Below are 115,343 nucleotides of genomic sequence, written 5' to 3' on the forward strand. Positions count from 1 at the left end.
AACTCAACTTTAACCGATGAGGCCCTATCCTTCATCCTTTTTTATTCATCTGTCCAAGATGTATTGTACTCCTACATTAATCCGCTCATACAATTTAAATATCCATCTTGAAAATGGGAAACACCTATGATAAACTAAGTTGGTCGTAATACTGGATTCAGATGCTTGGCCCTGTATCCTTGCAATGAAGCCGTTCAGTACGGAGCCATAAAACGCCTGATAAAGCCTGGACGGTGCGTTCAGGCTTTTGGCATTTCAAATAAAAGGGAAGGAACATAAATGAACCGCGTGAGACGTTTGGGACGGCGAAAAGGCCGTCGTCCGGCCATGCATGCCGCGATGGTGATTGCATTGGGCTTTCTAATTATTATCCTGACCGGTGCAGTGCTGCTCACGCTGCCTGTATCCGCCCGGAGTGGAGAACCGACGGATTTTCTGGATGCCTTATTTACCGCGACCTCGGCCACCTGTGTAACCGGTTTGGTGACAGTCGGCACGGCGACCCATTGGTCCGGTTTCGGACAGGTTGTAATTTTGCTGCTTATCCAGATAGGTGGCCTGGGGTTTATGTCGCTGGCGTCGATTGCGTCCTTTCTCACCCGCCGCACCATCACGCTGCGTGAACGCATGGTGATGAGCGCGGGACTGAATTTGACGGAAAATGCCGGTATCGTCCGGCTGACCCGCCGTGTACTGCTGGGCACATTCGCCTTTGAAGGAGCGGGAGCCGTGCTTCTCGCAACGCGGTTTGTCCCGCGTGTGGGACTGTGGCAGGGCATTAAAATGGGCGTGTTCCATTCGATATCCGCTTTCTGTAACGCCGGATTTGATTTGGTCGGTACACCGGATAATCCGTTTGCTTCACTGACCGGCTATGCGGATGACCTGATTGTGAATCTGACGATTATGGTTTTGATTGTGATAGGCGGTCTGGGTTTTTTCGTTTGGGGAGACATTTGGGACAAACACCGCTTTCGTCGCCTGCGGCTGCATACCAAGCTGGTGCTGGTGACGACCACGTTTTTGTTTTGTGCGGGCTTTGTGCTCACTCTGTTCTTTGAGTGGGGCAATCCGCAGACGCTGGGTGCGATGCCGGTGCAGGATAAGGTGCTTGCGGCAGCGTTCCAATCGGTCACGCTGCGCACTGCGGGCTTTAACACCATCGATCAGGGGGCGTTGACCGGTCCTTCGCAGGCGGTTGCCTGCCTGCTGATGATGATTGGCGGATCGCCCGGCTCAACGGCTGGCGGCATCAAAACTGTGACGGCAGCTGTTCTGGTGCTCAGTGCGATTTCCGCGCTGCGCGGCCGCACAACGGTAGCAGCCTTTGGCCGCACGATTGTTTCGCGCAGCATCATGAATGCAGTTACGATGATGATTATGGGCGGTACGCTCAGCCTGACGGGAGCGTGTGTGATTTCCTATGTGGAGAACGTACCGTTCGGCGCATGCTTGTTTGAATCCGTGTCGGCCTTTGCAACAGTTGGTCTGTCGATGGGATTGACACCCACGCTGCATACGCTTTCCCGCCTGATTTTGATTTTATTGATGTATCTGGGGCGTGTGGGTGTGCTGACACTGGGCGTTGCGGTGCTGATGCGGCATCGGGAGCCGCCCAAAATGCAGTATCCGGATGCGGATGTCATGGTAGGATAAACGGATTTTGCCGCTGGGTATTCATCGGGTGCGGCGGCAATCGGGAAAATCAGAGGAGACTTGGATGATGAAATCCTTTTTGGTAATCGGTCTGGGCAGGTTTGGCTCGGCTGTAGCGCGGGAGCTGGCTTCGCTTGGACAGGAGGTTCTTGTGCTGGACGAGGATGAGGAAAACGTCCAGCATATCGCGGATGATGTAACACAGGCGATTCGCGGCGACGCGCAGGACGAAGCAGTGCTGCGCTCGGTTGGCGCGCGCAATTTTGATTGCTGCATTGTCGCAGTGGGAACGGATATGGAAGCGAGTATTCTGATTACGGTGATGCTCAAAGAAATGGGCGCAAAATATGTTGTCGCCAAGGCACAAAGTCCGGTGCATGCCCGTGTGCTGGAGCGTGTAGGCGCAGATCGTGTGGTGCTTCCGGAGAGTGAAATGGGGCAGCGTCTGGCACAGCGGCTGGTGCGCACCAATGTGGTTGATTATATTGGTGTGTCGGACGACTTTTCCATTCTGGAGATCCATCCGCCCAAGAGCTGGATCGGTCGTTCGCTTGGACAGCTGGGGGTGCGTGCACGGTATCAGGTGAATGTATTGGCAATCCGCCATGGCGAAGGCGGGCAGGTGGATGTTACACCGCAGGCAAACCAGGTGATTGGGGCGGATGATTTGCTCATCGTGATTGGCACAAACGAAAATGTGGATAAGCTGGTGGAACAGCATTGATTACGATTGAGAGCCGTCAAAACAGTGCGCTGCGGCATCTGGCGCGGCTGGGACGGGAACGAAAATACCGCCGGAGCACGGAGGAAATGCTGTGCGAGGGCGAGAAGATGCTGGAGGAGGCGCTGCGTTCGGGCGTGCAGCCTGGCGTACTGCTGGTGCGCGAACGGGCAAAGGACAGCCTGCCAGACGGCCTGCTGGATCGCGCCGCGCAGGCGGGTGCCGCACTTTATTGCGCGCCGGACACATTGTTTGAGCTTGCCAGTGAGGTGGAAACGCCGCAAAACGTGATTTTCTCCTGCAAACAACCGCATTGGACGGCGGATGCGCTGGACGGCAAAGCACAGGTGCTTTTGCTGGACGGTTTGCAGGACCCGGGCAACCTTGGCACGATTTTACGCACCGCGGAAGCATTCGCGCTCGGTGCCGTTGTATTGTGCGAGGGCTGCGCCGATCCGTTTTCTCCCAAGGTCGTGCGTTCGACCATGGGCGCGGTATTTCGTTTACCGTGTGTGCGGCTGCCGCTGGCAGAAGCGGTTGAGCGGCTGCGTGCGCAAGGCTTGGCAATTTACGCAACCGCGCTGCATGCGGACAGTGTGCCGCTGGGCACGGTGCCGCTGGACCGCGCGGCGGTCATCATCGGCAGCGAAGGGCGCGGCGTAACGCCGCAGGCGATCACGCTCAGCGACCGCCGCGTGATTATCCCGATGCACGGTCGTGCCGAATCGCTTAACGCGGGTGTTGCGGCAGCGATTGTGATTTATGAAATGACAAAATGAGGAGGCGTGCGGTATGTCCTCAAGGTTGAGTTATGTATGGCTTGCTACCCGGCGCGGATTGGGAGCGGGGGCGGCAGTGAGCCTGCTGCGCGCGTTTGGTTCGCCCGAAGCGGTATTTGCGGCCGATAGGACAGCGCTGACCACAGCGCGGAATTGCCCGCTGCGCAAAGTGCAGGTGGATGCGCTGTGCGATAAAAATACGGATGAGGCTGAACGTATTTTGGCGGAGTGCGCAGGAAACGGTATTCAGATCATCACGCTTGGCGACAGTGCTTACCCTGATCGGCTGCGTGCAATCGAAAATCCGCCGGTCGTACTGTATGTGCGCGGCAAATGGCCGGATTTTGACGTCATGCCTGGTATTGCCGTTGTGGGTACGCGCGAGGCCACGCCTTACGGCCTGCAAACCGCGGAGCACATCGGCAGCGTGCTGGGGCGGGCCGGTTTTATCACGGTCAGCGGTATGGCGCTGGGCAACGACGGTGCGGCGCATCGCGGTGCGCTGCGGGCCGGCGGCCTGACAGTTGCCGTACTCGCGGGCGGCGTGGATGTCTGTTATCCGCCGCAGCACCGCAGTTTGATGGGCGATATCCTGCTCTCGGGTGCAATCGTGAGTGAATACCCACCCGGTACTGAGCCGCGCGGTGAGCATTATCACGCTCGCAACCGCATCATCAGCGGACTTTCAGTCGCAGCGGTTATTGTGGAAGCGCCGGGCTATCGCTCAGGAGCACTCATCACCGCGCGGGCCGCGCTCGATCAGGGGCGCGATGTGTATGCTGTCCCCGGCGCACTGGATGCGCCACAGTCAGCGGCCTGCAATGCGTTGATTGAAAAGGGCGAAGCGGCACTGCTGCGCAGTCCGGAGGCACTTGTGCGGACATACAGCGGACTGCTGCATGCGCCGTCCGGAGAATACCGTGCGCCGCGCTCTGTGCAAACGCCGAAGAAACCGCAAGCAGCGCGCCAAACGCCCCGAAAGATGGAAAAACCTGCGCCGCCGCCGTCCGGTGTGATGGCAGACAGCCTGAGCGGTGATGAGCGCCGTATCGTGGAGCTGGTGCAGCAGGGCGTAGGCACGCCGGAGGATTTGATCGAGCGCTGCGGCCTGCCTGCGCCTCGTGTCATGAGTCTTATCACCATGCTTGAAATGGATGGTATTCTGCGCCGCGAAAAGGGCAGACTGGTGATAGGCTGTCAGTAAATGAACCTCGGTTGACGCTGTGTGCGGCGACCGAAAACGGAGGAAAAACATGTCGAAATTAGTCATCGTGGAGTCGCCCGCCAAGGCAAAGACCATTGGCAAATATCTGGGGTCGGGCTATGTGGTCAAGGCTTCGATGGGGCATCTGCGCGATTTGCCGAAGAAGAAAATGAGCGTCGATATTGAGCACGATTTCAAGCCGGAATATGTGCCGATCGAGGGAAAAGATAAAATCATTAAGGAAATTCGCAGCGAAATTCGCAAAAGCGATTTCGTCTATCTCGCAACCGACCCTGATCGCGAGGGAGAGGCCATTTCCTGGCACATTAAGGAACTGTTTAAGCTGAAGGATAAGGATTCCAAGCGTGTAACCTTCAACGAGATTACCAAGCCTGCGGTCAAGTATGGTATTGAGCATCCGCGCGATATTGACATTGATTTGGTCAATGCACAGCAGGCGCGCCGCATTCTCGACCGCATCGTGGGCTATGAGTTGTCCCCTTTCCTGTGGCGCAAGGTGAAGCGCGGCCTGTCCGCAGGCCGTGTGCAGAGCGTCGCGACCCGTCTGGTCGTCGACCGAGAAAACGAGATTCGGGCTTTTGTACCGGAGGAATACTGGACGATCGAGGCACAGCTGCAAACGGCAGACGGTGGACGCTTTGCTGCGCGCTATTACGGCGATACATCGGGCAAGGTGGAGCTGAAAAACGAGGAGCAGGCGCAGGCGGTTGTAAACGCCGTCACTGGCAAACCGTTTTCGGTAGGCGATATCAAGCGTGGCAAGAAAAAGCGCACGCCTGCGCCGCCGTTCATCACATCGACCTTGCAGCAGGAAGCCAGCCGCAAGCTCAACATGACGCCGCGCCGTACAATGAGTATCGCGCAGGAGCTGTACGAAGGTATCGAGCTGGGCGAGTATGGACTGACCGGTCTCATCACTTACATGCGTACCGATTCACTGCGTCTGGCCGATGAGGCGACAGCTGCTGCCGCGGGCTTTATCCGCGGGCGTTACGGCGATGAATATTATCCGGGCAAGCCGCGCGTATTCAAGACAAAGGGCAATGCGCAGGACGCGCACGAAGCCATCCGGCCGTCGGATGTAAAGCTCCTGCCGGATGAAATCCGTCAACATCTGACGCCCGACCAGTATAAGCTGTACAAACTCATCTGGTCGCGCTTTGTCGCCTGCCAGATGGCAGACGCGCTGCTGGATACCGTCTCGGCGGATATCGTATGCGAGGGACAGGTGTTCCGCGCATCCGGCCATACGGTTGCATTCCCGGGCTTTACGGCGGTTTATGAGGAAGGCACGGACGACGAGAAAAAGGGCGACGCGGGCAAACCGCTGCCGCGCTTTGCCGAAGGTGATACACTCACAGTTGAAAAACTCGACCCCGCGCAGCACTTCACGCAGCCGCCCGCACGCTATACCGAAGCGTCGCTTATCCGCGCGATGGAAGAGCGCGGCATCGGCCGTCCGTCGACCTATGCGCCGACCATTTCGACCATTATCGACCGCGACTATGTGACCAAGGAGAATCGCGCGCTGCGGCCGACCCCGCTGGGTGAGGGCGTAACCGGCCTGCTGGTCGATGAGTTCAAGTCGGTTGCGGATTATGAGTTCACCGCCAACATGGAGGAACAGCTTGACGAGGTTGAGGCGGGCAAGCTGGATTACATCCAGCTGCTGCACAAATTTTACGACGGTTTTGAGAGTGCTCTCAAACAGGCGGAAATAGACCTTGAGGGCAAGCGCATCAAGATTCAGGATGAGGTCACCGACGTCATTTGTGACAAGTGTGGCCGCAACATGGTCATCAAGTCCGGTCGTTTCGGAAAGTTCCTCGCTTGTCCTGGCTTCCCGGAGTGCACCAACACCAAGCCCATCACCGAGGATACAGGCGCAGCCTGCCCGGTATGCGGCGCAAAGGTGGTCAAGAAGAAATCCGCGCGCGGCTATGTGTATTACAGCTGCGACACTTACCCCACCTGTCAGTTCATGACGTGGGATAAGCCGCTCAAAACCAAGTGCCCGAACTGCGATTCCTCGCTGTTCCGCCACACCGACCGCGACTCCAAGGAGGTCACGGACGTGTGCCTGCGCGAGGGCTGCGGCTATAAGGAGCTGGTCAAAGAGGGGCTGCCCCCTGAAGAGGCTGAGAAGAACCGTCAGCGCCGAGAAGCGCGTGCGGCCAAGGCGGCGGAGCGTGCAGCAGCCAAGGCTGCGGCGGAGGCCGAGGGCAAGGGCGAAGCGGAGGAAAAGCCCAAGAAGGTGACGAAAAAGGCAACGGCAAAAAAGCCTGCCGCAAAAAAGCAGGTGCCGTGGATGACCAAGACCACGAACCGCTTTAAGAAGCTCAAGGACGAGGACGTGCAGGCGCTGACAAAGACGCAGCAGGCGCAGTACGCTAAGGCACTTGCAAAGTATGAGGCCGAAAAGGCAGCGGAGAAGGCGGAAAAGGTGAAAAAGCCTGCCCGCAAGTCCGCAAAAGCGAAGGAGGCCGCAGATGAGTAATCAGGTAACGGTCATCGGCGCGGGCCTTGCAGGCTGCGAAGCCGCGTGGCAGCTCGCACAGCGCGGGATTTCGGTGCACCTGTGCGAAATGAAGCCGCAGCAGCACTCGCCCGCGCACCATTCGGATGATTTTGCGGAGCTGGTGTGCTCCAACTCGCTGCGATCGGATGAGCTGAGCAATGCCGCGGGCTTGCTCAAAGAAGAACTGCGCCGTCTGGACAGTCTGATTCTCACCTGCGCGGATGAGAATCGTGTCGAGGCGGGCGGTGCGCTTGCGGTGGACCGCGAAGCATTTGCGCGTGCGGTGACGGACAAAATCAAAAATCATCCCAACATCGAAATTGTTTATGGCGAAGTGACCGACATTCCCGAGGGGAAGGTGGTTGTCGCATCCGGCCCGCTGACCTCGGATACGCTGTTCGACGCAATTCATCGCAAGGTCGGTGGTGAGTTCCTGCATTTTTATGACGCCGCTGCTCCTATCGTCACGGCAGAGAGCATTGACATGGATTCTGCCTATATCGCCTCGCGCTACGGCAAGGGTACGGCGGATTACATCAATTGCCCCTTCTCCAAAGAGGAATATGATGCGTTTTGGAATGCGCTGACCACAGCGGAGGAAGCGCCCGTACACGGCTTCGAGGATTCCAAAGTGTTCGAGGGCTGCATGCCCATTGAGGTCAACGCTCGCCGCGGGTACGACACGATGCGCTTTGGCATCTTAAAGCCTATCGGATTGCCTGACCCCAAGACAGGAAAAGACCCGTACGCAGTGTTGCAGCTGCGGCGCGACAACGCGCAGGGTTCACTGTACAATCTGGTCGGCTGTCAGACCCATCTCAAGTGGGGCGAGCAGAAGCGCGTGTTTTCCATGATTCCGGCGCTGCGGAATGCCGAGTTTGTGCGTTACGGCGTGATGCACCGCAACACGTTCCTCGACTCGCCGCGTCTGTTGGACGCAACCTATGCACTCAAATCCGACCCGCGTATCCGCTTTGCAGGACAGATGACCGGCGTGGAGGGCTATGTAGAGTCCACCTCGTCCGGCTGGGTTGCGGGTGTGGCGACTGCGCTCGAAATGCAGGGCAAAAGCATGCCCGCTCTTGACCGGCAGACTGCGACGGGGGCGCTGGCATATTATATTTCCGACCATACGGTGGCGAAATTCCAGCCGATGAATATCAATTTCGGCATTCTTGACCCGCTGGGCTATAAGATCAAGGGCAAGCGGGAGAAAAATACAAAAATATCCGAGCGGGCGCTCGAAAAGATCGAAAGTCTGAAAGGGGAGCTTTGATATGAGGATCATCGTGGACGCAATGGGCGGCGACAACGCGCCGGAGTCCGCCGTTATCGGCGGTGCGCTGGCGGCAAAGGAATACGGCGAGCAGGTGGTGCTGGTCGGCCAGCCGGATACGGTCGCGGAGATCCTGAAAAAGCGCGGCATGCAGGACACGAACGGTCTTACCATTATGCCGTCCTCCGATTTGGTCGATATGCATGACGATCCGGCGACGGTTTTGCGCAAAAAGCCGGATTCCTCTATGGCGGTGGCATTCAAGCTGCTTAAGGCAGGCGAGGGTGACGCGCTCGTTTCCGCAGGCAACACGGGTGCGCTGCTCACCGGCGCAACTTTATTCGGCGGCCGCATCAAGGGCATCCGTCGAGGCGCGCTTGCGCCTGTTATGCCGTGCAGCGGCGGACAGGTCATGCTGTGCGACGCGGGCGCAAATACCGAGTGCACGGCGGAAATGCTGCTGCAATTTGCTTTTCTCGGTTCGCTGTATGCGGAAAAAATCAACGGTGTGAAAAATCCGCGCGTCGGTCTGGTCAACAACGGTACAGAGGATACCAAGGGCGATCCACTGCGTAAGGAAACTTATGCACTGCTGAAAAAAGCGGGCGACGAGGGGCGTCTGAACTTTGTCGGCAACGTCGAGGGCAGCATGGTGCCGCTCGGTGCGTGCGATGTGGCAGTGTGCGACGGCTTTACCGGAAATGTGATGCTCAAGACCATCGAGGGTGTAGCAAAGTTTATGGCGGGCCAGATCAAGGGCGTATTTACGCGCAATACGGCGACCAAGCTGGGCTATCTTGCCTGCAAAAAAGGCTTGGACGAGTTCCGCGATCTGTTCAATCAGGATAAGATCGGCGGCGCGCCTTTCCTCGGTATCGCAAAGCCGGTCATCAAGGCGCACGGTTCCTCTAACGAGATTGCCGTGATGAATGCGGTGCGGCAGGCGATCGCCTATACAAAGTCGGGGATGATTCACGAAGTGGAGCAGAATATACAGTACATGACGGTGGAATAACGGCGGCGGACGCTGCGGCACCGTTCATGCCCGCGCCGCAAGGCGCATGCGGGAGGTGAAAACATGCTGAAGATAGAGTATCAATTCAAAAATACGGCGCTGCTGGAGACTGCGATGACGCACACCTCGTATGCCAACGAGCATCGGGGGAATCATCTGCATCATAACGAGCGGCTGGAGTTCCTGGGCGATTCGGTGTTGGGTTTTGTTACAGCGGATTATTTGTTCACACACTATCCGGAGTTGCCTGAGGGCGATCTGACCAAACTGCGCGCAGCGGTTGTATGCGAGGGCGCGCTATGTGAAATCGCGCACGAGCTGGGTATTCCTGACGAAATCCGTCTGGGTCACGGTGAGGAGACCGGCGGCGGGCGCGAGCGGCCAAGTATTCTGGCCGATGCGACCGAGGCGTTGCTGGGCGCAATCTACCTCGACGGCGGCATCGAACCCGCGCGCGCATTTGTACTGCGGTTTATCCCGCATAAGGTGGATGTGGCAATTGCAGGCGGCGCGTTTAAGGATTACAAGACCATGCTGCAGGAGATTGTGCAGAAAAACAAGCAGGAAACGCTGGAATACCGTCTGGCAGGGCAGTCGGGGCCGGATCACGACAAGCGATTCACCATGGAGCTGCTGCTAAACTCCAACGTGTTTGCGTCCGGTACCGGGCGGAGCAAGAAGGAAGCTGAACAGATGGCGGCCAAGCAGGCGCTGGCCTCCATGGGCGTACAATGAGAAGAAAAAGACTTCGAAAGAAAATCTTTCGGAGTCTTTTGTCATATTTGGCGGAGTTTGGGACGCACAGCATGGCGCAAGGTGTGAACAGGACGTAAATTCTGCTTTTCGCATTGAAAACCGACGTGTCAAGTGGTAAAATAATACCATATATATCTTCGAGGTGTCACATGGTATTAAAGAGCCTGATCTTACAGGGCTTTAAGTCATTTCCGGACAAGACCGAGATTCAGTTTCTCGGCGGTATGACGGCGATTGTCGGGCCGAACGGCTCGGGAAAATCGAATATTTCGGACGCGATTCGCTGGGTGCTGGGTGAGCAGTCCTCGCGCTCACTGCGCGGCGCGAAAATGGAGGACGTTATCTTCGGCGGTACGGCCAAGCGTGGGCCGGTCGGTTTTGCCGAGGTCTCCTTGATCTTGGATAATTCCAGTGGTGTGTTCCGCTCGGAGTTTACCGAGATTATGGTTACTCGTCGCTACTACCGCTCCGGGGAGAGCGAATATTTTCTCAACAAAAAGCATTGTCGGCTGCGTGATATCCATGAACTGTTCATGGATACCGGCCTTGGGCGCGACGGCTATTCCATTATCGGACAAGGTCGTATCGACGAGATTTTGTCACTCAAGAGCGAGGACCGGCGTGAAATCTTTGAGGAAGCGGCCGGTATCACCAAATTTCGCTATCGCAAGGAGGAGGCAGAGCGCAAGCTCGCCGCAACCGAGGAAAACCTGACCCGTATCCGCGACCTGTACGATGAGCTGGAGCGGCAAATCGGTCCGCTGGAAAAGCAGGCAGACAAGGCAAAGCAATATTTGCTGCTGCGTGATGAACTGCGCGTGCTGGAGATTTCGCTCTGGCTGCTCTCACTTGATCGCATCAAGGCCGATGCGTCTAAGCTGGAGAAGGACACGGCAACTTGCGTCGGTCAGTTGGCGCAGGCCAGACAGGCGCAGGAGGCGCTATATGCACAGTCCGAGCAGCTTTCCGAGGATATGCGAGAAATTGACCGGGAGGCCGATCGACTGCGTCAGCAGCTGCGCGAAACCGAGCAGCGCGCCGCCGATCAGGCGAGCCGTGCGGCGGTGCTGCGTGCCAATATTCAGAACAACCGGGAAAATATAGACCGCGCACGGCGCGAAAGTGAACAGCGCAGTGAGCAAGCACACAATTTGGGTGCACAGTTGGCAGAACGGCGCGCACACATCGAATTGCTCGATACCCGCCATGCCGGCCTGTCTGCGCAGCTTGTCGACTTGCAGAAGAAGACTGCTGCACAGGATGCAGGACGTGCACAGGCGGAGCAGGCACTACGGCAGGCGCAGCAAGTGCGGGATGCCAGACAGAACGAACTTCATGCGCTTGCGCTTGACCGTACAGCGGCAGAAACCAGCCTCGCCGGTATGGATGGACGGCGCGACACGATCGCAGCCGACATTGACGCGGCGGGTAAGCGGCTGGAACAGGAGAAACACACGCAGGACGAGTTGGAAACGCGCATGCAGGCGTGTCTGGACACGCTTGCCGGTGCAAAAAATAAAGTGCAGGGTATCGCCCTCAAGGCGGACAGCCGCCGTAAAAAGGCAGAAGCCTTACAGGGCGAGTTGACGAAAGCGCAGGCTGCACTGACCGACGCCAAAAACCGTGTTAAGATGCTCAGCGATATGCAGAGGGATTACGAGGGCTTTTCACGCTCGGTCAAGTCCATTATGCAGCAGGTTGAGCGCGGCGCGATGCGTGGCGTGCATGGACCAGTGTCTTCGCTCATTACGACCGACGATCGCTTTGTCACCGCGATTGATACGGCGCTTGGCGCGTCCGCGTCCTCTATTGTGGTGGATACCTCGGCCGACGGTAAACACTGCATTGAGTTCCTCAGGCGTACGGACGGCGGCCGCGCAACCTTTTTGCCGATCGACACAATTCGTCCCGCAGCGTTGCGGGAAAACGGTTTGGAGAGCAAAAACGGCTGTTTTGGTACCGCTGACCGACTGGTCACTTTTGATAAACGTTATACCGCCATCGTGCAGAACCTACTCGCGCGCACGGTGGTTTCCGAAAATATGGACACCGCTCTGGCATTGGCGCGTGCATATGGACACCGCTTCCGCATCGTTACACTGGACGGCCAGATTATACAGGCCGGCGGTGCGATGACGGGTGGTTCCGCTTCGCGCGGCACGGGTGCACTGGCCCGTGCGGGGCGGCTCAAGGCCGCGCAGGAGCAGGTCAAGAAGTTAGAGGAAACGCGGGCGCAGGCTGACCGCGCGTTCCACGATGCCAAGGAAGAATACGCGGCGTTGGAATACGACCTCAAGGCAATCGAGGCCGAGCGCATCCGTGCCGAGCAGGACGAGGCGGGGCTGCGCGCCTCTGTGTCGCAGCACCGTGTGCTGCTCGACAGTTTGCAGCATCAGTATGACGGTCTGGTGCTTGAGCGGGACAATCTTGCCGAGGCCAAGCAGCAGTATGAGGATGCCATTGCGCAGTGCGACGAAAAACAAGCGGGCGCACAGCAGGCGCTGAGCGAGGCCGAGCGACAGGTTGCGGATTGCCGCGCGGCGCTCGAACAGCAGGGCGCACAGGCCGCGGAAAACGCTTCGCGCATGACCGCAGTGCAAACTGAACTGGCGCAGAACCGTTCAGAGGCTGCCAGCGAAGCGCGCGCGCTGGTTGATTTGGAACAGCTGAAAGCCGAACTGGATGCCGGTGTGTCCGGAACGGCGGACACCATCGCGGGATTCGAAGCGGAGATCGGTCGTTTGACGGATGAACTGACGCAGACCGAGGATGCCGGCAAGGAGACTGCTGCGGCCGAGGGACGGCTGCATGATAGTTTGAATGCGCACATGCAGCAGCGTGAGCGGGTAGAGGGCGAACGCGCCCGGGTTGACCGCGAAGCGCAAAGCAAAAACGAAGAAATTCTTGGTCTCGAACGCGAGTCTGCGCGGCTGGAAAACCGCGCAGGACAGCTCAAAGCCGAGGAAACGCAGATTTTGGATAAAATGTGGGAAAACTATGAGCTGACCCCCACGCCTGCGGCCGAGGTCGCGCGGCCGTTGGAGGATGTGTCTGCGGCGAAGGAACAGGCACAGAGTATCCGCATGAAAATGCGTGCACTCGGTAACGTAAATCTGGACGCGGTCGAGGAATATCGTCAGGCGCTCGAGCGATATACCTTCATGGGGGAGCAGAAAGACGATCTGGAAAAGGCGCAGCATGAGCTGTATAAGGTCATCGAACAGCTGACCGTCAACATGAAGGAGATTTTTGCTTCCGAGTTTGCCAAGCTCAACGCTTATTTCGGCGAGACGTTCCGCGAGATTTTCGGCGGCGGCCATGCGGAATTGCAGCTTGCCGACACTTCGGATATCCTGAACTGCGGCATTGATATCCGTGTTTCCCCGCCGGGTAAGGCGGTCAAGACATTGACGCTGCTTTCGGGCGGCGAAAAGGCGTTTGTGGCGATTGCACTGTATTTTGCAATCTTAAAGCTGCGGCCGACGCCGTTCTGTGTACTCGATGAGATCGAAGCGGCGCTTGATGATGTGAACGTCGCGCGCTTTGCACAGTATATCCGGCGGCTGACTGATGCGACACAGTTTATCGTCATCACGCATCGCCGCGGCACAATGGAGGAGGCCGACATGCTCTACGGCGTGACCATGCAGGAGCAGGGTGTTTCCAAGATGCTGATGCTCAATCTGGCGGAGGCGGAAAAACAGCTGGGACATGCAATTCGCTAAAAGCTATCACAATTTGAGGAGTTATTATGGGATTATTTGATAAGATCAAACAGGGCTTACAGAAAACAAGCGATGCGGTGAACCGTTCGTTGGACAATGTGTTTGCGGCTTTTGTCAAAATTGATGCGGATTTGCTTGAGGAACTGGAGGAGGCGCTCATCCTGTCCGATGTGGGTGCGGAAACCTCGATGAAAATCGTTTCTGAAGTGGAAAAACGCGCCAAGCTTCAAAAAATTACGACCGCGCCTGAGCTGCGCGAGCTTCTGCGCGAGGTCCTGACCGACAACATGCTGGAAAACCAGCCGCTCGATGTTTCGGGCAAGCCTGCGGTCATTTTGGTGATTGGTGTCAACGGCGTGGGCAAAACCACGTCGATCGGCAAGCTGGCCGCCCGTTATGTAAACGAAGGCAAAAAGGTCATGCTGTCCGCGGCGGATACCTTCCGTGCGGCTGCGGCCGATCAGCTGGAAATCTGGGCTAAGCGCGCGGGCGCGGACATCGTGCGCCACGGGGAAGGCGCAGACCCGGCGGCGGTTGTGTTTGACTCGATTGCGGCGGCAAAGGCGCGCGGCAGCGATATCATCATCGTGGACACGGCAGGCCGTTTACACAATAAGGCCAATCTGATGAATGAGCTGGCGAAAATCGACCGCGTCATCACACGGGAGCTGCCGGATGCGTCGCGTGAGACGCTGCTGGTGCTGGACGCGACGACCGGACAGAATGCTGTGCATCAGGCCGAGGAATTCAACAAGGCCGCGCACCTGACCGGCATCGTGCTGACTAAGCTGGACGGCACGGCCAAGGGCGGCATCGTGATCGCCATTTCGGCGGGACTTGGCGTTCCGGTCAAGCTCGTCGGCGTGGGCGAGGGCATTGACGATTTGATTGATTTTGACCGTGCGGCATTTCTGGAAGCCATTCTGCCGCCTGTGGAAGGAGAAAACGCATAATGCAACGACCTGATGGAAGAACAACCGACGCGCTGCGGCCGGTGAAGATAACAAAAGATTATACGATGTATGCCGAAGGCTCGGTGCTGGTCGAAATGGGCAACACCAAGGTGATTTGCACCGCTTCGGTGGAGGATAAGGTGCCGCCCTTCCTGGAGGGCAAGGGGCTTGGCTGGGTGACGGCGGAATATGCCATGCTGCCGCGCGCGACCAATACACGCAAAAAGCGCGATATCAAGAGCCTTAAGTTGGACGGTCGCTCGAGCGAGATTCAGCGGCTGATCGGTCGCTCGCTGCGCGCGGTGGTTGACCGCGAAGCGCTCGGTGAGCGCCAGATTACGGTGGATTGCGACGTCATTCAGGCAGATGGCGGCACGCGCTGTACGTCGATTACAGGCGGGTTTGTTGCCTTGTGGATCGCATGCAAAAAGCTGCTTGACGAAGGCGTAATCGAGAAAATGCCGCTTTCCGCGCAGGTTGCGGCGGTTTCGGTCGGTATTTTCGAGGATGAGGCCATCCTCGACCTCAATTATGCCGAGGACAGCCATGCAATCGTGGACTGCAATGTTGTAATGACTTCAGCGGGTGAGTTTATCGAGGTGCAGGGAACGGGCGAGGGGCGTCCGTTCTCGGACATCGAGCTGCAAAAACTGCTCGCGCTGGGCAAAGAGGGCTGTCGTCGCCTGTGTGAAGAGCAGAGCCGCGTGATGGGGGAGAGCCTGTAATGCAATTTGTGCTTGCCTCCCACAATCAGAAAAAACTGAGAGAAATGGCGGAAATTCTGGGGGAACTGGGCATCGAAGTGATGCCTCTGCCCGAAAACGCGCCTGAGCCGGAGGAAACCGGTGCAACCTTCGAGGAAAACGCCATCATCAAGGCAAAAAGCGCAGCAGATTTTACCGGATTGCCCGCTATTGCGGATGACAGCGGCCTGTGTGTGGACGCGCTGGACGGCGCGCCGGGCATCTACTCCGCGCGTTACTGTGAGGGAACCGATCAGGATAGAAATACGTTTTTATTAGAGAATATGCGGAGCAAGGATAACCGCGCCTGCCGTTTTGTGTGCGCGATTGCGTGCATTCTGCCGGATGGGCAGGAGATGACCGTGCGCGGTGAATGCCAAGGCGAACTGCTCCGCGAGAGCCGTGGCGCAGGCGGCTTTGGGTACGATCCGCTGTTTTTTGTTCCGGAATACGGCTGCACGTTCGGAGAACTGCCGGGCGAGGTGAAAAACCGGATTTCCCATCGCGGCTGCGCGCTGCGAGCGCTTAAGGATGCGCTGAAAACCCGTATTTGAAATCAACAAGACAGGAGAATATCATTTATGCTGACAACCAAACAGCGCGCGCAGCTGCGCGCTTTGGCAAATCCTTTGGCCGATACACTCATCATCGGCAAGGAAGGCGTGACCGATGCAGTCGAGCGCCAGCTCGACCAGCTGCTTGAGGCACACGAACTGGTCAAGGGCAAGGTGCTGGAGAATGCTATGCTTACTCCGCGCACGGTGTCCGAAGCGTTGTGCGAAGCGACCGGCGCCGAACCGGTGCAGTGCATCGGTTCCAAATTTATCGTATACCGGCAGGCACACGACAAGGATAAGCGAAAGATTGTGCTGGTCAAATGAGGACGGGCATTCTTGGCGGAACGTTCAACCCGCCGCATCTGGGCCATTTGCGCGCGGCACAGCTGGCGCACGATGCGCTTAGCCTTGACCGGGTGCTGTTTATCCCGACGAATATTCCGCCGCACAAAGCGTTGCCTGAACACACAGCCACGGCAGCCGACCGCTGTGAGATGGTGCGCCTGCTGACCAAAGACACGCCGTGGGCCCGGTTGGATACCATGGAAATCGATCGCGGCGGTGCCAGCTATACAGTGGATACGCTGCACGCGCTGCACGCGCGGGGAGAGACCGACCTGTATCTGATCGTCGGCACGGATATGCTGCTGTCGTTTGACCGCATTTGGCGTGCGCCGGATGAAATCGTGCAGCTGTGCACACTGGCGGTCTGCGCCCGCACGCAGGATGATTGGGCAAGGCTGCGCCGCAAGGCAGTGCTGCTGCACCGCAGTATGCACGCGAATATCGAGCTGGTACAGGGAGCCAGCATTCCCATTTCATCGACCGAGCTGCGGCAGGGCGGCGCGCTGCGCCGCTATACCGCGCCCGCGGTCGCGGATTATATCGAGCGAAATCACCTATACGGTTATTGATAATAAGCGATATAAAATCAGAAAGGCGGGGAAAAGTTATGTTGTGTAACGATGAAATGAGGCAAGGGATTCTGGCGCGACTGCATGGATACCGGTATGAGCATACGCTGGGATGTGAGCGAGCTGCCAGGAAGCTGGCGGAGCGCTTCGGCGGCGATCCGGAAAAGGCTGGGGTGGCCGCTATCCTGCACGACATAACAAAGCATCTTTCTCCGCAGGAACAGTTGAATTTATGTGAGAAATACGGTATAATACCCTGTACCGTTGAAAAAAGCGAGCCGAAAATGCTGCATGGGAAAACGGCGGCGGCCATTGCGCGCGAGGAATACGGCATGCCCAAAGATATCTGCGACGCAATTGCCTGCCACACCACCGGCAAGCACGGCATGACATTGCTGGATAAAATTCTTTATCTGGCTGATTACATTGAGGATACGCGCGATTTTCCGGGTGTGGAAAAGGCGCGTGAGCTGGCGCAGAAGAGCATTGACCGTGCGCTGCTCTATTGTTATGACCAAACGCTGACCGAACTGGTTGAGCGTGGTAAACTGATACACAGCGATACGATTGCAGCATATAATGATATGATTCGACAGGGTATTCGCTGGCGTGACGAATAGGACAATACTGGAGGCAGGAATCGTTTGAAACTTTTCGGAGGCAGCGGAGGCCGTAGCGGCCGGACAAACCGCACGCAAAATCAAAGCGCGCCGCGGCAGGCCGCGGGCAAAACCAATCAAAAGCCAATGTCCACGGCGCCGAAAGCATCGCAGTACGCGTCAAAGCCTACAGCGTCAAGAACACCGCAGTCTGCGTCAAAGGCTACGGTGCAGAGAGCGTCGCAGTCCGCACCCAAGCCGACGGGAAAAAAGGGTGCAAAGGTAAAAAAACAGCTGACAAAGGGTCAGAAGCGCAAGCGCGTCATTATTATCACGGTGGTTGTGCTGGCACTTTTGCTCTGCGTTGCGGCTGCCGCAGCGATCTTTATCCGCCCGCCGCAGGCCAATGACCCCACCATCAAGGATAAGGAAAACGGCGATAAAATCGACGTCAACAGCATGCTCAATTCAGGCACTCGAATCGACGATGTGTTTACCTTTGTGGTCGGCGCGGTCGACGAAGATGAAACCAGAACCGATGCGCTGATGGTTGCCACGATGGACGTCAATAAAAAGACCATCAACGTGATGAACATTCCGCGCGATACGATGTGCAACAACGGTTTGAGCGGTGCGAGCCGCAAGATCAATGCCGCTTACGGTATGAGCAAGGGCATTGAGCAGACCAAAACTGAGATTGAACGTCTGATGGGCTTCAAGCCGGATAAATATGTTATCGTTAATTTCGATGGCATCGCAGCGATTGTAGATGCGATCGGCGGCATTGATTATGAGATTCCTTTCCGGATGCAGTATGACGATCCATCGCAGAACCTGCACATTGACCTGTATGCCGGTATGCAGCATCTGGACGGTAAGCAGACAGTGGAATTCCTGCGCTGGCGGCATAACAACGACTATTCGGTACAGTATCCGAACGGCGACGAAGGCCGTGTGGAAAATCAGCAGAAGTTTTTGAAAACACTTGCAGGAGAGGTATTCCAGCTCAAAAACATCACCAAAATCTCCTCGATTGCCGATGCGGTATTCCAGAACGTCAAGACCGATTTGACCGCAGGCGAGCTGCTCTGGATGGGTATGCAGGCGTTGCAGATCAAAAACGAAAATATCCAGTTCTTCACGCTCCCCGGTTACGGCGCTATGAGCTATGCCGGCAGTGACCCGTACCAGTATTCATTCTTCTTCCCGTACTATAAGGAAACGCTCGATCTGGTCAATCAGTATTTCAATCCATTTGAGGAGAAGATTACTACGCTCGATATGGTAAGCGGACCGGAAAGCGGCAGCTCTTCGAGTTGGAGCGGCGGCGTCAGCTCGGGTGAGGATAATTATGTCTGGGGCGATACCTCGGACGAGGATTACAATAATGATTCTGGTTCGACCGGCGGAGAAAGCAGCGGCGGCGGAGAGACTTCGTCCGGCGGCAGCACCGGCGGTGGAGAAACTACGGGCGGCGGCACGACCGAAGGCGGTACAACCGGCGGCGGAGAAACCACAGGCGGCGGCAGTACCGGTGGTGGAGAAACCACGGGCGGCGGCAGTACCGGCGGCGGAGAGACCACAGGCGGCGGCAGTACCGGCGGCGGAGAGACCACGGGCGGCGGCAGTACCGGCGGCGGAGAGACCACAGGCGGTGGCAGTACCGGCGGTGGAGAAACCACAGGCGGCGGCACCGGCGGCGGAGAAAGCAGCGGCGGCGGTACGACCGATTCCGGTACGGGCGGCGGCGATGCTGTAATCGACCCGGAAGCATGACGATAAAGAAGGAGTTAAAAAATTGACTGCTAAAGATACCGTAAAAGCGATTTGTGAAGCGCTTCTGGAAAAGAAAGCGCAGGAAATCGAAGTATTGCAGGTGGAGCGTCTGACCGAGCTGACCGAATATTTCGTCATTTGTTCGGCGTCCTCGACCACGCAGGTCAAGGCGCTGGCCGATAACGTGGAGTGGCGTCTGAAATACGATCACGAGACACTGGTGCACCACACCGAGGGCTACGAGTCTGCGCAGTGGATGCTGCTCGATTATGGCTGCGTTGTGCTGCATGTGTTTATGCCGGAGGCCCGCAAGTTCTACAATCTGGAGAACCTGTGGAAGGACGGAACGCCCGTGGCGCTGTCCGAGCTTGGCATTGCAGAAAAATAAACGGGATGCGGCGGATGCAGGAAGTGCGTCCGCCGCGTTACCGCGCCTAAAATAAACCATTCACTTTAGGGGGAAATACCGTTGAAGTACGATCACAAACTGGTTGAAAAAAAGTGGCAGGACATCTGGGATGAGGCACATTGCTTCGAAGCGGAAAATGGCAGTCAGAAGCAGAAATTCTACGCGCTGGTCGAATTCCCGTATCCGTCCGGTCAGGGTCTGCATGTAGGCCATCCGCGTTCCTACACCGCGCTTGATATCGTGGCGCGCAAAAAGCGCATGCAGGGGTACAATGTGCTGTATCCGATGGGCTGGGACGCCTTTGGTCTGCCGACAGAAAATTTTGCCATCAAAAACCACATCCATCCGGCGGAAGTGACTAAGAAGAACGTTGCACGTTTTAAGGGACAGCTCAAGTCGCTCGGCCTGTCGTTCGACTGGTCGCGCGAAATCAATACGACTGACCCGAATTACTACAAGTGGACGCAGTGGATCTTCCTGCAGCTGTTTAAGAAGGGCCTTGCCTATAAGAAGGAAATGAGCGTCAACTGGTGCACCTCCTGTAAGTGCGTGCTGGCAAACGAAGAGGTTGTCAACGGCGTGTGCGAGCGCTGCGGCAGCGAAGTTGTCCATAAGACCAAGAGCCAGTGGATGCTGGCGATCACCAAATACGCCCAGCGTCTGATCGACGATCTGGATGAGGTGGATTTCATCGAGCGCGTTAAGGTACAGCAGCGCAACTGGATTGGACGATCCACCGGTGCAGAGGTCGATTTCAAGACCACTGAGGGCGATACGCTGACCGTATACACCACCCGTCCGGATACGCTGTTTGGCGCAACCTATATGGTTATTTCTCCTGAGCATCCGGCGGTCGAGAAGTGGGCGGACAAGCTCAAAAATATTGACGCGGTGCGCGCTTACCGCGAGGAAGCGGCGCGCAAGTCGGACTTTGAGCGCACCGAGCTGAACAAGGACAAGACCGGCGTCAAGTTGGACGGCGTTGCTGCAATCAATCCGGTCAACGGCCGTGAGATTCCGATTTTCGTATCTGACTATGTCCTGATGGGCTATGGCACGGGCGCTATCATGGCGGTTCCGGCGCATGACGACCGAGATTGGGAGTTTGCTAAGAAGTTTGGCTGTGAGATTATCGAAGTGGTCTCCGGCGGTGAGGATGTGCAGAAGGCGGCTTTCACTGCAAAGGACGAGACCGGTATTCTGGTAAACTCGGATTTCCTCAACGGCAAGACGGTCAAGGATGCCATTCCGGCGATGATTGCATGGCTGGAAGAGAAGGGCATCGGTCATGCCAAGGTGCAGTATAAGCTGCGCGACTGGGTATTCTCCCGTCAGCGTTACTGGGGCGAGCCAATTCCGCTTGTTTACTGCGAGAAGTGCGGCTGGGTGCCGATTCCGGAGGACCAGCTCCCGCTGACTCTGCCGGATGTGGAAAGCTATGAGCCGACCGAGAACGGCGAGTCGCCGCTTGCCAAGATGACCGACTGGGTCAACACCACCTGCCCGTGCTGCGGCGGTCCTGCCAAGCGCGAAACCGATACTATGCCGCAGTGGGCCGGTTCGTCGTGGTATTTTCTGCGCTACATGGACCCGCACAACGACAAAGCGCTTGCCTCCAAGGAAGCGCTGGAATACTGGTCGCCGGTTGACTGGTACAACGGCGGTATGGAGCACACCACGCTCCACCTGCTGTACAGCCGCTTCTGGCATAAGTTCCTGTATGATATCGGCGTTGTGCCGACCAAGGAGCCATACGCTAAGCGCACGAGCCACGGTATGATTCTGGGCGAGAACGGCGAGAAGATGTCCAAGAGCCGCGGCAACGTGGTCAATCCGGATGAGATTGTGGACACCTATGGCGCGGATACAATGCGTCTGTATGAAATGTTCATCGGCGACTTTGAGAAGGCTGCACCGTGGAGCCCGAAGTCGATTAAGGGCTGCCGCCGCTTCCTTGAGCGCGTCTGGGGTCTGGCCGAAAAAGTGCAGGAGGGCGAAGAATATTCCAAGCAGCATGAGGTGCTCATGCATCGCACGATCAAGAAGGTTGGCGAGGATGCGGACAACCTCAAGGCGAATACCGCAATCGCGGCACTCATGACCATGCTCAACGAGTTCTACGACAAGGGCGTCAATAAGGCCGAGTATATGACCTTCCTGACGTTGCTCAATCCGTTTGCGCCGCACATCACCGAAGAGCTGTGGCAGCAGATGGGCGGCGAGGGCCTGTTGTCTGTTGCACCGTGGCCGGTTTATGAAGAGGCCAAGACGGTCGAGGATACGGTCGAGATGGCGGTGCAGGTCAACGGCAAGCTCAAGTGCACGATTAAGCTGCCCGCGGACTGTGACAAGCAGGTAGCAATCGACACTGCGCTGGCAGAGGAGAAAGTCCAGAACGCGATTGCCGGCAAGGAAATGGTCAAGCAGATTGTCGTACCTGGTAAAATTGTCAATCTGGTCGTTCGTTAAACTTTGTTATTGACACGGACGGTAAAAACAGATATAATATTCTTACGGTTTTGTGTGCCGTTGTATGCAGAGCCGTGCATAGCGTTCCTCCAGAGGGGAACGCGCGGAGGGAGGGAAAACTGTGTCGGAGATCCGCATCAAGGAAAATGAATCTATTGACAGCGCGCTGCGCCGTTTCAAGCGTTCGTGCGCCAAGGCGGGTACGCTTTCCGAGCTCCGCAAGCGTGAGCATTATGAAAGCCCGAGCGTCAAGCGCCGCAAGAAATCTGAGGCTGCGCGCGCCAAGAAGAAAAAGTTTCGCTAATTAGTAGAAAAGAACAGATGCAGAAGCATCTGTTCTTTTTTCGTTCGGCATAAAACTAATCGTGCGCTCAGGCAGTGTTTACACTTCTTTCAAATTTTCTACAAACTTTAGACATATGGGTACGGTATAGTATAACCACAGCAAGGGAATAACCCCTTTTGATATAAACTTCTTCATGGGAAGATGATAAAAAATCTGTTCGGCCCTGTGGGACGGAATACCGCGCAGGCTCCCGGACAGTCCAAAGACAAGAGGCTCAACCGCCCATTATCATAGAGGCACGCGTTGCGAAAAGCGGCGCGCGCTTTTTTGTGCAGAAAAACAGAGTTTGCGTATGCAAATCCGAAAAAGATTGAAAAATATAAAAAAACAGCGTATAATAATATAGTTATGGATTTGAGAATTGCGGAAATAGGGAGTTAAGGACTTTATGAGCAAAGCAAAACCGTCATACGGCAACGAGAGTATTTCCTCGCTCAAAGGCGCAGACCGTGTGCGCAAGCGTCCGGGTGTTATATTCGGTTCGGACGGGCTGGAAGGCTGCGAGCATGCGGTGTTCGAGATTCTGTCCAACTCGATTGATGAAGCGCGCGAGGGCTTTGGTACCGAGATTGTCACCACCCGCTACGAGGATGGCTCGATTGAGGTGGCAGACCGCGGTCGAGGTATTCCGATTGAGTGGAACGAGAATGAGCAGCGTTATAACTGGGAACTGGTGTTCTGTGAGCTGTATGCGGGCGGCAAATACAAGAACGACACAGGCGAGAATTATGAATTCTCGCTTGGCTTGAACGGTTTGGGTACCTGTGCGACCCAGTATTCCTCGGAATATATGGATGTGACAGTCGTGCGCGACGGGTTTGAGTACAGCCTGCACTTTGAGAAGGGCGAGAATAAGACCCCGACTAAGGAAGGATTCACCAAAAAGCCGACGACCTCCAAAAAGACCGGCACGACCATCCGCTGGAAGCCCGACCTTGAGGTATTCACTGACATTAACATTCCAGTCGATTATTATCTTGATACGCTCAAGCGGCAGGCTGTGGTCAACAGTCACATCAAGTTCGTGCTGAAAAATCAGGTTGGTGGTAAGTTTGAAACAACCGAATTTCTCTACCAGAACGGTATTGTGGATTATGTCACCGAGCTGGTCGGTGAGAACCCGCTGACTTCGGTGCAGTTCCTGGAGGGCGAGCGGCGCGGCCGAGACCGTGCGGACAAGCCGGAATACAAGGTCAAATTGTCCTGTGCGTTCTGCTTTTCGTCTGCGGTGTCGCGCATTGAGTATTACCACAACTCCTCGTGGCTGGAGCACGGCGGCGCGCCGGACAAGGCAGTGCGCTCGGCGTTTGTTTCGGCGCTGGACGGCTATCTCAAGCAGAACGGTAAGTACACCAAGAATGAGAGCAAGGTCACATTCCAAGACGTGCTGGACAGCCTAGTTCTCGTGACCAACTGCTTCTCTACGCAGACCTCGTATGAAAATCAGACCAAAAAGGCCATTACCAACAAGTTCATTCAGGAATCGATGACCGATTTCCTCAAGCAGGGCTTGGAAATTTACTTCATCGAGAACAAGGCTGAGGCGGATAAGATTGCCGAACAGGTCCTCATCAACAAACGCAGCCGTGAGCAGGCGGAAAAGGCGCGTCTGAACATCAAGAAAAAGCTGTCCGGCGGTATGGATTTGGCTAACCGTGTGCAGAAATTCGTTGACTGCCGTACCAAGGATGTAACCCGCCGTGAGTTGTATATCGTTGAGGGTGATTCTGCGCTCGGATCGGTCAAACAGGGACGCGACAGTGAGTTTCAGGCGATTATGCCGGTGCGCGGCAAGATTCTCAACTGCTTGAAAGCGGATTACGGCAAGATTTTTAAAAACGATATCATCACCGATTTGCTGAAGGTACTCGGCTGCGGGGTGGAAGTGCGTGGCAAGGCTGCAAAAGACCTGTCTGCGTTCGATCTTGAGGCGCTGCGTTGGCGGCGCATCATCATCTGCACCGATGCTGACGTGGACGGGTTTCAGATCCGCACACTGATTTTGACTATGCTGTATCGGCTGGTACCGACGCTGATTGAAAAAGGCTATGTCTATATTGCCGAATCGCCGCTTTATGAGATCACCTATCGAGATAAAAGCTATTTTGCGTTTGATGAGAGTGAAAAAGCTGCAATTCTGCAAAAACTCGAGGGGAAAAAGGTGCTGATTCAGCGTTCCAAGGGTTTGGGTGAGAACGAGGCGGATATGATGTGGGAAACCACAATGAATCCCGAAACCCGCCGCCTGATTCGTATCCAGCCCGAGGACGCCAAGGCGACCAGCGAGATGTTTGACCTGCTGCTGGGCGATAATTTGTCCGGTCGCAAGGAATATATCGCGGAAAACGGCGCACAGTACCTCGAGTTGGCAGATATATCCTGACAAGGAGTTAAATTTGGATGGCAAAGAAGAAAAACGACGAGCCAAAAGTATATAAGGAGCATCCTTCGGTTGACCAACGTATCACGGATACGCTGCGCGAGAACTATATGCCCTATGCAATGAGCGTTATTGTTTCGCGCGCAATCCCCGAGATTGACGGTTTTAAGCCCTCGCATCGCAAGCTGTTATACACGATGTATAAAATGGGGCTGCTGAACGGCAACCGCACCAAGTCAGCTAACATTGTCGGCGCAACAATGAAGCTCAATCCGCACGGTGACGCGGCCATCTACGAGACGATGGTGCGCCTGACGCGCGGCAATGAAGCATTGCTCATGCCGTTTGTCGATTCCAAGGGCAACTTCGGCAAGGTGTATTCCCGCGATATGGCCTATGCCGCACCGCGTTACACTGAGGCCAAGCTGGATGCGTTCTGTGCGGAGCTATTTCGTGACATCGACACGGACGCAGTGGATTTCACCGACAACTATGACGGAACAATGAAGGAGCCGACGCTGCTGCCGACGACCTTCCCGAATATTCTGGTTTCGGCCAATACGGGCATTGCGGTCGGCATGGCGTCCAACTTCTGCGGCTTTAATCTGGAAGAGGTATGCCGCACGACGATCGAATGCATCAAGAATCCAGGGCACGATCTGCTCACGACTCTGCCTGCGCCGGACTTCACGACCGGCGGTGAGCTGATTTACGACGAGGACGAGATGCGTGCGATTTACGAGACCGGTCGTGGATCGTTCAAGGTGCGTGCGAAGTGGACGTTTGACAAAAAGGACAACCTGATTGAGGTTACGGAAATTCCGTACACGACCACCATTGAGGCGATTATCGATAAGATTGCAGAGCTGGCCAAGAGTGGTAAGCTGCGTGAAATCGCAGATGTGCGCGATGAAACCGATCTGTCCGGCCTAAAGATTGCAATTGACCTCAAGCGCGGCACCGACCCGGAAAAGCTGATGGCAAAGCTGATGAAGCTGACGCCGTTGATGGACAGCTTTTCCTGCAATTTCAATGTGCTGATTGGCGGTATGCCGCGTGTGCTGGGTGTACGTGAGCTGCTCGATGAGTGGACCGCATGGCGCACCGAGTGTGTGCGTCGCCGTGTGTTCTTCGATCTGAATAAAAAGAAGGACAAGCTGCATTTGCTGCACGGTCTGGCCAAGATTCTGCTGGATATTGATAAGGCGATTCGCATTATCCGCGAGACGGAGGAGGACGCCGAGGTTATCCCAAACCTGATGATTGGCTTCGGTATCGACCAGATTCAGGCCGAGTTTATTGCGGATATTCGCTTACGCAATATCAATAAGGAGTATATTCTCAAGCGCACGCAGGAGACCGAGGCGCTGGAGAAAGAGATTGCAAAGCTCGAGGAAATCGTTAAATCCAAAACGAAGATTCGGAATATTATCGTCAAAGAACTGGAACAGGTTATCAAAAAGTACCCATCGCCGCGCCGTACTCGTCTGGTGACTGCCGAGGCGGTGCCGGAGTTCGATGAGGAGGACCACATCGAGGATTATGCGGTGCTGCTGTTCCTGACACGCGAGGGCTACTTCAAAAAAATCACGCCACAGTCGTGGCGTATGTCGCAGGAGCACAAGCTCAAGGATGGCGACGAGGTGATTTGGCAGACCGAGACAACCAACAAGGCTGAAATCGTGTTCTTCACCAATATGCAGCAGGCATACAAGGCACATCTGTATGACTTTGACGATTGCAAGGCATCGGTGCTGGGTGATTATCTGGCCGGAAAGCTCGGCATGGACGAGGGCGAAACGCCGGTGTATGCCATGCTGCCGGGCGATTACAAGGGTAATATGGTCATTGTGTTCCAAAACGGCAAGGCTGCGCGCTTCTCGCTCGAAAGCTTTGAAACCAAGACAAACCGCCGTCGCTTGACTGGCGCGTATTCGGCCAAATCGCCTGCGGTGGCGTTCTTCCATCCGGTTGATGAGGAGACCGAAATCACCATGTTTTCGACGGCCAACCGCGCGCTGACCTTCCGCGCGAACATGCTGGACATCAAGGCCAGCCGCTCGACACAGGGCGTACAGGCTATGGTACTGCGTGGGAAGCATACAATTACGCGCGCCTGTCGCATGGAGGCCGCAGGGTTGTCCGACAATGGACGCTACCGCTGCCGCAGCATTCCTTCTATCGGCGCGCTGTTGACCGATGAGGACCTGCCGGAAAAGCAGATTAAATTTGAATAAATGCAAAACAGTCCCGCCGCACAGTTGCTGTGCGGCGGGCTTTGCCTTGCGTGCACTTTTGCGCTGTGCTATAATAAATTCCATAAGAAAGGGGCGATTTGACATGCTTAATCAGCAGATGGCGGCGTTGGGGAACAACCGTTCTACCATCCGCGAGCTTTTTGAATACGGCAACCAGCGCGCAGCGGTAGTCGGACGGGAAAATGTATTTGATTTTTCTATCGGCAATCCGAATGTGCCTGCGCCGGATGCGGTGCGTGAAGCAATTTTGGCTGAGGCTGCGGGCGACCCGGTTGCGCTGCACGGCTATACTTCTGCGCAGGGTGCAGCGGATGTGCGCAAGGCACTGGCAGATGACCTCAACCGCCGTTTCGGAACGGCCTATACGGGAGACAGTCTGTACCTGACCGCGGGTGCAGCGGCGGCATTGTCCTGTGCGTTTAAGGCGATTGCCTGTCCGGGAGATGAGTTTGTTGTGCTGGCGCCGTATTTTCCGGAATACCTCATGTTCATTGAAAGCGGCGCGGGGGCCAAGGCAGTTATTGTGCCGCCGTCCATCACGGATTTCCAAATCGATTTCGACGCGTTGGAGCAGGCGCTGAACGAGCACACCAAGGCGGTTGTAGTCAACTCGCCAAACAATCCGTCGGGCGCGGTTTATTCAGAGCAGACTGTGCAGCGGTTGTCTGCACTATTGCGCGAAAAAGAAAACCAATACGGGCATCCCATCTATTTGGTATCGGATGAGCCTTACCGGGAGATCGTATATGATGGCATACAGGTGCCGTTTGTCCCGAACTATTATGATAATACGATTGTGTGCTATTCCTATTCCAAGTCACTTTCATTGCCGGGTGAGCGTATCGGCTATGTGCTGGTGCCGCCGCAGGCGGCCGACAGCGCTGACCTGTATGCTGCCGTATGCGGCGCGGGACGTGCGCTTGGTTATGTATGCGCGCCCAGCATGTTCCAGCGCGTGGCGGCGCGCTGTGCGGGTCTGACGAGCGATATTTCAGTCTATCAGACCAATCGAGACTTGCTTTACCAAGGACTTACCGGTATGGGATATACCTGCGTCAAGCCTGCGGGAGCGTTTTACCTGTTTCCGCAGACGCTCGAGCCGGACGACCGCGCATTCTGCGAGCGTGCGAAAAACTATGATTTGCTGGTTGTACCGGGCGCAGATTTTGGCGCGCCGGGTCATATGCGCATTTCTTATTGCGTGCAGACGGAAACCATTCGTCGTGCGTTGCCGCTGTTTGCAGAACTGGCAAAAGAATATGGGAAAGGTTAAGTTGTTGAAAACTTCTAATTAACTTCTGCGAAGTATGTACAAAGTGTTAACGGCTATAGGATATATTGCACAAAAATAAATGATATCAGTTGTATGATATTCATAAAACATGCCGCTTGTTTTTTTGCCGCACTCCGTGTATTATAATAGCAGAGATTAGGAAATAGTCTCAGAAACATTACACGAAAAGGAGCGTGACGAAATCATGATGAAGGGTTTCTTCAATGATCTGGTCGCAGCACGTATGCTGGATCTGGACCAGAACCGCGTCAAGTCGATGTCTCGCAAGGCGCGTCACACCGCCAAGTAATGTGAAATCATTACGGTGGCTGCTGTGGCTGCCTTGAGGAGTCAGAAATGAAATGACAAATGAAAACGGCATGTAAAAGACCTTCCGGAGCGGTTCGGAAGGTCTTTTGCTGTGCGCTCAGCCGGAGCGGCGGTGTTTGACGAGGTCGGCGGTATGCCGATGGAAGAACTCGGCACGTTCCGCTGCGGTTGCCGGGTGAATTTGCTGCTTTCCGCAGTCCGGGCAGGTGCGCTGCTGTTCGCTGCCGCGGAAAATATAGTGGCAGCATTTGGTTTGACAACTGTAAATCATGCCGTTCACCTCCTATGATGGTAGAATACCAGAGTAGGTGTCCGATAAATCTCCCTTGCTTGCGTGTGAAAGGGAAAAATGCTATACTGGCTTCATGTCAGAAAAAGGGGAAGAGAAAATGAAGGAACAAACAACAGAGTTGGTTCGTCGGTTATATATGCCTGCGGTCTTGTGTACCGCACTGTGGGGCAGTGCGGCCCCCTGTATCAAAAAGGGATATGAGCTGTTTGCTATTGCATCGGACGCACCGTTTTCTCAGCTGTATTTTGCAGGCTGGCGGTTTGCGCTGGCGGGACTGCTGGTGCTGCTGGTGGCGCGCATCAAGGGCCACCGTATCGTTCCGCTGCGCAGTGAGTGGAAACCGATTTTCTGGATTTGCCTGTTTCAAAGCATGATTCAGTATGTGTGCTATTATATCGGTTTGTCCGGCACAACCGGCACCAAGGGCGCGGTGTTGTCCGGAACGCAGACCTTTTTTGCACTCATCTGCGCGCATCTGTTTTTGCAGAACGATAAAATGAACCGGCAGAAAGTGATTGGCTGTCTGTGCGGCTTTGCGGGGGTGCTCGTGCTCGGCCTGGGTGGTCTGAATGGCTTTAACCTGCATGGCGACGGCTTGGTGCTGCTGTCGGCGGTGTCTGCCGGTGCAGGTGCGTTGGTTTCCCGCATTTATACACCGGGACGTGATCCGATGCTGTTGACCGGTTGGCAGCTGCTGATGGGCGGTGTGTTCCTGTTGGCGGTTGGTCTGCTCGGCGGAGGCCGACTGGGAAGGGTCACACCGGTCGGTGTGCTGCTGCTGGCGTATATGGTAGTGCTGTCTGCCGCAGCGTTTACCATCTGGACAGCGCTGCTGGGTAAATTTCCAGTGGGCAAGGTCAGCCTGTTCTGTTTTTTGATTCCGGTGTTTGGCGCGCTGATCTCTGCCATCGTGTTGGGAGAACAAATCCTCACGCTGCGCAATTTGAGCGCACTGGTGCTGGTCAGCGGCGGTATCGCAATTGCAAATTATGTACATGAGAGTAAAACAGAGGGCGGGCAGGCATAATAAAGAGAAAAAGGAAAAAACAACATGGTTTTCAGTTCAGCGATCTTTCTGTTTATCTTTCTGCCGGTCGTGTTCGTACTCGATCGTGTGCTGCCCGGTATACGGGCAAAAAATATGCTGCTGCTCGTAGCCAGTCTGATTTTTTATTCGTTCGGGCAGCCGGTCTATTTGCCGTTGCTGCTGCTCAGTGTGGTACTGAACTACGTGTGTGGTTTGCTGGCAGCGGGTAAATATCCGAAATTGGGCGTTGGGATCGCGGTCGTGGGCGGCATCGGCTTGTTGGCGGTGTTCAAGTATGCCGACTTTGCGATTGGTACGATAAATAACCTGTTCGGTATTGCGTTGCCGATGACTGGTATTGCGTTGCCGATCGGCATTTCGTTCTTCACCTTTCAGGGACTGTCCTATGTGATTGACGTGTATCGTGACCGGTCGGTCGTTTCTCGCTCTTTTGTGAAAATTCTGCTTTATATTTCTTATTTTCCACAGTTAATTGCGGGTCCGATTGTGAAGTATCACGATATTGAAAAGGAGATAGATCAGCGGTGGACCACACCGCGCGAAACCGCTTTGGGTATCCGTCGGTTCATCTGTGGGCTTTCCAAAAAGCTGTTAATTTCCAATGCGATGGGGCAGATGGCGGACGCGGTGTTTGCGCTGCCCACGGGTGAAATCGGTATGTTTGCTGCGTGGATGGGAGCCATCTGCTATACGCTGCAGATCTACTTCGACTTTTCCGGTTACAGCGATATGGCAATCGGTATGGGTCGGATGTTCGGGTTCCATTTTCTCGAAAATTTTGATTACCCTTATACGGCAACCACGATTCAGGAGTTCTGGCGTCGCTGGCATATTTCGCTGTCGACTTGGTTCCGCGATTATCTGTATATCCCGCTGGGCGGCAACCGCAAAGGAAGAGTGCGCACTTGGGTTAATCGCGTGATCGTGTTTTTCACAACCGGACTGTGGCACGGTGCAAACTGGACATTCGTGCTGTGGGGCCTATGGCACGGCTTGTTCTCGGTGCTCGAGGACAGCGGCATCGTGCCTGCACGTCGGCTGAAAGGAAAGACGCTTGGTCATGTGTATACCATGCTGGTGGTTGTGCTGGGCTTTACACTGTTCCGCGCTGAGTCGCTGGGACAAGCGGGTGCGATGTTTGCGGCGATGCTTACCGGTGTGGGTCTGGACTGGACTGGAACAATGACTGTATGTTCATTATTTACACCTGCGTTCTTGTTAGCCCTGGTTTTGGCGGTTTTGCTCAGCTTTCCGGTTGCAAAACGTTTACAGCCGAAAAATGAATCCATTACACTTGCAGGGGCGATGGTGCTGCTTGTGCTTTGTATGCTGAACTTGTCGGCAGGCACATTCAATCCGTTTATCTATTTTCAGTTCTGAGGAGGCTGCCATGAAATACCGAATTTTTACCGCAGCCTTTGTGCTGCTCTGCTTGATTCCCTCGGCGGGCATGCTGTTCCTGCCGCCGACACAGGCGGCGGCCAATGAGCGACTGTCGCCCAAGCCGGTCCTGCAAAACGAGGATGGCAGCTGGAATACGACAGTGCTCGATCAAGTGACCGACTACATTGCCGACCACTTTGCATTGCGGCAGGAAATGGTCACAGCGAACGCCGCTTTGCAGACTACGCTGCTCGCCACTTCACCCGCAGAGGATGTGATTTATGGCTCGGACGGCTGGCTGTACTACACTCAAACACTGGACGACTACCAGAATCACGCTACGCTGACCGAGGAACAGGCGCGACAGGTTGCGCAGACAGTGGCAGATATGCAGGCGTATTGTGAGTCGCGCGGTGCACGATTTGTGTTTACTATCGCGCCCAACAAGAATTCGCTCTATCCCGAGCATATGCCCGCACGCTATCTGCAAAGCGATTCCCCGGGCAATTATGAGCTTGTTGCGAAATATTTGCAGGAATATGGGGTCAACTATGCTGATTTGTTCACTTTTCTTTCCGAACAGGATGAGGTGCTGTATCTGCAAACGGACTCGCACTGGACCAACCGCGGCGCCGCGCTTGCGCATGATTTTCTGATGCAGGTGCTTGGTTTGCCGTATACGCCGTTTGGGGAGGCATCCTATACAACGGAAAATACCCACCGCGGCGACTTGTATGAAATGCTGTACCCCAAGGGAACGGAATTGGAGGCGCAGCAGCAGTACGAAGTCGATTTTTCCTATGTCACCCCGCCGCGCACGGCTGAGGATATTTTGATTCAAACCACAAGTGAGCATGCGCAAAACGGGCGCTTGCTTCTGTGCCGTGATTCTTTCGGAAATGCGCTGCACCCATTTCTGGCGGCGGACTTCCGCGAAGCGGTCATCACGCGGCAGATGCCCTATCCATTGACGCAGGTGCAGGCGGGCGATACGGTGATTGTTGAGATTGTCGAACGGAATCTTGAAAATTTACTCAAATATCCGCCTGATATGGGGAACAACCAAGAGACGGAATCCGTCGAATAAAACAGAAATGACCGGGAGGAAAAGATATGAAAATGAAATTGACAGCTCTGCTGCTGGCGCTGATTCTGTGCAGTAGCCTGGCAGCATGCGGCGGCAATCAGAATGCCGCCACAGAGGACAAAAAGGATAACGAGGCCGTTGACACGGTAAAGGATGAAGAAAACAAGGACAAGACCGAGGATACAACCCCCGAAGAGGACAAGACCGAAGCGGACAAGGATGCCGCCGGCAGCCAGACTTCGGACAGCACCTCGCAGTCCAAGCCGCAGTCGGGCAGCACTTCGTCCGGTACGAGCACGGGCAGCAGTTCGACCAGCAAGCCGCAGTCGAGCGGCAGCACATCGTCTGGTTCGACCTCTTCGAGCGGCAGCACGACCAGCAAGCCCTCGTCGGGCAGCTCGTCCAGCAGTACTTCGACCAGCAAGCCGGAATCTACTCCGGCTCCCGCGCCGAAGCCTGAGCCGACACCCGAACCGGCGCCTGAACCGGCCAAGCCGACTGCTGCGCAGGCATCCGGATACATCGGTTCGTCTGCTTCTGCACTGGAGGGAGCGCTCGGTTCCCCCAGCTCTAAGAGCTATTCGCCGAGCTGTATGGGAGAAGGCGAGGACGGCGTATGGACGTACAGCGGATTTACGGTGTACACCTATCGGGAAAACGGCGTGGAGACCGTGGAGGCCGTTGCTTAATCCAATAACAAAAAACCTTTGCTGTTCGGCAAAGGTTTTTTTGTATTTCTTATAGAATGACGCGGCGTGGTTTTTGTGCAATTTCACGCACCGGACGGCAGGGTACACCAACAGCCAGTACTCCCGCGGGGATATCCTTAGTGACAACGCTGCCTGCACCAATGACGGCGTTATCTCCGATGGTCACGCCGGGCAGCACCTGTACGCCCATGCCAATCCAGACGTTATTACCGATGGTGATGGGCTTGGCATATTCCAATCCGGCGTTGCGCTGTGCGGTGTCAAGTGGGTGTCCGGCTGTGGAAAAACAGCAGTTTGGGCCGATGAACACATGGTCGCCAAAGGTCACCGGCGCGCCGTCCAGAATAACCAGATTGTGATTGGCGTAAAATGCTTTTCCTACTCGGATGTTGCTGCCGTAATCTACAAAGAACGGCGGCTCGATGTAGGTGTCCTCGCCGCAGGCGGCCAGCAGCGTGCGCAAAAGCGCGAGACGTTCCGCTTTCTGTGTACTGCGCAGCTGATTGTAATCCATGCAAAGGTCCTTTGCCACTGCACGGACCTGTATCAGCTCCGGGTCGTAATTGGCATCATACAGCAGCCCGGCGGCTGCTTTTTCTCGTTCGGTCATGTTACTCTCTCCTCAGTTTTGATGGCGCACCAGCTCGTAATCATCGCCGGAGCGGTAATAGGGACAAGGGCCGCTGCTCTGCGACAGACGGTAGAATTCATCCTCATCCAGATAGGCTTCGCAGACATACTCGTCCAGAATGTCGTCGTATACATTGTACGCGCAATCCTCACAGGTGCCGGTCATGGCGATTCCCCCAATCATACAGGTGTGGTGCGAAAGAATAAAGCACTTATTTGACTTTTGGTGTTATTTCAAGCATAACATATTTTGTGGAAAGGTTCAAATAGATGCTTTGATCTTTGTGCAATTTGTGCTATCATAAAGTTGATAAACATCAATAGGAGCGTGACCAATATATGAAGCTATATACATATCAAAACAATGACGGCGTCGATCGCATCGGTATCGGTTATAAGGGATGGCCGGGGCTTCTCTGGCCGCTCGAGGCTTTCGGCCTGTCGTTCCCCGATATGACCGAGTTGATTCGCCGCATTTCCCCCGCACAGCTGGTGCGGCTGTCGGATGTAGAACAGGCGACCGAGGGTGCGGCACTGCGGCTGGACAGCGTGCGTTTGCGTGCGCCCATTCCGTATCCGGCGCAGGATGTGATTTGTCTTGGCATCAATTATGCTGACCATGCGGTGGAGTCTGCGCGTTTTCACGAGGATGCATTCCTTGTCAACCGCAAGAAGGCAGTCTACTTCAGCAAGCGCGTGTGCGAAGCGTCCGGTTGCGGCGATCCGATTCCGGCGTATGAAGGACTGGTGGACAGCCTTGACTATGAAGCAGAGTTGGGTGTGGTTATCGGCAAGGACTGCAAGAATGTCAGCGCATCCGAAGCGCCCGGCCATATTTTCGGCTATACAATTGTTAATGATGTGTCTGCCCGCAATTTGCAGACAACGCATAATCAGTGGTATTTCGGCAAGTCGCTCGACGGATTCACGCCAATGGGGCCGTGCATTGTGACGGCGGATGAAATTGCCTATCCGCCCGCGCTTGCCATTTCGTCCACGGTAAATGACGAGCAGCGTCAGAATAGCAACACGGACCACCTGCTGCACTCGGTTGGAGAAATTATTGCGGAGCTGTCGCAGGGTATAACACTCAAAGCAGGCACCATCATTGCAACCGGCACGCCTGCGGGCGTCGGTATGGGCTTTACGCCGCCGAAGTTCCTTAAAAAGGGTGATGTAGTCACTTGTGAGATTGAGGGTATCGGTAAGCTGACCAACACAGTGGAATAAGCAGGGGAGGCGCAGGTATGGACAAACCCAAGCAGATGATAGTGATGCGGCGGGATTTGAAAATGCGAAAGGGCAAGATTGCGGCGCAGGCGGGGCATGCCTGTGTCACGGCGGTACTGGCTGCGTTGGAGCGGGAGAAGCGGCTCGGACAGGTTCGAGCAGACGAAAACGGTGTAACGCTGACGGAGAGTGAGCAGCCTGTAACACCGCTTAGCGAATGGTTTTCGCGTGGCGTGGCCAAGGTGTGCGTTTATGTTGATTCGGAGGAAGAACTGCTCGCAATCGACCGCAAAGCCAAGGAGGCGGGGATTCTGTCTGCGCTCATCTGCGACAATGGCATTACCGAGTTCCACGGCCAGCCAACCTATACCTGCCTTGCATTTGAGCCTGCGCTGCCCGAAAAAGTTGACCCGATTACCGGCGAATTGCCGCTCTTTTGAGCGGCAGCGCTGTTTTGGTCGCAATTTGTAACATTCTTGTGCCTTTACAAACACGGTTTGTCATGATATGATAAACAAAGCCACGAAAAGGAGGGATTGCCATGGGCGCAGTGTCCAAACAAGGCACCAAACAGGTCACGGCCAACAAAAAAGCATGGCATGACTACTTTGTCGAGGAAAAGTACGAAGCGGGCATCGAATTGGCAGGCACCGAGGTGAAGTCCATTCGGCAGGGGCAGATTAATCTGAAGGATTCTTACTGCACCTTCAAGGATGGTGAGCTTTTTGTGCGCGGGATGCATATTTCTCCGTATGAAAAGGGAAATATCTTCAATAAGGACCCTCTGCGCGTGCGTCGGCTGCTGATGCACAAGAAGGAAATTGCAAACCTGTTTGGCAAAACCAAGCAGGACGGGTATTCGCTCATTCCGCTTTCGGTCTATTTCAAAAACTCGCGTGTGAAAATCGAGCTTGGTCTTTGTAAGGGTAAAAAGCTGCATGACAAGCGCGACAGCATCGCCGCGCGAGATGCTAAGCGGGAGATGGATCGTGCGATGAAGGAAAGAAATCGTTGATTTTTTGCATCCGACTGGATGCACCCGAAATGGGGCCGTAACGGGTTCGACGGGGGTGTTGAAGCCGGGATAGCGGGCCGCAGTGGGGAACTGCGTAAAAAGCTCCAACTGTTTATAAATTAAACAACAACGATTATACTCTTCAGGCTGCCTAATTAAGGCTTAGCCCGTCGGCTCAGAGAGGACCACGGCTTTGAGACCCGGCGTCGATTAGTGGTGAACGTGTACGGGGTAAGAGTTGCCCCCGTCATGTAACATGACTCTACTGAAGTGACAAGCCTGTTTGCCGGCATGTCATGGAGGGAATGCAAAAAGACAAACTGCGCCCGGAGAAGTCACGGTGAATGTGCTTTCGGACAGGGGTTCAACTCCCCTCGGCTCCACCATAAAATCAAAACGGTATAGATGCCACTGGCGAAAAGCCAGTGGCATCAACCGTTTCCGGGCTTTTTCAGCTCGAAAATTCGATGATGATTCCATAGATGCCAACCACTGTTTCCCCCTAACTGGTGGGATTCGAACCCCCTCTTCTCAGTGGTTGGCAAACCCGAAACCATGTGGCGCCCTTTTTGAAACAGCAATTTTCAAAAAGGGCGCTATTTTTCTGCCAATAGGATACACAAAATTTGGGGCGTCAATTTGTTGGTCGTGATGGGCCAATAGGTTGGCGCCCTTTTTCATTTTCAGACAATTTCAAAAAGGGCGCTAAGATTTAGGAGGTAGTAAATGAATCGAGAACAGTTTTTTCAAGAGCTTCGTACCGCTCTCCACCGTGAGGGTTTCACCCCGCAACTGGAACAGGACGAATCACTTCCCGTGGAGTGGAATGGTCTCCCTCTCTGTCGGATCACAGAGGGCGGAGGTGTTCGCTACTGGCAGGAGGATGTGGCGACGCCGGAGCGAGAACGGGCCTGTGAGCGAGCCACCAATCTGGCCCGCATGGTGCAGGAGTATATGACCTTGATGGAACAGGCTCCCCCGCTGAATGCCCAGGGCCTCTTGGGAGATTTCAGGGTGCTGGCTGATTTCAACGGAACGGTTCTGGCCGGACACCCGACCAAATTTGGCGTCCACTTTGTTACCTGGGACTGGAACTTTGACCGTACAGGTCTTAACTACGGACACTATTTTCAGGAAAACTATTCGGGCGCCAAGCAGGACTTCGCCACCCGGTCCGGCCTCATCTCTAAACAGCAGATTTTTAACGCAGCACAACTCACCGAAATTTACCGATGCTGCGCCGACACACTGGATGCCGGATTTGATTTGACCTATAAGCAGGAACAATGCATCAAAGGCGTTCAGGAGCAGATCCTGAGCGGAATGCCCAATATCCTGGATCACATCAATGAGCAGGAGCAGCACGCTACGAATTCTCAAAGCCAGGAGCTGACAATGTAATACACCAAGCGCCGGAGTTTTAGAAGTGACTCCGGTGCTTTTTTATTTCACCGAAAGGAGATCACTACCCATGACGCGCTATTTCATGAGAGATACCCCGTTGTATCAGATGGAGCAGATGATGATGACCCCACCTCATTTCAAGCCCAGAGGTCATGGCCAGCGCCGCTCCGGATTTCAGTATCAGGCCAAGGATGTAAAATGCGAATACTGCATGAACTACTCTCGCAAGAATCTCTGCCCTCTGGACCAGTGCATTTGTCTGGAGGAACGGATCGAAACTGGGACCCTCAGTCTTGAGGAATTGCTCAGGGACTGTCTCAACAGCAAACTAAAAATGAGTCTGTGGGGGCGGTTGGCACAGATGCTGTACCAGCATCCCCTGCAATTTTTCCGTACCGACGAACATCGTAGCCGCTGGACACGCTGGCGAACACGCTACCGCCAATTGTCGCAACGCAACCAGGCTGCGTTGTTTCTCCTGACGGCCTACGCTGATATCTGGCGCAGGGTGATCTGGAAAATTGAAGATGATGGCTTCAATTTTGACTCCGTCCAGCTGGCCGGCATCCAACCGGAGCTTTACAGCGTTTATCAGGCAGCCAAGGCAATTTCCACCGGCAGCCAAAACATTACCATCGCCGATCTCGCATCCCACGAACTGGTCACAGATGAGGCGTTCCAACTGATTATCTGCGCTCTGCTTCTGGCCAGATACGGTGATGCGATTTCAGATTTAGAAAGAAAGGGTGATTCCTAAAGCATGATGGAAGCAGTTTTAAGCAATTCGGACCATCCAGAGTTCGGAGAAGTGACCATTCCGCTTCCCATCCCCAGAGAACAATACGACCACTGCATAGAGCTGGTAACCGCACTTGAAATTGGAAGTGTGGTTAACTCCGACTGCCATGTAAATGAGTTTTGCAAAGGGTGGCCGGTATTTTATCGGCTGGAGGGGACGCAGGTCAATCTGGATGAGCTGGATTATCTGGCTAAGCGGCTGGAGAGCTTTGATGTCGGCGAGTACTCACAATTCCAGGCCATGGCCGAAAAACTGGATCTCACCAGTATGAAGGATCTGATCAACCTGACCTTCTGCTGCCAGCAGGCAACGGTCATTACAGATTTTTCTGACCTGGGTGCCATTGGCCGTGACCATTATATGAACACTCACGGCGGATGTGCCGGCACCGAGGAGTTGGAGAATCTGGATGGTGAGGAAACAGCAGTTCTTTTGATCGAAGACAACGAAGGTACTGTCACACGCTACGGCGTGGTTTATGACAACGGTATGCAGCTCTCGCAGCTCTACGATGGAAAGCATCTCCCCGGCTACCACTACGAAGCGGATATGATCATGGTGGGATTGGTTTCCCGACAGGAACCGGAGAACACCAAAAATGTCACCTGGATATACCTTCCCGCATCCAAAGGACAGATCGAGCGTGCTATGCAGCGCAGCGGTATTGCCGACCCGAAGGATATGTGTTTCCGAATGGGTGACAGTATGTTCCCGGAGGAAGTGGATGTGGCGCTGGACTTTCGGCGTGAAAACATCTATGAACTCAATGAGCTGGCGCAGGCCGTGGGTAAACTCTCCAACGATGACTGCATAAAGCTGGGTGCTGCTGTGAGCATGGCCGGACCGGAATGTGCCAGTCAGATCCGTCATCTGGCTGAGAATCTGGATCTCTTCGAATTTGCCCCTGGCGTACACACTCCGATGGAATACGGAAAATATATGATTCAGAAATCCGGCCATTTTGAGTACGACCCCAACCTGGACGAGTTCTATGACTACGAGAAATACGGCCTGCAGCACATGGATCAAGAGTCCGGTATGTTCACCAACCGCGGCTATATCGCCTACCAGGGTACGCTGAGTCTGGAGGAATTGATGATGGAAGATCCAGCAGAAGCACACGAAGCGGAATACGGATTGCAGATGGGAGGACTGTAAATGAAAAAGAAAATCATGATCACACTGGCATCTGTGGCAGCGGTGGGAGCCGCTGTTGCGGGCTACCTCCACTTTTCCGGCAGAACGCCTTTTGGCCATAGCTATTTCCGCTGAGTAGTGGTATGTTGTGTAGCTATACCAGCACGAAGGGAGTGAGAAAATGAGTAACAAAACGATTGCCGAGTTTTTGGAGCATCATAAACAGTTCAGTCAATTCAGGCCCGCTTCTCGTGAGGAAGCGGGTCTCTTTTATTCAGAGCCAGACCAGGCGCTGGATGAGACGCTGGGTACGGTGGGACATCTCCGCATGGACTTCGGCTCCGGCGGGAAAGGATTTTTCCATACCTGGTGGCCTCATAACGAAGACCAATTCAACACCGGGGAATTTAAGGATGACCTTCAGGAAGTTGTGGATGCCCTTCGTGCCGATGGTCCTCTAAAGGATCTGTCCGCAATGAGCACCTACTGTCATCAGAATGGTGGAGCAATTACGCAGGACGGCCGGAGTTATGGTTACATCGCAGAAACGAAGCATTACCGCTACTGCCTGCGCTGCACCCCGTCCCCCGGCGACTACCAAGGGTATCTCTACTGTTACGACCTGCGGCAGCAGCAGATGGCTCAGCAGAACAAGCCGGTTGGTCGAGTGACATTCGCCAGCGGTGAGCAGATGGAGTATCAGGATGGAGAAACATATCTGACGGCCATTCGGGAAGAATTACCTTATATGGCCACCACCGGATTCCGCTGCGAAACGCTGACGGATGACCCCGCCATCCGCAAGGCTGTGGATGACATTCTGCTGGACTTCGCCGGCGAAGCAAACCCTCGTCGGGAATGCAGCTACGGACTGACAGAAAAGGGCATGAAAGCGTTGCGGGATGCGGCTGACCCGTCGCTTCCGCACAGCTACAGCTGGTTTGTAATTACTGACTGCAATACCCAGGAGGAGCAGTTCCATCGGGATCTGACCTTGTCGGATGCCATTCGGATTTACAGTTCCAGCGACCGGCCTGAAAAGCGCATTGGCGTCACGAAGGATGGCATCGCCACGGTAGACCTTGTTCACACACAGGACGGTGAGCAGAGGTTCTTCGAGGACTATCAGAAGATGAACAGCTTTAAAAATGATCCTGAAATTCTGGAGTCGGTAGACCACCTCCGGCAGGAGCTGGAGCTGCCCAACCAGGGCATGAGTATGGGAGGGATGTAAATGTCAGTACCCAAGGAATGGCTGAACTTCCTGCGGGAGCAGTTTCCGACAGGAACCAGAATCAAGCTCAGAGAGATGAAAGATCCCTATGCCCCGCTGGAACCGGGCAGCATGGGTACTCTGGACTACATCGACGACGATGGCCAGTTCCATATGAAATGGGACAATGGCCGAACTCTGGCGCTGATCATCGGTGAGGACAGTTTCTCTGTGATGCCGCCTGAACCTACCACGCTGAAGTTGTATATGCCCCTGACAGCGGACCTCTACACCCGCAACGAGTATGGTGAGATGGAGGATGACAGCGCCCTGCTGGATGGCAGAATGCTGCGTGGCTACGAGGGGGACATTCTCAGTGCCCTGATCAAAAATCGTATGCCGGAGGAAACTGAGCGCGGCCTGATGCACTGGTACAGCGGAGATGATAGCGTCAACCAGAAAGTCCTGTCCGCTGTGTTCACAGTTGAGGATCGAAACGGGCAGCTCTGGGGCGTGGCTGAATGCCGTGTGGCAGGGACCCTTACCCCGGAGGAACTGTCCAACCTGAAGGAGTACATCTCCGGACAGGCATCGGATGGCTGGGGCGAAGGCTTTGAGCAGCGGGACATCTGCATCGGTGATGACGAACTGTATGTCCATCTGTGGAACTTCGACGATTGGAGTATCCAGACGGAGGAGGAGCGATTCTCTCCCAAACTGTCAGAGGGACTGCCGGAGATGTGCTACTCCACCCTGCCCACTACGGGCCAGCTGATCTGCATCAAGCGAGGTGAAACCGGCTACCACCCCTCGGAGTGGGACACCGGCAACAAGGAGCGGAATGTTGAACTGGCCGACCAGCTCAACGAGCACCTTGGCGTAGATATGTGGCAGCGGCAGGCCATGGAGGTGGGCAGCATGTGCGGCTGGGATGTCCCCGGCGCTGATCCTGCCAAGTACCAGGAAGACTACAACCACCAGATGGGAGGGATGACCCTTGAATAAGGTGTTTTGCGTGGAGCTGTCCGGAGATAAGGATCGTTGCTGTGAGCTGGAACTCCCCGCTGCCTACTACGGCCTTCTGGATGCGCTGGACAAGCTTCAGATGGCCCCCGGCGATAAGCCGAGATGGGAATTTCTTGAACACCATGGGTTTCCGTTTCTCCATGTCCATCTGGCCCATGAATGCGATCTCTACCAGCTCAATGCTCTGGCGACCGTCCTGGGCCAGATGAACGGCAGAGAGAGAACTGCATTCGAAGGACTGTTCAACATGGAGGTGGCCAAGAAATACGGCCCCATCAGCGTTGCCACCATGATCGACCTGGCCTACAGCACAGACTGCTGCCATGTGGTCAACGCCACAACGGATGAGCAGCTGGGCAGATTCTATGCCGAGAATGATTTCATCCCCGCACTTGAAAAAGTCCCCGACTCCATCTTTGAGTATCTGGACTTTGAAATGCTCGGCAGAAAAGCCCGATTTGAGGAGGGTGGCGTCTTTGCCAGCGGCGGATATGTCACACAGCATACCGAACTGGAACAGGTATATGGGACACTGGACCTCATGCCTGCAGCTCCCTCCTATGCCATCCGCCTGTTGGCCGGAAGCTCCCCCATGGGCTCCAACGGTCTGCCGGAAAAGCAAGTATATCTGAACCTCCCCGCAACACAGGAGGAGCTGGAACATGCGCTGGAGGAGTGCGGAGCGGCCTCCTGGCGGGAGATGGTCTTCTGGACGGAGGACGGTGCTGTCCCGGATCTTCTGGAAAGCATGGACTGTGACGATATCCAGGAGCTTAACGAACTGGCAAGGCACCTCAAATACCGGGAAGATAGCGGAGAACTTTCCAAACTGAAGGCGGTCATCCTTGCAACGGACTGCCATGATGTTGTGACTGCCATTCAAATCTCCGAGTGCCTGGATGACTACCTGTTCGAGCCTGACCAGCGAAATCCCGAGGAGGTTGCATCCGAGGAGCTTCGTCTCATTGTGGATGAGCAATCCCTATCTATTCTGAAGAAGCATGTCAGTCTCTACAACTATGGTCTGGATGTCATGGCCGCCAACAATGCTGTGCTGACTCCCTATGGACTGGTACAGCGCAGAGATGGCAACGAGTTGCTCCAAGCCCAGGAACACCCGTCTGAGAGCAACGGAATGAAGATGATGTAGTGAACGCTCAACAGTCTGAACTCTTCGACTTGCTGGATGGCTTTGATATGACCAACTCCCAGCATGACTGGCTGGAGAGGCGATTTGAAAACATGACGGTCAAAGAAAAGCTGCTGTTTCGGGGCGCCCTGCAGATCGAGCATCCCCAGACGACTCTGGATGCGATGCTGATTGCCAATCAGCTGGATCACTACGACCTGTTCTACGGTGCTGGGGACGATGCCCGGCTGGGCAAGTTCATCATGGAGCAGATCCAGCGCCCTGTCTCTCAAGCCCGTGCGTTTCTTGACCCGGAGAAAGTGGGCACAGCCTATCGTCAGAACGGTGGGAACACCTTCTGCGACGGACACTTCATCAAGGTCACCTCTCTGATCGATCCGTTTCTGGATGGCGACCCGACGCTGAATCCCGACAAAGGTGACTACGGTATCCGGGTCAAGCTGGCAAGCCGCTCCAATATGAACGGCGTATGGGTTGGATTCCCGGACACTGGCGAGTATATGGATACTGCACACCCGGACGAACTTCTCCTGGCTCTGGACGCACTGGAGGTCGAATCTTTGACCGAGTGCATCGCCGTGGATGTGGACTGCTGCCTCCCACAGCTGGAGGACATTCTTTCCCAGTACGGCTCTGCAGCGGAACTTGTCCGTCATGCCATCGACTTTGGGTATGCTTGGGCCGAACAGGGGCAGGGCGAGCCGAGGTGGCTGGATAAATGGCAGGCAGTCATGGAACTGGAGGACTGCCATCGTCTGGACTATGCGTTGGATTTGGCACAGAATCTTCACTGCTACAACTTCATGCCGCGGGATATGGAACTGGCTGAATATGGCAAGACCTTGGCAATTCAGGATGGCGTATATCCCAAAGACGAGCTTCTTGCGTCGTGCTTTGACACCGAAGGATATGCAAATCAGAAGATGAAAAACCTTGGCCTGTCGGCAGCAGCGCACGGCTATGTGTCATGGAATGGCACGGATATTGTCTTCGAATATAGCCAACCACCCGACGAACCGACCATGTCCATGTAAAATCCTATCTGCTATGGGAAACGCAAGGAGGTGATCAAGACAAAAAGTAAATAATCAAAAAACAATGGGGCCGTTTTTCCGAGAGGGATAAACGGCCCCCTCCTTTTTATGCCCTTTTCGGAAAAACACCCCGGAAAGGAGGCATCTATGAAGGAAGATCGGCTGGCGGAATTTTTGGAACGGTACCATTCCGGCGAATCGAATGCCGCCACCAGCCGGGAATTGGAGTGCGTCTTCTCCATCAAGGGGATTGAGGTTCGGCAGATGGTCAACCGCCTGCGCCGAAAGAGTATCCCCATTGCAAGCAGCGGAAACGGCTACTACTATGCCGCCACGGAACAGGAGGTGCGGGCGACTATCGCCCACTTGACACGGCGGATCAGTGGGATCGCCGCGGCCATCGCCGGCCTGAATCATTCTCTGGAGCAATTTGATACCGCCCAGACCCGTCTGCCACTGGAAGGCGGTGATGCGGTTGAATAGTTTCATGAGCTGGATCGGCGGGAAAAAAGCCCTCCGAGAACTGATCGTCACCTTATTCCCGCTCTACTACGAGCGATATATCGAGGTCTTTGGCGGAGGAGGTTGGGTGCTGTTCCATAAGCCGCCCGGCAACGATTTCGAAGTGTACAACGATTTCAATAGCCTATTGGTCAATCTTTACCGCTGTGTAAGAGATAAACCGCAGGAGCTGATGGAAGCACTGAAATATGTGCTGAACTCGCGGGAAGACTTCGATGTAGTCCGTACAGCGTTAGCCCGCGACAGTCCCGCTACCGATGTTCAGAAAGCCGCATGGTTCTACGAACTGATTCGGTACAGCTATGCCGCAGGACTGACCAGCTTCGGCAGCCAGCCCCATGACATGTGGGGCAATTTCCCCCTCATCGAACAGGCCCACCGGCGTCTGGCCAAAGTGGTCATTGAAAACAAGGACTTTGAGAAGCTCATCCGGCAGTATGATCGCCCGGTGAGTTTATTCTATCTTGACCCACCCTATCATGCCACGGAGGGCTACTATCAAAACATCGGTGAGGACGGTTTCACAGAGGCGGATCACATTCGTCTGCGAGATGCCCTGATGCGGATTGAAGGCAAGTTTCTGCTTTCCTATAACGACGATGAGTTCATCCGCAGCCTGTACGATCAGCCGGGCATCTACCTGATGGAAACCACACGGCTCAACAACATCAAACAGAGGTACGACAACGGCGCCCAATTCCCTGAGCTGATCATTGCCAATTACGATATGCATGAGCGGCTCCGTGTGACACCGTCCCAGATGACTTTGTTTGATCTGGCAGGAGGTGATGCAATATGGCCGAAGGATTGACCGAACTGGATAAGCTCAAACACGCCGTTCAGTTGATTGAGGAAATCTCAATGGGGCGGCTGGAGGTGTGCCCCGCGCGAACCCAGTGCTTCTGCATCCGCGCCGAGCCGGATTCACACATCGGATTGGACGCCTGTATTCACGCTCGCCCGAGCCAAGAAGGCTATGATGTCACCTTTTATGCCGGCACAATCAACTCGACCGGTAATCTGGACTCCAAGGGTATCAGCAAACTGATGCTGGAATCCCAACAGGCGTATGCACTGTTGACTGCGCTCGAGATTCAGTCATACCATCCAACGCACAAAGACCTGGAAAAATTCCAGGCTTTTCTTTTACACCGTCACCAGCATGACCAAACTATGCAACCCCAAATGTAATCAAGGAGGATCTGTATATGAAGTTCGTTAAGGATACCAATCACAACAATCTGACCATTCCTGCCGCCGCTCTCAAACTCAGCGGCTTTGATGATGGCATTTCCCCCGAGCTCCATGCCATGCCCGGTGCTATCGTTGTCCTGCAGAGCAAGATGACCGCTATGGATATGATCCATACGATGGAGTCTCTCCTGACGCTGCATGATGAACTTCTGGCGCACCTGTGTCTGCAGTGCGGTTTCTGCGATGGCTGTGAGGGTGAATGCCCTGCAGATCTGGACAGTGTGACTGACCCGGTTACCCTGCCTGACAGCGTTCGTGAAGCGGCCGGTATTCCCGAGGGCGCAAAACTGGGCGTCAGTGTGGATGATGAGGAAGGCACGGTTACGATCTACAAGGCAGACTACGACCACGACCTGAGCGATGTGCCCCCGCACATTCTGGAACTTCTGGCTTGCAGCGGTGTCTGCCTGGGCGAACTGGAGGAGTGCCTGCTGGAGGATGTGATCATCTATGGAGATTGATGTATATCTTTATCCTTACTCGGCGACAGAAGCCCGATCACGGAATGAGCTGGCCCTCTGGCGGGCCAGCCACCATGCCAATGTGAACTGCGCCCGCGACATCGAGGAAGGCATACGCACCCACTTCGATGGTGCCCACCTGGACGACTCTTTTCTGCAGCCCCTTGTAACTAAGTGGGGTTATAAGCGTATCAACTTTGTTCTCTCCAATACCCTGCAGGAACTCAGTTACGATGGGCGCTTCAGCCGGAGCAATCAGGAATGGGCGAAGACCACCTACATTCCGCCCGATGGCGATCACAACAGCTCGTTTGTGGTCAAAAGCCATCCAGCGGTATTGGACGGCTTTGTAAACATGATGCGCGAGGCTTACAAAAACCTCGGCCTCTTCGGCCCGCAGCACTGCGAACTCAATTCCTTTGAGAACCTCGACTATGAGGGCAAGGTTTTGGTGCTTTCCCCAGACACCCTCAAGGAAAGCTACTGGTCGCCCGAAAACCAACTCTGGTTCGCTCATGACGGGTTCGGCTGCTCGCCCCACGCCATTGGGCGTTCTATTCGATCCACCTGTCTTGGCGATGGAGAGCAGACACGGTGGAATCGCACCGACTTCATCGGGGTGCTTCGGGAGGAGTTTCTCCCGGATTGGGCCAAAGAAAAGCTGGCCGAGCTACAGCCGGAACAGCCCGATATGGGGGTGATGAAGATGACCTGATGAAAACGAGAAAGGAGGAATGCCGCCGTGAGCATTCAGATGAAGAACGGATGCCTGGTCTACTACGGGAACCTGATTGGATATCAGGCAAAAAACCAGACCGAAATCACTGTTGATCCGCAATTCCGTCGTGGGGAGCTGGAGTCTTGGCTGGCCCGGCGCGGTTTTGTTCCTCGCTGGGAAGAAGGCGTCTATGAGCGCCTGTCCAACGAGGGCTTCCATGCCAGCGACAGTTCACCGGAGCTGCAGTCCTGCCGGATATGGCAGCTCAAGCCTGGTACTCCGATTCAGATGCGCTTCATCGGTCTTGACACCATGGTGCAGAAGTATGACGGTCCAACGCCTGAGCAGTACCATGTGGTCTATGATGGCCAGATCCAGGACAACGACCTGGAAAAACTCTGGAACAAATTCAGCCGCACCCCTCTGGGGCCAGACGGCCAGCCACTGGCCATTTCCGATGTAGTGGAGCTGTACAGCGTATCTGGCAGCTCTTTTTTTTACATCGACCGCTATGGGTTCAAACCCATCGATTTCACGGATCAACCCACTCAGGATCAGACAATGAGCATGACCCTATAACTTTAGAGAAGGAGGAATCATTCCATGGCAGATAAATCCCCGAAAGCCACACCCCAGTCCGAAACTCCCCAGCAGCAGACGCTCCCCATGCAGTATGATGTCCGAATCCACTCCCTCCGCCTTGATGGCAACTGCCGCGCCCACGCCTCCGTGAACATCAACGGTTGCTTTGCCATTCGCGGTGTGAAGGTGATGGAGAGCAGCAAGGGCCTGTTCGTCTCCATGCCCAGTTACCGCGCCGGCAACGGTGAGTACAAGGATATCTGTTTCCCCGTCACCAAGGAGGCCCGTCAGGAGTTCGACAACGCTGTCCTCAACGCCTATCAGCAGGCGCTCTCCCAGAGCCAGCAGACCAGGAGGGCGGCTCCGGACCCTACGATCCGGCAGGCTCCGGGGCCTGAAATGTCGATGTGACCTGCCGCATCTCCGCAGAACAGGCCTGAACAATCCAGTCACTACAATCTTTTTTCAAAATATAAGGAGGAAATGAACCTATGAAGAAGCTGTATAACAAGATGATCAACACCATGAGCTCCGTTTCCCGCAAAGCCATCGGCACTGTCAACACCATGGCGCTCTCCGCCCGTGCCGCCCTGAGCAACACCCGCGGCGAGGGCTATATCGACACTGCTGTGAAGATCCTGATCGCTGTCGTGCTGGGCGCCCTGCTGCTGGCCGGTCTGTACACCCTGTTCGGCGACACCGTGCTGCCCACTGTGACCCAGCGCGTGGAAGACATGTTCAACTATGCTGGCTGATGCCGCTTTTCAGACCGCATGGTTCTTCTGCGCCCTTGCACTGGCATCCGTTTCTGATTTGCGAAGTCACCACATTCCCAATTCTATTTGTATCCTGACTGCCGCGGCGGGGCTGATTGCAATCAGCCCCGCCCGTTTTATCGGTCAGATCCTTGGTTCAGTAGTCGCTCTTCCGTTTCTTGGAATGGCAATATTGTTTCGGGATCGAATGGGCGGGGGTGATATTAAATTCATAGCCGCCGTTGGTTTCGCAATCGGATTGTTTCCAACTTTATGGGGCGTCATTCTTGGTATGTTGGTGGCTATCTCCTATGCTGTCGTGCGGGCATCTATTGAGAAACACTGTGCAGCCACACCAACCCCCATCGACCAAATAGCCATCCCCTTGGCACCGTTTCTATCCATTGGCTTTGCCACATTCTATATTTTGGAGGTTTTGACATGAAAAAATTTCGTGTAGAGAAAAAGACTGTCTTTAAATGCATCGGCATTCTGGCCCCCCTGACCGCTGCTGCCATCATCGTTCCCAAGACAATCCGCCGCAAGAAGACGGTTCGCGTGTAAGAGCCGCCATTTTCAGTCCAAAAGGAGGTTATGCCCTGTATGAGCTTTCTGAGAAATCGCACCGTGATAGGTGTGTTCTGTATTCTACTCTCTGTCCTCATCTGCTTCGGCCTGACTCCGCTCTTTAATAGGGCGGTATCCCAGAAGGTCGAAATCGTTCGGGTTACCCAGCCGATCCGGGCCGGCGAGCAGATTACTGACGATATGATCCAGCTGGTGGAAGTCGGCGGATACAATATGCCCGATAATGTCCTGCATGAAAAGGACAACGCCATTGGCAAATACGCTACGGCAGATCTGGCAGTGGGCGATTACATCATCAATACCAAACTCTCTGATGTACCGGCGGCGGACAACGCCTACCTTTATGACCTCGACGGGAGTCAGCAGGCCATCTCCGTCACGATCCGTTCCTTTGCCAATGGTCTGTCTGGCAAGCTGCAGAGTGGCGATATCGTCTCCGTGGTTGCCCCCGACTACAAACAGCAGGGCCAGACCGTCATACCGCCTGAGCTTCAGTATGTGGAAGTGATCAGCGTGACAGCTTCCACCGGGTATGATGCTAATACTGGAGAAACTCAGACCGACGAGGAAGATGGAAAAGAGCTGCCCAGTACTGTCACACTGCTGGTCACACCCGAACAAAGTAAGGTGTTGGCCGAGCTGGAGGAGGAAGGTACGATCCACCTGACCCTGGTCTACCGCGGAAGCAAGGAGAATGCTGAAAAGTTCCTCACTGCACAGGATGATGTCCTGCTGGAGCTCTATCCCCCCGAGCCTGATCCCGAGGAAACGCCCCAGAAAGAAGCCACACGGGAGGAGGCTGTCTCGGAGGCCAGCGATTCTGAAGGAACGGAGGCCGAAACTCCCACGGAGTCTGAGGAGGTGGCCTGATGCTGAACTTCAAAAAAGGTAGCATCTTTTCCCGCTCGGCGGAGAACGAGGATGCTTACGAGGAGTATGAGCAGGAGGACCAGGGTGGTGTACTGGCTGTGTGGGGCAGCCCCGGCAGCGGCAAAACCACCGTCGCCGCACGAATCGCAAAGCACCTTGCCAGCAAGCATAAAAACACGATTCTTCTCCTCTGCGACATGTCTGCCCCCATGCTGCCCTGCATCTGCCCGCCCAGGGATCTTGAGAACAAGGGTTCCCTGGGCAGCGTATTGGCAGCCGCTCATGTATCCGACAGTTTGATCAAAAACAATCTTGCCACCCATAAACGGCTGGGGTATCTCTCCATTCTGGGACTGCTCAAAGGCGAGTCGGAGTACACCTATCCGCCCTACAGTGATGTGCAGGCCCGAGAGCTAATCGACGGTCTGCGGAATATTGCTCCTTATGTGGTGATCGATTGCGGGAGCTATATCGCCAACGACATTCTCTCCGCTGTTGCCCTGATGGAATCGGATGCTGTTCTGCGTCTTGCCAACGCCGATCTGAAATCTATCAGCTATCTATCCAGCCAGCTCCCTCTCCTGAAGGACGCGGGCTGGGATCTGGAAAAGCAGTACAAGACTGCCAGTAATGTTAAACCCCAGCAGGCCGGTGATCACATGGCTAAGGCATTGGGTACAGTGGCCTTTACACTGCCACATTCTGCCGAGGTAGAGTCTCTGTATCTGGCTGGAGATCTGCTGGGTGAACTCTCCATGAAGGACAGCCGCATCTTCCGCAAAGAAATCGAAAAGGTTTCCAAGGAGGTGTTTGGGTGTTAGGAGAAAAGCGAAACCCATCCCTTTTCGGTTGCCAGCCTGCTCAGGAGGAGAAGCCGATCAGGCACATCACCTTAGATCGGGACGGAGAGAAAAAAGACATCCCTCTATATTTCGGCCCGGACTGGCCTGTGATTGACAGCGCCGGTAATGCCATACTGGATGGTGTCCCCATTCCTGACGAGGCAGAGACAATCGCAGAGGAAACACTATCTTCTGGGCCTGCACCGCAGGATGCCTCCACTGGCGATGCGGACTTCACTCCGCCTGACCTGGATATGTCGTATCCAGATAATCCTCCCCGCAGAACGCTGGCCAGCAATGCCGCCGTGGGTAATCGCACTCACGCTCTCTTCTTTGCACCGGATGGCGACAGCCGAGACTTTAACAGTGTGCTCAAGGAAGTGCAGGAGTATATCTCCGGCAAATATTCCTCTCTGATCACCGATGGAGGGGATGAGGACGCAAAAATCCAGATCAAGCGGTACATCACCAAGTATGTGCAGGACCGCCGCATTGCGGTCAAGGGCTACACCGCCGATGGGCTGGTAGATGCACTCTACACAGAAATGGCTGAATTTGGCCTTCTGACCAAGTACATCTTCGGTACCGGTATTGAGGAGATCAACATCAACTCCTGGCGGGATATTGAGGTGCTGTACTCCAACGGGCAGATGGTCAAACTGGATGAGCACTTTGACAGTCCCAGTCACGCCATCAATGTAATCCGCCGTATGCTTCATGTGTCCGGCATGGTGTTGGACAACGCCAGTCCTGCTGTCCTGGGCCACCTCAGCAAGAACATCCGAATCGCCGTCCTCAAGACTCCGCTGGTGGATGAAGATGTGGGTGTCACCGCCTCCATTCGAATCGTCAACCCGCAGAATATGCAAAAGGATGACTTTGTCCGAGGTGGAACCGCCACTGGGGATATGCTGGACTTCCTGTCCGCCTGCCTGCGGTACGGTGTTTCCGTTTGTGTGGCCGGTGCTACCGGTTCCGGCAAGACCACAGTGGCAGGATGGCTACTGACCACAATTCCCGACAACAAGCGTGTGTTCACCATTGAAAATGGCTCCCGTGAGCTGGATCTGGTTCGTGAGAAAGATGGAAAGGTCTGCAACAGTGTCATCCATACCATCACCCGCGAGTCCGAGAATGCCAAACAGAACATCGATCAGGATATGCTGTTGGATATGGCACTGCGCTATCACCCCGACATCATCTGTGTGGGCGAGATGCGATCCGCTGAGGCGTATGCTGCGCAGGAGGCTGCCCGCACCGGCCACGGTGTGCTCACAACTATCCATTCTAACTCTTCTCAGGCCACCTGGCGGCGCATGGTCACACTGTGTAAGCGTAAACATGAAATGTCCGATGATACCCTCATGGATCTGGTAACCGAAGCGTTCCCTGTGGTGGCCTTTGCCAAGCAGCTGGAGGACAAGAGCCGTAAGATCATGGAGATCATGGAATGTGTCATCCAGCCGGATGGCTCCCGCCAGTATAACACCCTCTATCATTTTGCAATTGAGGACAACCGGCTGGAAGATGGCAAGTATTACATCGACGGACACCATGAGCCGGTCCATCCGATCTCCGCCAATCTGCAGAAACATTTCATCGATAACGGAATGCCTCAACAGGAGCTGGATAGGCTTCTGGCGGGATTCCACCAAAAACAAGGAGGTGAACCCGTGTGACGACCATACAGCTTATGGCTTGCATCGGCATGGCGGTCGGCTTCTTTGTGCTGCTGGGCATCACTCCCTCGGATTTTACCGAGGGGATATTCCGGCACATCACCAGCAAGCCTAAAAGCATCCGGGACGAGATCAACGAGTCCACGCAGCGTAAGAAAAAATTCATTCTACGCCGAGAAATCGAGGAAACCCAAAATATTCTGCGCATGACAGGCCGGGAGGCGAAGTTCCCAGCCATCTGTGCGATGTCTCTGTTGCTGTTTCTGGTAGGAGCCTCATTTGCTTTCTTGCTGGGGAACTTCTTTCTCGTTCCCGTCCTGGCAGTTGGTATGATGTTTGTCCCATTCTGGTACATCAAATTGACTGCAGCCTATTTCAAGAAGGTAATCTCTGCAGAGTTGGAAACGGCACTGTCTATCATCACCACATCCTATCTTCGCAATGAGGATATCCAGACTGCTGTCGAGGAAAATTTGGAATACCTCAATCCGCCCGTCAAGAGCGCCTTTGCAGAATTCCTGACAAGGATCAAGCTCGTTGACCCAGATGTGGACGCCGCTCTACGGGATCTCAGCACCAAGATCGACAATACAGTCTTCCGAGAGTGGGTGGCCGCACTGTTAACCTGCCGCTATGACCGCGGCATGAAAACCACCCTGACACCCATCGTTGCTAAACTGAGCGATATGCGAATCGTCAATGGTGAACTGGAAAACATGGTGTTCGAACCCCGCAAAGAGTTTATCGTCATGCAGATCCTCGTCCTCGGCAATATCCCACTGCTGTATTTTCTCAATCAGGAGTGGTACGACATTCTGATGCACACACCGATGGGACAGGTCATCCTGGCTGTCTGTGCGGCTGTTCTATTTGTAAGCACAGCGGCGGTCATCAAGCTGACTCAACCCATCGAATATAAGAGGTGACGCTATGGAGTTATTACTGATTTTGTGCGGAGTATTCCTGGCGCTTGGCCTCTTCTTCATTGCGGCAGATTTCTTCAAACTGCCTCGTCTCGCAACCCAGAAGGCGTTACTCTCCGCCGGTCGTCAGGAAAAAAAGCAGGCTCGCACCACAGATGTGCTTCTCATGGGGTGGGCAGTCAAGCTGGCACCCCATATCCACATGGATGAATATAAGCACAGTCGTTTGAAGAACACACTGAATGCTGCGGGCCTCGGCATGACGCCGGAGGAATATGTCGCCTTCGCTATTGTAAAAGCTGCGGCAGTGACGCTTGGTGTGATCCCGTGTCTGTTTCTGTTTCCTCTGCTGGCACTGGTTGTGATCCTTCTGGCCGTGATGGTCTATTTTAAGGAGATCCGCCGGGCAGATGAAAAGCTGACCGGAAAGCGGGATGAGATCGAGTCCGAACTGCCTCGCTTTGTGGCTACGGTTACCCAGGAACTTGCCAACAGCCGTGATGTGTTGAGCATGGTGGAGCATTACAAGCAGAACGCTGGAGCTACCTTCGCCGCTGAACTGGACATTCTCACCGCAGACATGCGATCTGGCTCCTATGAGGCGGCGCTGACCCGCTTTGAGGCCCGCTTCAATTCGCCGCTTCTTTCCGATGTGGTTCGCGGCCTGATCGGTGTGCTACGAGGCGACGATGGCATTCACTACTTCCAGATGCTCGCTCACGATATGAAACAGCTGGAACTCCAACGGTTAAAGGCGAAGGCTATGAAAATCCCGCCCAAGATCCGCGTCTTTTCCTTCATCCTGCTCATGTGTTTCCTGGTGACCTATCTGGCCATCATCATCTTCCAGATTCTGAACTCGCTCAGCGGAATGTTCTAAGAAGGGAGGAACCCAATGGACTATAAGAAAGAACTGAAGAAAAAAATCAGCGCCGACTATGAGCGGCGGGTCAAACAGTGGATGGCCTCTGACCCGGCAGAGCTGATGGATGCCGCGGAGGAAATTGCGGCCGCAAGGATGATCCATGACAACATCGACGATGCCATTACTGACGAGGACGCAAGGTTCCTGCTCGACCTGGATGATCCGCTTGGGTATGTTACCGACCGGTGGATCTCTGAAAACGGCGCCGATACCTCCCACAAGGAGGAACTTCTGCATTGTGTCTGGACGCTCCAGCAAGAACTTGGTGACACATCCGCTCCCGCAACTGTACGGGATTTTTTGATCGATCACAAGAGCGGAGTATTCTCTTTGATGACACCTTGCGGCTTCGTTTCCCTGACGGAAGCACAGGCAGAAAGTCTGTTGAAGGGACATGGCACATCTTCTCACCCTGGTGTGTCGGGCGTTTCTATGGATGTTTCCGCTGAGGAGCTCCTTTCCCAGACGGTCAAATCGGCCAACCGACAGAATGGGGTGTGGTATCTTCTGACGGAATTTCCTGGCCAGGAGCAGTGTGCTCCGGAAATGGAGGTGAACATGTGCTGAAACGAGTCTTGCGCTCCCAACGCGGCGAGGGATACATTGATGTCTGTGTTCTGGTGGTGTGTGCCATGCTGGTCATCGCTCTGGCCGTTAAGATCATGCCTGTCTATATCGCCAAACAGCAGCTCGATACCTTTGCCACAGAGCTTGTGCGTGAGGCAGAGCTTTATGGCCGCGTAGGAACCGAAACCACCCGTCGAGCTCAGTCATTGCGGGAGCAGACAGGTCTGGACCCGGACATCAGTTGGAGCAGCACAGGCCGCATCCAGCTAAATCAGGAAGTCACGGTTGTCCTGACCTATGAAACAAACCTTGGCCTGTTTGCTGGCTTCGGCAGTTTTCCAATCACTCTCCGCTCCGAGGCAACGGGGAAAAGTGAGGTGTACTGGAAATGAATCGACTCAAGCAAGTTCTTAGGGATCGTCGCGGAGTATCTTTCCCTCTGATCATTGCTGTCACACTTTCCCTCGTGATCCTTCTATGCGGCGTCAGCGAATATCTCCGTCTGCTGATCGTGGCGCAAGGGGTTCGGGATGCCATTCAGGAGGCGGTCATCTCAACTGTTAACGACAATTACGACGACGTGTACCACGGGATACGTGAAGGCTACTCCGGTGCTTATCAGCCCTCTGCTGGAGAGTTCGAGGAGTCATTGGACTATGGTGACATCTATGGTCGGTTGGATGCACTTTTGAACCTGACCAATCAGGGCGACTACCATGTGCAATACACAGAGGACGGCAAAATGGAATTCCGCGTTTGGGATCTGAATGTCGATCTACACAACGCATCCTTTGCATCGGCTGACAGTGCTGACAACCGGCTGGTGGCAGACTGCGAGATTGAACTGGAGGTTCCGGTTTCCTTTGGGGGGAGGCTTTTGCCCCCCATGCGGATGACGGTAAAGGTAAGTGCCGGGTACACCCCTCGCTTTTGACCGAGTTATCAAAAATGTTTCTTTTGAAACCACCGCAATTATAGACTTCAGCACTTACTTGTGGTAGGGTTCGAGTTGACAAGAGGCGTGCGGTATAGGAGAATAGCATCAAGATTTATTGGCGATCAGCCGCTACGCCAAACCAATATCATGGTCGGTCTAAAAACCGACCCACAGAAAAGGAGGATACCCCATGAAAGACAGCTCGAAAAAGTGGCTGACCGTCGCTGGCGGCCTCGTGATCTGTGCGATCCTGGTGTTCGTGATCGCTCAACAGTTCACCAAAGACAAGTCCACAGATGATCTGCCTCCCGCCAGCAGCTCCCAGCAAGGCGAAGTCATGGTCGACCCTGGCAGCAGCAATCCGTCCACTGATCCTGACGCTCCTTCTGCCACCAGCGAGGACGGCCTCACGGTCAATCCACAGACTCCATCCAATGATCCCAGCTCAAATGCTGGGAGCGGTGCGGTCTCCAGCGGTACGGAGCAGACCATTCAGGCTGACCCAGTGCTGCCGGATACACCCGACGATGATGTGCTGACCGACCCCAGCCAAAAGCCCGATGGAACGCCGGTCGAGGGAACGCCAACCCCTGAAGATCACGATACCTATCAGCCCCCCGAGCAACCCTCTACCAATACTGGAGGCGGCTTGCCCGGATTTAGCAATGTCCCCAATGCAGGGGCAAATCAGGGAACAGAAGCCGGGGACATGTATGAAAACGGCAACAAGATCGGCATAATGGACTAAATACTACGCTCAAAAAGCACAGCTGAACGCTGTGCTTTTTTCGTTTCCTTGAGGAGGTGTGTTTTTGAGACGAATTTTGAGCATGATTGTTTTGGTTGCACTTCTTGTTTGCATTGCCATTCCGGTAACGGTCTATGCAACAGGTGAAGGCAACATCGATGGTGGCGGCGGTTCTATGGGCAACGCAACAAGTCACGGAAGCTGGAATCCAGGCAATGAAGGCGTAAGAGTTACCGTTGTCAGAGCCAGTAACCATGCTGTCGTAACAACCCCCATTGACCTGACAAACAAAACTCCGTCCGCCTCGATTTATCACTTTGGAAAAGTCAGCAAAATCCAATATAACAACGGTGCTGGCCTGTCGCCAGTACAGGGCGGATACTCCTATATTCAGCCCGCTCAGTCCATTCCGAGAATCATCAGTACAAGCGGCAGCAACAATATCGAGGCAATCAAAAGCTATTTTACGGATGAGCAGGTCATCCGCGCGATTGCCAATTACAGTGGCATGGATTTTGACACCCTAATCAATGGTGAGTATAAGCTCCTGTTGGAACCAATCGCTTATTACACTTATGAGGGTGTCATGATTGCGACCACTGCGACCGAGGCAGCCATGTATGATGAAGTAGTGAGTGGGCATCTACGAACATGGATGGGGAGCTTGACGCACAAAAACCTGCCGCTTTCAATGTTTTTAGAAACGCCGGACCTGGGCTACCCCGCGTGGTCTGGTTCCACAACTCAGCATGCGACCAATTCCGCCATCAAATCTTCACTGGGGCTTGGCATTGTGAGGTTCGAGGAACAGCCCGAGGAGCCGGTCATCACCACTCACGACTATGAATACCGAACCAACACCGAGGTAATCACATCGGTGGAGATCAGCGGCGGGCAGAGCGACCCAGACAATCCCGTCACCGTGAGGTTCAATATTCTCGGAACGACCTACACAGTCAGCAATGTCTATTACCCGGACGGGGATTCCCAGCTGGCATGGGTACGGTGGACAACGCCTGATACGCCGCAGGATGTGACCATTACAGTAAGCGTATCAGGTCCGGGCTCCGCCCAGGCCACCATCCAATGCAAGATCGTTGACCTTGATGAAAACCCACCACCCAACCCTGTAGCAGATGACCGTAACGACTCCTTCTCACCATCCTCAATACCATCCAGAGAAGAAAAAACATCGGCGCAGTGGAGCATCTGGCGCCCGTGGTGGTATGCGTACTGGGTGTGGCACAGCACCGGTGAGAATAGCGGATACTGGTGTGATCACGGATGGTGGGAATTTGACCTGGACCGCTATAACGCCAGTTTGAGCGCCTCCATGACCATTACCCCCGATGCCATGAATCCCACTGCCAGCGGAAGCACAATGAAATCTGGATATGGCATCAATGAGGTAGTCACCGCCAGAGTCAGCAGCTCCCAACGCTCGGCCACCACTGCTCTGCAGAACGCAGTCAGCTATTTCCCGGAATTCAACTATGATTCGTTCTGGCGGCTGCTGGATCGCATCTCAATCAGCTCATCCTCCTCCCGCCTGGAATTCCAGACAAACGAGTACAGCACCTACAACCGGCGCACTCATTTCACACCCGTCTGGTATCCGGACGGCGCTTATGCCGTCAACACATGGGTGATCGACTGCTGGACACCGGTCGGGATGCTCTCTGTCAATCTCAGCGACACACTCACAATCAGTGGGAACCTCTGGGATGACTGGCATATAGCGCCGATGCGCTGACAAGAGGTACTGCCATGGGATATATCCGAGTAACCAGTAAACCAGAGGAACTGTACCACTACACAAGGCAGGAGAATCTCGACTCCATTCTGAGGGAAGGTCGCATCAGGCATATGGGTGATACCGAGTGCTGGTTCTGCACCTCGCTGGAAGATACGCTGGAACTCATGCGGGCCACCGTTATGGTCGAGGGAAAGCCCTATGTGAAACTTGGCGGGAGCATTGGCAGATACCCTAAATTCCAGCCGGAGGACTATGTGATCCTTCGGCTGAAGCCGCGCTATCAGAACGGCGAATGGGTCCGCTGGATGCAGGAAATACCCCCTGGCGCATCGCCGGAGCTGTTGAAGGCCGCTGAAGATTTCAGCAATCTCAAGCTGGGGTTCCGAGGCGATCTCAAGTTCTGTCCCGATCCAGAAATCATTGAAGTCAAATCCTTGATTGAATCAGAGGAAATTCGAAGCACCAATCTTTTCATTTCAATGTGAAATGGATCTGTCATTGGACACTGACTTTATACGTCAAGGAGGTGAAATATGAAACCGGAGGCCCTTGAAAAATCGCAGTTCCTGAGAGAAACTGCCAAAGACCTTCTCGAAGATGGACAGCCTCATTCCTACGGTGAGATTGTGCAATTCATACGGAAACGGGCAGAGGGCACAAACTGGGAGGGACAAATTGAGGTCAACAATGTCTGGCATGTACTCGATGATTTGGTTAAGTCCGCGGATAGTTCGTATGGGAAAGCTCGACGAGGCGTATATCAGAAAAATGCTCCAATAGCATTGCCTCTTCCAACGCAGCCGCCAGCCTTTTCGCTGTATGACATACTTGATCAGGCGGTCGATCTTCTTGAAAAAATGGAGCAATACCACACTGCTGCACAATACAATCCTGATCCTGTATTAAACAGTAAGACGATTGACCCCATATACAAACGTACATTCCAGGAGTTCGATCACGCAGTAGATTGGTTGACCTACTGGATTGCCGAAATAGAAGATCAATACCAGAAGGAGGTGCCTATTCAAGAAAGTTCAAATGAAGTAAAAGAAGATATGTCGATGTCCATGTAATCCGTAAAGCAGGCCGTGGGATGCAGCTCCACAGCCTGTTAAAAGTCTACCAGGCAACTTGGACTGTTTTCTACGGCCTTTCCTTCCAAAAGAAAGGTGGTTTTTTTATGTCCAAATACAAAAAGTTCTTCTGTATGTTTCTGGTTCTCGTGCTGGCAGTTGGCCTGCTCAGCACCACTGCCTTCGCTGCCGGTACCGGCGATGTGGCTGGCGCCATCGAAGGTACCTGGAACGATGCGTCGGATCAGATCAAGACGGTTGTGAACAATGTTGTTTTCCCGGTTATTGACCTGATCCTCGCAGTCTTCTTCTTCGCCAAGCTGGGGATGGCTTACTTCGACTACCGCAAGCACGGCCAGTTTGAATGGACAGCACCTGCCATCCTCTTCGCCTGCCTACTGTTCACACTGACCGCCCCCACCTATGTGTGGACTATTTTGGGCATGTGATGATTGCCAAGGAGGAATAGCTGCATGAATTACTTCACACAAGAACTCCAGCGGATTTTGTGTAACTGCACAGCTGCCGAACAGGTGTCCTATGCGGGCCGGTCTGCCTATGTTCGTCTGGATCAGGATCTGCGCGCCAGGATCGAGTTTGCTTCCATGCACATCTCTGGCCATTACGACGCTATCCGAGCATCGATTCTGAATCGTGTGGACGGCAAAGTAGACATTGCTGTCTTTCATTTCTCGGACCTGCTGGGGTACAAAAAGACCAGCAATCCCAATTTCTCCAAGGGAATCATCCCGTATATCTGGGATGACTGCGGAAAGCCTGACTGGTATGTCTACCGGCCTACCAGCGCCGACTACAAGCTGATCGCTGAGAATCTGGATGAGTATTTCCAAGTGTTCCAGACCCAGCAGGCGGATATGCATCAGCAGATGTATTGAGTGCCATTGCAGTCCTTCCCAACTGACAACAGATAATCCTTCCACAGGGGCCGTGCTTTGTCGCGGCCCCTGTGCCGTTGTCTCGCTGAAGATGTCAATTCAAAGCACGGCTCCTTTCTTTTGAAAGGGGTGATTGATTCACATGTTTATATGGGACTTCCTTCTCGGCAGCGTCATGGACCAGATCATCGACTGGGCCTACGGCCAGGTGGTCGGCTTTTTCGGCGACTTCTTTGCCTCAATGGGCAACATGGGCGTAGAGCTTTTTGAAATGAGCTGGGTGCAATCCATTGTCCTCTTTTTTTCTTATCTGGCTTGGGCGCTCTACGGTGTCGGCCTTGTGGTTGCTGCATTTGAGGTCGGAATCGAGTACCAAACTGGACGAGCAAATGTAAAGGACGCCATGCTCAATGCCTTGAAAGGTTTTCTGGCTGTCGGATGTTTTACGACTGTGCCCATTGAGCTTTATAAGCTCTCGGTGGAGCTACAAGCCAGTCTGACAGCAGGAATCACAGGATACGGGAGCGGAATCGACTCACTGGCCTCCAGCATCATTGATTCACTCTCCGGTGTCGGTGTAGGCTCCGTTCCGTCTGCCGGCGTCTTTGGCGGACTCAGTTCCATTACCAATCCCATCATGACGCTGTTCATCATCATTATGATGGGATACGCCATCGTCAAGTGCTTTTTCTCCAACCTCAAGCGTGGCGGCATCTTGCTTATCCAGATTGCGGTTGGCTCTCTCTATATGTTCTCAGTACCTCGCGGCTATATGGACGGGTTTGTACAGTGGTGCAAGCAGATCGTCGGTCTGTGTCTCACCACTTTCTTGCAAGCAACAATCCTCACCGCAGGGTTGATGGTCCTGAAAGATCACGCACTTTTAGGCTTGGGACTCATGCTTTCTGCCGGTGAGGTGCCTCGAATCTGCGGCGCTTTTGGCCTGGACACCTCAACCCGCGCCAACATCATGTCTGCAGTCTATGCCGCACAAACCGCGGTCAATACCACCCGCACAGTAATTCAGACGGTGGGGGCGGCGGCAAAATGAGAGAGAGCAAGCTGATTTATATCGCCTCGCCTTATGCTGGCAACATCGAGGAAAATGTAACCTTTGCAAAGAGAGCCTGCCGCTATGCGATTCGTCAGGGAGGCATACCGGTCGCTGTTCATCTCTTATATCCGCAGATGCTGGATGATAGTAATCCCGCAGAACGCGAACTGGGTCTCCAGCTTGGAATGCAGTTCATGGAACGGTGCGACGAGCTGTGGGTGTGCGGTGACAGAATTAGCTCAGGCATGGCACAGGAGATCACAGAGGCCATCAAACTGAACATCCCCATTAAAAGCATTGGGACACATGAAATCCAGAAAGAACAACTGCCCGCTGAGATGGAGCAAATCGCTGCTTCAGGGCAGAGTCTGGCTATGGCCTGATGCCCACACTTGGGAGCCTCTTCGATGGGATCGGGGGCTTCCCGCTGGCAGCAATCCACAACGGCATCACTCCGGTGTGGGCAAGCGAGATCGAACCGTTTCCCATTGAAGTCACTCAATTGAGGTTCCCGGATATGCTCCATGTCGGGGACATCACAAAACTCAACGGTGCCGACCTACCACCGGTAGACATCATCACCGGCGGCTCACCCTGCCAGGATCTCAGCGTGGCGGGGGCCAGAGCTGGTCTTGCCGGGGCTCGATCCGGCCTGTTTATGGAGCAAGTCAGAATTGTAAAAGAAATGAGGGATGCAGATGAGCGACGCGGTAGAACAGCTCACGCTGTTCGACCTCGATACATGTGCTGGGAAAATGTCCCCGGAGCCTTCTCCTCCTCGGAGGGCGAAGACTTCCGGATTGTCCTGGAGGAGATTGTCCGAATTAAAGACAGCTCCTGTTCAGTGCCTGGACCTGACTCCGGGACATGGGAATCTGTTGGGGCAATCATTCTGGGAGATCAATTCAGCCTGGCTTGGAGAGTCCTGGATGCTCAATACTGGGGTGTCGCCCAGCGACGCAAGAGAATCTTCCTTGTCGCAGATTTTGCAGGACGATCCGCCCCCAAAATACTATTTGAGCAGAACAGCCTGCTTGGGAATCCTGCGCCGAGCGGAAGCTCGAGGAAAAGAGCTGCCACCTCAGCTCAAACAGGCTCTGATGATTCAGGCTGGGCTGATACCGTTGGATTCGACGGGTACAACGGAGATCTAACTGGAGATAAAGCCGCAACCCTGGGGGTAAACTGCGGAATGTCGACCGGACGAAACGGTGTGATCAGCGGTTGGACAGCCTTTGCCGCTAACCAGAGAGATGAGGTGCGCGACCTACACGATGTCGCTGCCGCACTTGGTGCGCAGCCGGGGATGAAGCAACAGACATTTGTTGCCGGAGTGATCGCCAAAGGCAACGGTGATTGTTTTCTCTCATCGGAACGCCATACATCTCTCAGCGGCGGCGGAGGACAGGCTGGACAGGGTTATCCATGTATCCTAACTGCCGGTTTCTCTGCTGGTGCCGGTGCCACAGCAGGCAGCATTGGCTATGGTGAGGAGATAGCACCCACTCTGAAAGGGGCCGCCAGCGGTAACTGTATGCCTTCTATCCTGTGCCTCAACGACCAAGGGGGACAGCGGATGGATCTGACTCATAATAAAACCTCAACCTTACGGGCACAGATGGGGAGTCATCAACCTATCATTTGTCTCAACGATCAAGGCGGCAGCGCAATGGCATATAGCGAAGATGTAAGCGGAACCCTCCGAGCACAGGAGCATGGACATCAGCCACTGGTTTTTGACAACCATGGCCAAGACACCCGTTTCCTGGGTCCAGTCAACGCCGCACAGACAGTATCCGCTACCTTTGGTATGGGTGGAAATAATCAACCGCTGGTCGTGGCTGAGCAGGCAGAGGAATCACCAACACTCTTCGAAAACCATGGGATAGATGCTCGCTACACCGGCCCCCACAAGGTTGCACCAACAATGTCCGCCCGCTACGGCACAGGCGGAAACAATGTTCCACTGGTGGCTCAGAGGGATGATACTTTCTGTATCACCGGCAACGCAATAGACCGTCAACCTATGAATGGTGGAAACGGAATTGGGTACCAGCAAGGAATCGCCTATACCCTTACCGCCACTGACCATCATGCTGTGTTCAGCCGACAGCGTGTGGATGTGTTTAAGGACGATGATGTGGCCAGCACACAAAGCGCACGTCAACACAAGGACGCAACTGATCTGGTTATGGATTTGGATGAATCAGAAAACAAAGTATCAGCCGAAACCAGTAATCTCGTCCGCCTGATCCGTCGCCTCACTCCATTAGAATGCGAGCGACTTCAGGGATTTCCGGATGGCTGGACCGAAATTAAGGGGGCCTCTGACTCCGCCCGATATAAGGCTTTGGGCAACTCCGTTGCTATTCCCTGTGTGGATTTTGTCTTACAGGGGATCGCTTGGGCAATCGCAGTACAGGCAACTTAAAATAATTTGAAAAGGAGATGTGGTCATGGAACCGATGAAAAACCTCTGCGGATTGATCCCTGAGTCACTCCACAAGAGATTAATGGAGGCGAAGTCCCCAGAAATGACTATTGGTGAATACCTCACCAAAGTCCTGACCGCCTACCTGGACCAGCCTGCCACCACAAAACAAGAACAAAGAACTCTGGCCGTTCAGATCTCGGAGGATATGTTCCAGCAACTGAAATCTTATCTGGATTATCATGCCCCCCTGTCCCAAAAAGCTCTTGTCCAGAACCTTCTGAATCAAGCTCTGGACCAGTGGGAGCAGGGCGAGGAACCGCTCCAGAATGCGACGCTCTTGGACAACAAAAAAGAGCGGACGCTGGCCATTGCCATGCCCGAAACTCTATTTCACCGTGTAGAACAGTATCTGGAGGCGCACAGCGGTATGTCCAAACGTGCCTTTGTTGCGGGCCTGGTAGCCCAAGAACTCCAAGCCTGGGAGATGGAGCAGGACCAGAACGAAGCGCAGGATCAGGACTTTGACCCCGAACAGGACGAGCAGGGGTTCGGGATGAGCATGACAATGTGAGGTGAAATATGTACATCTACCCCGACAATTTGAAATCCAAAGCCACACTCTGGCTGTGGACACTGCGGGATCTCGCCATCATCGGCATCGGCAGTTTAATCTCTGTCTTTGCGCTCTCGCAGCTCGGATTTTTTGTCCCCATCGTGCTGACTGCTGCATACGCATTCCTTTCCATCCGTATGGACGATACCAGCATTCTGGACTTCCTGCGGTATGCGATCCGCTACTTTCTCATCCAGCAGCAGAGCTATTTTTGGGGCATTACCAAGACAATACAGGATCAGAGGTGATTAGAATATGAACAGAAAAAAAGAGAAAACGGCGGCTCAGAAGAAAGAAACCACCCGCCAGCTGATTGGAATCAACGACATCAGCGACTACGGCCTCAAGACTTCCCGTGGCCTGCTGGCTTTCTTTTCGGTGAAGCCGACAAACCTTTCTGTGCAGCCACCGGAGGCAGTGGGCGGCCGGATTTATGCCCTGATGACCGTTCTCAAGGGTCAGACGGAGATCGAGATGCTGGCTCTCAACTCCAAAGAGTCTTTCGAGGACAACAAGCGATACTACCGGGAGCGAGCTGCCGTGGAAGATCTGCCTGTTATCAGCCGACTGCTGGAGGCGGATGCCCGTTCTCTGGATCGTCTGCAGGTTCAGATGGCGACTGCCCGTGAATTTTTCGTCCTGATCCGCTTCCGCGATGAACAGGATGCCGACTTCCGCACCCAGCTCTCGCGAGTGCAGAAAAGCCTGGAAGATCAGGGCTTCAAGGTGCGCCTCGCCAGCAAAGAGGACGCCAAGCGCATGCTGGGCGTGTACTTCGAGCAGAATGCCACCACCGAGAAATACGAAGATTTTGATGGGGAGCGTTGGATCGTGTTGAACGACTGACGATCTTATAAAAAACATCAATTGGCCGTGGGAGTGAACTCCTGAGCGGCCAGTTGGCAGCACAGAATGCCTCCTGCGGCTACAGATAGGAGGTATCCAATGAATAAATCCAGAAAGAAAAAAGGCCCCGCACCCTCAACGGACTTGGGCAGTATCAAAGACTTCCTCGATATGATCGCCCCCTCCGTCATTGATTTTAAGGTCGATCACTTCCTTTGCGGCAACACCTACCGCTGCGTCTGGGCTCTCCGGGAATATCCAACCTCGACCGATGAGCAGGCTATCCTCCGCCACCTGGGTGAGATGGACGGCGTGACCATTCGGATCTATACCCGACAGGTTACCGCCAGTGAGGAGAAACGAATCATCCACAACGCAGCCAACAAGAACCGCATGTCCCGCTCCAGCACGGAGGATCTCCAGCAGACGGTTACCGCCGAGGCCAACCTGCAGGATGTGGTCAATCTGGTCTCGACTATGCACAGAAACCGTGAGCCGCTCCTCCACTGTGCCGTCTTTCTTGAACTGACCGCATCCAGCTATGACGCACTAAAACTTCTGCAGACCGATGTGCTGACGGAGTTGGTACGGAGCAAGCTCAATGTGGACCGTTTGCTTCTCCGTCAGCGGGAGGGATTTGTTTCTGTCATGCCGTCTGGCTGGAATCACTTCGGTGAGCAGTTTGAGCGAGTCCTTCCGGCCAGCTCGGTAGCCAACCTGTACCCGTTCAACTACAGCGGCAAGACCGACCCTCATGGCTTTTACATCGGCAAGGACAAGTACGGCGCCAACATTTTAGTGGACTTTGATAAGCGGGATGATGACAAGACCTCCGCCAGCATCCTGATCCTGGGCAACTCTGGCCAGGGCAAGAGCTACCTGCTCAAACTCCTCTTGCTCAACTTCCTTGAGGCAGGTAAATCGGTAATCTCCCTCGATGTGGAGCATGAACAGAAAGATATGTGCGAGAGGGTGGGCGGCTGCTTCATTGATCTGATGGGCGGTATGTACCGCATCAATCCGTTGGAACCCAAGTGCTGGGACGAGGGAGGCGATCCGGAGGACACCGACGCCCCCGAGGCGTTCCGCAAATCCACACGACTGAGCCAGCATGTCTCCTTTCTCAAGGACTTCTTCCGGGCCTACAAAGATTTCAGCGACCGTCATATCGATACCATTGAGATCATGGTTGGCCGTCTGTATGAGAAATGGGGCATCAGCGATGCTACTGACTTCAGCCGTCTGAATCCGCAGGACTATCCCATCCTCTCCGATCTTTATGACCTCATTGAACAAGAGTACCAGGGGTATGATGCGGATGCTCACCATCTGTATACGGCAGAGCTTCTGCAGGAAATTCTCCTCGGCCTCCACTCCATGTGTAAGGGGGCCGAGGCCAAATTCTTCAACGGCCATACCAATGTGACCTCTTCTCGTTTCATTGTATTTGGCGTTAAAGGGCTTCTGCAGGCCAACCGCAGCGTCCGGGGCGCTATGCTCTTCAACATTCTGTCCTTTATGTCTGACCGGATCCTTACTCTGGGCAACACCACTGCCGTGCTGGATGAGCTCTATGTGTGGCTCTCCGATAACATCACGGTGGGGACCACCATCATCGAGTACATCCGCAACATCCTGAAACGGGTTAGAAAGAAAGAGTCCAACCTCATCATGGCCTCGCAGAATCTGGAGGACTTTGACCGGGATGGCATCCGAGAGCTGACCAAGCCTCTGTTCGCGATCCCTCCGCATCAGTTCATCTTCAACTGTGGCTCTATCGACAAGCGATTTTATATGGACTTGCTCCAGCTGGAGGAAGCGGAATACAATCTCATCCGCTTCCCACAACGTGGCGTGTGCTTGTTCAAGTGCGGCAACGAGCGGTATCTGTTGGAGGTACATGCGCCTGCCTACAAGGAAGCCTTGTACGGTTCCGCCGGCGGACGATAAGGAGGTGGCGGCATGAGTGCAGCGACCGTTGCCGCCATTGCAAAGGCGGCTGTTGCTGTCTTGGCAGACGACAGAACACGGAAAGCCCTGGGGTGGGTGATCGTTGCGATTCTCTCTCCGCTGATCATTCTCATCGTTTTGATCTGCGCATTCCTCTCCAGCTTCTCCAACCACAATATAACCGCCGTGGAACTTTGCTTCCACGGCGGTGTGATTTCTGCCAATGTGCCCGAGGAATATCGGGCTCACATCGAGGATATGCGGAGCAGCTTTGACCGGATTGACGATGCAGTAGCTGAGATCAATGCAATGTGTGAGGATGGACAGAGCCTGGATGATACTCGGCTCAAAGCTATCTTTTATTCTCTGTACTTCGCCGTTGACCAGCCATCTGCTACAGACATTGCTGCCTACGCAGACTGCTTCGTCGACTATGAGGAGAGAACTCGGACGGTCACTTCTGTCGATGGGGAAGGCAAGGAAGTGGAGGTTGAGGAAACCTATACCGTGGCTATTCCAGTCACCGATATGAACGAAGTCTACGCTCGGATCGAGGCGGCTATGGGGATCACAGTCACCCCGGAGAATCAAAGTAACGCTGACAGCATCTACAACATCGCTCTGTATGGCACTTCCACTGGAACCGCCGATTGGTTTCCAGGAGCAGATGTGCCGTTTATCAGTGTAGATGGATTCTGCTCACCGGTGGGTGCAAACTGGGAAAGCATTGTGACCTCAGAGTTCGGTTACCGCAGAGATCCCTTCACCGGAGAAACAAGAGGACACAGCGGCATGGATCTGGCCGTTCCAACCGGCACTCCTATCCGGGCAGCTCTGCCGGGAACAGTCACCGTATCACAATACAACGCAGGTGGGTATGGGTACTATGTGATGATCGATCATGGCAATGGTCTGTCAACGCTCTATGGCCACAACTCCAGACTGCTTGCTCAGGTTGGCCAGACCGTCGAGGCTGGGGATGTCATTGCTCTCTCCGGTTCCACCGGCCGATCCACCGGCCCTCACTTGCATTTTGAGGTTCGTGTGAATGGTGAGCAAACCGACCCACGTGCTTATCTGCCCACAGCAGGAGGATAAAATCATGAGATTAAAAATACAACTGCCGGCGATTGCCGGACAACTTCGCGTCGCTGATTGCGAGGCCGAGGGAATCGTCACATTGCCGGAGCAGGACTTCGAATCTTTTCTGCATTCGCCCTGGAAAAGTCCTCGGTGGACAGCGGAACATTCTCTGCTCAACGAGGACGGACACCGGCTCTACAGCGGCATCCTGATCCTTCGGGACGGCGGGATGGACGGAGTCTTCGCCTATAACCAGGGCAACCGCTTTGCCTATCTGCCCGGCGCACGGGCTGTTGTAGATTCGATTTTGCAACAGGCTGCGGACGAAATTATCCGGGAGGGCACCGAAAACACCAATGAAGGAAACTGGTGCTATTATTTCACAGAGCTTTTCGAGAAGATGCGGCTTGTCGTGGAGCCGGGCAACGGGACGGACGAAATGCTGCTGTCCCAGCTGGAACAGCGCCCGGAGAGCGCCGATGTGGTCATGACCGATGAGTGCTTCGATGTGTGTTTCTACCTGGGTTACTGCCGCAACTTTGCCGATGAGGGCGCTCCGTCCCCGTTGGCTGACCCGGAGAAAGCGGAGAAAATCGCAAAAAAACTGACCGAGTATCTCGCCCTGCATGATGGTAGCACGGAGCTGTATCAAGTTCTGCACAATGATCTTGGGTTGAGCCACCCGGAAATCGAGGCCATGGGATTCGACCTCCGGCATCGTTATGAGCCGGATCAGGCACAGCCCTCCGGCCCCGTGATGCAATGAGAATGGAGGATGGACATGGATAACCTTGATTCCAAGCAACTCGCTTTGCTTTCTCAATTGGAGGAATTCAGAAAAAGACATGAGAGTAAAAGCGAACCTTCTGATTGGGCCATCCGTATGTGTCAGGCGATTGTAGCTCACAGTATGGGGTTCACTGATCGGAACCAGTGGACGGACCAACTGAAAAAGCAGAGCGAAACCCTGTTCAGTTTTCAGTGGACAGCAGGCAGTGTCAGCGACCATGTCATCCGATGGTGCAAAGAAACCGGCCACGATTGGCAGTACAGCCATCTGGGTGAACTGCAGGTGTCCAGCGGCGGCGAGTGGCGACGCATCGACTATGAGTGCGATTCAAACTCGCAGACCAGAGTGTTTCTCACTCCAAAGCCTCTGCCTGAAAATGAGCTGAAAGCACTCGCTGAGGAACCTGCCATCCGACTGAGAGATCTGGTGGATCTCGGTCTGCCAGATCATGATGTGTATCTGGTTCACTCATCCGCCGATGTCGGATGGGTTCCTGCGGCAGACCTGTCCCAGCTGAGCGACCGTGGGAAGGCACAGTTCGCCGAAGTCCTGGATGCCAAGGTCGCCGCTGTTCGCCCCGGCCCCTACGGAACAGAGTTGGTTCTTGACGGAGTCGATCCACAGCTGCTGACGCAGTATGACGAAGCAATTGCGGATTGTGCCAGAGCAGAGTCTGCAATGAAATTTTTTATGTAATGGAGGTTGACGATGAAAAAAACAAGCATCAGCATCGATATGGAAGCGGAAAAGCTGCGGGCACTCCGATTCTATACCGAGAAGAAAGAAACGACTTTGGAAACGGAGCTGGAGGACTTTCTCGCCAAGCTCTATGAGAAGTATGTCCCGTCTCAGACCCGTGAGTACATCGAGAACATGGAGGAACCTGCTGAACCCACTCGCTCCCGGACCAAGCGCCAGCCACGCACTCCGACCGATACGCCCGCTCTGGTGAGTGAGGAGGAGATGTGAATGGACTCGGTCTCTATCGAACTCTGGCTGGACAAGAGACAACTTGCCGCACTGGAGCAGGCTCTGGCTGAAGATGGGACCACCGTTGAACGAGCCATGCAGGATCGCCTCAACGAGCTCTACGACCAGCGTGTTCCACTTGAGCAGCGAGAGAAGATCCGGCAGGCGCTGGATGCTGAGCAGCTTGAGAGCCAGCGAAGTGCCGAAGCCAACACCCGGTACGCCGGGTTCCACATCACAGAGAATGGGCGGGAACACTATCTCGCCACCAAAAGCGGCCAGGAATTTTTGGATATGGCGATCCTCATGCGGCGCTATGTGCGCGGCACATTCGGCAACAAGGAAAAAGGATTCGCCCAGTGCATCTATGGTGCAGAGGAAATTTCACCTCAGCAGTTTGAGCAGCTGGCCGCATGGAGGCTGGAGAATCTCGGTAAAGTCACCGGCCTGGTGGAGATCAACTTCGACAAGAGCCTGTTCTCTGCCCTTAATATCATGGATGGCTGGCAGTGCTTCCGGCTCAAAGATGTCTCCTCTGCCGCCTACTTTGCGGACAAGAGTGGCCATGTTAACAAGGATGTGCGGTGGAATATTTTCCTCTCTCGGCTGGATGGCAAGCAGCTCACCAGCCACACGCAAGCCCCGGTTGAGCTCCACGGCTCACGCAGATTGCATCCAGAGGAGATTGTTTTTTCCGACGAGATCTCTGAAATCGATGGGCGCTTGAACTTCTACCTGGACTGCTCCTTCAATCCCGACGAGGTCTTCGGTACCCATGTGGATACGACGGACAACGGCAACTGGCTCAACATCTACGCCGAGTACGATCTGGAAACCGGTCAGGTCTGCGATACCCTCAGCGTCATTCTCTGCCGCGAGGACGGCAGTGACCACGAGATGGTGTACCAGCTCGATGCCGGCGAAAAGGGTGCTGTCCTGGAAAAGATGGAGCAATACTGTCGAGCCAAACACGGTCAGGCTCTGGAGGAGTTTGCGGCCGAGATCGAAGCGGATATCACAGCGATGGAAACGCCACAGATGTGATTGGGCCGGAACCGCCCTGTTGGCCCGCTGTGCGCCTCTGTGGGCCGTTTTCCCGGTGGGGTGGCATCCGTATCCCTCTGACGCCCCGGAACGCCGTGTGCGGGCTTTGTGCCGGAGCGTTGCAGGGGATAGAAATCGCCTCTGGAATGTATGTCGGGTTCCACACCATAGCAGGGGAGTGAACCGAGGGGTTGAAAACGGTGCAGCCGGCTAAGGATTTGTCAAGAATAAAAATACAGAACAAGTGAATGTTTGCAGTGAAAAAAGGGCGCAGAAAGCGAAGCCCAGTATAGGGGCTGTTTCAATATGGATTTTGAAGTCTCGCTATACTGTGACAGAAAGGATAGGCTGGTAAATCTTGCTGTCTCTCATAATGGCAAAAATAACGGCAGTCATCTTTTTGGTCACATGCCCGATGATGGTCATATAACGCAGTCCTTCTAAGGCTTTTTTCTCATAATAAGCTTTGAACATAGGATCGTGCTGAACGGCAATCGTACTGGCCATCCAAATAGCTCTGCGCAGATAAGGAGAGCCTCGTTTTGACATGTGAATAGAACAGGAGACTGTTTTCCCGGACTGTTTTACAGAGGGATTTAATCCTGCATAGGCGGCCAGTTTGTCAGCGGATGCAAAGCAGGAAATATCCCTGATTTCGCTGAGGATCACTGCACCCAACACAGGGCCAATGCCAGTGATGGTAGTAAGTGTGGAGTCAAACTGGGAAAAGAGTTCTGCTATTGTTTTTTCCAGTACACTCACTTTTGTCAAAAAAGACTCAAGTTGTTCCAGGTACAGCAAAATTAGTGTGGAGTAGACGCCAGTGTAATCTGGAATACCAAAGCTGTTTTTCGAAATCTCTTTGAGCTGCTGCGCTTTCCATTCACCAAAACGGCCATTACTGGCAGAGCGAAGAAGTTCTGTCAATTTACCAATCTGTGCCCTGGCAAGACGTTCGGGGACAGGATATTGTTTTAGAACAGCAAGAGCTGATTTACAGAAAACAGAATCAAACTGAGTCTCAAACTCAGGAAATATCTGATCCAACAAAGAGATGATTTTGCGTTTGAGATCGCTGGCCATGTCAATCAGATAGAAACGATTTCGGCATAATTCTCGTAAAGCAAGGAGTTTTTCCTGAGGGACACTGCTGGGTTTATAGCGTCCAAAACGGATGGTTTCCGCAATGACCAGAGTGTCGATGGAATCGGTTTTTGCATCACGCATTAAAATATCCCGCATGGCAGAAGTCTGGATGGGGTTAAGCACAACAGTGTTCCAACCGTCTTTGCGAAGACGGGTATAGAGAGCCAGCCAGTAATGAGAAGTGGCTTCCATGGCAAAGATGAATTCATGTTTTTGATTGGTCACTTTCCCCACGCGTTCCAATAAGGTGTTATAGCCTGAATAGTTATTGCGAATAGAGAATGGTCTGCATACAGTTTTTCCTTCTGCATCGATGATACGAACCATATGGCTGCACTTGGCAATATCAATTCCGACAATAAACATGAAAACACCATCCCCTTTAAAAGTTACAAGCAGTTCCTCTGCTCTTATGAGTCATAGCCTGCTTCAAAATGAGCGGAGAGCTTTTACTCCCGCATCCGGCTCAACAATGAACGCTCATAAGATAGAGGTCCCATGCTGCACAAGCGGACATAAACCGCAAGGATAAAAGAAGGGAACCTCTGCCTGTAAAAACAGTATATCATCACCCGTTGTGGTGAGGATATCAAAGCGTATAATTTGCGGATATTATTCCGCTGAACCTACCGGTTGAAATTATAGCAGGATAAAGCGCGGGGGCCACAGAGCGCCCCCCGCACGGCTCACACCGCCCCGCAATGCGGGTCGGGGAACGATTTTGCGGGGGTCAAATTTTGGGTGCTGGGGTCATGCCGGGGCTTACACTGTGAAAAAAAGCCCGTGTCCCAACGGGTTCAAAGGTTTCATAACGGGGACATCCCCATATTTTCAGCCCGTCTGCGGAAAGCAGGCGGGCTATTTTTGAGGAGGATTCAAATGGCAAGAGAAAAAATCAAGTTCGGGCTGCGGATAAGCCCTGAAACGCAAAAGCTCGTGCGGGATCTCTATCCCCGTGACAACTGTCAGAGCCAGAACGAGTTCATCGAAAAGGCCATCCAGTTTTATGCCGGATATGTTTCCGGACAGGAGGCTATCAATTATCTGCCGCCTGCTCTGGTGTCTGCTATCCGTGGAACGATCCAGAGCAGCGAAAACCGGATTGCAAGATTGCTTTTCAAGTTGGCGGTGGAGACGAGCATGATGATGAATGTGCTGGCATTCGCTACAGACATCAACACGGAGCAGCTGGATGCACTCCGCGCACGCTGCATTAAGGATATCAAAAAAACCAACGGGATGATCTCCTTCAAGGACGCGGTGGAATTCCAGAAAGAGAAACCACAGTGATAAAAGGCGGTGACGCTCTGTGCCAAAAGTTATCTTCAAGTGTCCGCATATCAAGGGTGGCACAGAGCGTGCCGCCTCCCATCTGCAAAACTATGTGGAGTACATGTCAACACGCAAAGGCGTGGATAAGATCGATCCAAGTGAATCCGTGCTTCCAGCTACCAAGGGGCAGCGTCAAATGGTTGCGCAGATCTTGCGTGACTTTCCACTCAGCCGCGGTATGTTCGAGTACGAAGACTACCATGCGTCACCTACACGGGGGAATGCGTCCGAATTCATTACTCGTGCGCTGGAAGAAAACTATGACCGAATCGGAAAGCGTGAGAACTATCTCAAGTACATCGCTATGCGTCCTAACGCGCAGCGTATGGGTCCACACGGATTATTCACCGGCTCCGATGATCACCTCGTACTCTCACAAGTTGCGGACGCGGTAGCACACCATCCGGGAGTTGTGTGGCTGCCTATCATCTCTCTGCGTCGTGAAGATGCCGCTCGTCTCGGTTACGACAATGCGGAACGCTGGAAGGCTCTGCTTTCTGGTTATGCCACAGAAATAGCGAAAGCAATGAAGATCCCCTGGGCCAACTTCCGCTGGTATGCGGCCTTTCATAATGAGTCTCATCATCCTCATATCCACATGGTCTGCTACAGCACCGATCCCTCCAAAGGGTTCCTGACCAAGCAAGGCATTGCGGACATCAAAGCTGGTTTGGCAAAGGAGATTTTTCATCAGGAGCTGACAGAACTCTATCAAAAGCAGACGCAACGCCGAGATGAATTGAATGTTGATACCCAGACCATTCTATGTGAGCTTATTGAGCAAATGTCATCCGGAACAATCCAGAACAAGCGCATTGAGGAGCTCATGAGCTACTTGGCTGACCGCCTGCGGTTTTTGTCCGGTAAGAAACAGTACGGATACCTCAAGGCACCTCTCAAAGCGGTTGTGGATGAGATCGTGGATGAACTCGCAAAGGATTCTCGTGTCGCATCCGCTTATGATCTGTGGTACGAGCTACGAGAAGAAGTCCTTCACACCTATAAGGATGATTTGCCAGAGCGGTTACCACTCTCTCAGCAGCCTGAATTTAAGAAAATAAAAAATATCGTTATTGCGGAAGCAGCAAAATTAAGTGAGCGACAGCAAATATTTGCTCCCGACGATCAACAGGAAGTTAATCTTCCATCCACACAGGAGGATCTGCCTTCCTCCGACCAGCTTTCATTGTTGTTAAATGTTGAAACCGACGCTCCTCCAGAACCATTCCATAAGGAATCATCTGATGCAGGTGTGTACATGGATTGGAACGAAAGATATCGCAAGGCCCGACGCTGTCTGTTTGGAAGTAAAGATCAACCCCAGGATTTCAAACTTGCCTTTGCATTATTCGAAAAAGAAGCTCAAAAAGGTAATGCATTGGCCATGTATGATTTAGGCCGTATGCTCACGGATGGTCTGGGTCATGAAATAGATATGCAAGCTGCTCATGAGTGGTACGCTAAGGCTCTAACTGCATTCCACGCTGTGGAAGAACAGAAGAAAAACCGGTATGCAGAATACCGTATTGGCAAGCTCTATGCCGCAGGACTCGGCTGTGAGCAAAACTATTACAAAGCGGCCCATTGGTTCCAGCTCTCTGCAAAAGAAGAATACAAATACGCACAATATTCCCTGGCTGGACTTATTCGCCGTGGATATGGTGTGGAGCAAAATGACCGATTGGCATTGGAGCTGTATACCCGTGCTGCACAGCAGGATTTTCCCTATGCTGCATATGAATTAGGGCGAATGTACCGGGACGGTGTTGGCTGCTCAAAAAGCGATGCGGAATCTAATGTTTGGTATCGGAAAGCCTTTGACGGTTTTCTTGGCTTGGAGGCGCAGAGTCACGATGATAAGCTACAATACCGCATTGGCTGGATGATGCTCCACGGTGTAGGAACCAAAAAAGATGAGTCATCTGCAAAAGAATGGTTTGAAAAAGCTGCAAAGCTTGGTAATCCTTATGCACAGTATCAGATGGCTCAGATAATCCTAAATGATTCATCTTCTCCGCATACACAGATATCTCAAGCGATCATGTGGCTGTCAAAAGCAGCTGCCGCAGGCCAAGATTGTGCCCAATATGCACTTGGTAAAATCTATCTGAACGGTCATGGAATAGGAAAAGATATTCAAAAAGCGGTGGAACTGTTTACTCTTGCAGCGGAGCAAAAAAACAGTTTTGCCGCTTATGCTTTAGGCAAACTATTTCTTTCTGGTAACCCAACTTTACCAAAGGAGCCAGCCACTGCACTAAAATGGCTTACGATTTCTGCTGAACTTGGAAATCAGTTCGCCCAGTATCAACTTGGTAAGCTTCTTCTCCAAGGGGAGGAAGTCCCAAAGAATGTGGAATCTGCCGTCCGCTGGCTCACCACTGCCGCAGAGCAAGGAAATCAATATGCACAATACGCGCTCGGAAAGCTATACCTGTTGGGCAAGGTAGTTCCTCCAGATCGTGAAGCCGCAACTAAATGGTTTCGACTGGCTTCGGATCAAGGGAACGAATATGCCCATTACTTCCTGGAACACATGGATGATCGTTTGGGACCACCGCCGGCAGTTGCAGTCATATCATTGTTTCACCACTTGGCCAATATTTTCCGTGATGAGAACCAACGACTTCCCTCTGGCGGTTTCCGTGCAGTAGTAGATCGAAAGCTGATGAGAAAGATCAAGGCGAAGAAAATTGCTCAGGGTCATAAAGAAGATGACCATGAGCCAACGATGACTCTATGATAGGAGGTTTTTTCTTGAAAAAGCGTAAGGGTACCAAGTCTTCTGCTTATACACTGATACAAATCAAGCCCCGTCGTCCTGCTCAGGTACAGCAGGTTCGATACCATCGCAAGACGCGCAGCCGTCACCGCTGACATTGAGGTACTACTATGCCTTACATACATTTTACTGACGAACAAAAATTCCGCGCCAATTCTGTTGATCTGGTGGAATTCCTGTATCGGCAGGGGGAAAAGCTGATTCCGTCAGGCCGTGAAAAACGGCTGGCCTCTGACCACAGCATCACGGTCCGCGGGAATGAATGGTTCGACCATGCCACAGAACAAGGTGGCCATGCGATATCATTCGTACAGCAATTCTACAATCTGAGCTACCCAGAGGCCGTCAAGAAGCTCCTTGATGGTGAATGCGGCGTAAACTATACTCTGGCTGATCCTGAGCCTGCGGATGTGCCAAAAGAATTCTCGCTTCCGCCGGCGAGTTCTACTATGCGACGTATGTATGCATACCTGCTTCAGCAACGATTGATAGCTTGGGATGTGATCAACGCCTTTGCGAAAAAAGGGCTGATCTACGAAAGCTGCGAAAAGTCAAAGGACCAGACAAAAGAATACCACAATGCTGTGTTCGTTGGATTTGATGAACATGGCGTTGCCCGTCACGCACACAAGAGAGGGATCTATACCCAAGGAAAAAGCTTCCGTGGAAATGTGGTTGGATGCGATCCACGATATAGCTTTCACTGGACAGGTAGCAGCAACAAGCTCTATGTATTCGAGGCTCCCATTGACATGATGGCGTTCATCACCCTTTATCCGGATGACTGGCAGAGCAACAGTTATGTAGCCTTATGCGGTACCGCTGAGCATGCCATGCTGTGGATGCTGGAGCAGAACCCGCAGCTTGAAAAAGTGATCCTTTGCCTGGATCATGATGCGCCAGGGATTGAGGCCACCGGCCGACTCACTGATATTCTTCATGAACACAGTTATTCGATGGTAGCTCCGCTCCAATCCGCCCACAAGGACTGGGACGAGGATCTGAAAGCGCAGTGTCGCATGGCTGCCCAGCCTGCAGAGGAGCATCCGCAGGCAGTTGTCAAAGGAGAAATCTGCAATCGCATCGGTGAAAAATGTACCAGCATACAGGCCGACCGTGTACCCCGGCAGATACTGGATCTTCTCCGGCAGTATCGAAGCCATCTCCAAGGCGGAAGAACCGAGCAGGCTATGGATATCATGGAGCAAATGTCTGCCAGCGCACTGTCTGTGGTGCTTCAAGAGTGTAAGCAACTGGGTTCGCTGGTCGCAGTAGATAAGGCAGCTCTTCTCCTTCAAGATCAAATCCTGCCCCACCAGAATAGAGGGGCCATTCATAATCGCACCGATAGGATTGCATCTGAAATACAAGGTGTGCTGAGCAAGGCGCAGGCAACAGGAGTCCGCAGCGTAGACCAGAAAAAAGATATTGCCCGTGCATGGCTTAATCTGGCCATATCCTGTGCGAAAATTCCGGTTAAGCATGCTGCCGATCAGCTTGTCATGGATCAGAAACAACAAGTTGAACGTGGGCAACGGATGTGAGGTAGCCTTATGGAAACAGAAGGGGGACAGATCACTAATCCGTCCCCCTTCTTCGGAACAAATTCCTTTTTCGGTTTCTATACCCCTCCCGCCCCCGTTTATCAGCGAGGCGGACAGTTTCCTTGCCGCAGTCTGGACAATGCTCTGGATTCTCTTGTGACTAAAATAAAAAGTAGCAATGATCACATGTATAAATCAATGTAATCACCTCATCTAAAAGTGAAAGGAGGAAACCTATTGTCTTCCATTATGATTTTGATCGCGGTCTCCGGAGCAATGTTCCTGGTGATCGGCGGTCTTGCTTTTGTTTCGAATTTTTATACCTTGGATGGAATCAAATCCCGAACAGTGGGCGATGGACAGCATGGTAGTGCCCGCTGGGCGACCAAGCAGGAAATCAAATCCACCTACGCACATATTCCCTTTGAGCCGGAACTGTGGCGACAGGGCAAAAATCTACCGACAAAGCAAGGGCTGATTGTTGGGTGCGAAGGCCCAAAGGGACATGTCACTGCACTGGTAGACACCGACGATATCCACGCGCTCGTCACGGCAGCCAGCGGTGCCGGTAAGACTGCTTTTTTTCTTTACCCCAATATCGAATATGCGCTTGCCACCGGTATGTCTTTTCTCTGCACAGACACCAAGGGCGATCTGTTCCGAAACTATGCTGGAATTGCGAAAGACAACTATGGCTTTCACACCTCGGTTATCGATTTACGAAACCCTCTGAAATCCGATGAGGATAATCTGCTTCATCTCATCAACAAGTACATGGATATCTACAAGACGGACCCCAGCAATCTGGCCGCAAAAGCCAAATCAGAAAAGTACGCTAAGATTCTTGCCAAAACGCTGATCAACACCAGCGGTGGTGACAGTGCCCAGTATGGTCAAAACGCCTTCTTTTATGACTCAGCAGAAGGACTGTTGACTGCCATGTTTCTGCTGGTGGCGGAGTATCTGCCCACTGAAGATGCGGACGGCAACCCAATTGAGCAGCGGCACATTGTGTCCGTCTTTAAATTGGTACAGGAGTTGCTGGCTCCCAGCCGTGTGAAAGGCAAGAATCAATTCCAGCTTCTGCTGGAGAAGCTTCCGGAAAATCACAAAGCCAAGTGGTTTGCCGGTTCCGCACTTAATACGGCGGAACAGGCTATGGCCTCTGTTATCTCCACTGTACTCTCCCGGCTGAACGCCTTCCTCGATTCTGAAATGGAACAGATCCTTTGCTTCGGAACTTCTATTGACGCGGAAGTTTTCTGTAATGAAAAATCTGCTATCTTCATTGTGCTTCCCGAGGAAGACCAGACCAAGTATTTCATGGTATCCCTGATTCTGCAGAACCTGTACCGGGAGATCCTCACCGTCGCAGATGAGAACGGTGGTCGACTGAAAAATCGTGTGGTTTTCTTTGCGGATGAGCTGGGTACCTGCCCGCCCATCCAGTCACTGGAGCTGATGTTCTCAGCATCCCGTTCCCGAGGCTTAATGCTTGTTCCCATCGTTCAGTCAATCACCGGCCAGCTTCAGAAAAACTATGGTCCCGAGGGTTCGCAAATTATTGTGGACAACTGCCAAGTGAACCTGTATGGAGGATTTGCTCCTGCCAGCAAGACTGCTGATGAGCTCTCCAAATCTCTCGGCAGCCGAACTGTAATGTCTGGTTCTATTAGCCGAGGGAAAAACGATCCCTCCCAGAGCCTTCAGATGATTGAACGCCCCCTTATGACCCCCGACGAACTCAAGTCAATGCGTAAAGGAAGTTTTATCGTAGCAAAGACAGGCGTCCATCCAATGAAGTCTCAACTCCGTCTGTTCCTGGATTGGGGTATCCGCTTCGGAACACCATATGAGATGCCGGAGAAGGCGCAGCGGCCAGTAGCCTATGCAGACAAGCAAACCTTAGAAGAAAATATCATCCGAAGCCAGTACGCCTCTCAGATTGAGGATGATGATCCGGGTTCCGACTCGATGGCTGGTGGAGTTACTCAAGGAATGCAGGCAGGGGCTGATCCCAAGCGCCCACGGCCGATGATTCGTACACAGTAAGGAGGTGCCTATGAGTTACTATAGCCTTATCTATTCTTCTGATCTGGAGCATCGCGCCAGGACAGTATACATGTACCTCAAGGATCGCGCCGATTTAGATGGCCGCTGCTGGCCGGCAATCAAAACGATTGCAGCAGATCTTGGATTGTCACGGTCAACGGTCAAGAGGGCTCTGGATGATCTAATCCGCGTCGGACTGCTCGAAAAAGAACCACGCTGGAGGGAGAATGGGAGTTACACATCCAATCTCTATCGGCTCACCTGATCAGAAAAAGAAAAGCAGACTCTTCCCACCAAGGGGAGAGTCTGCTCTTTTGATGAACTGAGGATAGGTTCATGGTGAACCACCCAGAAGGGAACACTCTATAATTTTATTTAATTCAGAAAAGAACAAATTCTATCACTACAACACTTAACAACATATACAGAATGTGAAATAAGCAAAGAATTGCTGTTATGAAACAGCGGCAGAATTTGTATGGTGACTGAACTCACATTTCCAGCAAAGGTTCCTTCATCAACCGCTCAATCATCAGTTTCTGGATATTCATTTCTTCGGTATGATCAAAGTATGAATTTTGGGGGTCGGCCCAAGAATCCAAATAGCCTTTGTATTTTTCTCCGTATCCCCGTTCCTGTAAGATGCTGTAAATGTTATCAACACCCTGCTGAAGCTCATCTGTTACCCCATGCGCCTCGGATAATACACGGTCAATTTCAGAATAAATATCCGATGCAGAAGGGTCGATGGTCCAGTTGGAAGGATCTTTTGCGGCAAATGCGGAAAATGTGTCTTCTCCCAACACGTTTTTTAGAGTGCGGTCAAGTCTATCGTTAGAAAAAAATTCGCTGTATCGGTTCTCGTTAATATGAGCGATCCCGTCTTGAAGGAACTGCTCTCTGTCCTTTTGGGCTTTCTCATAAGACGAAAGAACGCTTTCCATGGTCTGTCCTTCTGATAATGCAACCTTTCCATCCAGAATATCCTGATAGCCTTGGATGGTTTGATCCCATTCCTGCAACTGTTCCTTGAAGTCCGAAAGTTCTTGCTCATATCCTTCAGATATTGTCAAGTACATCTTGGTATTATGCAAATATAGTTCCAACACGCCGGTTGGCAGTTCTTCCAAAGGAGTGGCTTCATTGGTTTTTACATAGGTGTCTCTGCGAATTTGCGCAGACTTGGACAAATCTTCTAACCGCTCATCACTTGTTTGATTGGCCACAATCTGGTTTGAGACCTTTTGAAGTGCTGTTTGAGGTTTTTCGGCGGTCGATAAAATACCAGAGTTTGCAGCAAACAGATTGCGGTTTTGAAAAACGCCGTTGTTTTGAAAAACACCGTTGTTACTCAAAAAGGAAAACGCCGTATTTGATAGGTACATTATTCCATCCTCCCCACATGGCTGTACACACCCTGTTAATATGAATTTTAACTGCACAATAAATGTTTATGCTTTCATATCCATAGTCCCTTGCTTGTATTCCTCCAAAATACTGGTATCAAACTTTTGACCAATCTCCCAGCCGGGAATACGGGAACGGACAAAATCATAGAGACGATAGGCCTCATCCCTGTGCATTTGATTCAATGTCCAGCCAGCATTGGCGCGGTCTGAGACGGGGACTTGCTTATAATAGGACTTGATGAAATTTCCCAAGTCGTTGCCGTCAGGCCCAGACATCCCATAATACTTTTTCATGTGCTCCAAAGCTATATCCCGTACCGCCTGCTCTGCTTCTTTGGATACGGGGATGATGTGAAAGTCCGCTGCGGTCATGCCTGTAATATCCAGTCCGTCATCAGGCGCATTAGGATCTGATACCGCAGCACCGTTTGGATACTTTGGCTGTGTGACCCCACGCTGATACTGATCTGCGTTCATCAGCATACGCGCCATATCTGTGATGGTCATGCTGTTTCATCTCCTTTTACACATAAAACGGCTGGCAAAAGATAATGAACAAAAAGACACTTCTCTCAAATCATCTAATTGCCGACTGAATATATTTGATCAGAGCTGCCGTATCTCCAGCGATGCCCAAATAGGAGTCGGAAAGGTTATATTTTTTCCCAAACTGCTGCACAAGGGTGCGCATATCGGAGAGCTTTGCGTTGAAGTCCGCCATAAAAGCGTCCTTGCTGCTGCAATCCAGATTGGCAAACAGGTCGGAAATTTCAAGGCCGGTATGAACGGAATCATTTTCCTTCTGCGACCAACCGATTCCGCCGTAGCCACTGTTCATGCTATTGTTTAGCTTTTGAACATTTTGGATGCTTTTTTCATAAAGCCGCCCGATGCCATCTGCAAACATATCTCCTACCGCACCATAATCTTTGCCATAGTATTCAGCGATAGATTTTGCAAGCCCTTTCTGAGCGTATGCAAACGAGTCCATTTGACCCACGGAGGTTTGGTTCAAAACCCCCTCCAAGTCCTTACCCAGCGATTGCAGCTCAAATAACTGGCTTACGCCAATTTCCGAACCGCCAATGGTCAATTTCGTCTGGACACTGCTGAGATCGATCTCTTTGCCATCCTTGATCTGCTGGGCCAGCTCCAGCACTACATCTTCCATCTGATCCTGCATGGCGGCAACATCTTTCTCCGTGTAATTGCCATTGGTCAGAAAATCCAAGGTGTCACGGACAAAACCTTCATCTTGAATATCCCGAAAACGGAAGGTTTCATTTTCACCCAATGTACTGTACTTTTGGGCGGCCTCCTTTAGAAAATCCGTGGTGTGATAAAAGAAACCATGGGTGGCGGCCCCTTCGGCAGCACTCCGGTTAGCCTCATCGGGAAATGTGATAAACTGGCCGTCTGCTCCGATCCGGGATTCCACTTTAATTCCGCCCCACAGGTTTCTGACAATCGTTTTCCCATCTTCATCCACTTGTGGTTCGTCAGAAAACATACCTTCAGGATATTCAGGGGTAATATCACGGATATTGCTGTCACTAAAATCTACGGTATCGAAAGAGGGTGGGGAAAGACGCGCTTGCTCGCCGGTAGTTGCCTGTGTATTTCCTTGACCGGATTGGGTGCTTCCTTGTTTATATACAGTCCACCCGCTGTTGACCAGTTCAGACGAAAGCTGACCGTTTATATTTGGTACTTGCCATGACATAATATAATGCAACCCCTTTCACGAATTATATGGTACTACTCTACCAATATTATCGACCCATTTGCTAAAAACTTAAGTTATCCCTCATAGTTGACATCGAGTGAATTTGGATCAATAATCCAAATCGTCCTACCTTGCGACCTCGCATATTGTACTGTGGAGCCGGTTCCGCTTGGCGTCCCGTCCCAAACAGCCAGCAACACATCAGACTGGTCTACCATATAGCGATTCCGCTTTTGCATACAATCTGGTGTGTATTGTGTTTGAAGCATGGTTTCTTTGTCGCATTGCTCTGCGATCTTGAAATACCGATCTCTCAACGACTCAGACCATTTGGCAGCTTGTGTCTCGCAGGGAATCGCGCTCTCCAGTGTGATGTGTGGATACTTGGCCTTCAGATCAAGAACAATTTCGGCGGCATACATATCAACGCCGATAGCCATCCCGGAAATGAAGTGTGTAACATTGTGCTGTTCGATTAGCTGAATAATGAGTTTTCGGAGTTGTTTTTTAAGTGCGATACATCGCTTGTCGGACTCGTTGAAGCGGAATGGTAGATTCTGTGGCCTATGGCCTGTAAAGGCACATGTACGCCCACCTGGGCAGAAAGTGGATGGTTTCGTTACACCAAGTAGTTCAACAAGTTTTTTAATCATGCCGCACGCCTCCTATGTATTAACAATCTATTCTATAACGCTAATACATAGTATAGCATACATCGAAAGAATTATGTCGAAAAAAGTCGATGGGCTACAAGATTCCCTTGCAGCCCACAAAATCAATCATTTTAACTTTTTCTTCGCTTGCTGAATCATCAGTTCTACGATCTCTAAGATGCGTTGTTGTTCCTCCGGGGGAAGTTGCTTCAACTCCTCTGAAAGTTGGCTACTCCGGTATTCATTGGAGTTTGTAATGACATCGCAAAAAATTGCATCTGCGGATACTTCAAGTCCGTTGATAATGGCGATCAACTTTTCACAACGAGGAAAAGAAGCGCCTCTTTCAACGGTGGAAATATAATTTGTTGTCAAGCCCAGCCGCTCTGCAAACTGGTCTTGCGTCAGGCCCAATCTTTCACGACATTGTTTGATCCGCTCACCTATGCGTTTATCGATCATATGGTCTCCACCGCTCCTTTCTATGTCGTTAAGACATAGTATACGGAGCAGCGAGAGACACATACAGAAACGCTAATGCACTATCACTGTATTAGCGTTTGAGATTGCAAGAAAATTAACCTAAGAATCATTTCGTTATCTTGCTTTATCGAATCCCAATCTCAGTCCCAACTGTTAAATATGATTTCTCCGACTGTTTGCGGCCTCCAATAGCGGATCTGCTCCAGTTCTTCTGGACTAAGTTCTCCGCACAGGCTGTACCAGCTCTGATTCAGCTCGGCAAGGCTCAAGAAATGCACTGACCCTGTCGGAAACCGGAACCACTCTGGCTGACTGGTCAGAACAAATCCGCCGGAATCGTCCTGCCCCGCAAAGGCCGCATAGGGATAGTGGATGTTCTGCACAATAAAAACGGCATCGTCATATCTGCTGAGTTTGGCAGAATAGAAGTTTCTTGGGTATGTATTTGTGTCCAATTCTGTCACAGTCCCGCCATTTTCCAGGGCAATGGAGTAGCACATCTGACAGAACGCTTTTTCGTCTAAAAACGGCGGCGCTGTGTTCCCGTTCCAAAATCCTGTAATTCCTCTTGGAAGTATCATTTCATCGTCCTTTACTCGCAGTTGTGTTCTTGAACATTCTTCAAACAAGCCTTTTTGTGATGGCCTCATCCACCGGTTCCAATTCCTTCTCCAGCACACATTGCAGATCCCACAGCATTTTGTGTTCTTCTTCGCCCTCAACCGTCAGTTTCCCTGTAGACTCCCAGCGGCAAAGGAGTCTGTAAAGGGTGAGGGCTTTGTGTTCGCTTAATTCAATCTTCATCTTTCTATCTCCATCAGCGCAGTAGGTCATCAATATAGTCACCATTAAGGTCAAAAATTGCGGTATAAATTGCCATAAAATTACCCTCATTATCATTGATGTCCATACTGAAAGCAATGCAGAGCAAGGGCGTGTCATACATATAGTTTTTCTCAAATGCGGCAATTTTCCGTTCAAACTGATAGGTTTCCGCCACAGTCCGGTAATCTGCCCGCATTCCTCTCTGAAAATCCTTCGGATCATCATCGTACCAATTTTTCAGGTACTCCATCATGCACTGCGTGGTTTTCTCAAATATCTCATACTTTTCAAGGTAATCATCAAACGGCATCCCGTTCAGCAACATCTCACTCATGGCATACGATCCTCCTTCCAAGTGTTCAATCGCCAATACCCATCAACCCACTGGAAAATCCACCAGAAGCAGTACGATCTGCCCATTATAATACACCGGCTTACCCAGATACTGCCCCGACTTTGTGTATACCGGCTCATAGACCTTGCCTTCCAGGCGGTGAATTAGGACAAAGCGGTTTTTGTCAATGGCATGGCCGCTACGGAACAACTCCTCCGCCTCATATAAATCGTTGCTGGCATAATCAGCACCCCAGTACCATTCGCTGCTGCCCTGCAATGGCTCAAGATTTATGATCCCATTTGTGATGATGCGTTTCATACCATATTCTCCCTGGTTACAGCTTTTCCAATCAAGTTTTGCTTCTACCATTCGGTGCTGAAATTATAGCATGGAGAGACGAGCAAACCCATGAATAATCTCTTAATTTTTCTTTAGGCTTGTTTGCTGACAAAAATCAAAGGACTTACCCCTCTGGCCTACATGATTGTTGAAGTGTATAACCAATCGTTTTGTTCGCTTTCTCTGAATATCTGCTGGTAAATAAAACAGGAGCAAGGCATCCTTGCTCCTGTTAGGCAGTATAACGAAGAAGTATATTTTTTGTTCTACCACTACTCAACTTGGACAGAAACATTATTGCAACTATGCCCGAATATCCACGGTGGCTGCGTCGGCAGATGCTTGTCCTTGGGCGGCAGCTTTCATCTCCGCCCTCGCAGCATCATAGGCTTCTTCATAAAGTGCGTTCATTTCGCTGTGAAATTTTTGTTCTGCCTTTGTGGGAAATTCCATCACGTCGCCATCGGAATCACAACCCATGATTTTCTCCCCGTTGCAGTTATAAAACACAGCAGTACCACTATAAAAATCGACATTTGCTCGGAAACCCATCAAGGAAAAGGTCTGGAACCGATTTGTAATATGGGACAGATTAGAAAGAATATTGTTCAGCCCCATCAAAAGTTTAGAGCGGTCTGGAGAGATGTACTGCTTTTTATAGGCGTTCATATAGGCAATATATTCATCACCTTTATACACGCCCTTTTGCGCACCTTCTTTTGCCATTTCTCTAATCTTCTTAACAAATTCATCCGGTAACGATGTGTTGTTCTCAAATTCCTCAGTAGCCGAAGTGTCATCCACAGCCTTTTTGCCGCTGATTTCCACGGTATCCTCGCTGCTGGACTGCGCGTTGGCTGCCTGCGACATACCTTTTGCCACAGTATTGCGGAGGTTGGGGGTGTAATGTGAACCAGAAATGAAAGTCGAAGAAATATTCATCTTCTATGCCTCCTTTCCAACCGTCTTTTTCACTGATTTTTGAACTTCCAATCTGCCAATTTGCGTTTGTTATCTCGCACAATATCAAGAGATAGATTCTGCATTAAACCATAAAATCCATACTGCGGGCAACAGTCGGGAAACGGTCAAAATACCGCTTCGGATAGAGCTGCAAGTTGGACAGGAATTGATTGAGCAAGCTGGCCTTGTCCGTATCTTTATCAGAGAAGGACAGCAAATCCGCAACATTCCGAAGATCCTCTTTGCTATTGTTGAACACAAGATCTGTGCTGAGCCGATGCTCTATGCCATCTTCGTCTGTGTAGGAAACCCATGTTTGTGCTTTTAAGGGATCTTTGGGATCAAACTCATCGGTAGTGTAATCCGTGACTGTTTTGTTGCCATCCGCATCCTCCACGGTAAGCGAATTCATTCGGATGGTGGTACTATAAGCGTCTCCGCCCTTTTCATAAAACCACTTGAAATTTTCCGGGGGCGCAACATCGGGGTCAATGATATAGTGATAATCGGATGCAACAAACGGATCACCGCTTAAAGCCGTGTTAAAATTGTATAGATTGGTTTTGCCCTGTGCCATGTAGTCGGGAACCTCAAAAGTGGAGCCATACTCCTGCGACACATTCTGAGCACCTTCCGTAATAGCAGAGATTGCCGATTCACTGGCATAATAATAGTCGGAATTGTAATAGGCCCAGTTGCGCTGCACATTCATGTCCCCAGTGATATACTGTTTCCCCTCGGCGTTGTTACGCTCAACGGCAGCCGACAAAATCTTTTCCCGAAACGCATTGTAAAAATTAGTTGCGATTTCTTTCTGCGACGCGGTCAGAGGTCCCGTCGGATTTTCCATGGAGCCAAAAAGCTCTTTTTTCAGCAGTTTTTCATACTCGGTCTGCAACTCTGATTCTGACATGGTTCCATCAAAGAACTGATCGATGCAATCATCCATAGGGCTGGTCTGCGTTGCTTGATCCCCCTCCAGATAAGCTCTTGCAGTCTCTCCCAATTCTGAGGAGGTGTATGTGGATTTTACTGAAACAAAGGAATCCACATCAACCGTGTCTTTGGGAACTGTCGTCAGATCTTTGGTAATGCACGGAAAGCTGCCATAATTGTTTTTCAACTGCGGATAGTTGGATATGTTGATACCATTCATTGAGCGTTCTCTCCTTATCCTCTTAATTAGATTAAGCGTAAGTCTTCTTGGTGTTAAACTATCTTTGCGTAGGCATAAAAGATAATTTTATTCCCCCTTTTAATGGTAATGAAAGGCAATACGATATAGGAAAATTTAGATTATATGCACTGGGCGATATGTAGTTAAAGTTTGCAGAAAACCACACATTTACACTGAATATATCGGCTAAACTGCTAAAAAAATAATAGGCAACTCACACTTTGAGCTGCCAAATTTATTGTTTATTGTCGCGCTGTGTGGCAGGGTTTAATGCGGATAAGGAGAAAAAAATTGATTATGTTGGAACATAGCCTGTTTTTGTCTCCTTTTTATTCGCCGAACAAGGTCTAAAGAAATATCAAGAGTATTCATGGGCTTTCTCAATTTTCTGTGATATCAAGGAATGTTTAAAGTTCTCACCACTCCCGGCCCCGACCGGCCGATTTACCGCCGCATGCTTCGCAAAAACATGGTGAGAATTTAGGTCATCGTATAGCCCAGGCCCCTAAAATGCGGCCTGGGCTATACTGTTTTTGGATAAATTATTCGATTCTATTGTTCATAACTTAGAATACAAAATAATCTTTCTATCTTTTTGCTTTGCATATCTCAGTGTCGTGGCAGCTCCGCCCCAATCGTGAAGAACATAGGCCACCACTACATCAGCGGCCTCCACCATCCAGCGATTCCTATGAGAGATGGCAAACCGATGCGGTACAGTTTCCAACGGCGGATATACTGTACTGTCATAGCCGGAAGTACCACGCCCAGTATTGAGATAGGCCAGGACAAGAACCAGTTCGATGTTCCGATAGCGTTTCTTTTGCTCTCGTAGAACTGATGCTGCCAAACTGTCAAAGGCACCGTAGCCACCAAGATAAAAGGTAGTCGCCCCTTGCTCAATTAGGCTTTGTGTTATATGGAATAGCCATTTCTCTATTTCTTCACTCTGCCAGATCTGTGCATGGCCACAAAAGGTCACATTCATCAATAACACCCCCAGCTCCATAATACTGCAAATGGTGGTGTTAGTACAGGCACAGGGACTAATTTTCACGCACCTGCCCATATAATAGCTTTAGTACAGGGACAGGGACGGTGAGTGAGATTGAAACTAAATCAGGCAGTGAGCAAGCGTCTCTCCGAATTGCTGGACGAAAGAAACATGACACAGTATCAGCTGTACATGAAAAGCGGCGTGCCAAAATCCACCATAGGCAATATCATCAACTGCTCCTACGATTCTGTAAAACTGCGGATTATTCATGAGATGTGCCAGGGTCTGGAGATCGGCATAGATACATTTTTTGCATCTCCGCTTTTCAAAGAAGATAATCTGGAACCTTAAGCCTTCGACGAGTTTTCGCCGGAGGTTTTATTATTTTAATGATGTTTAACATACATAGAGCAGGATATATAAAAATTCATCAATTCTGGAGCGACTTCGACAAGGTTCGTCTCATTTTTATTTTAGAGGTATGATAGAGTAAATCCATGCATCGCACATAAATTACGGCATAGCAGTTGCTGATTCGACATCCTGCCTAACATGATGCCTGGTCTAAGTGTATAGGCAGGAATGACCCCAGTACAGGGACAGGGAATGAAAAGGCGCCGATGCACAAATTGCATCGGTGCCTTTTCTACTTCTGGTGAATAAACCTTCTCATCACAGCGAACAGAGCCTATGTTATACCGGCCGATGTATTCTGACGGAAAGAGAGGTACTATATTTGATCACTATGCGCCGCCTTCAGGTGCGCTCATTTGCATTTGAATTGTTACACATTTGCACTTGATTCCACGATTGCTCAAAATATAAGTCATTTGCTTCCTGACAGATGCAGAGTTTTGCGCTTGGTAAAAGTATAATTATATGCATAGGGGCGGCAGGTGATACATATGAGCAAAGAAATAGAATTCAAAAATCGAGATAGGTTTGTCCAGTTGGGGATTGCTATCTCTGCGTTGAGAAAGATGCGAGGACTTTCACAAGAGCAGCTTGCCGAAAAAGCGAATGTCAGCCGTTCCCACATCAGTTCAATCGAAGCCCCTGGAATTGCTCGCCCGTTTTCCTTGGAAGTTTTCTTTAACATTGCTGACGCTTTGGAAATCGAACCTGCCGATCTGATCCGTGCTTCCGTTTTTCCAGACAAGATTATAAACAGCAGAAAGGGCTGACATCCGAGTTTAATCGAAAATAATCTGCCAAGTCATTGGCAGTGAGAATGAACAGCGCAAAACTGCTCCTACACAGTGGTTTTGCGCTGTTATTTTATTTGTAAGGAGAGATATGTATGGGAGGATTTTTGAGAAATTTATTCCAAAAAACCGAAAAAATCACGGAACCATTACAGTCACAGGGAAAAAAGGAGCGCCCGCCCAATGACGATGATGGGTATTTGCACTACTGTACCGAATTGGAGCAGGCACTTAGAGACTTGGAAACATATCTGCTCACCTGCGACGATCCCAAAGAGATTGCCATGCAGACCTTGAGGACTGCGTGTACATTTTATGGAGGCGACTGGGCAGGAACACTTGAGGTGGATCTGGACTTTGATGTTTGGGCTCCTGCCTGGTGGTATAATCCGGGTATTCAGGATCGAACAACCCAGCTTATTCTTGAATTTGAATCTCTGCATTTTATGCCTCGCTGGATCAATGCCTTGCACCAATGCAAAAACATCGTGATTTCAGATGTGAATACCGTAAAAGCAGAAAACCCAGATGAATATGCAGTTTATGAAAGACTGTTCGTTCAATCGATAATTGCCGTTCCGTTCATACCAAGCCCTATGGGCTTTCTTGTGATTCGAAACCCCTCTCGCTATATTGATCGGTCCAGTATGCTTAGTGCGCTTGCCTATGTATTGCACCGAGCTATGGTACAGCAAAAAGCAATTGAGAGCGCAAAACTGGCATCAGCACCTGATTTAGTACAGAGCAGCAAAGATATTGCTATCAATTTTTTCGGTGACATGGAGATCTGCACCAAAAAAGGAATCCTGAGTGAGCGGTTCTTTAACTCGCCCAAAAGCAGCCGGGTTATTACCTACATTATCCTCAACCCCCAAACGGCACATCCTCCATTGGAGATATATCACGCTCTTTGGCCTGATGAGTGTGTTGAACCGGAGGTGGCCGGCAGAAATATACGCGGCTATGTTTATCGTTTCCGGCAGGCATTTTCTCTTATATGTGATTACCCACTCATTGAATCAACGCCCAATGGATATCGACTGAATCCAAATCTGAATATTATCACCGATGTACGGCAGTTTGACCGTCTTGTTGACGCAGCAAGGCGATCATCTTCTGAGGTGCAGAAAATAAATCTCATGAAAAAAGCCGTAAGATTATATCGAGGGCCAATATTCCGCGGCGCACAGGATGAGCACTGGATCATCAGCCAGGTTAATCTATACCGCCTGCGGTATGTGTCCTTGGTTAATGACCTCCTGCGTGCTCTGGCCGAAACGCAGGACTATACCTGTGTCCAGCATTATGCGCTGAATGCCATAGACCTCATGCCAGGAAATCTGAAAGCACACTATTGGCTGGTTGCTTCCACCTATCATCTCGGTTCTATTGCACTGGCCAAGAACGAGTTGCTTCGCGCCAAAGAGATTCTTACTTGCGAAGAATACAGCATATTGGAGGATTATCTCAGAAAGAGTGAAGATGTCTCCTGGGAGAAGCTGAGCAAATAGTAGTTTCACAGCATATAACGCCATAAATGACTCAATTTTCGGAGAGGAAGTCTTTGTTTAACGCACTATGTGACGCAAACGCATTTAATATACTTAAATATAACATCCTATGTGACGGCCATACAACGGGCCAAATGACCCCCGTGATTTAGATTGATCGAGCAAGAGCTCGATATCTGAATTACGGGGGTTGTTACTTTGAGAACAAGACTTTCTCCGATGGGGGTGCTTTTGCATTTACTTGCATAAGCACCCCTCCTTTTTTTACCCGTAAGTACATCTACCGCTGCCGTGGCCCTCCGCCCTGAAATTTGTCTCACATTCAAATTTCAGAAAACGGAGGAATTCACTATGCGCTTTAATAGAGACGACTATGGTTCACGGATCAGGAGCTTGCGGAAAAATCGTGGGCTTACGCAGGAGCAGCTGGCAGAGAAGATGAATGTCAGCACTCCCTACATAGCAAAAATCGAAAATGGGAAACAAACCGGCCCAGTCGAACTGGCTGTAGAATTCGCAGAATTCTTTGAGGTTTCTCTGGATTATCTCCTGGTGGGAAAAGGAGATTTTGCAGAGGAACAGAAGCGCGGACTGCGGATGGCCATCTCTCTTCTGTCCGAATTGGAGGCATCCCTCTAAAAACTTTCCATTTTGGGTCGGTAAACTTTCCATTCTGTTTCTGTTGGAAGAATTGGCACGGAGTTACAATCTTTGTGAGATCAAAACATCTCATGGAACCTTGAAAAACACCGCCCCATCGGCGGTCATATCCGGTAACTTGAATACGTTAGCTGACAGAACGAGCGTCAGGCCGAGTGCGCGAAGACCACCTGTGCGGAGCATTCCGCATCAAAGGACGGCCATATAAGGTGCAGAGCGATACCCACTCAGGCCAGGACAGCCTTGGCAAGCTGTTTCGCCACAACACTGTCAGCCTATAATGATACTTCTGTTTACGCAGCTCGGAGAGATCCTCGGAGGGGTGAGAGTCCCATGATGTGCGCCAGCACAGTTCAAGTTGCCGCCCTGCCTGGGGAAGTAGTGTCGAATACAGGCAAATAAAGCTATTGTCAAAGAACAGAAGGTCGCTCCAGACTTGGAGCCTATGGGTACTCTCCTGACCTTTGGGAGCGGCCTTCTGTTTCCTTTGATAGTAGAAATATGGGATCTGGTCATAGGGGCTTCTTTCATTTTTATCTCCTTTCTTTCAGTGTCTAACTTTTACACCGCCCACCTCCATTTTACCCTCTCTGTTCTTCCTCCCGGCAAAACTCCCTCTCTCCCTTGATCGGGTCCCATATTTCTGCTATCAAAACAAGGCTATGAAAGTGAGGGAAAACAATGACGAATATTGATCTATGTGGTATTGCTCAATTGCTCCGCACACTGATAAATCAGGGGAAAACCACAGAAAAAGAGGCCCACAAGATTTTGGCCAGGATTGCTACACAGACTGGCGCAGATATTGTTATTTCTTTCTGAATTCTCGCCCTTCTTGATAGCTATTCTAAAGGTAATGTGGTATTGTGTGTGTTACGAAAAAAGGAGGTGAGCTGACATGGCAGAGAAGCGGATGACAGACGGCAGCATGGCGCTGCAGGAAAAACAGTATCGAGTCATAACCATCGAGGCTACCGAAAAGCCTAAGAATGTTAAACTGCGGGTAGCGGCTTACGCCCGTGTCAGTTCGACCTCTGATGACCAGCTCAACTCCTTCGCCGCACAAAATCAGTACTACACCAGCCTGATCTCCAGCAAGGAAAATTGGAGCATGGTGGACATATATGCCGACGAGGGCATCACCGGCACATCAGCTGAGAAGCGTGAGGACTTCCAACGGCTCCTCGCAGACTGCCGCAGAGGTCTGATCGACCGAGTGCTGGTAAAGTCCATCTCCCGCTTTGCCCGCAACACCAAGGAATGTCTGGAGGCGATTCGGGAGCTGAAATCGCTGGGGGTTGGGGTCTGCTTCGAAAAAGAGAACATCGACACAGCAACCATGTCCGGCGAAATGATGACTGCTCTGTTCGCGTCCTTCGCCCAGGCCGAAAGTGAGTCCATCTCCGGTAATATGCGATGGAGCTACCAGAGGAGAATGCAAAGTGGCGAGTTTATCACCTGCAAAGCACCTTTTGGATACCGGCTGAAGAATGGCACCCTTGAAATCGAAGAATCTGAAGCGAAAATTGTTCAACAGATATTTGATATGTATCTGTCAGGGTACAGCAAAGCGGATATCGCCACTGAAATAACAAAGCTTGGAGTGCCAACCAGAGATGGAAAACAATACTGGCAACAAACCACGATAAGCTATGTTCTTCAGAATGAACGATACTCTGGAAACGCCTTGCTACAAAAGAGATATACAACGCAGACCCTACCATATCAGAAAAAAAGAAACAACGGTGAAAAAGATCAATACTTTGTCACGGGAAGTAATCAACCAATTATCAGCCAAGAGATATTCGATGCAGCACAGTCATTAATGCGTAAGCGTGCTCAGAAAATTATAACGGGGACAGAGGTTTCATTGCCGCTGGCAATGAAACTCCAATGTGGTTGTTGTGGTGCATTATTCAAGAAAAAACTACATCATGGGGAAGTGTACTGGACTTGTCGTACACATGATATTGACAAAGGAAAATGTACGATAACACAGATCCCACAAGCATCATTCTACCATGCTTTCTGCCGTCTCTATTACAATCTCAAGCACCACGGAAATCCCATCCTAAACACAATGCTCACCTCACTCCAAGCGATTCGCAACCGTCGAATGCTATGGAGCCTGGATGTTATTGAACTCAACAAGCAAATATCCGAATTGACCAGTCAGAATCAGATGTTGGCCACGCTGAAACAGCAGGGCCTCATTGATCCTGACATTTTTATATCCCAGAACAATGAGCTGACCGAACAGCTCCGTACCGTAAAGCTGAAAAAGGAACGCCTGCTGGCCGCTGACGGCGGCAGCACCATCACCCAAACGCGGGAACTGATGGAAATATTGGATGCAGGGCCGGACTTCCTTGACTGCTTCGATGCGGAGCTGTTCGGTGAACTCGTTGACAAAATCATCGTAGACAGCAACGAGCAGATCCGCTTCCGCCTGAAAAACGGATTGGAGTTGGTCGAAACCATAGAGAGGACGGTGCGGTAATGGGCAATCGAAAGCAGCCCTTTGGGTATCGGGTGGAAATGGGAGAAGTTGTTCTCCACGACCAAGAAGCAAAGCTGGTGGAGTATATCTTCCAACAGTACCTTTCCGGCGCCTCTTTCAACATATTAGTGGCCCAACTGCAGGAGCAGCCAATTCCCTATGACGAGGGAAAGCTATGGAACAAAAACATGGTCGCCCGTATTTTAGAGGATCATCGCTACACTGGAGAAGGTGGTTATCCCGCTATTACTGACCAGGAGACATTGAGCAAAGTTCTTGAAAAGCGGAGTGCAAAACAAGCCCCTGCACAAAAAACAGAAGCGCAAAAGCTCTTGCGCCGGCTCAGCGGCCATAGCCCCACGAAGCAGATGGAACAGCAGGTGCTGAACTTGCTCAATGGTCTGATTGCATCACCGGAACGCATCACGCTTGCAAAACCGGAACATCTGCCCCAAATCCCAGAGCAGACATTGCAAAGGGAATTGGATACCGTGATGGAGCAACAGTCAATCGATGAGCATGCCGCTCAGAAGCTCATCCTGGCCATCGCCGCAACACAATATAGTGCGATAGATCCGAACCAGTATGAAACCATCCGGCTCCGCAGGCTGTTCTCCAAGCATGAGCTTATGACCGAGCTGGACGCTGAATTGCTTCAAAGTTCCGTCTCCGCCATCCTGTGCTACAGAGACGGAACCCTGGATATTCAATTAAAAAACCATCAAATGATAGAAAGAAGTGAAACAGTATGAGAGAAAGCCCGCCTAAAGTCATTACCATTCCCGCAAAACCGGAGGCCGCAGCCCAGCAGACTGTCAAGCGGCAGCTTCGCGTGGCTGCATACTGCCGAGTCTCCACCGACGATGAGGAACAGCTCACCAGCTATGAAGCCCAGCAAAACTACTACACCGACAAGATCATGACCAACCGTGACTGGACTATGGCCGGGATCTTTGCCGACGAGGGCATCACAGGTACCTCAGCTCGCAAACGGCCTGAATTTCTGAAGATGATCCGGATGTGCAAGCAAAAGAAAATCGACATCGTCCTGACCAAATCCATCTCTCGCTTCGCCAGAAATACGGTGGACTGCCTGAACTACATTCGTGCCCTGCGAGAGCTTGGCATCGCAGTGATCTTCGAAAAAGAAAACATCAATACCCTGGAAGCAGACAGTGAGATCCTCATTACCATGCTGGGAGCTTTTGCCCAGGCTGAAAGTGAGAGCATCAGCGCCAATGTCCGCTGGGGCAAGCGCCAGGCCATGCGGGAAGGAAAAGCCATCATTCAGTACGACCGCCTCTATGCCTACGAAAAGGGCGAGGACGGAAATCCTAAAATCATCCCGGAGCAGGCCGAGGTGGTGCGGTCAATCTACCATCAATACCTGACCGGCGCCAGCCTTCGGATGATCAAGGAGCGGCTGGAGGCTGAGCAGATCCCCAATGTGTTTGGAAAAGCTCAGTGGACCATCACAACTATCCGCAGTATCTTGCGGAACGAGAAATACTGCGGAGATGTCCTTCTGCAGAAAACCTATATCAGCGACTGCATCAGCCGAAAGGTCATTCGCAATACCGGACAGCTCCCCATGTATCTGGTACAGGATCATCATGATGGGATTGTAGATCGCAAAACCTTCGATGCCGTACAGGCAGAGATGGCGCGGCGCAGTGCCGGAAAGAGCCCCTCCAAAAAGAATGCGCCCACCGGCATGGCATCCTACGCCAGCAAATATGCCCTCTCGGAGCGGCTGGTCTGCGGTGAATGCGGAACGCTGTACCGCAGATGCACCTGGTCCAAGGGCGGCAAAAAGCGTGTGGTATGGCGCTGCGTCAGCCGCCTGGACTATGGAACAAAATACTGTCACAACTCGCCCACGCTGGATGAGGAACCTCTCCAGCGGTCGATCCTCGCCGCTATCAATTCCGTCATGAGTCAAAAGAGCACTCTTATCCGGCAGATCACATCCGCCATGGAGGTGGAGCTGGCCCCGGTACCCGGTGAGAGCATAAGTCTTGCGGCAATCGAACAGCGGCTGGACGAGCTGAACAACCTGACTCGAGAGCTGGTGGCAGAAGCCGCACGAACTAAGGATGCCGAGGCATACACCGCCCAGCTGCGAGAAATTATGAATGAGGCTGCCGAATTAAAAGAAAAGCGAGCCTATATAGAAGAACAGCGGCAAAATAACACACAGGCAGTCCAGCGCATAGAGGATGCGGCAGCCGCTATGGAACAGGCATCCTGCCATATCTGTGAATGGGATGAAGCCCTCGTCCGGCAGCTGGTGGATACGGTCAAAGTCCACTCTGCCGAGAAAATCACGGTATACCTCCGGGGCGGCGTTCAAGTCGACCAGGATATGATATAATAAGCGAAAGAAGGTGAATCAACATGATCTATGCCACAGGTGATACCCACGGCAACTTTCAGCGATTTGATCCAGAACATTTCCCAGAGCAGGCTCAAATGACCAGGGATGATTTTATGATCATCTGCGGCGACTTCGGCGGTATATGGGAAGGCGGCAAAAAGGATGCCCGCAGCCTGGACCGGCTGGAAAAGCTGCCGTTCACCACGCTGTTTGTCAGCGGCAACCACGAAAACTTCGACCTGCTGGGGAAATACCCCGTAGAGGAATGGAACGGCGGGAAAATTCAGCGCATTCGCCCCCATGTGATCCATCTGATGCGCGGGCAGGTCTTCGATCTGCAGGGATATTCCTTCTTCACTATGGGAGGTGCCAGGAGTCACGATATTGATGACGGTATTCTGAATCCCAACGCGCCGGATTTTGAAGAACAGTATTGGGCTCTCCGAAGAATGGGCGCCCGCTTCCGGGTCAACCACCACTCCTGGTGGAAACAGGAGCTTCCCAGCCAGTCCGAGTACGAGGAAGCTCGCCGCAGCCTGGAACGCATTCACTATGAGGTGGACTATGTGATCACCCACTGCGCTCCAAGCAGCATCGTAGACATACTGGGGAACGGTGGATATGTTCACGACCACCTGACAGACTTCTTGGAGGATGTTAGAGAGCGAGCCAAGTTCCACTACTGGCTGTTCGGACATTACCACGACAACAGAATTATCGATGACCGCTTCGTGCTGCTCTGGGAGCAGATGGTGCAAGTGGTGTAAACAGGCCAAAGAGAAGCACAGGAAATACTCCTGCGTTTCTCTTTGGCCTGTTTCTAAATTAGGCAGGTTCTGCCGGAAAGGAGAAAGCCATGAACATCCGCAAAAACATCGATTACTCCGCTATGTTTGCCGCTATGGATACGGCAATGGCCACAGCAAAGTCTCAGATGGAGCTGTACTGCAAGCTGGGCGCTTTGATCTGTGACAGACCGGAAAAGGGTGCCGCTGTCGCAGCTGCCGAATATCTGAAAAACCGTTACCAGGATGCTTCCGGCTTCTCTCCCCGCAATCTGCGCCGGATGCGGGACTTCTACCGGATGTATGGTGGAAAGCCTGAACTGCTGAAGCTGGCCATGGAGGTCAGCTGGACACACAATGTAGTTATTCTCGAAGCAGACCTAAGTCTGGAAGAACGGCGCTGGTACTTGAGTGCTGTCCAGCAATTTGGGTGGTCAAAGGCTGAACTCCAGAAAAAGATTGCGGCAGAGGCCCATCTGGAACTCCTTCTCGACGAATCAGAGATCTCGTGCTATACTGGATTCGAAGACAGCAAATTGGAGTGTTCAACGCATGATCAAGATACTTTTTCTCTGCCACGGCAACATTTGCAGAAGTCCGATGGCCGAGTTCATTATGAAGGATCTGGTGAAGAAGGCTGGTCTGGAGCAGAGCATTCAGATCGAGTCAGCAGCCACCAGTACCGAGGAGATCGGCAATCCGGTGTACCCGCCAGCTCGCCGCAAGCTGTCCGAGCATGGCATCGATTGCTCCGGCAAGAGAGCCCGCCAGCTGCTGAACAGCGACTACGAGAAATACGATCTCCTGATTGGTATGGACAATGCCAACCTGCGGAGAATGTACCAGATTTGCGGCGGCGACTTTGCCGACAAAATGCACCTCCTGATGGATTTTACAGACCACCCCGGCGAAGTTGCCGATCCATGGTACACAGGCAATTTCGAGGAAACATGGAAAAATGTATTGGCCGGCTGTCAGGGGCTGCTTAACACTTTAAATCTACCCCAGCAATGATTCTGTGGGTGATTATTGTAAGGAGGCGTCCGACATGTGCGACCAGCAAACTTTTCAATTTTTTGCGGAATTGCGAGATACTGAGATTGAACCAAATATCTGGCGCCGCTTTCAAGTAGATAGCCATGCGACATTTGCAGATTTAGCCTATGTTGTAATGACACTTTTTGAGATGCGAGGCGAACATCTATTTGCGTTTCGACTCCCTGAAACAGAGATCGATGGTTCAAAGGCAGACCATATCTACATCAAAGAGATGTTAGAAGTTGGAAAACCCTTCACCATGTTATATGATTTTGGCGATAGTTGGGAAGTACAACTTTGTATGGAAAGCAAAGAAACAGGAGATGGAACTGCACCTAAAGTTCTTAATGGCGAAGGCTACGGAATTATTGAAAACTGTGGCGGAGCTCCAACACTTTCAAGATATACAGGGCCTCTTCCAGTTGACACTTTCGCATTTGACGAGCAGAAATATAAGCAGTTCATCAGAACTTATAAGAAGGAACTCGATCTTGCTTGGTTTGATCTGGACTACATGAATTCCCGGTTAGAGAAGATCCCCAAAACCCTTCGAAACCAATACCAGCCATATCCTTGCAAGGAGTAGCCATATCCCCCTACTTCATGGCCATATTGGTTTGGAGTCAAAAATTCCAGCCGCTGATGGAGCCGATAGCCATTATAAAATGTAATGTAAGGTGTATGCCAGTGAAGCCGATGTTCTGAACATGGCTCTGTTCGGAATGATTGCAAAGCTCAATGCTATCGCTATCAGCCAGATGGAGATCTTGACGCAGGATCACCGGATCGAAGCTCTGGAGGCTCATAGCGGAGAACTATCTCCTATGGAGTAAAAAACTAATAGGCAGGACGCTTGCGAGCGGGTAAAGGCTGTGGCATCTATAGTGTTGCGATGTTCCAAAATACCAACTGATACCGCCTGATAACAGGCGGTATCTTTTGCTTTTAACCGGTTTTTGCAACGGAAAACGGCGTTTTGGAATTCCGGTAGATATACTTTTTGAACTTATGCTACACTATAAACAGGCAAGGGGAGTGGGGCGCAAAGCCCCCGACCCGGCATTTGACGATACCGGTATCCGTCTTTCCAGCGCGGCTGATCGATGCACGCAAGGCGCTGCGGCAGCGCGAGAACCGGCTGTTTTTCGGTAAGGAATCAGGACACGGGTTATGTGCTGACTTGGCCGAACGGCGATCCGTATTTGACCGATTATCTGACCAAGACGTTCAGCACATTCATTCGCAGGAACCATCTGCCCGAGCTGATGCTGCACGGACTGTGGCACACCTTTGCGACGTTCGCCAACTATTCCGGCGCAACGATCTACAACATCAGCCGCTCACTGGGGCACAGCACGGTTGCAGCAATAATGCTGTCAAAAAAACGGGGCGTGGATAGCAGCTTGGCTATCCACGCCCCAAAAACAGGCGGTGGGATGTATTTTCTCCGATCCTCGTATGAAGGTTAGCACAAAAGGGACAAATATAGCTCAATCATAGCTCCTTTGTGTCGCCACTTTTTCCATGACGCAGGCTCCTTGTTTGGGAAACTTTGTATCGTAGTCTTGGAGTGGCTTGATTGCATATGAGGGAAATTATCTTGCGTTGATATCATAGTACCCGCAGAACCGCATGAGCATGGTGGCAACTTGGGCGCGGGTGGCGTTGCCCTGAGGGGTAAGAGTGGAGCCGTCGCCGGTGCCGTTGATGATCCCGGCGCCGCAAGCCCACTGCATGGCGGGGACGGCCCACTCGCTCACTTCAAAGGCATCCGCGTAGCTGAGGATGTTGGTGTCCTCTCCCACGCTCACATCATAGCCCTTGTGCTGGGCATAGCGGTAGAGGATGGACGCAAGCTGCTCGCGGGTGACGTTGTCCTCGGGGCCGAACTGCCCGTTGCCATAGCCGTCCACGATACCCTGAGATGCCGCCCAGTTTACTGCGTCGGCGTACCATGCGCCGGGAGTTACATCGGTGAAACTGCCGCTGCCTGCTGCAGGGTTCTGCTCCAGATTGTGGAGTACCTGAGCAATCATGCCGCGACTGAGGGGGATGTTGGGGTCAAACCGGTTGCTGGCCGTGCCGTTCATCATGCCGTTGTCATAGACATACTTCACAGCCTCATAGAACCAGTCGTCCGCGTTCACATCGGTGAAGGGCAGAGTGTTGATCGGTTCTTCCTTCTCGAAGGCAGCCTTTACGGTGACCTTGGAGGAGGGCATCTTGAAGGTGTACTGAGTATCGCTCACCTTGGTCAGTTCCACCGTCTTGCCGTCCTTATCAGTGACGGTGAGGGTGTTCAGCGTGTATCCTTCGTTGGGCTTGACGGTGATAGTGACGGTGGTACCCTTTGCGGTGTTGCGGTGGGATAGAGTGACGCTGCCGTTGTCCGCGTCCTCTACAGTAATGCCATAGCTGGGGGTGCTCGTACCCGAGGAGACATAATTGGAATAGGACCAACGGTTCGTGCAGGTTTCCTCGCTTCCGTTTACCGGAGTGTATGGATAGCTTCCCGATGTTCTGGCGGCAGGCTGGATGGTGGTGCCGGTGAGTCCTGTCAGTTGGGCGTAGACTTCGCCGCTGCCGGAGAGCGTGAACGACGCGCCTTCCACAGGATTGGCACCGCCATCCGTCTCAAACACATAGACTTTACCGGAAACCGTCATGGGGCCGGTAAATGTGGCGGCGCTGCCCACTTCCATAATGCCTTCCGTCTGGAGCGAACCATTGTTTTCCAGCTTCTTGCCATCGGGCAGAATCAAGGCCGCCCCTTCGGGCACGGTGAGGGTCTCACCGGAGGCCAATGCTGCATTGCCGGGCAGAACGGCATTACCGATCACAGTGCCGGAAGTGCCATAGAACACTACGGAATCGGCGATGACCACTTCTTCATCCTTCCGGCTCATGTGGACCCAAGAACCCTTGATGGAGAAGGTGCCAATACCATTTTTGTTGATGTTGACAAAATCACCTGTATCTTCGTCAGAGGATACGGTAAGGATGCTGTTTTGGATATCGGCGATATCTGTTTCTACATTTTGGCTGTTATTTACGGCAATTCCGCCCAGAGCGGTGACATTGGCACCATCTTGAATCGTAAGGGTCTCCCACACTTTGATGCCTGAATCTGTTTCCGACTCTGCGTAAACCTGGGCCGGACCGCTAATTATCAGGTTGTTTCCCACATACAAGGCGGGGTCAACCTCAGAAAACGTTTTTACCTTGGCATTGCCTTCGATGGTGATGTTTTTGTTATTTCCGGAAATGCCGGAGCTCGTTCCAGAGTTGGCTTCCACAACGGCGTTGCCCGAAATGACCAGATCGGTGCCACAATTTAGGCTATCGCGATAATAGGAGGTCAGATTGACCACCGCATCGCCTGTAATATAGCTGACTGCATCTCCTACTTTATAGCCATACACTTCGATGGCACAGTGCAGTCTGCTGGAAGCGTTGATCTGGCCGCCGGTGAAATTGATAGTTTTACCGCAGTAAATAGCCGGATTACCATAACCGCTTTGCGGTTCGTTTTGAACGACGGCGTTGACCGTACCGTCGGAAACAGAAAAGGTTCCATCATCGCACCGGATGCAGTATCGGTCGGTTTCTTCTGCGCATTCGGCATACGCATTGACGGTACCGCCATCAATGCTCAAGTCATCTCGCCCAACGATGCCGCCGCAGCTATACCGGATAGTTCCGTCAGCCTCCTCAATATAGGTGTTCACGACGGTGTTTTCCCCTGAAATCTCCAAATCTTCCTCTGCCCAAATAGCACAGTCACTGATGGAGACGGCGCTGACGGTGCCGCCGGTGATGGAAACATTATAGCCTGCATAAATGGCAGGAAAATAGCTCTCTGTGGTGACCTGGGCAGTACCGGAAATTTCAACATTTCCCAAGGGGGTATACAGACCATTCCAGTTTTCACTGGTGGAAATGCTGCTCACCACCGCATTACCGGATATGCGGATATCCCCATATCCATAATTAGCGTCATCATAATAATATCCGGCCTGCATACAGGCATATCCTTCCCCATATACCTGAGCGGAACCGCTGATGTCAATATCGCCATCCTGAGCGTAAATGGTGTAATATGTTTCAGAGAAACTTTTTACTACCGCATTTTCGTCAACGCAGACAGCTCCACCGTCAGAACAAAGGGCAATATCACGCGCATCCGCCGTTACATGGGCTGCACCTGTGATGGTCAAGTCCTCCGCAGCAGAAATACCTTGACTGTTTTTGGCATTGACAGTGAGTTTTCCATCCCCGGTGAGGGTCAAACTGCCGCTTTCCGCACGAATGCCCCAATAGGCGCTGGCCGCAGTGATGGTATTGTTCTCCCCCACTATCTGAATGGTCAGCTCGTTCATCTTGGAATGGATAACATGACCTTTGGTGTAGGTATCGATCTTCGCCCCGTTCAGGGTCAGGGTGTTGGTGGTAGCATCATAGGACACGGTTCCGTCGCCCAGCACGTCTGTATAGTTGAGACCGGTGACTTGGATGCCGCCTACCCACAGATCATAGCTCGGCTTGGGCAGCTTGCTGTTGATGGTCTCGGCAATCAGATCGTGGCCGGTCTGGTTGGGGTGGAAGTCCAGATTGGCATCTATCGGATAAAGAGAATTTACATAGGCATTGGTGAGCTGGGTGCTGTTCGCTTTGAACACCTGGTACACATCGGCCACAAGGACGCTTTTGCTTGCGGCTACTTGATTGATCTTTTGGTTCAGCTTCACCACGCCGTTTTCAAAGGCGGTGACGATGCTGCTTGCTAAGGGATATTTGATATGGCTGTACGGGTTATATTGTGTGGCGATCACGATGGTCGCGCCAGCGTTTTTCGTCTGGATCTCGGTAATGATGGCGGTCAGATTGCTTTCAAAGGCAGTCAGGGCCTCTGTTTCTGCTAAAGAGTTGTCAAAGCCGCTTATATAGCTGATGACGCCCAGCAGCAGCTGCTGGTTTTCCTCCTGAGACAGATCCGACAGCGCGGCCTTCAAACGTTCCAGAGTGATATCCGGGTCTTTGGCGGCGTTATATTGTTCCACCAGATACCCATACAATGCGTCCATCAAATCGTTGCCGCCGATGGTGATGGAGATGAGGGCGGCGTCGGAAACATTGATGATGTTGCCGGTCAGCTTGTTTTTCAGCGTTTCAGACGTCTCGCCGTCGGCCGCCTCGTTGACTAGGGTGTAACCCTGAGCCGCCGCCACCTGATTGGCAAAGGGGCTGGAAACTATGGTATTGTTCGGTGCGTAACCAGTGGTAATGCTGTCGCCCAGAGCTAGATAGGTGTCCCCTGATGCTGCCAGAGCCGTCGTTGGCAGCAGCCCAAGACACAGGACCAGAGTCAGACAGATGCCCAAAATTCCTTTTTTCATCTTGTGCCTCCTTTTGGGAGCATGCAAAGAACTTGGGTATGGGCAACCCCATACTGGAAAGGGGGCATAGCCCTTTTTCGGTGTTCTTTTGTGCGCCCATCGTTTTGCCCGGCGTGAGCCGGGCTATATTTTTATTTTAGCATAAAAAAATCTGCCGGACTATTAGCCGTTTTGGGGGTAAAAATAGCTCACGCCCAGGGCGGTTTTCCCTGGGCGTGTGGTTATTGCAGCATGAATTTTTGCAGGTCGCCCCGCCGGGTAATGTCCAGCTTTTTCATGGCGTTGGACAAGTGCCGCTTGACGGTGGCCAAAGAAATGTGCAGGTGTTCGGCAATGTCCGGGTTATTCCAGCCCCGCGCCGCCAGCATGCAGACGGCAAACTCCGTGGTGGTCAGATCATCGGCCACATCGTGGCCGGTTTCCGGGTTGTGGACTTTGCGCCATCCCGCAGAGAAACGGTAGGTGATGTCGATGATACGCTTAAAATCTTCCGGCCACTCAGGCTTGATAACGGCCTCCAGCATCCCGCCCAGCAGCCCGTGGTGTTCGCCAAAGCCCTCGATGAGATCGTCAGGCCGAGCTAACGCCCATGCGGAGAGCAGGTGTGTCTGGGCCTTGTCCGTCTGCTTGAGACCCATGTAGTCCATCACTGCTACAAGGTGTAAGTAGATGGCGGGGATGGGGTAGCGTCCGGCTCCCATGGCCAGCGTTCCCTCCACGATACCGGCGCTGGCGGCGTAGTCCCCCTGTAGGTATCGGTAGTGCGCGTAGACATACAGGGAGAAGGCTCGAAGTCCGCTTGGAAGCAGAGGGAGAAAGCTGTGGACGTCCGGCAGTCCTGCGGGCAACGGCAGATGGAGCAGTACCGCCCCCGCCGCCGCCACGAACGCAGATGCGGCCTCTGTCTCCGGTGATTTTCCCCCACGGGAGAGGGCTGCGTTTAATTCGCTGAGGGCAAAACGCGTCTGCTGGATGCGTCCCAGAGAGAGATTCGCATAGGCGCAGAGCAGACAGGCAGAGAGTCGAGCCCCAGGGTCGGCACTGTTAAGATAAGGCTCCGCTTCATGTGCCGCCGCCTCCGGTTTTCCCGTAAAATAGTGGTATTCCGCCAGGGCGATATCCCGCTGCGCACCCTCTGCCATGGCCTCTGCCGTCTTCCGGCAGTGCCCCGGCACAAAGGCGCTGTTCATCAGGGGCATGAGGTTTCCGCTGCCCGTGAGCAGTATGGACGAGTTCGGCTGGGTTAGCCGGGGGTCTTGAGGCTTTTCCGCGTCCGCAGGGATGGCCCAGGCGCGGGTAAATTTCCGGGCGCCGGGGATACGCCCGGCTGCACACAATTGCTGCACCATCCGCTTTGATACTTTCCATTTATCAGCAGTTTCCTGCACAGTACGATACTCCATGACCGTGCCTCCAAAGGTGTGTTTTTCAATTTCTATTATATGCGCTTACGCGCATAGACACAAGGACGGTTTTGAGAGGGTGGGGATGCGTTTAGGAGCTTTCTCCTATGTTCTCTGGTAATACGGCTTTGTGCTGCACTACCCGAATGACAAAAGCGATGTGACCGTCATCCTCGCTTGTTTTTTCTCATCCAAAACACTGCTTATCCTGTCATCAAACTGCTCCATATATAAAAGAAAAACATTTAGGGCAATATGGTAAGTTGCAATATTAAAAGTAACTAACAAAATTAAATATTGACAAATTCGAATTGTTAGTGTTGCATATATATGTACACTAAATTGCCAAAAAGACATACGTCTTTTTGGAGAGTTTCAAGCACGCCGAACAGGAGCCGCCTATTCAGGCCGCTCCTAAGCAAAAAATATTCTGTTTTGACGGCATTATTGTTTATCGAACCATGGACGGAAAAGCATGTTCGAGGTCTTCCATCCAAGTATTTTGCGGGGGTAATCGTTGATCCATGCCTCTACTTCCGCAATCTGCTTTGCAGACACCTGAGAGAAATTTGTTCCATTTGGGAAGTGCCTGCGGATCAGCTTATTAGCGTTTTCGTTACTACCACGCTCATAACTCCGGTGAGCATGGCAATAGTAGACATGAGTCCGCGCCTTGCGTTTGCGAAGCGCGGACTTTTCCATTCCCTCAAAGTCGGCAAACTCAGAGCCATTGTCCACGGTGATCGTCTGAAAAACCTTCGTAAACTTTTCTGCCCCCATGCTGCGCTCCAGCGCGTTCAATGCACGGACAACGCTGCCGGATGTACGATCACGCATACGCACAATTATTTCCTCGCGCGTGCGTCGCTCAGTTAAAACAAGGAGTGTAGGTTTCAGTCTATCTTTCCTTGAGGTATAGACAGTATCCATCTCCCAATGACCAACCGTCACTCTATAATCGACCTCAATCGGGCGGTGTTCGATACTGGTGCCGCACGAAACACGTTTCTGTATTTCATGTTTTTTTGAACGATTTCTACGTTTCTGTTTGCCTTTGAGCGGCAAATCTTTTTTTTCACATGCTAATACACCATTGGATATGTAATTATACAACGTGCGTGGGCAAATGGATGTTTGAAATACCTTTTTACCGTTACGAATGGCAGCTAAAGCCGCAGATGGAGAAAATTTCTTTTTAAGAATGAATTTTTCCAGTTCTTTAGCGTATTCATGGTCATTACCAATTTTGATTTGCGGCCCTTTTGCTGCAAGATTCGCACGATACCGACGTTCCGCCTTTTCAGGCGAATACCGTTCTTCAGTAGTTAGATCAGAGTTAGTATGTATGTAGCGACCGCGTTTAAGTTCACGGGCGATGCAGACATGGCTGCACCCGATCACATCAGCGATCTGTCGCGTAGTAGCACCTTGCAGGCGCATACGCTCAATGATAAGACGCTGGCTCCATTGTAGATGTTGGCCTTTGTGCCTACGTCGTATAGTTTCTCCTTTAGGTTTGCGCATAATATTCCCTCAACTACATATTGTGTTGTGAAAAATATTATACCACTATATATAGTTTAATGCTTTATCATTTTATCATAGTATTTCACAAAAAATTGATATAAAGTTTGGTCATTCTTCTTTGTGTACTCTATTGACGTATACTCTAATATGGTATATAATAAGATCATAGAGAAAAGATAATACATCGGATTCGTAAAGGAGAATGAAAAATGATGTACACTTGCAAAATGTTTAGCGACAACGCTGGGAACCTCCACCTCGCAATTATCAATGACCGCGGTAAATGTGTATATTATCTGGCCGATCAGGACGAAGAACTTGTACGGGATACCCTGAGCGACCTCAAGGCAGGCGGCGACCCAATCGCGGAAGACTGGGAAGGCGGCGAAGACGATCCGCAGGCATGTCTCCGCTCCATCGAAGATATGGTTGCCGCCTGCAATGGCGGTGCATGGGAAATCGAAGTATAAAAGGAGTAATTGATATGACTAAGTTGATGAAGAGCATCCGCCACGAAATGAACTGGTACGGCCCCCGCCTCCGCTCCGGCCACTACGGCGTCATCGGTTACACCCTCGGCGCTGTCCCGAGCGATTTCAGCTACTTGTGTGGGGTCTGTTGCGATGTGGAATCCGGCATTGTCACCGATATCCGCTTGTATACCGTCGGCGACGCCACGAGTGTCCACGACGCCTATGGCGATTCCATTGATATCACCGGTCCGGTCAAGGAATATCTCTGCAATAAATTGACCTGGGCTGAAATGCTTTCCGCAATCGAAGCTGTTGTAAAGGAGAATATAGAATGACACAGGCTACCTATTCTGAGATGATCCGCTCTGCGGACGAACTGCCGTTTGAACTTTTTCGCTCCCGCTGGCTTCTAATGCCGGAATGCGATAGCATCCTCGGCTTTGATGCATCTAATCTGGATCACAGCGCGGAAGTCCTCCGCACCGTCTATGACGAAATCAACCTGCCGATCCAGTCCCTCCGCGCAGCCTCCGGTCTGTCGCAACGCCGCTTTGCGGATCTCTTTGCTATTCCTTTCCGCACAGTACAAAACTGGGAGGCGCGCGGCGGCTGTCCGATCTATCTCCGGTTGCTGTTCCGACCGCACATCGGCCTGACGCCAATCTCTGAAATTCTCGGCGTTGACCTCACCGCAAAATAAACACCCAAGCCGCCTCATCACGGAGCGGCTTTTTTTATTGCCTTGCGCCATGGCTGCTGGGTTTCGTGTAGACAGCGATATCTGTCATTTCTCTGCATATGCACTTTTTATGCACGACTAAAATAATATACATTTTTCTATTGAACGCACAGGGAAATCCTGTGCGTTTTTGTTTTGCCGAAAGTCGCAAATTTATTATACATTGTGTTCAATAACTTTGAAATTTTATGAACAATTTGTAAACAATCAAAAAATCAATGCAACACACCCCCCTTATAGCAGCTATAGTAGAGGCTTTTTTCAAAACGCCTTTTGGAACAGTCTCAGCTGCACCTTGGAAACTGCATAAAATGGGCGTGCTCCTATGAAGCAAGCACCGGGTAGTTGCTTACCGTTAGGATGAAGGGAAGAGCAACAGCGGGCATTGGCGGCTCAAGACCAATGCACAAAAAACTGATGGGAAATGGAGGTGAAAGAACAGATGACAACGAACGAGCAGATAGATCGAATCGATAGCGATATTGAACGGATGAAGAAAAAGATAAAGCTCCTACAAGATAAAGTAGCAAAACTTTGTGACCGTAAAAAACGGTTGCAGGATCGTGCTCTGCTGGAAACGATAAGTGGGATTGCACCAGACTATGATCAGGCGCAACGATTGTTGTGCAAATTGAAGGCAGAGCAAGAAACCGGACAGCATGCGGACGGAGGTGCAGAACATGGCAGCAGCAGCTCGGAGCGACCGCGTGACGGCTGAGCAAATTGAGCGCGCGCGAGGTGTAGACCTGATTGCTTTTTTGCGCCAGTATGAACCCGGCGAACTAAAGCGTATTGGTCAATCGTGGACACTGAAATCACATGACAGTATGCGAATTTCGGCTGATGGCCGATGGAACTGGTTTTCCCAGCAAATTGGCGGTGGGGATGCAATCAGTTATTTGCAAAAAGTACATAGCATGACTTTCCCCGAAGCGATACGCATACTGGCTGGAGAGGACTATCAAGCATTGCATACCGATGAATCTGCCAGAGAGCCGCCGCGCAAAGAATTTTCGTTACCTCCAAGGAACCAAAACAATCGGCGGGCGTTCGCGTACTTGTGCTCACGTGGTATTGATCCTGAGATCATTAACCATTGCATGAGACGTGGGTTGATATACGAAGATGCGCAGCATCACAATGTGGTGTTTGTTGGTCACGATGAAAAAGGTACTGCGAAGTATGCTATGCTGCGAAGCACGGTATCAACCTCCAGCTTTAAGATCGAACAGGCTGGTAGTGACAAAAGCTACGGCTTCTGCATGCAGGGCCGCGGCTCTACACTGTATGTCTGCGAGGCCGCGATTGATGCCCTTTCGGTAGCCACGCTGCGCAAGCTGGGTGGCCGAGACTGGCGGCAGGACAATTATCTGGCGCTGGGTGGTGTCACGGCATCGGCGGAAAAACTACCGCTGGCGTTGGAGCGGATGCTCCAAAGTTCATCTTTTAACCGGATCGTCTTGAGTTTGGATAACGACGAACCGGGTCAGCGCGCGTCGCGGAATATTTTCGCATTACTCCAAAGACGGTATCCCCAGCTGGAACCGAAAGTCTGTGTGCCGCAAGAAAAGGATTTCAACGACCAACTCCGCGTTAAGCTCCAGCAGAATGCGCAACCACCGCCTTCGCGCGGTACGCGCGAACTTGATTTAGCTAAGTAAAATCTGCTGTTCTCGCAAGCATAGTGTTTTGGATAGCCAAAACACGCTTGTTAAGGGGCGCAGCCCCCTAAAACCCCCAAACGAACAGAACGGAGGAAAACGTAAATGCGCAGACGCGCAAATCAAATCATTATCCGCTTGAATGACGAAGAACATTCTCTCTTAAAAAGAAAAGTGCAGGATAGCGGAATGTCTATGTCGCGGTTTTTTCGAGTGTTGATCCTTTCTGGTGAAGTCAAAGTTTTATCACCTGAGTTTGTGCGTGATATTCAGCGGCAGGTTCGTGGTGTAGGCCGAAATGTTAACCAGCTTACGCGGCTGGCGCATATTTCCGGTAAGGTTTCGATGGAAACTTTGCGTCAAATTTCAGCTCAACAGGAAAAGCTCGAACAAATGCTGGAACGGTTGGAATAATGGCGGTTCTCAAAATACATGTCATTCGTCAGCGATTAGATACGCGCGTCGCATACGTGCAGAATACGCAGAAAACTGCGTGTTCCGGTTTTCACAGTTTGTATGGAATCAAAGATACGTTAACTTCGGCTTTTAATTGTTCGTGCGAAGTAGCATATACGCAGATGCTCGAAACGAAACGGCATTTCAAAAAAACAGACAAGGTACAGGGGTTTCATTTCATTCAGTCATTCAAGCCGGGTGAGGTAACGCCCGAACAGGCGCACCAGCTGGGCTGTGAATTTATCGAGCGATGCTTTGCAAATGATTATGAGGTCGTGATAGGTACGCATACAGATCGCGCTCACATTCACAATCATATCATAGTCAATTCAGTGTCGTTTGTAGATGGACATAAATATCAATCTACACCAGCGTCCTTTTACGAATTACGCGGTATCTCTGATGAGATTTGCAAAGCACATGGGTTATCTGTTATTCAGAATCCAAGTGTCAAAGCCGGAAAGCATTATGCGGAATGGCGTGCGGAGAAAGAAAACCGACCTACACTTCGCAGCATGATCCGTGAGGATATTGATGTGATACTGGCACAGGCACGCACCATGGATGATTTTTGGGATATGCTGCGTGGGCGCGGATATGAAATTCGGCTCAACGAAAAGCGGAAATACGTTACGATCCGGCATCCAAACGGTGAGCGGTTCATCCGCCTGAAATCTCTAGGCGAGAACTATACGCCCCGGCAGCTCGCAGCGCGGATCGCAGCGCAGCGTGGAAATGTTGTTCGGAACATCGAACAGATACGGATGCAGCAGAAAAAACTTGGCCAGCGCAAAAAGTATTACATTATACCGCACACCGCTGCGCCAAAAGGGCGCAAAAAGTTACACGGCTTCCGCGCGCTGTATTGGCGCTATTTGTATATGCTGGGCAAAGTACAAAAACGAAAAGCACCGAGAAAAGTACGCGGTGAAATAATGTCCGAACTGAAAAAGTTGGATCGCTATACCAAGCAGTATTATTTCCTGCGCGACCACCAGTTGAGCACCCGAAACGACGTTGCATTGTATGCAGATGCGGTTGCTGATGAAATTGATATCCTAACAGACCGCCGCGCACGTTTGTATGCAGACAGGTGCAGGCCGGATACCGATCACGCGGCATTGCAAATCGAAACAAAGCAGTTGACCGCTGAGCTGCGCAGGCTGCGAAAGGAGCAGCGTTTATGCGATGTCATCCAGAACACTGCACCGGCTATCAAGGCGCGGTTGAATGCGGCTACAGCGGAACAGAAACGGATTGAACGAAAGATAGGAGGCGATCAATATGAACCCGGAAAGCGGAGCAGCAGATCAGGTTTTTCGCATGGAGCTGATGGTAACGGAATGCGCGGTCAAGATGGCGGCAAATGGCGCGATGAATATCGCGGCACTGCTCGTGGCGGTGCTTCGCAACGAGAAGCAGATCGCGGGAAAGACGGATATTAAAAAAATGATTCAGGAGGGCAAGCCGCTCACTACATTTCCGTTAGAATCTGCAAAGATGAAAGATTTTTCCGATCTCGCAAAACAGTACGGCATGATGTTTTCCATTGTGCGCGATCCCAATAATTCTGATACAGTCGATGTCATTATCAAGCAAGAGGATGCCGGGATTGCAAACCAGATACGAGAGAAGATCGGCGCTACAGCGGAGGTGAGTGAAAAAAACGCGGATGCCGGTCTGTCAGAGAGCGAATCGGTGAAATCCGAGATTACGAATCAGCACGGACCGGCATCAACGATGACTACACCTAAATTGCCGCAGGAACAGGCCGACAGCATGTTGTCTCGGCTGGATGGAATTCGCGCAGCATTGGCGAGCGGTGCTGGATTGGAACAGTGCCGTACCCAATTACACGCGATACAGGACGAACTTGGTCGGGCGCTTGGTATGCCGGAGCGCTCACAGGACAAAGATGCAGCCCAGACCCAGACTGCGACCGCTGAAAAACGAACACCGTATCGGGAGAAGCATGCAGCTCGTACAGATGGCAAGCCGTCAGTGCGTGACAGAATAGCGAGTATCAAAGACCGTCTCGCCCATGAGCCGCAGCATCTCAAACAGCCCCAGCATACTTTTCAGCCGCCGACCGGAAAACATCCAATGGTAAAATAAGAGAGGAATGATAAAAGTCAAATGAAGATCAGGATATTTTGCACGTCCGCCGCCTTGCTGCTGGCCTGCCTGTCTCCTGTACAGGCCGCAGCGCTGGCACAGGAGGACGCTGCTTCTACCACTACGTCTGTACAAGCGGAATCTGGAAACGCCGATACCGCTTCTGCGCAAGGCGAATCAAGCACATGCTATCCGGTTGATGTTCAAGTGAGTGCAGACGGCCTTACCTGTAAAAAAATCTATGATGTGCCAACCGGAACATCGCCCGATCAGATCCCGCAAGATAATTTTGACCGTGGCGATATGCACTATACGTTCCAAGATCTGCTGCGCATCGAAATGCCGGATATTGACCGCAAGATGCACTCGGAAACTGTAACAGTATCCTCTACGTCGAATAATTCTAACGACGTGCTGGCGCTGCTGCCGAAAAGCAAGGCAGTCACGACAGACGATGGTTACAGCGGTACGGCCTATCTGGATGTTTCCAGCATATCAACAAAGGTTGCAGGAACAGAAAGCGTATCGGAAGAACTGTCAGCGACGCGAGAATACCCCAATATGCCGGAAATGGATATGACGGATATTCCCAAAACCATTGAAGATAATGGAAATACGCTGACATTTAGTGATATCGAATGGAATCCAGAAACCGAGGAAACAGACAATCTCGGCACAATGGAAACCACATATACGGCAGTTGTGACCTACACAGGCACAGCAACCTCCAGCCGCACGACTGGCTATACCGTGACCGCGACTTATGCAGGCGAGGTTTCGCACCGAAACAACGATTGCATACGATATATCGCGGTTTACAGCGGTGAACCCATTGTAATCGAACCGGAGGATAATACCGAACCGCCCGACCTGACCAATCTTCTACCACCAGAACAGGATGTGCAGCCGGTAGACGAAAGCACAGGCGGTACGCCGATCAGTTGGGTGCTGTGTGCCGTATTTGGTATTTTGATGATGATTTTTGCGTTGCGTCCACCGGCATGCAAGCGGATGATGATGCAGATGCAGGCCATGGCAGCACAGGCAGGCGGCAAAATGCAGCAGACGATCAAAGAAACGGAGATGAAGATGCGTGAAAAGAAAAAACAGAAGCAGGCCGATGATGAAAAGCTGCGGCAGGCGCAGCACATTTTTGGCCCCTTGGAAAAAATCAAAGCCGCAATCAGCAGCAGAAGGCAGCAGAAAGCACAGCGTATGGCACTGCTGGCCGCCCCGCAAGACGATGATGGTTTCACAGATGAACAGTCTGAGACTGCGGATGATCTCGCAGAGACAGCGGCAGAATCTGATGGGCAGGAAACCACGGACGGCTCTGCGGGCGTCTCTGTGCAGTACGATGGCATTGACGATGATGCTGACTACCCCGGCCTTAGCGGCTAATCTTTCGTATACATACGATGCGCCATCCAGCGGCAACTTCGGAAAACCAACGTCAATGGAGCCGGTCACGGTGATCGGTGATGATGAGGTCAATGTTAACATCAGTAAAGACAGCGCCTTTGTACCGCCCGAATTTGGATCGGCATCGGCTGATGTGCTGGGAACGGGAGAATTGTTAACACCTGATATCTCCGGGGTGGAGCCGATGTTCCCGCACAGCACACAGGCCGGTTTTGCGCCGGGTGTGACGGAAAACGGCACAGTGACGGGCGGCGGTGAGATCGTTATGCCGCCTGATGTTGAGGGCAGTACAGTCAGCAGTGAGCCGATCTATGGTGATACGGGCAATGCAACAGGCGGTTATACTGGTGGTGGAGCCGATGCAGCAGTCGGCTCCGGCTACACTCCGGTAGACGGTATGGCCTACGCAGACGGCAGCATTGGTACGCTGTCCATCCCGGCACTCGGTGTGACAAAGAAAGTGTACGACGGTGAAACCGTTAGCAATCTGCGGCTGGGCGTGGCGCACTTTGAGGGTACCAGCGCATGGGATGGCAATGTTGGTTTTTGTGGCCACAACAGAGGCAGCTACGGTTATTTCGCTGGAATCTGGAATCTGTCTGCCGGTTCAAAAATTACTTATACTACCGTGTATGGGACTCGTACCTATGAGGTTTACAGCGTGCGCAAGATTACCAAGTATGAGGTTGATGTTCTCAACCCCACGAATGAAAACATCTTGACGCTTGTAACTTGCGTACCCGATCAGGCTCAGACCTACCGTTGGTGTGTGCAGGCCGCTGCGGTTTAACTGCCTGGTCGAAAGTCTCAGTTAAGGCATAAATTTTTCTCCATGAAAATCGGCTCGATTCTGATGAATTTTGAAAGTTATCCACAAGTTGTGATTTGTTCTGAATATCTGATAAATTAAATAAAATTGAAATTTTAAAACCTAAAAATGTTTCATTTTTGTTGTTTTCCGTTGACTAATCTGGTAAAATCTGCTATAATATAGACATAGAAAAGAGAGGTAAAACCAGACTGGAGCGGGGGTTGTAGAATGGACTTATTGGCTGTCTACTTTATCATAAGAGATATGGTATTGCTTATGATTCGTGTTATTGTGATGTGCAGACTGACTGTTCCTGCAATTTATATGGTTTTGATGGCAACGGTTTTCAGTCGTGTGTACAATGCGCATCCAACAGTATTCAACATCATTTGGTTTATTATGTTTGGATGTGTAGCGGTTTCGTGGGTCATCACTTTGATTCAAAAGATCAAAGACGCTTCAGACAGCTTAAGAAAGTGAATTTAGGAGGTTTTCAGATATGAAAAAGAACATTATTGCAGCGACGCTCAGCGCGGCTATGGTAGTCGGCTCAGTACCGTTTGCCAGTGCTGCCGGCACGGTAGCAGCTGTTCCCACCCGTGACAAAGGTCAGGCGGTATACGTGGGCGACACCCGCGTCTATCCTACGGGCTACAATATAGCGGACAACAATTATTTCAAACTGCGCGATATTGGTACGCTTGTAGGCTTCGGCGTGGAGTGGAACGGCGAGACGCAGACCGTTGAGATCAGCACAGCGCGTACCACCCCCAGCACCGAGGGT

At 52.2% G+C, this 115,343-nt stretch carries 121 protein-coding genes, 1 other RNA gene and 1 pseudogene (1 of these 123 running past the window's edge); 104 read left to right on the forward strand and 19 right to left on the reverse strand.

What is annotated here, in order from left to right:
• Positions 1–279: 279 nt before the first annotated feature.
• The 22 genes from ACESSO_RS09445 to ACESSO_RS09550 all read left to right on the forward strand — a co-directional run bounded on the left by ACESSO_RS09445 (position 280) and on the right by ACESSO_RS09550 (position 28,348).
• Positions 280–1,656, forward strand: coding sequence for a TrkH family potassium uptake protein (locus tag ACESSO_RS09445; RefSeq protein ID WP_373164854.1), 1,377 nt, complete (start codon positions 280–282; stop codon positions 1,654–1,656).
• A gap of 67 nt (positions 1,657–1,723) precedes the next feature.
• The gene (locus tag ACESSO_RS09450; protein ID WP_373164855.1) at positions 1,724–2,380 is read left to right on the forward strand and encodes a TrkA family potassium uptake protein; all 657 of its coding nucleotides are present in this window, start codon (positions 1,724–1,726) and stop codon (positions 2,378–2,380) included.
• Complete coding sequence (locus ACESSO_RS09455; RefSeq protein WP_373164856.1) at positions 2,377–3,156, forward strand: TrmH family RNA methyltransferase; 780 nt, start codon at positions 2,377–2,379, stop codon at positions 3,154–3,156. Before ACESSO_RS09450 ends, ACESSO_RS09455 begins: the two co-directional genes overlap by 4 nt.
• 13 nt (positions 3,157–3,169) lie before the next feature.
• Positions 3,170–4,360: a DNA-processing protein DprA gene (gene dprA / locus ACESSO_RS09460; RefSeq protein WP_373164857.1), complete on the forward strand. Its 1,191-nt coding sequence runs from the start codon at positions 3,170–3,172 to the stop codon at positions 4,358–4,360.
• Between the two features lie 49 nt (positions 4,361–4,409).
• Positions 4,410–6,878, forward strand: a complete 2,469-nt coding sequence (topA, locus tag ACESSO_RS09465; RefSeq protein WP_373164858.1) for a type I DNA topoisomerase — start codon at positions 4,410–4,412, stop codon at positions 6,876–6,878.
• Positions 6,871–8,175 carry a methylenetetrahydrofolate--tRNA-(uracil(54)-C(5))-methyltransferase (FADH(2)-oxidizing) TrmFO gene (trmFO, locus tag ACESSO_RS09470; protein ID WP_373164859.1) on the forward strand — a complete coding sequence of 435 codons (1,305 nt, stop codon included), beginning with the start codon at positions 6,871–6,873 and terminating at the stop codon, positions 8,173–8,175. Before topA ends, trmFO begins: the two co-directional genes overlap by 8 nt.
• Position 8,176: 1 nt before the next feature.
• Positions 8,177–9,190 (forward strand): phosphate acyltransferase PlsX, encoded by a 1,014-nt coding sequence (gene plsX, locus ACESSO_RS09475; RefSeq protein ID WP_373164861.1) that lies wholly within the window; start codon positions 8,177–8,179, stop codon positions 9,188–9,190.
• 63 nt (positions 9,191–9,253) lie between these two features.
• Entirely contained in the window at positions 9,254–9,925 is a 672-nt protein-coding gene (gene rnc / locus ACESSO_RS09480; RefSeq protein ID WP_297274840.1) for a ribonuclease III, read from the forward strand.
• A 170-nt stretch (positions 9,926–10,095) separates the two neighbouring features.
• On the forward strand, positions 10,096–13,671 hold the full coding sequence (gene smc, locus ACESSO_RS09485) for a chromosome segregation protein SMC (RefSeq protein WP_373164862.1): 3,576 nt from the start codon (positions 10,096–10,098) through the stop codon (positions 13,669–13,671).
• Positions 13,672–13,697: 26 nt separating this feature from the next.
• Entirely contained in the window at positions 13,698–14,624 is a 927-nt protein-coding gene (gene ftsY / locus ACESSO_RS09490; protein WP_373164863.1) for a signal recognition particle-docking protein FtsY, read from the forward strand.
• Entirely contained in the window at positions 14,624–15,349 is a 726-nt protein-coding gene (gene rph, locus ACESSO_RS09495) for a ribonuclease PH (protein ID WP_373164864.1), read from the forward strand. The genes ftsY and rph overlap by 1 nt, the downstream gene beginning before the upstream one ends.
• Positions 15,349–15,921, forward strand: a complete 573-nt coding sequence (rdgB, locus tag ACESSO_RS09500; RefSeq protein WP_373164865.1) for an RdgB/HAM1 family non-canonical purine NTP pyrophosphatase — start codon at positions 15,349–15,351, stop codon at positions 15,919–15,921. Before rph ends, rdgB begins: the two co-directional genes overlap by 1 nt.
• Before the next feature lie 27 nt (positions 15,922–15,948).
• Complete coding sequence (locus ACESSO_RS09505; protein ID WP_373164866.1) at positions 15,949–16,248, forward strand: YhbY family RNA-binding protein; 300 nt, start codon at positions 15,949–15,951, stop codon at positions 16,246–16,248.
• On the forward strand, positions 16,245–16,838 hold the full coding sequence (gene nadD, locus ACESSO_RS09510; RefSeq protein ID WP_373164868.1) for a nicotinate (nicotinamide) nucleotide adenylyltransferase: 594 nt from the start codon (positions 16,245–16,247) through the stop codon (positions 16,836–16,838). Before ACESSO_RS09505 ends, nadD begins: the two co-directional genes overlap by 4 nt.
• 38 nt (positions 16,839–16,876) lie before the next feature.
• A complete protein-coding gene (gene yqeK / locus ACESSO_RS09515; protein ID WP_373164870.1) occupies positions 16,877–17,458 on the forward strand; it encodes a bis(5'-nucleosyl)-tetraphosphatase (symmetrical) YqeK in 582 nt (193 codons plus the stop codon).
• Between the two features lie 207 nt (positions 17,459–17,665).
• Positions 17,666–19,213 (forward strand): LCP family protein, encoded by a 1,548-nt coding sequence (locus ACESSO_RS09520; RefSeq protein ID WP_373164872.1) that lies wholly within the window; start codon positions 17,666–17,668, stop codon positions 19,211–19,213.
• Between the two features lie 22 nt (positions 19,214–19,235).
• A complete protein-coding gene (gene rsfS, locus ACESSO_RS09525) occupies positions 19,236–19,601 on the forward strand; it encodes a ribosome silencing factor (RefSeq protein WP_297274831.1) in 366 nt (121 codons plus the stop codon).
• Positions 19,602–19,682: 81 nt separating this feature from the next.
• Complete coding sequence (gene leuS / locus ACESSO_RS09530) at positions 19,683–22,091, forward strand: leucine--tRNA ligase (RefSeq protein WP_373164873.1); 2,409 nt, start codon at positions 19,683–19,685, stop codon at positions 22,089–22,091.
• Positions 22,092–22,212: 121 nt separating this feature from the next.
• Entirely contained in the window at positions 22,213–22,395 is a 183-nt protein-coding gene (rpsU, locus tag ACESSO_RS09535; RefSeq protein WP_031472056.1) for a 30S ribosomal protein S21, read from the forward strand.
• 430 nt (positions 22,396–22,825) lie between these two features.
• The gene (locus ACESSO_RS09540) at positions 22,826–24,820 is read left to right on the forward strand and encodes a type IIA DNA topoisomerase subunit B (protein WP_373164874.1); all 1,995 of its coding nucleotides are present in this window, start codon (positions 22,826–22,828) and stop codon (positions 24,818–24,820) included.
• Between the two features lie 17 nt (positions 24,821–24,837).
• A complete protein-coding gene (locus ACESSO_RS09545) occupies positions 24,838–27,054 on the forward strand; it encodes a DNA gyrase subunit A (protein WP_373164875.1) in 2,217 nt (738 codons plus the stop codon).
• 103 nt (positions 27,055–27,157) lie between these two features.
• On the forward strand, positions 27,158–28,348 hold the full coding sequence (locus ACESSO_RS09550; RefSeq protein ID WP_373164876.1) for a pyridoxal phosphate-dependent aminotransferase: 1,191 nt from the start codon (positions 27,158–27,160) through the stop codon (positions 28,346–28,348).
• Positions 28,349–28,775: 427 nt separating this feature from the next.
• Here ACESSO_RS09550 and ACESSO_RS09555 read toward each other — a convergent pair whose 3' ends face one another.
• Entirely contained in the window at positions 28,776–28,949 is a 174-nt protein-coding gene (locus ACESSO_RS09555) for a hypothetical protein (protein WP_373164877.1), read from the reverse strand.
• A gap of 118 nt (positions 28,950–29,067) precedes the next feature.
• Here ACESSO_RS09555 and ACESSO_RS09560 point away from each other — a divergent pair, with 118 nt between their 5' ends.
• The 4 genes from ACESSO_RS09560 to ACESSO_RS09575 are packed head-to-tail and all read left to right on the forward strand — an operon-like array spanning position 29,068 to position 33,177.
• Positions 29,068–29,997, forward strand: coding sequence for a DMT family transporter (locus ACESSO_RS09560; RefSeq protein WP_373164878.1), 930 nt, complete (start codon positions 29,068–29,070; stop codon positions 29,995–29,997).
• A gap of 24 nt (positions 29,998–30,021) precedes the next feature.
• The gene (locus tag ACESSO_RS09565) at positions 30,022–31,398 is read left to right on the forward strand and encodes an MBOAT family protein (RefSeq protein WP_373164879.1); all 1,377 of its coding nucleotides are present in this window, start codon (positions 30,022–30,024) and stop codon (positions 31,396–31,398) included.
• Positions 31,399–31,408: 10 nt separating this feature from the next.
• Complete coding sequence (locus tag ACESSO_RS09570; protein ID WP_373164880.1) at positions 31,409–32,488, forward strand: hypothetical protein; 1,080 nt, start codon at positions 31,409–31,411, stop codon at positions 32,486–32,488.
• Between the two features lie 26 nt (positions 32,489–32,514).
• Positions 32,515–33,177, forward strand: a complete 663-nt coding sequence (locus tag ACESSO_RS09575; RefSeq protein WP_373164882.1) for a hypothetical protein — start codon at positions 32,515–32,517, stop codon at positions 33,175–33,177.
• Positions 33,178–33,226: 49 nt separating this feature from the next.
• Here the strand turns inward: ACESSO_RS09575 and ACESSO_RS09580 are convergent, their stop codons facing one another.
• Together ACESSO_RS09580 and ACESSO_RS09585 are read right to left on the reverse strand one after the other, a co-directional pair.
• Complete coding sequence (locus ACESSO_RS09580) at positions 33,227–33,808, reverse strand: sugar O-acetyltransferase (protein ID WP_373164884.1); 582 nt, start codon at positions 33,806–33,808, stop codon at positions 33,227–33,229.
• Between the two features lie 12 nt (positions 33,809–33,820).
• Positions 33,821–33,994, reverse strand: a complete 174-nt coding sequence (locus ACESSO_RS09585; RefSeq protein ID WP_373164886.1) for a DUF6472 family protein — start codon at positions 33,992–33,994, stop codon at positions 33,821–33,823.
• A gap of 173 nt (positions 33,995–34,167) precedes the next feature.
• On the opposite strand from ACESSO_RS09585, the gene ACESSO_RS09590 reads away from it, so the two are divergent.
• The 47 genes from ACESSO_RS09590 (at position 34,168) to ACESSO_RS09820 (ending at position 70,715) form a co-directional block, all read left to right on the forward strand.
• The gene (locus ACESSO_RS09590) at positions 34,168–35,058 is read left to right on the forward strand and encodes a fumarylacetoacetate hydrolase family protein (protein ID WP_373164888.1); all 891 of its coding nucleotides are present in this window, start codon (positions 34,168–34,170) and stop codon (positions 35,056–35,058) included.
• A 17-nt stretch (positions 35,059–35,075) separates the two neighbouring features.
• A complete protein-coding gene (gene pth2, locus ACESSO_RS09595; protein ID WP_373164889.1) occupies positions 35,076–35,498 on the forward strand; it encodes an aminoacyl-tRNA hydrolase in 423 nt (140 codons plus the stop codon).
• Positions 35,499–35,599: 101 nt separating this feature from the next.
• Positions 35,600–36,073 (forward strand): SsrA-binding protein SmpB, encoded by a 474-nt coding sequence (gene smpB, locus ACESSO_RS09600; protein WP_297274817.1) that lies wholly within the window; start codon positions 35,600–35,602, stop codon positions 36,071–36,073.
• A 31-nt stretch (positions 36,074–36,104) separates the two neighbouring features.
• Positions 36,105–36,459, forward strand: a transfer-messenger RNA (tmRNA) gene (gene ssrA / locus ACESSO_RS09605).
• Between the two features lie 340 nt (positions 36,460–36,799).
• Positions 36,800–37,474 (forward strand): hypothetical protein, encoded by a 675-nt coding sequence (locus ACESSO_RS09610; RefSeq protein WP_373164891.1) that lies wholly within the window; start codon positions 36,800–36,802, stop codon positions 37,472–37,474.
• Positions 37,475–37,544: 70 nt separating this feature from the next.
• On the forward strand, positions 37,545–38,234 hold the full coding sequence (locus tag ACESSO_RS09615; RefSeq protein ID WP_373164892.1) for a hypothetical protein: 690 nt from the start codon (positions 37,545–37,547) through the stop codon (positions 38,232–38,234).
• Between the two features lie 6 nt (positions 38,235–38,240).
• Positions 38,241–39,434 (forward strand): antirestriction protein ArdA, encoded by a 1,194-nt coding sequence (locus ACESSO_RS09620; RefSeq protein ID WP_373164893.1) that lies wholly within the window; start codon positions 38,241–38,243, stop codon positions 39,432–39,434.
• Between the two features lie 160 nt (positions 39,435–39,594).
• The gene (locus ACESSO_RS09625) at positions 39,595–40,647 is read left to right on the forward strand and encodes a hypothetical protein (RefSeq protein ID WP_373164895.1); all 1,053 of its coding nucleotides are present in this window, start codon (positions 39,595–39,597) and stop codon (positions 40,645–40,647) included.
• Positions 40,648–41,631 (forward strand): DUF4314 domain-containing protein, encoded by a 984-nt coding sequence (locus tag ACESSO_RS09630; RefSeq protein ID WP_373164897.1) that lies wholly within the window; start codon positions 40,648–40,650, stop codon positions 41,629–41,631.
• A 1-nt stretch (position 41,632) separates the two neighbouring features.
• Positions 41,633–42,802 (forward strand): antirestriction protein ArdA, encoded by a 1,170-nt coding sequence (locus tag ACESSO_RS09635; protein ID WP_373165094.1) that lies wholly within the window; start codon positions 41,633–41,635, stop codon positions 42,800–42,802.
• Positions 42,802–43,836: a hypothetical protein gene (locus ACESSO_RS09640; RefSeq protein ID WP_373164899.1), complete on the forward strand. Its 1,035-nt coding sequence runs from the start codon at positions 42,802–42,804 to the stop codon at positions 43,834–43,836. The genes ACESSO_RS09635 and ACESSO_RS09640 overlap by 1 nt, the downstream gene beginning before the upstream one ends.
• Positions 43,837–43,983: 147 nt before the next feature.
• Entirely contained in the window at positions 43,984–44,319 is a 336-nt protein-coding gene (locus tag ACESSO_RS09645; RefSeq protein ID WP_373164901.1) for a hypothetical protein, read from the forward strand.
• A gap of 4 nt (positions 44,320–44,323) precedes the next feature.
• Positions 44,324–45,169: a DNA adenine methylase gene (locus ACESSO_RS09650; RefSeq protein WP_191543153.1), complete on the forward strand. Its 846-nt coding sequence runs from the start codon at positions 44,324–44,326 to the stop codon at positions 45,167–45,169.
• Positions 45,154–45,549: a hypothetical protein gene (locus tag ACESSO_RS09655; RefSeq protein ID WP_373164903.1), complete on the forward strand. Its 396-nt coding sequence runs from the start codon at positions 45,154–45,156 to the stop codon at positions 45,547–45,549. Before ACESSO_RS09650 ends, ACESSO_RS09655 begins: the two co-directional genes overlap by 16 nt.
• Positions 45,550–45,566: 17 nt before the next feature.
• Positions 45,567–46,073 (forward strand): AbrB/MazE/SpoVT family DNA-binding domain-containing protein, encoded by a 507-nt coding sequence (locus ACESSO_RS09660; RefSeq protein WP_191543147.1) that lies wholly within the window; start codon positions 45,567–45,569, stop codon positions 46,071–46,073.
• A complete protein-coding gene (locus ACESSO_RS09665) occupies positions 46,063–46,788 on the forward strand; it encodes a DUF3849 domain-containing protein (protein WP_191543148.1) in 726 nt (241 codons plus the stop codon). Before ACESSO_RS09660 ends, ACESSO_RS09665 begins: the two co-directional genes overlap by 11 nt.
• Positions 46,789–46,815: 27 nt before the next feature.
• Positions 46,816–47,370: a YodL domain-containing protein gene (locus ACESSO_RS09670; RefSeq protein WP_373164906.1), complete on the forward strand. Its 555-nt coding sequence runs from the start codon at positions 46,816–46,818 to the stop codon at positions 47,368–47,370.
• Positions 47,371–47,394: 24 nt separating this feature from the next.
• Entirely contained in the window at positions 47,395–47,784 is a 390-nt protein-coding gene (locus tag ACESSO_RS09675; RefSeq protein WP_191543150.1) for a SpoVG family protein, read from the forward strand.
• 80 nt (positions 47,785–47,864) lie between these two features.
• Complete coding sequence (locus ACESSO_RS09680) at positions 47,865–48,128, forward strand: DUF6133 family protein (protein ID WP_191543151.1); 264 nt, start codon at positions 47,865–47,867, stop codon at positions 48,126–48,128.
• On the forward strand, positions 48,118–48,573 hold the full coding sequence (locus ACESSO_RS09685; RefSeq protein WP_373164908.1) for a prepilin peptidase: 456 nt from the start codon (positions 48,118–48,120) through the stop codon (positions 48,571–48,573). Before ACESSO_RS09680 ends, ACESSO_RS09685 begins: the two co-directional genes overlap by 11 nt.
• On the forward strand, positions 48,570–48,692 hold the full coding sequence (locus tag ACESSO_RS09690; protein WP_373164910.1) for a hypothetical protein: 123 nt from the start codon (positions 48,570–48,572) through the stop codon (positions 48,690–48,692). Before ACESSO_RS09685 ends, ACESSO_RS09690 begins: the two co-directional genes overlap by 4 nt.
• 39 nt (positions 48,693–48,731) lie before the next feature.
• Positions 48,732–49,586 (forward strand): Flp pilus assembly protein CpaB, encoded by an 855-nt coding sequence (gene cpaB, locus ACESSO_RS09695; protein WP_373164912.1) that lies wholly within the window; start codon positions 48,732–48,734, stop codon positions 49,584–49,586.
• On the forward strand, positions 49,586–50,407 hold the full coding sequence (locus ACESSO_RS09700; RefSeq protein WP_373164914.1) for a ParA family protein: 822 nt from the start codon (positions 49,586–49,588) through the stop codon (positions 50,405–50,407). Before cpaB ends, ACESSO_RS09700 begins: the two co-directional genes overlap by 1 nt.
• A 275-nt stretch (positions 50,408–50,682) precedes the next feature.
• Positions 50,683–52,107 carry an ATPase, T2SS/T4P/T4SS family gene (locus tag ACESSO_RS09705; protein WP_373165095.1) on the forward strand — a complete coding sequence of 475 codons (1,425 nt, stop codon included), beginning with the start codon at positions 50,683–50,685 and terminating at the stop codon, positions 52,105–52,107.
• Positions 52,104–53,033, forward strand: coding sequence for a type II secretion system F family protein (locus tag ACESSO_RS09710; protein WP_373164916.1), 930 nt, complete (start codon positions 52,104–52,106; stop codon positions 53,031–53,033). Before ACESSO_RS09705 ends, ACESSO_RS09710 begins: the two co-directional genes overlap by 4 nt.
• Before the next feature lie 4 nt (positions 53,034–53,037).
• Complete coding sequence (locus ACESSO_RS09715; RefSeq protein ID WP_373164918.1) at positions 53,038–53,910, forward strand: secretion protein F; 873 nt, start codon at positions 53,038–53,040, stop codon at positions 53,908–53,910.
• 15 nt (positions 53,911–53,925) lie between these two features.
• The gene (locus ACESSO_RS09720) at positions 53,926–54,522 is read left to right on the forward strand and encodes a hypothetical protein (protein ID WP_373164920.1); all 597 of its coding nucleotides are present in this window, start codon (positions 53,926–53,928) and stop codon (positions 54,520–54,522) included.
• Positions 54,519–54,914 carry a DUF4320 family protein gene (locus tag ACESSO_RS09725; protein WP_373165097.1) on the forward strand — a complete coding sequence of 132 codons (396 nt, stop codon included), beginning with the start codon at positions 54,519–54,521 and terminating at the stop codon, positions 54,912–54,914. The genes ACESSO_RS09720 and ACESSO_RS09725 overlap by 4 nt, the downstream gene beginning before the upstream one ends.
• A complete protein-coding gene (locus ACESSO_RS09730) occupies positions 54,911–55,456 on the forward strand; it encodes a hypothetical protein (protein WP_373164922.1) in 546 nt (181 codons plus the stop codon). The genes ACESSO_RS09725 and ACESSO_RS09730 overlap by 4 nt, the downstream gene beginning before the upstream one ends.
• Positions 55,457–55,649: 193 nt before the next feature.
• Positions 55,650–56,207, forward strand: coding sequence for a DUF6550 family protein (locus ACESSO_RS09735; protein ID WP_373164924.1), 558 nt, complete (start codon positions 55,650–55,652; stop codon positions 56,205–56,207).
• Between the two features lie 82 nt (positions 56,208–56,289).
• Complete coding sequence (locus ACESSO_RS09740; RefSeq protein ID WP_373165098.1) at positions 56,290–57,960, forward strand: hypothetical protein; 1,671 nt, start codon at positions 56,290–56,292, stop codon at positions 57,958–57,960.
• 14 nt (positions 57,961–57,974) lie between these two features.
• On the forward strand, positions 57,975–58,448 hold the full coding sequence (locus ACESSO_RS09745) for a hypothetical protein (RefSeq protein WP_373164926.1): 474 nt from the start codon (positions 57,975–57,977) through the stop codon (positions 58,446–58,448).
• A gap of 48 nt (positions 58,449–58,496) precedes the next feature.
• Positions 58,497–59,036: a hypothetical protein gene (locus ACESSO_RS09750; RefSeq protein ID WP_373164928.1), complete on the forward strand. Its 540-nt coding sequence runs from the start codon at positions 58,497–58,499 to the stop codon at positions 59,034–59,036.
• Positions 59,037–59,143: 107 nt separating this feature from the next.
• On the forward strand, positions 59,144–59,485 hold the full coding sequence (locus ACESSO_RS09755) for a DUF3852 domain-containing protein (protein WP_373165099.1): 342 nt from the start codon (positions 59,144–59,146) through the stop codon (positions 59,483–59,485).
• A 24-nt stretch (positions 59,486–59,509) separates the two neighbouring features.
• Positions 59,510–59,932 carry a hypothetical protein gene (locus ACESSO_RS09760; protein ID WP_373164930.1) on the forward strand — a complete coding sequence of 141 codons (423 nt, stop codon included), beginning with the start codon at positions 59,510–59,512 and terminating at the stop codon, positions 59,930–59,932.
• Between the two features lie 142 nt (positions 59,933–60,074).
• On the forward strand, positions 60,075–60,983 hold the full coding sequence (locus ACESSO_RS09765; protein ID WP_373164932.1) for a conjugal transfer protein TrbL family protein: 909 nt from the start codon (positions 60,075–60,077) through the stop codon (positions 60,981–60,983).
• Positions 60,980–61,369: a DUF4406 domain-containing protein gene (locus ACESSO_RS09770; RefSeq protein WP_373164934.1), complete on the forward strand. Its 390-nt coding sequence runs from the start codon at positions 60,980–60,982 to the stop codon at positions 61,367–61,369. Before ACESSO_RS09765 ends, ACESSO_RS09770 begins: the two co-directional genes overlap by 4 nt.
• A complete protein-coding gene (locus ACESSO_RS09775) occupies positions 61,369–63,417 on the forward strand; it encodes a DNA cytosine methyltransferase (protein ID WP_373164936.1) in 2,049 nt (682 codons plus the stop codon). Before ACESSO_RS09770 ends, ACESSO_RS09775 begins: the two co-directional genes overlap by 1 nt.
• Before the next feature lie 25 nt (positions 63,418–63,442).
• Positions 63,443–63,991, forward strand: coding sequence for a hypothetical protein (locus ACESSO_RS09780; protein WP_373164938.1), 549 nt, complete (start codon positions 63,443–63,445; stop codon positions 63,989–63,991).
• 8 nt (positions 63,992–63,999) lie between these two features.
• Positions 64,000–64,281: a hypothetical protein gene (locus ACESSO_RS09785; RefSeq protein ID WP_373164940.1), complete on the forward strand. Its 282-nt coding sequence runs from the start codon at positions 64,000–64,002 to the stop codon at positions 64,279–64,281.
• Positions 64,282–64,288: 7 nt separating this feature from the next.
• A complete protein-coding gene (locus ACESSO_RS09790; RefSeq protein ID WP_373164942.1) occupies positions 64,289–64,879 on the forward strand; it encodes a hypothetical protein in 591 nt (196 codons plus the stop codon).
• A 99-nt stretch (positions 64,880–64,978) separates the two neighbouring features.
• The gene (locus ACESSO_RS09795) at positions 64,979–66,829 is read left to right on the forward strand and encodes a VirB4 family type IV secretion system protein (RefSeq protein ID WP_373164944.1); all 1,851 of its coding nucleotides are present in this window, start codon (positions 64,979–64,981) and stop codon (positions 66,827–66,829) included.
• Between the two features lie 12 nt (positions 66,830–66,841).
• A complete protein-coding gene (locus ACESSO_RS09800) occupies positions 66,842–67,927 on the forward strand; it encodes a M23 family metallopeptidase (protein ID WP_373164946.1) in 1,086 nt (361 codons plus the stop codon).
• 4 nt (positions 67,928–67,931) lie between these two features.
• Positions 67,932–68,678, forward strand: a complete 747-nt coding sequence (locus ACESSO_RS09805) for a hypothetical protein (RefSeq protein ID WP_373164948.1) — start codon at positions 67,932–67,934, stop codon at positions 68,676–68,678.
• 15 nt (positions 68,679–68,693) lie between these two features.
• Positions 68,694–69,398 carry a hypothetical protein gene (locus ACESSO_RS09810; protein ID WP_373164950.1) on the forward strand — a complete coding sequence of 235 codons (705 nt, stop codon included), beginning with the start codon at positions 68,694–68,696 and terminating at the stop codon, positions 69,396–69,398.
• Positions 69,399–69,410: 12 nt separating this feature from the next.
• Positions 69,411–69,671 (forward strand): DUF6103 family protein, encoded by a 261-nt coding sequence (locus tag ACESSO_RS09815; protein WP_373164952.1) that lies wholly within the window; start codon positions 69,411–69,413, stop codon positions 69,669–69,671.
• A complete protein-coding gene (locus tag ACESSO_RS09820; RefSeq protein ID WP_373164954.1) occupies positions 69,672–70,715 on the forward strand; it encodes a hypothetical protein in 1,044 nt (347 codons plus the stop codon).
• Positions 70,716–71,039: 324 nt separating this feature from the next.
• On the opposite strand, the gene ACESSO_RS09825 is transcribed toward ACESSO_RS09820, so the two are convergent.
• Positions 71,040–72,227: an IS110 family transposase gene (locus ACESSO_RS09825; RefSeq protein ID WP_373164956.1), complete on the reverse strand. Its 1,188-nt coding sequence runs from the start codon at positions 72,225–72,227 to the stop codon at positions 71,040–71,042.
• Positions 72,228–72,740: 513 nt separating this feature from the next.
• Between ACESSO_RS09825 and ACESSO_RS09830 the strand changes: the two genes are divergently transcribed.
• From ACESSO_RS09830 to ACESSO_RS09850, 5 genes are all read left to right on the forward strand, one after another.
• Entirely contained in the window at positions 72,741–73,151 is a 411-nt protein-coding gene (locus ACESSO_RS09830) for a hypothetical protein (RefSeq protein WP_373164958.1), read from the forward strand.
• Between the two features lie 19 nt (positions 73,152–73,170).
• Positions 73,171–75,936, forward strand: coding sequence for a MobP3 family relaxase (gene mobP3, locus ACESSO_RS09835; RefSeq protein ID WP_373164960.1), 2,766 nt, complete (start codon positions 73,171–73,173; stop codon positions 75,934–75,936).
• A 149-nt stretch (positions 75,937–76,085) separates the two neighbouring features.
• Positions 76,086–77,519 carry a DUF3991 domain-containing protein gene (locus tag ACESSO_RS09840; RefSeq protein ID WP_071429110.1) on the forward strand — a complete coding sequence of 478 codons (1,434 nt, stop codon included), beginning with the start codon at positions 76,086–76,088 and terminating at the stop codon, positions 77,517–77,519.
• A 249-nt stretch (positions 77,520–77,768) separates the two neighbouring features.
• Positions 77,769–79,571: a type IV secretory system conjugative DNA transfer family protein gene (locus ACESSO_RS09845; protein ID WP_373165100.1), complete on the forward strand. Its 1,803-nt coding sequence runs from the start codon at positions 77,769–77,771 to the stop codon at positions 79,569–79,571.
• A gap of 10 nt (positions 79,572–79,581) precedes the next feature.
• Complete coding sequence (locus tag ACESSO_RS09850) at positions 79,582–79,836, forward strand: helix-turn-helix domain-containing protein (RefSeq protein ID WP_071429111.1); 255 nt, start codon at positions 79,582–79,584, stop codon at positions 79,834–79,836.
• A gap of 226 nt (positions 79,837–80,062) precedes the next feature.
• Here the strand turns inward: ACESSO_RS09850 and ACESSO_RS09855 are convergent, their stop codons facing one another.
• The 12 genes from ACESSO_RS09855 to ACESSO_RS09910 all read right to left on the reverse strand — a co-directional run bounded on the left by ACESSO_RS09855 (position 80,063) and on the right by ACESSO_RS09910 (position 88,471).
• Entirely contained in the window at positions 80,063–80,956 is an 894-nt protein-coding gene (locus tag ACESSO_RS09855) for a hypothetical protein (protein WP_071429112.1), read from the reverse strand.
• Positions 80,957–81,022: 66 nt separating this feature from the next.
• Positions 81,023–81,487: a DUF3879 family protein gene (locus ACESSO_RS09860; protein ID WP_071429113.1), complete on the reverse strand. Its 465-nt coding sequence runs from the start codon at positions 81,485–81,487 to the stop codon at positions 81,023–81,025.
• Between the two features lie 70 nt (positions 81,488–81,557).
• Positions 81,558–82,703, reverse strand: coding sequence for a hypothetical protein (locus tag ACESSO_RS09865; protein WP_071429114.1), 1,146 nt, complete (start codon positions 82,701–82,703; stop codon positions 81,558–81,560).
• 77 nt (positions 82,704–82,780) lie between these two features.
• Complete coding sequence (locus ACESSO_RS09870; RefSeq protein ID WP_373164964.1) at positions 82,781–83,359, reverse strand: SLOG family protein; 579 nt, start codon at positions 83,357–83,359, stop codon at positions 82,781–82,783.
• A 126-nt stretch (positions 83,360–83,485) separates the two neighbouring features.
• Positions 83,486–83,821 carry a helix-turn-helix domain-containing protein gene (locus ACESSO_RS09875; protein ID WP_373164966.1) on the reverse strand — a complete coding sequence of 112 codons (336 nt, stop codon included), beginning with the start codon at positions 83,819–83,821 and terminating at the stop codon, positions 83,486–83,488.
• 161 nt (positions 83,822–83,982) lie between these two features.
• The gene (locus tag ACESSO_RS09880) at positions 83,983–84,471 is read right to left on the reverse strand and encodes a hypothetical protein (RefSeq protein WP_373164968.1); all 489 of its coding nucleotides are present in this window, start codon (positions 84,469–84,471) and stop codon (positions 83,983–83,985) included.
• The gene (locus ACESSO_RS09885; protein WP_373164970.1) at positions 84,464–84,646 is read right to left on the reverse strand and encodes a hypothetical protein; all 183 of its coding nucleotides are present in this window, start codon (positions 84,644–84,646) and stop codon (positions 84,464–84,466) included. Before ACESSO_RS09885 ends, ACESSO_RS09880 begins: the two co-directional genes overlap by 8 nt.
• Positions 84,647–84,659: 13 nt before the next feature.
• Entirely contained in the window at positions 84,660–85,001 is a 342-nt protein-coding gene (locus ACESSO_RS09890; protein ID WP_373164972.1) for a hypothetical protein, read from the reverse strand.
• Positions 85,002–85,043: 42 nt separating this feature from the next.
• The gene (locus ACESSO_RS09895) at positions 85,044–85,322 is read right to left on the reverse strand and encodes a hypothetical protein (RefSeq protein WP_373164974.1); all 279 of its coding nucleotides are present in this window, start codon (positions 85,320–85,322) and stop codon (positions 85,044–85,046) included.
• 324 nt (positions 85,323–85,646) lie between these two features.
• Entirely contained in the window at positions 85,647–86,285 is a 639-nt protein-coding gene (locus tag ACESSO_RS09900) for a hypothetical protein (RefSeq protein ID WP_373164976.1), read from the reverse strand.
• Between the two features lie 103 nt (positions 86,286–86,388).
• The gene (locus tag ACESSO_RS09905; protein ID WP_373164978.1) at positions 86,389–87,462 is read right to left on the reverse strand and encodes a hypothetical protein; all 1,074 of its coding nucleotides are present in this window, start codon (positions 87,460–87,462) and stop codon (positions 86,389–86,391) included.
• A 580-nt stretch (positions 87,463–88,042) separates the two neighbouring features.
• Positions 88,043–88,471 carry a hypothetical protein gene (locus ACESSO_RS09910; protein WP_373164980.1) on the reverse strand — a complete coding sequence of 143 codons (429 nt, stop codon included), beginning with the start codon at positions 88,469–88,471 and terminating at the stop codon, positions 88,043–88,045.
• A 114-nt stretch (positions 88,472–88,585) separates the two neighbouring features.
• Between ACESSO_RS09910 and ACESSO_RS09915 the strand changes: the two genes are divergently transcribed.
• The 14 genes and pseudogenes from ACESSO_RS09915 (at position 88,586) to ACESSO_RS09980 (ending at position 100,025) form a co-directional block, all read left to right on the forward strand.
• Positions 88,586–88,831, forward strand: a complete 246-nt coding sequence (locus ACESSO_RS09915) for a helix-turn-helix domain-containing protein (protein ID WP_373164982.1) — start codon at positions 88,586–88,588, stop codon at positions 88,829–88,831.
• Positions 88,832–89,385: 554 nt separating this feature from the next.
• Positions 89,386–89,664, forward strand: coding sequence for a helix-turn-helix domain-containing protein (locus tag ACESSO_RS09920; RefSeq protein WP_071429126.1), 279 nt, complete (start codon positions 89,386–89,388; stop codon positions 89,662–89,664).
• 116 nt (positions 89,665–89,780) lie between these two features.
• Positions 89,781–91,196 carry a BTAD domain-containing putative transcriptional regulator gene (locus tag ACESSO_RS09925; RefSeq protein ID WP_071429127.1) on the forward strand — a complete coding sequence of 472 codons (1,416 nt, stop codon included), beginning with the start codon at positions 89,781–89,783 and terminating at the stop codon, positions 91,194–91,196.
• A 351-nt stretch (positions 91,197–91,547) separates the two neighbouring features.
• The gene (locus tag ACESSO_RS09930; protein WP_373164984.1) at positions 91,548–91,835 is read left to right on the forward strand and encodes a helix-turn-helix domain-containing protein; all 288 of its coding nucleotides are present in this window, start codon (positions 91,548–91,550) and stop codon (positions 91,833–91,835) included.
• Between the two features lie 702 nt (positions 91,836–92,537).
• Positions 92,538–92,678: a hypothetical protein gene (locus ACESSO_RS09935; protein ID WP_373164986.1), complete on the forward strand. Its 141-nt coding sequence runs from the start codon at positions 92,538–92,540 to the stop codon at positions 92,676–92,678.
• A 76-nt stretch (positions 92,679–92,754) separates the two neighbouring features.
• Positions 92,755–94,356: a recombinase family protein gene (locus ACESSO_RS09940; protein WP_373164988.1), complete on the forward strand. Its 1,602-nt coding sequence runs from the start codon at positions 92,755–92,757 to the stop codon at positions 94,354–94,356.
• Entirely contained in the window at positions 94,356–95,108 is a 753-nt protein-coding gene (locus ACESSO_RS09945; RefSeq protein ID WP_373164990.1) for a recombinase family protein, read from the forward strand. Before ACESSO_RS09940 ends, ACESSO_RS09945 begins: the two co-directional genes overlap by 1 nt.
• Complete coding sequence (locus ACESSO_RS09950; RefSeq protein WP_373164992.1) at positions 95,105–96,730, forward strand: recombinase family protein; 1,626 nt, start codon at positions 95,105–95,107, stop codon at positions 96,728–96,730. The genes ACESSO_RS09945 and ACESSO_RS09950 overlap by 4 nt, the downstream gene beginning before the upstream one ends.
• 23 nt (positions 96,731–96,753) lie before the next feature.
• Positions 96,754–97,500, forward strand: a complete 747-nt coding sequence (locus ACESSO_RS09955) for a metallophosphoesterase (RefSeq protein ID WP_373164994.1) — start codon at positions 96,754–96,756, stop codon at positions 97,498–97,500.
• A 146-nt stretch (positions 97,501–97,646) separates the two neighbouring features.
• Positions 97,647–97,982, forward strand: a pseudogene (locus ACESSO_RS09960) (DUF1016 N-terminal domain-containing protein); the annotation flags it as partial.
• Positions 97,983–98,070: 88 nt separating this feature from the next.
• Positions 98,071–98,532 carry a low molecular weight protein-tyrosine-phosphatase gene (locus ACESSO_RS09965; protein WP_373164996.1) on the forward strand — a complete coding sequence of 154 codons (462 nt, stop codon included), beginning with the start codon at positions 98,071–98,073 and terminating at the stop codon, positions 98,530–98,532.
• A 34-nt stretch (positions 98,533–98,566) separates the two neighbouring features.
• Complete coding sequence (locus tag ACESSO_RS09970; RefSeq protein WP_373164998.1) at positions 98,567–99,142, forward strand: plasmid pRiA4b ORF-3 family protein; 576 nt, start codon at positions 98,567–98,569, stop codon at positions 99,140–99,142.
• Between the two features lie 91 nt (positions 99,143–99,233).
• Positions 99,234–99,389 (forward strand): hypothetical protein, encoded by a 156-nt coding sequence (locus ACESSO_RS09975; protein WP_373165000.1) that lies wholly within the window; start codon positions 99,234–99,236, stop codon positions 99,387–99,389.
• Positions 99,390–99,659: 270 nt separating this feature from the next.
• Positions 99,660–100,025: a hypothetical protein gene (locus ACESSO_RS09980; protein WP_373165001.1), complete on the forward strand. Its 366-nt coding sequence runs from the start codon at positions 99,660–99,662 to the stop codon at positions 100,023–100,025.
• A 126-nt stretch (positions 100,026–100,151) separates the two neighbouring features.
• Here the strand turns inward: ACESSO_RS09980 and ACESSO_RS09985 are convergent, their stop codons facing one another.
• The 3 genes from ACESSO_RS09985 to ACESSO_RS09995 all read right to left on the reverse strand — a co-directional run bounded on the left by ACESSO_RS09985 (position 100,152) and on the right by ACESSO_RS09995 (position 106,879).
• A complete protein-coding gene (locus ACESSO_RS09985; RefSeq protein ID WP_373165004.1) occupies positions 100,152–103,952 on the reverse strand; it encodes an S-layer homology domain-containing protein in 3,801 nt (1,266 codons plus the stop codon).
• 221 nt (positions 103,953–104,173) lie between these two features.
• Positions 104,174–105,355, reverse strand: a complete 1,182-nt coding sequence (locus tag ACESSO_RS09990; RefSeq protein ID WP_373165006.1) for a LuxR C-terminal-related transcriptional regulator — start codon at positions 105,353–105,355, stop codon at positions 104,174–104,176.
• Between the two features lie 444 nt (positions 105,356–105,799).
• Positions 105,800–106,879, reverse strand: a complete 1,080-nt coding sequence (locus ACESSO_RS09995; RefSeq protein ID WP_373165008.1) for an IS30 family transposase — start codon at positions 106,877–106,879, stop codon at positions 105,800–105,802.
• 212 nt (positions 106,880–107,091) lie between these two features.
• On the opposite strand from ACESSO_RS09995, the gene ACESSO_RS10000 reads away from it, so the two are divergent.
• From ACESSO_RS10000 to ACESSO_RS10055, 12 genes are all read left to right on the forward strand, one after another.
• Positions 107,092–107,352 carry a hypothetical protein gene (locus ACESSO_RS10000; protein WP_373165010.1) on the forward strand — a complete coding sequence of 87 codons (261 nt, stop codon included), beginning with the start codon at positions 107,092–107,094 and terminating at the stop codon, positions 107,350–107,352.
• Positions 107,353–107,366: 14 nt separating this feature from the next.
• Positions 107,367–107,690, forward strand: coding sequence for a hypothetical protein (locus tag ACESSO_RS10005; protein WP_373165012.1), 324 nt, complete (start codon positions 107,367–107,369; stop codon positions 107,688–107,690).
• Positions 107,687–108,055, forward strand: a complete 369-nt coding sequence (locus tag ACESSO_RS10010) for a hypothetical protein (protein ID WP_373165014.1) — start codon at positions 107,687–107,689, stop codon at positions 108,053–108,055. The genes ACESSO_RS10005 and ACESSO_RS10010 overlap by 4 nt, the downstream gene beginning before the upstream one ends.
• 463 nt (positions 108,056–108,518) lie before the next feature.
• Entirely contained in the window at positions 108,519–108,812 is a 294-nt protein-coding gene (locus ACESSO_RS10015; RefSeq protein WP_373165016.1) for a hypothetical protein, read from the forward strand.
• Positions 108,775–109,755, forward strand: coding sequence for a DUF3991 domain-containing protein (locus ACESSO_RS10020; RefSeq protein WP_373165018.1), 981 nt, complete (start codon positions 108,775–108,777; stop codon positions 109,753–109,755). The genes ACESSO_RS10015 and ACESSO_RS10020 overlap by 38 nt, the downstream gene beginning before the upstream one ends.
• Positions 109,756–109,860: 105 nt before the next feature.
• Positions 109,861–110,169: a plasmid mobilization relaxosome protein MobC gene (gene mobC / locus ACESSO_RS10025; RefSeq protein WP_373165020.1), complete on the forward strand. Its 309-nt coding sequence runs from the start codon at positions 109,861–109,863 to the stop codon at positions 110,167–110,169.
• Complete coding sequence (locus ACESSO_RS10030) at positions 110,169–111,656, forward strand: relaxase/mobilization nuclease domain-containing protein (RefSeq protein ID WP_373165022.1); 1,488 nt, start codon at positions 110,169–110,171, stop codon at positions 111,654–111,656. Before mobC ends, ACESSO_RS10030 begins: the two co-directional genes overlap by 1 nt.
• Positions 111,568–112,326, forward strand: coding sequence for a PcfB family protein (locus ACESSO_RS10035; RefSeq protein WP_373165024.1), 759 nt, complete (start codon positions 111,568–111,570; stop codon positions 112,324–112,326). Before ACESSO_RS10030 ends, ACESSO_RS10035 begins: the two co-directional genes overlap by 89 nt.
• Positions 112,327–112,347: 21 nt before the next feature.
• Positions 112,348–113,727: a hypothetical protein gene (locus ACESSO_RS10040; protein WP_373165026.1), complete on the forward strand. Its 1,380-nt coding sequence runs from the start codon at positions 112,348–112,350 to the stop codon at positions 113,725–113,727.
• A complete protein-coding gene (locus ACESSO_RS10045; RefSeq protein ID WP_373165029.1) occupies positions 113,684–114,538 on the forward strand; it encodes a class D sortase in 855 nt (284 codons plus the stop codon). The genes ACESSO_RS10040 and ACESSO_RS10045 overlap by 44 nt, the downstream gene beginning before the upstream one ends.
• Positions 114,539–114,787: 249 nt before the next feature.
• Positions 114,788–115,039: a hypothetical protein gene (locus ACESSO_RS10050; protein ID WP_373165031.1), complete on the forward strand. Its 252-nt coding sequence runs from the start codon at positions 114,788–114,790 to the stop codon at positions 115,037–115,039.
• Between the two features lie 19 nt (positions 115,040–115,058).
• Positions 115,059–115,343, forward strand: the 5' end (the start) of a protein-coding gene (locus tag ACESSO_RS10055) for a CAP domain-containing protein (RefSeq protein WP_373165033.1). Its footprint extends 936 nt past the window's final position; 285 of the gene's 1,221 nt are visible here — the first part of the coding sequence; it begins with the start codon at positions 115,059–115,061; its stop codon lies off the right edge, out of view.

Origin of the sequence: Agathobaculum sp. Marseille-P7918, assembly GCF_964248325.1 — a bacterium.
GTDB lineage: Bacteria > Bacillota > Clostridia > Oscillospirales > Butyricicoccaceae > Agathobaculum.

Coding starts and splice junctions, on each gene's coding strand:
- ACESSO_RS09935 (WP_373164986.1), top strand. CDS start 92,538: ATGACGAATATTGATCTATGTGGTATTGCTCAATTGCTCCGCACACTG.
- ACESSO_RS10000 (WP_373165010.1), top strand. CDS start 107,092: ATGATGTACACTTGCAAAATGTTTAGCGACAACGCTGGGAACCTCCAC.
- ACESSO_RS09840 (WP_071429110.1), top strand. CDS start 76,086: ATGCCTTACATACATTTTACTGACGAACAAAAATTCCGCGCCAATTCT.
- ACESSO_RS10015 (WP_373165016.1), top strand. CDS start 108,519: ATGGAGGTGAAAGAACAGATGACAACGAACGAGCAGATAGATCGAATC.
- ACESSO_RS09995 (WP_373165008.1), bottom strand. CDS start 106,879: ATGCGCAAACCTAAAGGAGAAACTATACGACGTAGGCACAAAGGCCAA.
- ACESSO_RS09980 (WP_373165001.1), top strand. CDS start 99,660: ATGCACGCAAGGCGCTGCGGCAGCGCGAGAACCGGCTGTTTTTCGGTA.
- ACESSO_RS09905 (WP_373164978.1), bottom strand. CDS start 87,462: ATGAATGGTATCAACATATCCAACTATCCGCAGTTGAAAAACAATTAT.
- ACESSO_RS09920 (WP_071429126.1), top strand. CDS start 89,386: ATGAGCAAAGAAATAGAATTCAAAAATCGAGATAGGTTTGTCCAGTTG.
- ACESSO_RS09875 (WP_373164966.1), bottom strand. CDS start 83,821: ATGATCGATAAACGCATAGGTGAGCGGATCAAACAATGTCGTGAAAGA.
- ACESSO_RS09965 (WP_373164996.1), top strand. CDS start 98,071: ATGATCAAGATACTTTTTCTCTGCCACGGCAACATTTGCAGAAGTCCG.
- ACESSO_RS09820 (WP_373164954.1), top strand. CDS start 69,672: ATGGACTCGGTCTCTATCGAACTCTGGCTGGACAAGAGACAACTTGCC.
- ACESSO_RS09650 (WP_191543153.1), top strand. CDS start 44,324: ATGAGCTGGATCGGCGGGAAAAAAGCCCTCCGAGAACTGATCGTCACC.
- ACESSO_RS09645 (WP_373164901.1), top strand. CDS start 43,984: ATGAAGGAAGATCGGCTGGCGGAATTTTTGGAACGGTACCATTCCGGC.
- ACESSO_RS09755 (WP_373165099.1), top strand. CDS start 59,144: ATGTCCAAATACAAAAAGTTCTTCTGTATGTTTCTGGTTCTCGTGCTG.
- ACESSO_RS09855 (WP_071429112.1), bottom strand. CDS start 80,956: ATGTACCTATCAAATACGGCGTTTTCCTTTTTGAGTAACAACGGTGTT.
- ACESSO_RS09940 (WP_373164988.1), top strand. CDS start 92,755: ATGGCAGAGAAGCGGATGACAGACGGCAGCATGGCGCTGCAGGAAAAA.
- rph (WP_373164864.1), top strand. CDS start 14,624: ATGCAACGACCTGATGGAAGAACAACCGACGCGCTGCGGCCGGTGAAG.
- ACESSO_RS09760 (WP_373164930.1), top strand. CDS start 59,510: ATGAATTACTTCACACAAGAACTCCAGCGGATTTTGTGTAACTGCACA.
- ACESSO_RS09580 (WP_373164884.1), bottom strand. CDS start 33,808: ATGACCGAACGAGAAAAAGCAGCCGCCGGGCTGCTGTATGATGCCAAT.
- ACESSO_RS09720 (WP_373164920.1), top strand. CDS start 53,926: ATGGACTATAAGAAAGAACTGAAGAAAAAAATCAGCGCCGACTATGAG.
- ACESSO_RS09570 (WP_373164880.1), top strand. CDS start 31,409: ATGAAATACCGAATTTTTACCGCAGCCTTTGTGCTGCTCTGCTTGATT.
- ACESSO_RS09665 (WP_191543148.1), top strand. CDS start 46,063: ATGGAGATTGATGTATATCTTTATCCTTACTCGGCGACAGAAGCCCGA.
- ACESSO_RS09705 (WP_373165095.1), top strand. CDS start 50,683: ATGTCGTATCCAGATAATCCTCCCCGCAGAACGCTGGCCAGCAATGCC.
- ACESSO_RS09770 (WP_373164934.1), top strand. CDS start 60,980: ATGAGAGAGAGCAAGCTGATTTATATCGCCTCGCCTTATGCTGGCAAC.
- ACESSO_RS09540 (WP_373164874.1), top strand. CDS start 22,826: ATGAGCAAAGCAAAACCGTCATACGGCAACGAGAGTATTTCCTCGCTC.
- pth2 (WP_373164889.1), top strand. CDS start 35,076: ATGGACAAACCCAAGCAGATGATAGTGATGCGGCGGGATTTGAAAATG.
- ACESSO_RS09990 (WP_373165006.1), bottom strand. CDS start 105,355: ATGGAGTATCGTACTGTGCAGGAAACTGCTGATAAATGGAAAGTATCA.
- ACESSO_RS09930 (WP_373164984.1), top strand. CDS start 91,548: ATGCGCTTTAATAGAGACGACTATGGTTCACGGATCAGGAGCTTGCGG.
- ACESSO_RS09910 (WP_373164980.1), bottom strand. CDS start 88,471: ATGAATGTGACCTTTTGTGGCCATGCACAGATCTGGCAGAGTGAAGAA.
- nadD (WP_373164868.1), top strand. CDS start 16,245: ATGAGGACGGGCATTCTTGGCGGAACGTTCAACCCGCCGCATCTGGGC.
- ACESSO_RS09970 (WP_373164998.1), top strand. CDS start 98,567: ATGTGCGACCAGCAAACTTTTCAATTTTTTGCGGAATTGCGAGATACT.
- ACESSO_RS09700 (WP_373164914.1), top strand. CDS start 49,586: ATGCTGAACTTCAAAAAAGGTAGCATCTTTTCCCGCTCGGCGGAGAAC.
- ACESSO_RS09625 (WP_373164895.1), top strand. CDS start 39,595: ATGAGTAACAAAACGATTGCCGAGTTTTTGGAGCATCATAAACAGTTC.
- ACESSO_RS09790 (WP_373164942.1), top strand. CDS start 64,289: ATGAACAGAAAAAAAGAGAAAACGGCGGCTCAGAAGAAAGAAACCACC.
- smpB (WP_297274817.1), top strand. CDS start 35,600: ATGGGCGCAGTGTCCAAACAAGGCACCAAACAGGTCACGGCCAACAAA.
- cpaB (WP_373164912.1), top strand. CDS start 48,732: ATGAGCTTTCTGAGAAATCGCACCGTGATAGGTGTGTTCTGTATTCTA.
- ACESSO_RS09865 (WP_071429114.1), bottom strand. CDS start 82,703: ATGTCATGGCAAGTACCAAATATAAACGGTCAGCTTTCGTCTGAACTG.
- trmFO (WP_373164859.1), top strand. CDS start 6,871: ATGAGTAATCAGGTAACGGTCATCGGCGCGGGCCTTGCAGGCTGCGAA.
- ACESSO_RS09805 (WP_373164948.1), top strand. CDS start 67,932: ATGAGATTAAAAATACAACTGCCGGCGATTGCCGGACAACTTCGCGTC.
- ACESSO_RS09870 (WP_373164964.1), bottom strand. CDS start 83,359: ATGATTAAAAAACTTGTTGAACTACTTGGTGTAACGAAACCATCCACT.
- rnc (WP_297274840.1), top strand. CDS start 9,254: ATGCTGAAGATAGAGTATCAATTCAAAAATACGGCGCTGCTGGAGACT.
- ACESSO_RS09775 (WP_373164936.1), top strand. CDS start 61,369: ATGCCCACACTTGGGAGCCTCTTCGATGGGATCGGGGGCTTCCCGCTG.
- ACESSO_RS09550 (WP_373164876.1), top strand. CDS start 27,158: ATGCTTAATCAGCAGATGGCGGCGTTGGGGAACAACCGTTCTACCATC.
- ACESSO_RS09505 (WP_373164866.1), top strand. CDS start 15,949: ATGCTGACAACCAAACAGCGCGCGCAGCTGCGCGCTTTGGCAAATCCT.
- ACESSO_RS09590 (WP_373164888.1), top strand. CDS start 34,168: ATGAAGCTATATACATATCAAAACAATGACGGCGTCGATCGCATCGGT.
- ACESSO_RS09740 (WP_373165098.1), top strand. CDS start 56,290: ATGATTGTTTTGGTTGCACTTCTTGTTTGCATTGCCATTCCGGTAACG.
- ACESSO_RS09610 (WP_373164891.1), top strand. CDS start 36,800: ATGAATCGAGAACAGTTTTTTCAAGAGCTTCGTACCGCTCTCCACCGT.
- ACESSO_RS09815 (WP_373164952.1), top strand. CDS start 69,411: ATGAAAAAAACAAGCATCAGCATCGATATGGAAGCGGAAAAGCTGCGG.
- ACESSO_RS09730 (WP_373164922.1), top strand. CDS start 54,911: ATGAATCGACTCAAGCAAGTTCTTAGGGATCGTCGCGGAGTATCTTTC.
- ACESSO_RS09620 (WP_373164893.1), top strand. CDS start 38,241: ATGGAAGCAGTTTTAAGCAATTCGGACCATCCAGAGTTCGGAGAAGTG.
- ACESSO_RS09545 (WP_373164875.1), top strand. CDS start 24,838: ATGGCAAAGAAGAAAAACGACGAGCCAAAAGTATATAAGGAGCATCCT.
- ACESSO_RS09900 (WP_373164976.1), bottom strand. CDS start 86,285: ATGAATATTTCTTCGACTTTCATTTCTGGTTCACATTACACCCCCAAC.
- ACESSO_RS09630 (WP_373164897.1), top strand. CDS start 40,648: ATGTCAGTACCCAAGGAATGGCTGAACTTCCTGCGGGAGCAGTTTCCG.
- ACESSO_RS09555 (WP_373164877.1), bottom strand. CDS start 28,949: ATGATTTACAGTTGTCAAACCAAATGCTGCCACTATATTTTCCGCGGC.
- ACESSO_RS09810 (WP_373164950.1), top strand. CDS start 68,694: ATGGATAACCTTGATTCCAAGCAACTCGCTTTGCTTTCTCAATTGGAG.
- ACESSO_RS09845 (WP_373165100.1), top strand. CDS start 77,769: ATGATTTTGATCGCGGTCTCCGGAGCAATGTTCCTGGTGATCGGCGGT.
- ACESSO_RS09585 (WP_373164886.1), bottom strand. CDS start 33,994: ATGACCGGCACCTGTGAGGATTGCGCGTACAATGTATACGACGACATT.
- ACESSO_RS09680 (WP_191543151.1), top strand. CDS start 47,865: ATGAAGAAGCTGTATAACAAGATGATCAACACCATGAGCTCCGTTTCC.
- ACESSO_RS09895 (WP_373164974.1), bottom strand. CDS start 85,322: ATGAAACGCATCATCACAAATGGGATCATAAATCTTGAGCCATTGCAG.
- ACESSO_RS09615 (WP_373164892.1), top strand. CDS start 37,545: ATGACGCGCTATTTCATGAGAGATACCCCGTTGTATCAGATGGAGCAG.
- ACESSO_RS09745 (WP_373164926.1), top strand. CDS start 57,975: ATGGGATATATCCGAGTAACCAGTAAACCAGAGGAACTGTACCACTAC.
- ACESSO_RS09945 (WP_373164990.1), top strand. CDS start 94,356: ATGGGCAATCGAAAGCAGCCCTTTGGGTATCGGGTGGAAATGGGAGAA.
- ACESSO_RS09795 (WP_373164944.1), top strand. CDS start 64,979: ATGAATAAATCCAGAAAGAAAAAAGGCCCCGCACCCTCAACGGACTTG.
- ACESSO_RS09925 (WP_071429127.1), top strand. CDS start 89,781: ATGGGAGGATTTTTGAGAAATTTATTCCAAAAAACCGAAAAAATCACG.
- ACESSO_RS09950 (WP_373164992.1), top strand. CDS start 95,105: ATGAGAGAAAGCCCGCCTAAAGTCATTACCATTCCCGCAAAACCGGAG.
- ACESSO_RS10040 (WP_373165026.1), top strand. CDS start 112,348: ATGAAGATCAGGATATTTTGCACGTCCGCCGCCTTGCTGCTGGCCTGC.
- ACESSO_RS09735 (WP_373164924.1), top strand. CDS start 55,650: ATGAAAGACAGCTCGAAAAAGTGGCTGACCGTCGCTGGCGGCCTCGTG.
- ACESSO_RS09655 (WP_373164903.1), top strand. CDS start 45,154: ATGGCCGAAGGATTGACCGAACTGGATAAGCTCAAACACGCCGTTCAG.
- ACESSO_RS09690 (WP_373164910.1), top strand. CDS start 48,570: ATGAAAAAATTTCGTGTAGAGAAAAAGACTGTCTTTAAATGCATCGGC.
- ACESSO_RS09825 (WP_373164956.1), bottom strand. CDS start 72,227: ATGTTTATTGTCGGAATTGATATTGCCAAGTGCAGCCATATGGTTCGT.
- ACESSO_RS10035 (WP_373165024.1), top strand. CDS start 111,568: ATGGCGGCAAATGGCGCGATGAATATCGCGGCACTGCTCGTGGCGGTG.
- ACESSO_RS09765 (WP_373164932.1), top strand. CDS start 60,075: ATGTTTATATGGGACTTCCTTCTCGGCAGCGTCATGGACCAGATCATC.
- ACESSO_RS09830 (WP_373164958.1), top strand. CDS start 72,741: ATGGCAAGAGAAAAAATCAAGTTCGGGCTGCGGATAAGCCCTGAAACG.
- ACESSO_RS09660 (WP_191543147.1), top strand. CDS start 45,567: ATGAAGTTCGTTAAGGATACCAATCACAACAATCTGACCATTCCTGCC.
- ACESSO_RS09890 (WP_373164972.1), bottom strand. CDS start 85,001: ATGAGTGAGATGTTGCTGAACGGGATGCCGTTTGATGATTACCTTGAA.
- rdgB (WP_373164865.1), top strand. CDS start 15,349: ATGCAATTTGTGCTTGCCTCCCACAATCAGAAAAAACTGAGAGAAATG.
- ACESSO_RS09885 (WP_373164970.1), bottom strand. CDS start 84,646: ATGAAGATTGAATTAAGCGAACACAAAGCCCTCACCCTTTACAGACTC.
- ACESSO_RS10005 (WP_373165012.1), top strand. CDS start 107,367: ATGACTAAGTTGATGAAGAGCATCCGCCACGAAATGAACTGGTACGGC.
- yqeK (WP_373164870.1), top strand. CDS start 16,877: ATGTTGTGTAACGATGAAATGAGGCAAGGGATTCTGGCGCGACTGCAT.
- ACESSO_RS09750 (WP_373164928.1), top strand. CDS start 58,497: ATGAAACCGGAGGCCCTTGAAAAATCGCAGTTCCTGAGAGAAACTGCC.
- ACESSO_RS10010 (WP_373165014.1), top strand. CDS start 107,687: ATGACACAGGCTACCTATTCTGAGATGATCCGCTCTGCGGACGAACTG.
- ACESSO_RS09675 (WP_191543150.1), top strand. CDS start 47,395: ATGGCAGATAAATCCCCGAAAGCCACACCCCAGTCCGAAACTCCCCAG.
- ACESSO_RS10045 (WP_373165029.1), top strand. CDS start 113,684: ATGGCATTGACGATGATGCTGACTACCCCGGCCTTAGCGGCTAATCTT.
- topA (WP_373164858.1), top strand. CDS start 4,410: ATGTCGAAATTAGTCATCGTGGAGTCGCCCGCCAAGGCAAAGACCATT.
- ftsY (WP_373164863.1), top strand. CDS start 13,698: ATGGGATTATTTGATAAGATCAAACAGGGCTTACAGAAAACAAGCGAT.
- ACESSO_RS09955 (WP_373164994.1), top strand. CDS start 96,754: ATGATCTATGCCACAGGTGATACCCACGGCAACTTTCAGCGATTTGAT.
- ACESSO_RS09450 (WP_373164855.1), top strand. CDS start 1,724: ATGAAATCCTTTTTGGTAATCGGTCTGGGCAGGTTTGGCTCGGCTGTA.
- ACESSO_RS09800 (WP_373164946.1), top strand. CDS start 66,842: ATGAGTGCAGCGACCGTTGCCGCCATTGCAAAGGCGGCTGTTGCTGTC.
- ACESSO_RS09785 (WP_373164940.1), top strand. CDS start 64,000: ATGTACATCTACCCCGACAATTTGAAATCCAAAGCCACACTCTGGCTG.
- plsX (WP_373164861.1), top strand. CDS start 8,177: ATGAGGATCATCGTGGACGCAATGGGCGGCGACAACGCGCCGGAGTCC.
- dprA (WP_373164857.1), top strand. CDS start 3,170: ATGTCCTCAAGGTTGAGTTATGTATGGCTTGCTACCCGGCGCGGATTG.
- ACESSO_RS10020 (WP_373165018.1), top strand. CDS start 108,775: ATGGCAGCAGCAGCTCGGAGCGACCGCGTGACGGCTGAGCAAATTGAG.
- mobC (WP_373165020.1), top strand. CDS start 109,861: ATGCGCAGACGCGCAAATCAAATCATTATCCGCTTGAATGACGAAGAA.
- ACESSO_RS09850 (WP_071429111.1), top strand. CDS start 79,582: ATGAGTTACTATAGCCTTATCTATTCTTCTGATCTGGAGCATCGCGCC.
- ACESSO_RS09445 (WP_373164854.1), top strand. CDS start 280: ATGAACCGCGTGAGACGTTTGGGACGGCGAAAAGGCCGTCGTCCGGCC.
- ACESSO_RS09685 (WP_373164908.1), top strand. CDS start 48,118: ATGCTGGCTGATGCCGCTTTTCAGACCGCATGGTTCTTCTGCGCCCTT.
- ACESSO_RS09560 (WP_373164878.1), top strand. CDS start 29,068: ATGAAGGAACAAACAACAGAGTTGGTTCGTCGGTTATATATGCCTGCG.
- ACESSO_RS10050 (WP_373165031.1), top strand. CDS start 114,788: ATGGACTTATTGGCTGTCTACTTTATCATAAGAGATATGGTATTGCTT.
- ACESSO_RS09575 (WP_373164882.1), top strand. CDS start 32,515: ATGAAAATGAAATTGACAGCTCTGCTGCTGGCGCTGATTCTGTGCAGT.
- ACESSO_RS09565 (WP_373164879.1), top strand. CDS start 30,022: ATGGTTTTCAGTTCAGCGATCTTTCTGTTTATCTTTCTGCCGGTCGTG.
- ACESSO_RS09860 (WP_071429113.1), bottom strand. CDS start 81,487: ATGACCATCACAGATATGGCGCGTATGCTGATGAACGCAGATCAGTAT.
- ACESSO_RS09715 (WP_373164918.1), top strand. CDS start 53,038: ATGGAGTTATTACTGATTTTGTGCGGAGTATTCCTGGCGCTTGGCCTC.
- smc (WP_373164862.1), top strand. CDS start 10,096: ATGGTATTAAAGAGCCTGATCTTACAGGGCTTTAAGTCATTTCCGGAC.
- ACESSO_RS09780 (WP_373164938.1), top strand. CDS start 63,443: ATGGAACCGATGAAAAACCTCTGCGGATTGATCCCTGAGTCACTCCAC.
- ACESSO_RS09985 (WP_373165004.1), bottom strand. CDS start 103,952: ATGAAAAAAGGAATTTTGGGCATCTGTCTGACTCTGGTCCTGTGTCTT.
- ACESSO_RS10030 (WP_373165022.1), top strand. CDS start 110,169: ATGGCGGTTCTCAAAATACATGTCATTCGTCAGCGATTAGATACGCGC.